Origin of the sequence: Desulforhopalus sp. IMCC35007, assembly GCF_005116575.1 — a bacterium.
In the GTDB taxonomy this organism is placed as follows: domain Bacteria; phylum Desulfobacterota; class Desulfobulbia; order Desulfobulbales; family Desulfocapsaceae; genus Desulforhopalus_A.
This window is the reverse complement of the sequence record NZ_SWCN01000003.1, coordinates 1-115,343: the sequence shown is the minus strand read 5'-3', so window position 1 is coordinate 115,343 and position 115,343 is coordinate 1. Positions and strand designations below refer to the sequence as shown.

General features: G+C 45.5%; 100 protein-coding genes and 1 tRNA gene (1 of these 101 running past the window's edge). 47 read left to right on the top strand and 54 right to left on the bottom strand.

Annotation, left to right across the window (positions count from 1 at the left end; genetic code table 11):
- The 8 genes from FCL48_RS03960 to FCL48_RS03925 all read left to right on the top strand — a co-directional run.
- Positions 1-222, top strand: partial view of a glycosyltransferase family A protein gene (locus FCL48_RS03960; protein WP_136870953.1) — the 3' portion only. The gene continues 717 nt to the left of window position 1, outside the view; the window shows 222 of its 939 coding nt (coding positions 718-939); the start codon falls outside the window, past its left edge; it ends in the stop codon at positions 220-222.
- Entirely contained in the window at positions 182-1,306 is a 1,125-nt protein-coding gene (locus tag FCL48_RS03955) for a spore photoproduct lyase family protein (protein ID WP_136870952.1), read from the top strand. Before FCL48_RS03960 ends, FCL48_RS03955 begins: the two co-directional genes overlap by 41 nt.
- A 114-nt stretch (positions 1,307-1,420) precedes the next feature.
- Complete coding sequence (locus FCL48_RS03950; RefSeq protein ID WP_136870951.1) at positions 1,421-1,849, top strand: single-stranded DNA-binding protein; 429 nt, start codon at positions 1,421-1,423, stop codon at positions 1,847-1,849.
- A 271-nt stretch (positions 1,850-2,120) separates the two neighbouring features.
- Positions 2,121-3,623: an exopolyphosphatase gene (gene ppx, locus FCL48_RS03945; protein ID WP_136870950.1), complete on the top strand. Its 1,503-nt coding sequence runs from the start codon at positions 2,121-2,123 to the stop codon at positions 3,621-3,623.
- A 95-nt stretch (positions 3,624-3,718) separates the two neighbouring features.
- Positions 3,719-4,108 (top strand): PaaI family thioesterase, encoded by a 390-nt coding sequence (locus FCL48_RS03940; protein ID WP_136870949.1) that lies wholly within the window; start codon positions 3,719-3,721, stop codon positions 4,106-4,108.
- Positions 4,109-4,288: 180 nt separating this feature from the next.
- Positions 4,289-5,299: a 4Fe-4S binding protein gene (locus tag FCL48_RS03935; protein ID WP_136870948.1), complete on the top strand. Its 1,011-nt coding sequence runs from the start codon at positions 4,289-4,291 to the stop codon at positions 5,297-5,299.
- 110 nt (positions 5,300-5,409) lie between these two features.
- Positions 5,410-6,492, top strand: coding sequence for a ribosome small subunit-dependent GTPase A (gene rsgA, locus FCL48_RS03930; protein WP_136870947.1), 1,083 nt, complete (start codon positions 5,410-5,412; stop codon positions 6,490-6,492).
- Between the two features lie 405 nt (positions 6,493-6,897).
- Entirely contained in the window at positions 6,898-8,694 is a 1,797-nt protein-coding gene (locus tag FCL48_RS03925) for a sodium:proton antiporter (protein WP_136870946.1), read from the top strand.
- 257 nt (positions 8,695-8,951) lie between these two features.
- On the opposite strand, the gene icmF is transcribed toward FCL48_RS03925, so the two are convergent.
- The 4 genes from icmF to FCL48_RS03905 form a co-directional block, all read right to left on the bottom strand.
- Complete coding sequence (gene icmF, locus FCL48_RS03920; protein ID WP_136870945.1) at positions 8,952-12,230, bottom strand: fused isobutyryl-CoA mutase/GTPase IcmF; 3,279 nt, start codon at positions 12,228-12,230, stop codon at positions 8,952-8,954.
- Positions 12,231-12,395: 165 nt separating this feature from the next.
- Positions 12,396-13,031, bottom strand: a complete 636-nt coding sequence (locus FCL48_RS03915) for a TetR/AcrR family transcriptional regulator (RefSeq protein ID WP_136870944.1) — start codon at positions 13,029-13,031, stop codon at positions 12,396-12,398.
- A 210-nt stretch (positions 13,032-13,241) separates the two neighbouring features.
- Positions 13,242-14,387 (bottom strand): acyl-CoA dehydrogenase, encoded by a 1,146-nt coding sequence (locus FCL48_RS03910; RefSeq protein WP_136870943.1) that lies wholly within the window; start codon positions 14,385-14,387, stop codon positions 13,242-13,244.
- A 115-nt stretch (positions 14,388-14,502) separates the two neighbouring features.
- A complete protein-coding gene (locus tag FCL48_RS03905; RefSeq protein ID WP_136870942.1) occupies positions 14,503-16,269 on the bottom strand; it encodes an AMP-binding protein in 1,767 nt (588 codons plus the stop codon).
- A 505-nt stretch (positions 16,270-16,774) separates the two neighbouring features.
- Here FCL48_RS03905 and FCL48_RS03900 point away from each other — a divergent pair.
- The 7 genes from FCL48_RS03900 to FCL48_RS03870 all read left to right on the top strand — a co-directional run bounded on the left by FCL48_RS03900 (position 16,775) and on the right by FCL48_RS03870 (position 23,524).
- Positions 16,775-17,950 carry an acetyl-CoA C-acetyltransferase gene (locus FCL48_RS03900; protein ID WP_136870941.1) on the top strand — a complete coding sequence of 392 codons (1,176 nt, stop codon included), beginning with the start codon at positions 16,775-16,777 and terminating at the stop codon, positions 17,948-17,950.
- Positions 17,951-17,970: 20 nt separating this feature from the next.
- A complete protein-coding gene (locus FCL48_RS03895; protein WP_136870940.1) occupies positions 17,971-18,819 on the top strand; it encodes a 3-hydroxybutyryl-CoA dehydrogenase in 849 nt (282 codons plus the stop codon).
- A gap of 72 nt (positions 18,820-18,891) precedes the next feature.
- The gene (locus FCL48_RS03890) at positions 18,892-20,097 is read left to right on the top strand and encodes a Xaa-Pro peptidase family protein (RefSeq protein WP_136870939.1); all 1,206 of its coding nucleotides are present in this window, start codon (positions 18,892-18,894) and stop codon (positions 20,095-20,097) included.
- 59 nt (positions 20,098-20,156) lie between these two features.
- A complete protein-coding gene (locus tag FCL48_RS03885; RefSeq protein WP_136870938.1) occupies positions 20,157-20,903 on the top strand; it encodes a DUF6125 family protein in 747 nt (248 codons plus the stop codon).
- Between the two features lie 51 nt (positions 20,904-20,954).
- Positions 20,955-21,728: an enoyl-CoA hydratase-related protein gene (locus tag FCL48_RS03880; protein ID WP_136870937.1), complete on the top strand. Its 774-nt coding sequence runs from the start codon at positions 20,955-20,957 to the stop codon at positions 21,726-21,728.
- A gap of 74 nt (positions 21,729-21,802) precedes the next feature.
- A complete protein-coding gene (locus tag FCL48_RS03875) occupies positions 21,803-22,960 on the top strand; it encodes an acyl-CoA dehydrogenase family protein (RefSeq protein ID WP_136870936.1) in 1,158 nt (385 codons plus the stop codon).
- Between the two features lie 21 nt (positions 22,961-22,981).
- Complete coding sequence (locus tag FCL48_RS03870; protein WP_136870935.1) at positions 22,982-23,524, top strand: nitroreductase family protein; 543 nt, start codon at positions 22,982-22,984, stop codon at positions 23,522-23,524.
- Positions 23,525-23,784: 260 nt separating this feature from the next.
- On the opposite strand, the gene bla is transcribed toward FCL48_RS03870, so the two are convergent.
- The 3 genes from bla to ltrA (FCL48_RS03855) all read right to left on the bottom strand — a co-directional run bounded on the left by bla (position 23,785) and on the right by ltrA (FCL48_RS03855) (position 27,685).
- On the bottom strand, positions 23,785-24,678 hold the full coding sequence (gene bla, locus FCL48_RS03865; RefSeq protein WP_136870934.1) for a class A beta-lactamase: 894 nt from the start codon (positions 24,676-24,678) through the stop codon (positions 23,785-23,787).
- A gap of 261 nt (positions 24,679-24,939) precedes the next feature.
- Positions 24,940-25,836 carry a GGDEF domain-containing protein gene (locus FCL48_RS03860; protein WP_136870933.1) on the bottom strand — a complete coding sequence of 299 codons (897 nt, stop codon included), beginning with the start codon at positions 25,834-25,836 and terminating at the stop codon, positions 24,940-24,942.
- A 544-nt stretch (positions 25,837-26,380) separates the two neighbouring features.
- Entirely contained in the window at positions 26,381-27,685 is a 1,305-nt protein-coding gene (gene ltrA, locus FCL48_RS03855) for a group II intron reverse transcriptase/maturase (protein WP_205747640.1), read from the bottom strand.
- Positions 27,686-28,693: 1,008 nt separating this feature from the next.
- On the opposite strand from ltrA (FCL48_RS03855), the gene ltrA (FCL48_RS03850) reads away from it, so the two are divergent.
- Complete coding sequence (ltrA, locus tag FCL48_RS03850; RefSeq protein ID WP_136870932.1) at positions 28,694-30,058, top strand: group II intron reverse transcriptase/maturase; 1,365 nt, start codon at positions 28,694-28,696, stop codon at positions 30,056-30,058.
- Between the two features lie 89 nt (positions 30,059-30,147).
- On the opposite strand, the gene FCL48_RS03845 is transcribed toward ltrA (FCL48_RS03850), so the two are convergent.
- Positions 30,148-30,654: a hypothetical protein gene (locus tag FCL48_RS03845; protein ID WP_136870931.1), complete on the bottom strand. Its 507-nt coding sequence runs from the start codon at positions 30,652-30,654 to the stop codon at positions 30,148-30,150.
- The gene (locus FCL48_RS03840) at positions 30,641-30,979 is read right to left on the bottom strand and encodes a hypothetical protein (protein WP_136870930.1); all 339 of its coding nucleotides are present in this window, start codon (positions 30,977-30,979) and stop codon (positions 30,641-30,643) included. The genes FCL48_RS03845 and FCL48_RS03840 overlap by 14 nt, the downstream gene beginning before the upstream one ends.
- A 472-nt stretch (positions 30,980-31,451) precedes the next feature.
- Here FCL48_RS03840 and FCL48_RS03835 point away from each other — a divergent pair, with 472 nt between their 5' ends.
- Complete coding sequence (locus FCL48_RS03835) at positions 31,452-32,738, top strand: integron integrase (protein WP_205747639.1); 1,287 nt, start codon at positions 31,452-31,454, stop codon at positions 32,736-32,738.
- Between the two features lie 112 nt (positions 32,739-32,850).
- Here FCL48_RS03835 and FCL48_RS03830 read toward each other — a convergent pair whose 3' ends face one another.
- The 7 genes from FCL48_RS03830 to FCL48_RS03800 all read right to left on the bottom strand — a co-directional run bounded on the left by FCL48_RS03830 (position 32,851) and on the right by FCL48_RS03800 (position 42,343).
- Positions 32,851-33,114 (bottom strand): hypothetical protein, encoded by a 264-nt coding sequence (locus tag FCL48_RS03830; RefSeq protein WP_136870929.1) that lies wholly within the window; start codon positions 33,112-33,114, stop codon positions 32,851-32,853.
- 153 nt (positions 33,115-33,267) lie between these two features.
- Positions 33,268-36,663, bottom strand: coding sequence for a GMC family oxidoreductase N-terminal domain-containing protein (locus tag FCL48_RS03825; protein WP_136870928.1), 3,396 nt, complete (start codon positions 36,661-36,663; stop codon positions 33,268-33,270).
- Between the two features lie 80 nt (positions 36,664-36,743).
- Complete coding sequence (locus FCL48_RS03820; RefSeq protein ID WP_136870927.1) at positions 36,744-38,348, bottom strand: alkaline phosphatase D family protein; 1,605 nt, start codon at positions 38,346-38,348, stop codon at positions 36,744-36,746.
- Positions 38,349-38,631: 283 nt separating this feature from the next.
- Entirely contained in the window at positions 38,632-39,570 is a 939-nt protein-coding gene (locus tag FCL48_RS03815) for an AEC family transporter (RefSeq protein ID WP_136870926.1), read from the bottom strand.
- A 176-nt stretch (positions 39,571-39,746) separates the two neighbouring features.
- Positions 39,747-41,372 carry a glycerol-3-phosphate dehydrogenase/oxidase gene (locus tag FCL48_RS03810; RefSeq protein ID WP_136871165.1) on the bottom strand — a complete coding sequence of 542 codons (1,626 nt, stop codon included), beginning with the start codon at positions 41,370-41,372 and terminating at the stop codon, positions 39,747-39,749.
- 406 nt (positions 41,373-41,778) lie between these two features.
- Complete coding sequence (locus FCL48_RS03805; protein WP_136870925.1) at positions 41,779-41,991, bottom strand: hypothetical protein; 213 nt, start codon at positions 41,989-41,991, stop codon at positions 41,779-41,781.
- Positions 41,981-42,343 carry an iron-sulfur cluster assembly accessory protein gene (locus tag FCL48_RS03800; protein ID WP_256374267.1) on the bottom strand — a complete coding sequence of 121 codons (363 nt, stop codon included), beginning with the start codon at positions 42,341-42,343 and terminating at the stop codon, positions 41,981-41,983. The genes FCL48_RS03805 and FCL48_RS03800 overlap by 11 nt, the downstream gene beginning before the upstream one ends.
- A 563-nt stretch (positions 42,344-42,906) precedes the next feature.
- Here FCL48_RS03800 and FCL48_RS03795 point away from each other — a divergent pair.
- From FCL48_RS03795 to FCL48_RS03775, 5 genes are read left to right on the top strand one after another with little or no spacing between them, the layout of a single operon-like run.
- A complete protein-coding gene (locus FCL48_RS03795; RefSeq protein ID WP_136870923.1) occupies positions 42,907-43,125 on the top strand; it encodes a ferredoxin family protein in 219 nt (72 codons plus the stop codon).
- The gene (locus FCL48_RS03790) at positions 43,118-44,272 is read left to right on the top strand and encodes a 2-oxoacid:acceptor oxidoreductase subunit alpha (protein WP_136870922.1); all 1,155 of its coding nucleotides are present in this window, start codon (positions 43,118-43,120) and stop codon (positions 44,270-44,272) included. Before FCL48_RS03795 ends, FCL48_RS03790 begins: the two co-directional genes overlap by 8 nt.
- Position 44,273: 1 nt before the next feature.
- Complete coding sequence (locus FCL48_RS03785; protein ID WP_136870921.1) at positions 44,274-45,074, top strand: 2-oxoacid:ferredoxin oxidoreductase subunit beta; 801 nt, start codon at positions 44,274-44,276, stop codon at positions 45,072-45,074.
- A 5-nt stretch (positions 45,075-45,079) separates the two neighbouring features.
- Complete coding sequence (locus tag FCL48_RS03780) at positions 45,080-45,637, top strand: 2-oxoacid:acceptor oxidoreductase family protein (RefSeq protein WP_136870920.1); 558 nt, start codon at positions 45,080-45,082, stop codon at positions 45,635-45,637.
- A 20-nt stretch (positions 45,638-45,657) separates the two neighbouring features.
- Positions 45,658-46,875 (top strand): NADP-dependent isocitrate dehydrogenase, encoded by a 1,218-nt coding sequence (locus FCL48_RS03775; RefSeq protein ID WP_136870919.1) that lies wholly within the window; start codon positions 45,658-45,660, stop codon positions 46,873-46,875.
- A gap of 112 nt (positions 46,876-46,987) precedes the next feature.
- On the opposite strand, the gene rlmN is transcribed toward FCL48_RS03775, so the two are convergent.
- From rlmN to FCL48_RS03755, 4 genes are read right to left on the bottom strand one after another with little or no spacing between them, the layout of a single operon-like run.
- Positions 46,988-48,043, bottom strand: a complete 1,056-nt coding sequence (gene rlmN / locus FCL48_RS03770) for a 23S rRNA (adenine(2503)-C(2))-methyltransferase RlmN (RefSeq protein WP_136870918.1) — start codon at positions 48,041-48,043, stop codon at positions 46,988-46,990.
- Between the two features lies 1 nt (position 48,044).
- Positions 48,045-48,914, bottom strand: coding sequence for a radical SAM protein (locus FCL48_RS03765; protein WP_136870917.1), 870 nt, complete (start codon positions 48,912-48,914; stop codon positions 48,045-48,047).
- Between the two features lie 11 nt (positions 48,915-48,925).
- Entirely contained in the window at positions 48,926-50,011 is a 1,086-nt protein-coding gene (serC, locus tag FCL48_RS03760) for a 3-phosphoserine/phosphohydroxythreonine transaminase (RefSeq protein WP_136870916.1), read from the bottom strand.
- Between the two features lie 60 nt (positions 50,012-50,071).
- Positions 50,072-50,542, bottom strand: a complete 471-nt coding sequence (locus FCL48_RS03755; protein WP_136870915.1) for a tRNA (cytidine(34)-2'-O)-methyltransferase — start codon at positions 50,540-50,542, stop codon at positions 50,072-50,074.
- Between the two features lie 129 nt (positions 50,543-50,671).
- Here FCL48_RS03755 and FCL48_RS03750 point away from each other — a divergent pair, with 129 nt between their 5' ends.
- From FCL48_RS03750 to miaB, 6 genes are all read left to right on the top strand, one after another.
- Entirely contained in the window at positions 50,672-51,130 is a 459-nt protein-coding gene (locus FCL48_RS03750; protein ID WP_136870914.1) for a helix-hairpin-helix domain-containing protein, read from the top strand.
- Positions 51,131-51,133: 3 nt separating this feature from the next.
- Positions 51,134-52,078: a tRNA (adenosine(37)-N6)-dimethylallyltransferase MiaA gene (miaA, locus tag FCL48_RS03745; protein ID WP_136870913.1), complete on the top strand. Its 945-nt coding sequence runs from the start codon at positions 51,134-51,136 to the stop codon at positions 52,076-52,078.
- Positions 52,035-53,783 (top strand): single-stranded-DNA-specific exonuclease RecJ, encoded by a 1,749-nt coding sequence (gene recJ, locus FCL48_RS03740; RefSeq protein ID WP_136870912.1) that lies wholly within the window; start codon positions 52,035-52,037, stop codon positions 53,781-53,783. Before miaA ends, recJ begins: the two co-directional genes overlap by 44 nt.
- 309 nt (positions 53,784-54,092) lie before the next feature.
- On the top strand, positions 54,093-55,538 hold the full coding sequence (gene purB, locus FCL48_RS03735) for an adenylosuccinate lyase (RefSeq protein ID WP_136870911.1): 1,446 nt from the start codon (positions 54,093-54,095) through the stop codon (positions 55,536-55,538).
- A gap of 1 nt (position 55,539) precedes the next feature.
- Positions 55,540-55,755 (top strand): DUF4911 domain-containing protein, encoded by a 216-nt coding sequence (locus FCL48_RS03730; RefSeq protein WP_169309062.1) that lies wholly within the window; start codon positions 55,540-55,542, stop codon positions 55,753-55,755.
- A 230-nt stretch (positions 55,756-55,985) separates the two neighbouring features.
- Positions 55,986-57,344, top strand: coding sequence for a tRNA (N6-isopentenyl adenosine(37)-C2)-methylthiotransferase MiaB (gene miaB, locus FCL48_RS03725; protein WP_136870909.1), 1,359 nt, complete (start codon positions 55,986-55,988; stop codon positions 57,342-57,344).
- A 144-nt stretch (positions 57,345-57,488) separates the two neighbouring features.
- On the opposite strand, the gene FCL48_RS03720 is transcribed toward miaB, so the two are convergent.
- The 4 genes from FCL48_RS03720 to cutA form a co-directional block, all read right to left on the bottom strand.
- The gene (locus FCL48_RS03720) at positions 57,489-59,534 is read right to left on the bottom strand and encodes a DNA topoisomerase IV subunit A (protein ID WP_136870908.1); all 2,046 of its coding nucleotides are present in this window, start codon (positions 59,532-59,534) and stop codon (positions 57,489-57,491) included.
- 50 nt (positions 59,535-59,584) lie between these two features.
- Positions 59,585-61,420: a DNA topoisomerase IV subunit B gene (locus FCL48_RS03715; protein ID WP_136870907.1), complete on the bottom strand. Its 1,836-nt coding sequence runs from the start codon at positions 61,418-61,420 to the stop codon at positions 59,585-59,587.
- 124 nt (positions 61,421-61,544) lie between these two features.
- The gene (locus FCL48_RS03710; protein ID WP_136870906.1) at positions 61,545-61,748 is read right to left on the bottom strand and encodes a hypothetical protein; all 204 of its coding nucleotides are present in this window, start codon (positions 61,746-61,748) and stop codon (positions 61,545-61,547) included.
- Positions 61,741-62,064 (bottom strand): divalent-cation tolerance protein CutA, encoded by a 324-nt coding sequence (gene cutA, locus FCL48_RS03705; protein WP_136870905.1) that lies wholly within the window; start codon positions 62,062-62,064, stop codon positions 61,741-61,743. The genes FCL48_RS03710 and cutA overlap by 8 nt, the downstream gene beginning before the upstream one ends.
- Before the next feature lie 177 nt (positions 62,065-62,241).
- On the opposite strand from cutA, the gene FCL48_RS03700 reads away from it, so the two are divergent.
- From FCL48_RS03700 to FCL48_RS03690, 3 genes are all read left to right on the top strand, one after another.
- Positions 62,242-63,036 (top strand): type III pantothenate kinase, encoded by a 795-nt coding sequence (locus tag FCL48_RS03700; RefSeq protein WP_136870904.1) that lies wholly within the window; start codon positions 62,242-62,244, stop codon positions 63,034-63,036.
- Positions 63,023-63,964: an LD-carboxypeptidase gene (locus tag FCL48_RS03695; protein ID WP_136870903.1), complete on the top strand. Its 942-nt coding sequence runs from the start codon at positions 63,023-63,025 to the stop codon at positions 63,962-63,964. The genes FCL48_RS03700 and FCL48_RS03695 overlap by 14 nt, the downstream gene beginning before the upstream one ends.
- A 140-nt stretch (positions 63,965-64,104) precedes the next feature.
- A complete protein-coding gene (locus FCL48_RS03690) occupies positions 64,105-64,554 on the top strand; it encodes an SH3 domain-containing protein (protein ID WP_169309061.1) in 450 nt (149 codons plus the stop codon).
- A gap of 148 nt (positions 64,555-64,702) precedes the next feature.
- Here the strand turns inward: FCL48_RS03690 and FCL48_RS03685 are convergent, their stop codons facing one another.
- Entirely contained in the window at positions 64,703-67,660 is a 2,958-nt protein-coding gene (locus FCL48_RS03685) for a DEAD/DEAH box helicase (protein ID WP_205747637.1), read from the bottom strand.
- A gap of 334 nt (positions 67,661-67,994) precedes the next feature.
- Between FCL48_RS03685 and FCL48_RS03680 the strand changes: the two genes are divergently transcribed.
- The 5 genes from FCL48_RS03680 (at position 67,995) to FCL48_RS03660 (ending at position 72,170) form a co-directional block, all read left to right on the top strand.
- Complete coding sequence (locus FCL48_RS03680) at positions 67,995-69,692, top strand: prephenate dehydratase domain-containing protein (protein ID WP_136870901.1); 1,698 nt, start codon at positions 67,995-67,997, stop codon at positions 69,690-69,692.
- 118 nt (positions 69,693-69,810) lie between these two features.
- Positions 69,811-70,461: a zinc ribbon domain-containing protein gene (locus FCL48_RS03675; protein WP_136870900.1), complete on the top strand. Its 651-nt coding sequence runs from the start codon at positions 69,811-69,813 to the stop codon at positions 70,459-70,461.
- A gap of 69 nt (positions 70,462-70,530) precedes the next feature.
- Positions 70,531-70,607, top strand: a tRNA-His gene (locus FCL48_RS03670).
- Between the two features lie 224 nt (positions 70,608-70,831).
- The gene (locus FCL48_RS03665; RefSeq protein WP_136870899.1) at positions 70,832-71,662 is read left to right on the top strand and encodes an alpha/beta hydrolase; all 831 of its coding nucleotides are present in this window, start codon (positions 70,832-70,834) and stop codon (positions 71,660-71,662) included.
- A gap of 7 nt (positions 71,663-71,669) precedes the next feature.
- Entirely contained in the window at positions 71,670-72,170 is a 501-nt protein-coding gene (locus FCL48_RS03660) for a dCMP deaminase family protein (RefSeq protein ID WP_136870898.1), read from the top strand.
- Between the two features lie 31 nt (positions 72,171-72,201).
- On the opposite strand, the gene FCL48_RS03655 is transcribed toward FCL48_RS03660, so the two are convergent.
- The 4 genes from FCL48_RS03655 to FCL48_RS03640 are packed head-to-tail and all read right to left on the bottom strand — an operon-like array spanning position 72,202 to position 76,730.
- Entirely contained in the window at positions 72,202-72,567 is a 366-nt protein-coding gene (locus tag FCL48_RS03655) for a hypothetical protein (RefSeq protein WP_136870897.1), read from the bottom strand.
- Complete coding sequence (locus FCL48_RS03650) at positions 72,567-74,312, bottom strand: DUF3352 domain-containing protein (protein WP_136870896.1); 1,746 nt, start codon at positions 74,310-74,312, stop codon at positions 72,567-72,569. Before FCL48_RS03650 ends, FCL48_RS03655 begins: the two co-directional genes overlap by 1 nt.
- 23 nt (positions 74,313-74,335) lie before the next feature.
- The gene (locus FCL48_RS03645; RefSeq protein WP_136870895.1) at positions 74,336-75,871 is read right to left on the bottom strand and encodes a YifB family Mg chelatase-like AAA ATPase; all 1,536 of its coding nucleotides are present in this window, start codon (positions 75,869-75,871) and stop codon (positions 74,336-74,338) included.
- Between the two features lie 25 nt (positions 75,872-75,896).
- Positions 75,897-76,730 (bottom strand): tRNA1(Val) (adenine(37)-N6)-methyltransferase, encoded by an 834-nt coding sequence (locus FCL48_RS03640; RefSeq protein WP_136870894.1) that lies wholly within the window; start codon positions 76,728-76,730, stop codon positions 75,897-75,899.
- A gap of 206 nt (positions 76,731-76,936) precedes the next feature.
- Here FCL48_RS03640 and queD point away from each other — a divergent pair, with 206 nt between their 5' ends.
- The 3 genes from queD to FCL48_RS03625 are packed head-to-tail and all read left to right on the top strand — an operon-like array spanning position 76,937 to position 79,656.
- On the top strand, positions 76,937-77,314 hold the full coding sequence (gene queD, locus FCL48_RS03635) for a 6-carboxytetrahydropterin synthase QueD (protein ID WP_136870893.1): 378 nt from the start codon (positions 76,937-76,939) through the stop codon (positions 77,312-77,314).
- A gap of 16 nt (positions 77,315-77,330) precedes the next feature.
- Positions 77,331-78,608, top strand: a complete 1,278-nt coding sequence (gene tviB, locus FCL48_RS03630; protein WP_136870892.1) for a Vi polysaccharide biosynthesis UDP-N-acetylglucosamine C-6 dehydrogenase TviB — start codon at positions 77,331-77,333, stop codon at positions 78,606-78,608.
- Positions 78,609-78,630: 22 nt separating this feature from the next.
- Entirely contained in the window at positions 78,631-79,656 is a 1,026-nt protein-coding gene (locus FCL48_RS03625) for a molybdopterin-binding protein (RefSeq protein ID WP_136870891.1), read from the top strand.
- A gap of 68 nt (positions 79,657-79,724) precedes the next feature.
- Here FCL48_RS03625 and FCL48_RS03620 read toward each other — a convergent pair whose 3' ends face one another.
- The 8 genes from FCL48_RS03620 to FCL48_RS03585 all read right to left on the bottom strand — a co-directional run bounded on the left by FCL48_RS03620 (position 79,725) and on the right by FCL48_RS03585 (position 87,053).
- Positions 79,725-80,024: a Smr/MutS family protein gene (locus FCL48_RS03620; protein WP_136870890.1), complete on the bottom strand. Its 300-nt coding sequence runs from the start codon at positions 80,022-80,024 to the stop codon at positions 79,725-79,727.
- Entirely contained in the window at positions 80,008-81,174 is a 1,167-nt protein-coding gene (gene lpxB / locus FCL48_RS03615) for a lipid-A-disaccharide synthase (protein WP_136870889.1), read from the bottom strand. The genes FCL48_RS03620 and lpxB overlap by 17 nt, the downstream gene beginning before the upstream one ends.
- A gap of 6 nt (positions 81,175-81,180) precedes the next feature.
- Positions 81,181-82,161: a Gfo/Idh/MocA family protein gene (locus FCL48_RS03610; RefSeq protein ID WP_136870888.1), complete on the bottom strand. Its 981-nt coding sequence runs from the start codon at positions 82,159-82,161 to the stop codon at positions 81,181-81,183.
- A 47-nt stretch (positions 82,162-82,208) separates the two neighbouring features.
- Positions 82,209-82,916: an ABC transporter ATP-binding protein gene (locus FCL48_RS03605; RefSeq protein WP_136870887.1), complete on the bottom strand. Its 708-nt coding sequence runs from the start codon at positions 82,914-82,916 to the stop codon at positions 82,209-82,211.
- Entirely contained in the window at positions 82,909-83,700 is a 792-nt protein-coding gene (locus FCL48_RS03600) for an ABC transporter ATP-binding protein (protein ID WP_136870886.1), read from the bottom strand. Before FCL48_RS03600 ends, FCL48_RS03605 begins: the two co-directional genes overlap by 8 nt.
- A 15-nt stretch (positions 83,701-83,715) precedes the next feature.
- On the bottom strand, positions 83,716-84,924 hold the full coding sequence (gene livM / locus FCL48_RS03595) for a high-affinity branched-chain amino acid ABC transporter permease LivM (protein ID WP_136870885.1): 1,209 nt from the start codon (positions 84,922-84,924) through the stop codon (positions 83,716-83,718).
- An 11-nt stretch (positions 84,925-84,935) separates the two neighbouring features.
- A complete protein-coding gene (locus tag FCL48_RS03590) occupies positions 84,936-85,838 on the bottom strand; it encodes a branched-chain amino acid ABC transporter permease (RefSeq protein WP_136870884.1) in 903 nt (300 codons plus the stop codon).
- Positions 85,839-85,922: 84 nt separating this feature from the next.
- Entirely contained in the window at positions 85,923-87,053 is a 1,131-nt protein-coding gene (locus FCL48_RS03585) for a branched-chain amino acid ABC transporter substrate-binding protein (protein WP_240744730.1), read from the bottom strand.
- Between the two features lie 173 nt (positions 87,054-87,226).
- On the opposite strand from FCL48_RS03585, the gene lpxK reads away from it, so the two are divergent.
- The 3 genes from lpxK (at position 87,227) to FCL48_RS03570 (ending at position 90,264) form a co-directional block, all read left to right on the top strand.
- On the top strand, positions 87,227-88,270 hold the full coding sequence (gene lpxK, locus FCL48_RS03580) for a tetraacyldisaccharide 4'-kinase (protein ID WP_136870882.1): 1,044 nt from the start codon (positions 87,227-87,229) through the stop codon (positions 88,268-88,270).
- A 223-nt stretch (positions 88,271-88,493) separates the two neighbouring features.
- The gene (lpxC, locus tag FCL48_RS03575; protein WP_136870881.1) at positions 88,494-89,483 is read left to right on the top strand and encodes a UDP-3-O-acyl-N-acetylglucosamine deacetylase; all 990 of its coding nucleotides are present in this window, start codon (positions 88,494-88,496) and stop codon (positions 89,481-89,483) included.
- Between the two features lie 418 nt (positions 89,484-89,901).
- A complete protein-coding gene (locus FCL48_RS03570) occupies positions 89,902-90,264 on the top strand; it encodes a cell wall hydrolase (RefSeq protein ID WP_136870880.1) in 363 nt (120 codons plus the stop codon).
- A gap of 115 nt (positions 90,265-90,379) precedes the next feature.
- Here the strand turns inward: FCL48_RS03570 and FCL48_RS03565 are convergent, their stop codons facing one another.
- The 3 genes from FCL48_RS03565 to FCL48_RS03555 are packed head-to-tail and all read right to left on the bottom strand — an operon-like array spanning position 90,380 to position 93,182.
- Positions 90,380-91,582, bottom strand: a complete 1,203-nt coding sequence (locus tag FCL48_RS03565; protein WP_136870879.1) for a DegT/DnrJ/EryC1/StrS aminotransferase family protein — start codon at positions 91,580-91,582, stop codon at positions 90,380-90,382.
- 59 nt (positions 91,583-91,641) lie between these two features.
- Positions 91,642-92,490 (bottom strand): pantoate--beta-alanine ligase, encoded by an 849-nt coding sequence (gene panC / locus FCL48_RS03560; RefSeq protein WP_136870878.1) that lies wholly within the window; start codon positions 92,488-92,490, stop codon positions 91,642-91,644.
- A complete protein-coding gene (locus FCL48_RS03555) occupies positions 92,487-93,182 on the bottom strand; it encodes a tetratricopeptide repeat protein (protein ID WP_136870877.1) in 696 nt (231 codons plus the stop codon). Before FCL48_RS03555 ends, panC begins: the two co-directional genes overlap by 4 nt.
- 137 nt (positions 93,183-93,319) lie before the next feature.
- Here FCL48_RS03555 and xseA point away from each other — a divergent pair, with 137 nt between their 5' ends.
- Complete coding sequence (gene xseA / locus FCL48_RS03550; protein ID WP_136870876.1) at positions 93,320-94,675, top strand: exodeoxyribonuclease VII large subunit; 1,356 nt, start codon at positions 93,320-93,322, stop codon at positions 94,673-94,675.
- A gap of 64 nt (positions 94,676-94,739) precedes the next feature.
- On the opposite strand, the gene ndk is transcribed toward xseA, so the two are convergent.
- The 7 genes from ndk to FCL48_RS03515 all read right to left on the bottom strand — a co-directional run bounded on the left by ndk (position 94,740) and on the right by FCL48_RS03515 (position 101,925).
- Positions 94,740-95,153, bottom strand: coding sequence for a nucleoside-diphosphate kinase (ndk, locus tag FCL48_RS03545; RefSeq protein ID WP_136870875.1), 414 nt, complete (start codon positions 95,151-95,153; stop codon positions 94,740-94,742).
- A 149-nt stretch (positions 95,154-95,302) separates the two neighbouring features.
- On the bottom strand, positions 95,303-96,304 hold the full coding sequence (cbiB, locus tag FCL48_RS03540; protein WP_136870874.1) for an adenosylcobinamide-phosphate synthase CbiB: 1,002 nt from the start codon (positions 96,302-96,304) through the stop codon (positions 95,303-95,305).
- Complete coding sequence (locus FCL48_RS03535) at positions 96,305-98,872, bottom strand: cobyric acid synthase (RefSeq protein ID WP_136870873.1); 2,568 nt, start codon at positions 98,870-98,872, stop codon at positions 96,305-96,307.
- A gap of 11 nt (positions 98,873-98,883) precedes the next feature.
- Complete coding sequence (gene cobS, locus FCL48_RS03530) at positions 98,884-99,672, bottom strand: adenosylcobinamide-GDP ribazoletransferase (RefSeq protein WP_136870872.1); 789 nt, start codon at positions 99,670-99,672, stop codon at positions 98,884-98,886.
- 22 nt (positions 99,673-99,694) lie between these two features.
- The gene (gene cobT, locus FCL48_RS03525) at positions 99,695-100,762 is read right to left on the bottom strand and encodes a nicotinate-nucleotide--dimethylbenzimidazole phosphoribosyltransferase (protein ID WP_136870871.1); all 1,068 of its coding nucleotides are present in this window, start codon (positions 100,760-100,762) and stop codon (positions 99,695-99,697) included.
- Between the two features lie 28 nt (positions 100,763-100,790).
- Positions 100,791-101,333: a bifunctional adenosylcobinamide kinase/adenosylcobinamide-phosphate guanylyltransferase gene (cobU, locus tag FCL48_RS03520; RefSeq protein WP_136870870.1), complete on the bottom strand. Its 543-nt coding sequence runs from the start codon at positions 101,331-101,333 to the stop codon at positions 100,791-100,793.
- Between the two features lie 4 nt (positions 101,334-101,337).
- A complete protein-coding gene (locus FCL48_RS03515) occupies positions 101,338-101,925 on the bottom strand; it encodes a histidine phosphatase family protein (RefSeq protein WP_136870869.1) in 588 nt (195 codons plus the stop codon).
- Between the two features lie 385 nt (positions 101,926-102,310).
- Between FCL48_RS03515 and FCL48_RS03510 the strand changes: the two genes are divergently transcribed.
- On the top strand, positions 102,311-102,724 hold the full coding sequence (locus FCL48_RS03510; RefSeq protein ID WP_136870868.1) for a hypothetical protein: 414 nt from the start codon (positions 102,311-102,313) through the stop codon (positions 102,722-102,724).
- 53 nt (positions 102,725-102,777) lie between these two features.
- Here the strand turns inward: FCL48_RS03510 and FCL48_RS03505 are convergent, their stop codons facing one another.
- The 4 genes from FCL48_RS03505 to FCL48_RS03490 form a co-directional block, all read right to left on the bottom strand.
- Positions 102,778-104,523 carry a YcaO-like family protein gene (locus tag FCL48_RS03505; protein WP_136870867.1) on the bottom strand — a complete coding sequence of 582 codons (1,746 nt, stop codon included), beginning with the start codon at positions 104,521-104,523 and terminating at the stop codon, positions 102,778-102,780.
- Between the two features lie 155 nt (positions 104,524-104,678).
- Positions 104,679-105,158: a tRNA (adenosine(37)-N6)-threonylcarbamoyltransferase complex ATPase subunit type 1 TsaE gene (tsaE, locus tag FCL48_RS03500; protein ID WP_136870866.1), complete on the bottom strand. Its 480-nt coding sequence runs from the start codon at positions 105,156-105,158 to the stop codon at positions 104,679-104,681.
- 113 nt (positions 105,159-105,271) lie between these two features.
- On the bottom strand, positions 105,272-105,487 hold the full coding sequence (locus FCL48_RS03495; protein WP_136871163.1) for a cold-shock protein: 216 nt from the start codon (positions 105,485-105,487) through the stop codon (positions 105,272-105,274).
- Between the two features lie 571 nt (positions 105,488-106,058).
- Positions 106,059-106,976, bottom strand: coding sequence for a DnaJ C-terminal domain-containing protein (locus tag FCL48_RS03490; RefSeq protein WP_136870865.1), 918 nt, complete (start codon positions 106,974-106,976; stop codon positions 106,059-106,061).
- 182 nt (positions 106,977-107,158) lie between these two features.
- Here FCL48_RS03490 and FCL48_RS24905 point away from each other — a divergent pair, with 182 nt between their 5' ends.
- Entirely contained in the window at positions 107,159-107,320 is a 162-nt protein-coding gene (locus tag FCL48_RS24905) for a hypothetical protein (protein WP_169309060.1), read from the top strand.
- Positions 107,321-107,359: 39 nt separating this feature from the next.
- Here the strand turns inward: FCL48_RS24905 and FCL48_RS03485 are convergent, their stop codons facing one another.
- The 3 genes from FCL48_RS03485 to FCL48_RS03475 all read right to left on the bottom strand — a co-directional run bounded on the left by FCL48_RS03485 (position 107,360) and on the right by FCL48_RS03475 (position 111,463).
- Complete coding sequence (locus FCL48_RS03485; protein ID WP_136870864.1) at positions 107,360-108,793, bottom strand: carbon starvation protein A; 1,434 nt, start codon at positions 108,791-108,793, stop codon at positions 107,360-107,362.
- 170 nt (positions 108,794-108,963) lie between these two features.
- Positions 108,964-110,685 (bottom strand): LytS/YhcK type 5TM receptor domain-containing protein, encoded by a 1,722-nt coding sequence (locus FCL48_RS03480; RefSeq protein ID WP_136870863.1) that lies wholly within the window; start codon positions 110,683-110,685, stop codon positions 108,964-108,966.
- A 4-nt stretch (positions 110,686-110,689) separates the two neighbouring features.
- Positions 110,690-111,463, bottom strand: a complete 774-nt coding sequence (locus tag FCL48_RS03475; RefSeq protein ID WP_136870862.1) for a LytTR family DNA-binding domain-containing protein — start codon at positions 111,461-111,463, stop codon at positions 110,690-110,692.
- 362 nt (positions 111,464-111,825) lie between these two features.
- On the opposite strand from FCL48_RS03475, the gene FCL48_RS03470 reads away from it, so the two are divergent.
- Both FCL48_RS03470 and FCL48_RS03465 read left to right on the top strand, forming a co-directional pair.
- A complete protein-coding gene (locus tag FCL48_RS03470; protein ID WP_240744729.1) occupies positions 111,826-114,060 on the top strand; it encodes a thioredoxin domain-containing protein in 2,235 nt (744 codons plus the stop codon).
- Between the two features lie 153 nt (positions 114,061-114,213).
- Positions 114,214-114,837: a peroxiredoxin gene (locus FCL48_RS03465; protein ID WP_136870861.1), complete on the top strand. Its 624-nt coding sequence runs from the start codon at positions 114,214-114,216 to the stop codon at positions 114,835-114,837.
- Positions 114,838-115,343: the final 506 nt, after the last annotated feature.

Genomic DNA, 115,343 nt, shown 5'->3' with positions numbered 1-115,343 from the left:
GGTCGCTATAAAAAAGCCATGGCTGAATTTGAGCGGAAGATTAATGTTTTTGCCAAGGGTTGCCTCAAGCATAACAGGCAAGAACTTGGATATAAGTATCTCAAGCTTCTTCAGGAATATAAGCAACAGAGCTGTAACTTCAGGGATGAAAAAAGCCCTTTTACTATAAAAAACGATACCAATGACTGCATCAAACTGGCGAGACCCTTCGATTCACATTGAAAAATTATATGTCGAAGAAAACTGTCTTGAATATGAGTATACACAGGAAATTCTAGCGGCCACCACGCTTCCCTGGACTGTTGTGCCAGAAAGGGGAAAGCCAAACAGTCTCGATGAGGAATTTGTTTACAATTTAAGCAGAGGAAAAAGGCAACTTTTTCTTTGTGAAAACCGGGGTCAGTTTTATAAACCCTGCCCGGGTACAAGGGAATACCAGTGCTGTGATTATCAGGTACTGCACACCGGGTCAAACTGTCCCATTGATTGCGTATATTGTATCCTCCAGGCATACCTGAACGCCCCCTGGGTAACCTCGTATGTGAATATCGAAAAATTATTCACCGAATTAAACGCTGGACTCAAAGAAAATCCGGACAGTTTCTTTCGTATTGGAACCGGTGAATTCACCGACTCTCTGGCCCTTGACCGCATCACAAAATTGTCTGAAAAACTTGTGCCTTTTTTTGCTGGGCAAAAAAACGCTATCCTTGAGCTGAAAACCAAAAGTGCCGTCATTGAAAATCTGGCAAACCTCAAGCACAATGGCCGGACCGTTGTTGCCTGGTCTCTGAACAGTAACGAGATCATGCAAAAGCAGGAGTTGCGTGCGGCCAATCTTGAGGAAAGGCTAGAAGCGGCAAGGCAATGTGCAGAGTGGGGGTACAGCCTGGCGTTTCATTTTGATCCGATCATTGACTATCCAGGTTGGCAAAAAGGTTATCTTGATACGGTCAATGCACTGTATGAAAAGGTGCCTGCTGAGAGCATCGCCTGGATCTCCCTTGGCGCCCTCAGGTATCTCCCACGATTAAAGGATATAGGCATCCAACGCTTTCCAGGTTCAAAAATCTATCATAATGAATTTATTATGGGACTTGATGGTAAATCACGTTATTTTCGTCCACATCGGGTAGAACTTTATAAATATATTTATAATGCACTGAGCGAAAAAGTCGCCCCGAGAACCTGTATATATTTTTGCATGGAAAGCGATGAAATCTGGAGAGAAGTCATGGGATTTATCCCTGCAGAAAAAGGTGGCCTTGGTAAAATGCTGGATGCTACGGTGAGTGATGTACGATAATTGATAATGGCAGGATGCTAATAAATGCTTTGCGACTTTTATGTGGTATGTGTATTTTATACCGACTAAAAATTTACAAGAAGGGAACCCTCTCTTCAATACAAGGAAAAAGATATGATAAATAAAGTTATTCTTATAGGTAACTTAGGTTCAGATCCTGAGATTAAATACACGACAAGTGGAACCGCAGTCGCCACGTTCAACATAGCCACTACAGAGAGGTGGAAGGGACAGGATGGGCAGATGCAAGAATCTACTGAATGGCATCGTATTGTTGCCTGGCAAAGACTGGCTGAGATTTGTGGGGAATATCTGAACAAAGGGTCGAAAGTTTATATAGAAGGTAAGTTGCAGACACGAAAGTGGCAGGATCAAAACGGTAATGACCGCTATACCACTGAGATTGTTGCACGTGAAATGAAAATGCTCTCTCCTAAAGGTGGGGAACACGGAAACCTCGGGGGAGGATTTGGTGAGCCTCCAGTGCCAAAAGAGCCTTTTGGCGGAATGGGTGGCGACACAGGCGACGACGTACCATTCTGACATGCACATAAATAGTAATTGTTAAATTTGAAAGGTAATATTTTGTTTTCACAAGATATTACCTTTTTTTATGTGAAAAAATGAAAGGCTTCTTTTGAAGGGTCAGGTGTCAAGCTGATATTGCTTCACTGGAAGCAATATCAGCTTGACCAGCCGCAATTTAGAAGACGGACCAACGTAAAAAGTGTAGTTTACCTCTACATGCCACCAATCCCTAGTCATTTGAAATGCAAAAAACAGACTGATAACTGTAGACTGACCAGATTTTTCTATGAACGAACAACAGCCAACACCACAATATTTAGCCGCCATTGACCTGGGATCCAATAGTTTTCACCTTGTTGTCGCCCGAATAGAGAACGGTCATGTGCATATTCTGGATAGCTTAAAAGAAATGGTTCGCCTTGGAGGCGGTCTTGATAACGAGGGCATGTTATCTGAGGAAGCACGTATACGGGCCCTTTCCTGCCTTGATCGATTTGCTGAACGTGTACAAAAATTACCTCAGGGCAGTGTTGCCGCAGTTGGCACCAATACCCTGCGTCAGGCGAAAAATTCCCGCCAGTTTTTACAAAGCGCCAGTGAAGTTCTCGGTCACCCAATCTCAATCATTGGAGGCAAAGAGGAAGCTCGCCTGATCTATCTTGGGGTTTCCCATTCTCTGGTGGCTGAGGATGGAAAACGGTTTGTGATGGATATCGGTGGCGGCAGTACAGAACTCATTATCGGTGAAGGCTTCGAACCTCTGCATCTCAGCAGTCTATCAATGGGTTGCGTCAGTATGAGCCGCAATTATTTTCAAAACGGCGATCTCAGCAAGGAAAATTGGGGCAAGGCCCGTATAGCTGCACACATGGAATTACGTCCTGTACGACGTGATTTTCGCGAAATTGGCTGGATCTCGGCAACTGGAGCATCCGGAACAATTAAAGCCGTGGGGAGCATTGTCAGGGCGCTCGGCTTTAAGACCTACCATATAACCCTTGACAGTTTATACGAAATACGAAACAGAATGATCGCGGCTGGACATATCAAAAACCTTCAACTTCCGGGTTTAGATAGTGACCGGCAACCTGTTTTTGCAGGTGGACTCGCCATCCTCATTGCCACCTTCGAGGCACTTAAAATAGAAACCATGCAGGTTTCCGAAGGTGCCTTGCGCGAAGGCCTGCTCTATGAGCGCCTGGGGCGAATTCAGAGTGAAGATACCCGCTTAAAGACGGTTTCCAGTGTGCAGCAGCGATTCCAAGTCAGCCAGAAACATGCCCGGCGGGTGAGTCTGACATCGCACCGTCTTTTCACCGCCTGTGAAAGCGCCTGGGATCTGCGGCTGGTGGACGCAGAAAGACTGCATTGGGCGAGCAGCCTTCATGAGATTGGCCTGGCGGTCTCCCTGAGTGGCTATCAGAAACATGGCGCGTATCTTCTGGCCAACGCAGATCTCCCCGGGTTCTCTTTAGAGGAGCAACACTGGATGAGTGTTCTGGTGCGCTGTCATCGCAAAAAAATTTCCACTAAATTCTTCACTGGTCTGCCGGAAAAAGAGCAAAAAACCGCCCTGAGACTTGCTATACTTCTTCGTCTTGCAACGCTGCTGCATCGCTCCCGTAAGGACGAGACTGCAGTTATTGAACAAGTCGTTGCCACGGACAATGCGTTGAGTCTTCAGTTTGCCCCATACGAGTTGATCAATCACCCCCTGCAGCGGATCAGCCTTGAGCAGGAGGCTGAATTTTTAACAAATGTGGGTTTTACACTAACTTTTGCTTCATGATCTGTCTGAAAAGCAGTTCCAGAGGCTCTGCCGTTTCCCCTAAAACGACGTTTTCTGCGGCTCTCCATTACAATTGAGAAATCTCTACCAAAACAATGCAAGATTATAATGAAACGTTTATCGCCAATGACAAGTATGCCCAAAGCCTTGGTATTACAATTGTTCAATCATCTGAGGAATTTGCCCGGTGTGAAATGATAATAGCAGGCAGCCATACAAACGGATTAGGTTCCATACATGGGGCGGTCATCTTTGCTCTGGCGGACATTGCCTTTGCTGCTGCCTGTAACACAGTGAAAACCTCAATTGGTATGCAGGCTGATATAAAATACCTCAATAAACCAACAGGCTCCAAACTTATAGCCGAAGCAAGAGTTGTGTCCCAATCAAGGAGAGTTGGACATTATCAGGTATCGGTAAAGGATGACAACGGTGTTTATGTTGCCCAAATGAGTTCCATCGCCTACCGTTTAGACCCCAAATAAGCATGTATAATGAGAAGAGCTGCTGGAGGAGTGTCGATCAATCCCGCAAGCAGACAGGATATCTACCAATACAGAAAAGTTCAGAAAAGGTCATAAATTGATTCAGGTCAAATGGGTGCTTTCTGAAATTGGTTATGGTGATTTTTTTTTAACCAAAGTCCTCATCTCATAAGGTCCCATATGAATAGAAATAATTTTTTTTCCATCACAAACCTGCCTAAAATACGCAGAATCATACTCGCAGCTTTTACTCTGTGTACACTTTTTATCGGTTGGCGGTTTTATCATTTTTATAAATGGACCCTGGATCAGGGTGCCTATGTTCCAAGGCCACCGGGTGTTGAAGGTTTTTTGCCTATATCCGCTCTGTTAGGTTTTAAACGGCTGCTGCTCACGGGTGAATTTGATCCCATTCACCCAGCCGGCCTGGTTATTTTCATGGCTGCGCTGGCTATTGCCTTTTTTGCGCGGAAAGGATTCTGTGGCTGGATTTGCCCTGTTGGTTTTGGCTCTCTTATAATCCAAAATATCGGAGTGCGGTTGAAGCGTCCCATCACACTGCCTCGCTGGATTGACTATCCATTGACAAGCCTGAAATACATTATTCTCGCCTTTTTTGTGTATATGATAGGCTGGCAGATGGATGTTCAGGCTATTACTGCATTTTTGCATACACCCTATAATCTTGTGGCTGACGCCAAAATGCTGCTGTTTTTCCTGCATCCTTCGGGGCTAACCATTGCAGTTGTATCCTGTATTATCCTTATTTCCTTTGTTATTCCTCACTTCTGGTGCCGCTATCTTTGTCCGTACGGGGCTTTGCTTGGAGTTTTTGCTTTTTTCAGTCCGTTGCAGGTTCATCGGCAGGCAGAGACATGTATCGATTGTCAAAAATGCAATAAAATATGCCCGGGGGGGATTCAAGTAAGTCAGCAGAAAACTGTTCGATCTCCTGAATGTATCGGCTGCCTTGAGTGTCTTGCAGTCTGCCCGAAAGAAGATTGCCTGTCTGTCAAGGGTCCGGTCAAACACAGGTATAATTTCTGGCTCATACCTGTATTAACAGTTACATTGTGGTGTGGATTTTGGCTGACAGGATTGTTCACAGATCATTGGCAAAGTAAAGTATCTGTGAGTTCTTTTAAGCAAACATATCAACAGGTGCTCGCCCAGCCTGAAGACAGGAAATAATTTAGAATGGACCTATTCTCAGCTCACTGCTTCACAGGTTGGCATCTCGTTTTTGTAAAACAAGGAGTCAGCCTATATCAAGATTCTCTTTTCAGCTTTCTGACATACAGATGAAGAGCATTGAGCAAAAGCTTATCCGTTTTGGTCTCTCAACAGATTTAATTCGATCAGTTGATCCAAAACTATTTGAGCAGCATGAGCTTGCAAGAGTAGTTGTGGTCCATAAAGACAGTTACACTATCAGTAACGGAGAGGTTGAAGTCCTTGCCGAAGTAGTTGGCAAATTAATGTACAATGCATCGTCTGCCACGGATTATCCCACCGTCGGTGACTGGGTGCTTGTCAGTTTTTACGATGATACCACCTTTGCAATCATCCACGAAGTTCTTCCTCGAACGTCACTGCTCAAAAGGAAGACCGCGGGCAAGAAAATCGATTTTCAGCTTATTGCAGCCAATATTGATGTAGCTTTCATTATGCAGTCTCTCAATGAAAACTTTAACATAAGGCGTCTTGAGAGATACCTTGTCATGTCCCATGAAAGTAATATCAAACCGGTTGTCCTGCTGAGTAAAAGTGACCTTGTTTCCACCCAAGAACTGGCAGAAATAATCGCAGAGATTCAGCAGGTGATGCCTGACTTACCCGTGGTCGCCTTTAGTACTGAGGTCGCTGGTGGTGTGGATCAAGTCGCAAGACTCCTTGAGCCCGCTCTTACCTACTGCCTGCTGGGTTCCTCTGGAGTGGGCAAGACAACGCTCATTAACACACTCATCGGCGCGGCGGTTTATGAAACACAGACCACCAGTAAAAAAGAGAGCAAGGGGCGGCATACAACAACCCACCGGCAACTTATTAAACTTGCCAGTGGTGCGATGATTATAGACACACCAGGGATGCGTGAGCTTGGTAATTTTTCAATTGAAACAGGCTTAGATGACACCTTTTCCGAAATAGTATCTTTGGCGGAACAATGCTATTTCAACGATTGCAGTCATAGCGGTGAAAAAGGTTGTGCAATTGCTGAGGCCATAGAAAGCGGCGAGATATCTGTGGAGCGTTTAGCGGGGTACTCTAAAATGGTGAAAGAAGCGCAATTCCATGAAATGTCCTATCTAGAGAAGAAAAAGAGAGAGAAGCAGTTTGGAAAAATGTGTAAAACTGTTATGAAAAATAAGCACAACATGAGATAAGCCTCTGTATCGACCGAGGCGGACAAGATACTCCGCACACCGCCGTTAATTGTCTCAGGGAAACCGCTTATTGCGCCAGGTCTACGAGACGACCGTATTGAACGATCTTTTCTTCAGGTGTTGAGTATTATGATGAGAGAAATACAAAATAGCGGATGATCCCATCTGAAGCAGCGTTGTTGAGCCCACCCGTCCCGCTTTTTTACCTTTTCAGGTAATTCCGACCCATCGTCCACCACGAAGATAGCTGTAGATGGTGTTTTTTATGAAAATTTATTACTGTGTCTTGAAAAAATACAGAGCGACTCTGTAATAATATACGTCGATTCATGCACTCACAGCCAGGACAAACAGACTGAACTTGTCCCGCTGCCGCATATATTACCAGAAGCCCAGGATTCATCTATGACTTTTACCATAACCCTTGCGGGTATTCTTATACTATGCAGTATCTGTCAGTGGGTTGCCTGGCGACTAAAACTGCCTGCCATTATCTTTCTGCTGCTTACAGGTATTGTTGTAGGCCCTGTTACCCGTCTGGTCAATCCCGATGAGCTGCTTGGCCCTCTTTTCCTTCCACTTATTTCTTTTTCTGTGGCCATCATTTTATTCGAGGGTGCACTGACACTTAAATTTCGTAAGCTACTTGGATTGGAGACCGTTGTCAGAAATATGGTGACCATTGGTATGGTTGCGACATGGTTGATTACCTCTCTGGGAGCGCACCTGCTCTTTGATTTATCGTGGGAGCTGTCATTTTTATTTGGTGCCCTCACTGTTGTGACCGGTCCCACCGTGATCGTCCCGATGTTAAAAACAGTTCGGCCAACGGTTGCCATTTCAACGATTCTTCGTTGGGAGGGGATTGTGATTGATCCCATAGGTGCCTCCCTTGCGGTACTTGTGTATGAGTTTATCATCGCCGAAGGCGGGCAGGGCGTGTGGATGCATACCTTGATGACTTTTGCCACAATTCTGCTGGCAGGTGGTATTACAGGCCTGGCAACGGGTTATCTTTTTGGCATTTTGTTGCGGCATCGGTGGATACCTGAATATCTGCAGAATTTGACCACACTCTCGCTGGTTCTGGCGGCTTTTGCTTTTTCCGACACCGTGCAGGCTGAGTCCGGGCTGGTAGCTGTTACTGTGATGGGTATGATGCTTGCCAATATGAAACAGGTTCATATCGATGAGATTCTCCATTTCAAGGAGAGCCTGAGCCTTCTTCTGATCTCTATACTTTTTATCCTGCTGGCAGCTCGCCTTGATCTGGAATCTATCAGAGCCTTGGGCTGGTCTGTCGCTGGAATCTTGATCGTGATTCAATTTGTCGCGAGGCCGATAAACATCATGATCTCTACCTGGGGCTCGGGACTTTCCTGGCCTGAGCGACATCTGCTTGCCTGGATTGCACCCAGGGGTATCATTGCAGCCGCCATTTCAGCTCTATTTGCTCTTAAACTTGAAAATGCTGGTTTTACCAATGCCGACGTCATAGTCCCTCTAGTGTTTTCGGTCATCATTGGTACCGTGATTCTCCAGAGTCTTACGGCAAGGCCTATCGCTGTCCTGCTCAAGGTGGCGGAACCTGAACCGCTGGGCTACCTGATCATAGGAGCTAACAATCTGGCAATAGCTGTGGCAGAGGCCCTGGTGGAGAATGGTTTCAGGGTGCTGTTGGCGGACACCTCAAGGGATAAGGTTGCCGTGGCCAAAATGAAAGGGCTGCCAACCTATCTTGGTAATCCAATTTCAGAGCATGCTGATCGGCATTTGGACCTGGTAGGGATTGGCTATATGCTCGGGTTGTCCCATTATGACAGTGTAAACAGTGCCGCAGCAATGCGTTATCGGCTGGAGTTTGGTAAAGACAATATTTTCATGATTCGAACTGAGGCAACCAAAGAGTTGCCTGACAGAATGGTGTCACAGAGTCAATGGACAGGAGATTTACTGTTTACAGAAAAAACGACTTACGCCGAGCTGGCTGCGCAATTGAGAATGGGAGGGGAGATGAGAGTAACTCGTATAACCGAAGAATTTTCTTTTGAAACCTTTGTGAGATCAAATGGCGATCAAATCGTCCCGCTGTTTGCCATGGATCCGGACAATCGTCTGCACTGGTTTACTGAAGAGCGCCAGCCTCTGCCTGTGACCGGCTGGCAGATCACCTACCTGCTGAAGGCAGGCTCAAATATATAATGTGTTCTTGAAAAGAACCGGGCACCTGTTGCAATTTTACCAGTATTATTGCCGATCAAATTAATGTTCTGTCTCTTTTGCAGAGACGGTTACCTAACGCCCATTACAGAGCACGACACATAACAGAACTCTCAACTCTGCCACGTATCACTAGACGATTTCCTGTGGCTGTTAGCATTAATCTGGGGCCTGCCAACACAAAATGGGAATGACCTCCGGCCATTCCCATTTCTGCTTCACGCGGGTATAAGCAAAACTTACATGTTTCTGCGGTACTGTCCTCCCACCTCATATAAGGCGTTGGTAATCTGGCCCAGGCTACAGTGTCGGACCGTGTGTAGGAGTTCCTCGAAAATGTTGCCATTGCCAAGGGCCACTTCCTTGAGACGATTCAGGGCTTTTGGGCATTCTGTCTGGTGTTTGCTATGGAACTGTGCCAGCCGATCGATCTGTTCATTTTTCTCTTCGTCGGTGGATCTGGCAAGCTCCAGGGTTGCTGTCTGGGCATCATAATCAATATCTGGATTTCTAAAGGTGTTGACACCGATGATGGGATAAGCACCGGAATGTTTGAGATATTCATAGTACATGGATTCTTCCTGAATCTTACTGCGCTGATACCCTGTTTCCATGGCACCCAACACGCCGCCCCTGTCTGTGATCCTGTCAAATTCCACCATGACCGCCTCTTCAACAAGGTCAGTGAGTTCCTCGACGATAAAGGATCCCTGGTTGGGGTTCTCATTTTTGGCAAGGCCCCATTCCCTGTTGATAATGAGCTGGATGGCCAGAGCACGCCGCACGGATTCTGCACTTGGCGTGGTGATAGCCTCGTCAAAGGCGTTGGTATGAAGGCTGTTGCAGTTATCGTAGATTGCGCACAGGGCCTGGAGGGAGGTGCGGATGTCATTGAACTGGATTTCCTGGCTGTGCAGGGATCTGCCCGAGGTTTGAATGTGGTATTTCAAACGCTGTGAGGTTGTTGATGCCCCATATTTCTCTTTCATGGCAATGGACCAGATACGTCTTGCCACCCTGCCTATAACCGTATATTCAGGGTCCATACCGTTTGAAAAAAAGAAGGAGAGGTTGGCCGCGATCGCGTCGATGTCCATCCCTCGTGCCAGGTAATATTCAACATAAGTGAAACCATTACTGAGGGTCAGGGCCAGCTGGGTAATTGGGTTAGCCCCCGCCTCTGCGATGTGGTAGCCAGACACCGAAACGGAGTAGAAGTTTTTAACGTTTTGGGCAATAAAAAATTCCTGAATATCACCCATCATTTTAAGAGCGAACTCAATGGAAAAGATACAGGTGTTCTGGCCCTGATCTTCTTTCAGGATATCTGCCTGAACGGTTCCCCGGACGTTTTCCAGTACTTTGGTCTTAATACCGTCATACTCACTTTCATTGGGCTTTCTGTTCATTTCCGCAACAAAGGTATCAACCTGCTGGTCTATTGCGGTATTCATAAACATGGCAAGAATAATCGGTGCTGGACCGTTAATGGTCATGGAAACAGAGGTAGTGGGAGCACAGAGATCAAAACCATCATAGAGGAGTTTGACATCATCAAGGGTACAGATGCTCACCCCTGATGTCCCTATTTTTCCGTAAATATCCGGTCGTACAGCAGGGTCCCAACCATAGAGGGTTACCGAGTCAAAGGCGGTGGACAGTCGCTTTGCAGCATAGTTTTCGCTCAACAGCTTAAAGCGGGCGTTGGTTTGTCGCGGGCCACCTTCGCCTGCAAACATTCGGGTGGGATCTTCACCGGCCCTTTTCATTGGAAAGACGCCGCCGGTAAAGGGGAAATAACCTGGCAGGTTTTCCTTCCTGATCCAGCGGTAGATGTCACCGGGGTCTTTGAATTTTGGCAGAGAGATTTTAGGAATCTTAGAATGAGAAAGCGATTCGGTGTGCAGGGGAACTCGGATTTCCCTCCCACGAACAGTGTAGACCAGCTCTTCTCCGGAATACTGTTTTTCCATTTCCAGCCACTGGTTAATGGTATCTTGAGTCTGGCTGTCAACACCCTTGGCAACAATCTTTGCCTCAACCTTGAGCGTCTCAATTGCCTGCTCTATACTTGAATCGGATTTAGCCAGCAAAAGCTCTATAGTCTTTGTGACATGGTTACTTAAACGCAGTGCTTCGGTCTGTTTGTCCGTTTTTTTATGGTACTCACGGATTGTTGAAGCGATTTCTGCGAGGTAGCGAATCCGCTCTGAAGGGATGACTATGGTCTTGGAGGAGGAAAACTTCTGACTGGATTTTTCGAGGTTAGAAACCAGGTGCAGACCAGATTTCTCATTCAGTTGTTCAATTATTCCATGGTAGAGCGCGGTGATCCCGTCGTCATTAAATTTTGAGGCTATAGTTCCATAAACAGGGAACTGTTCTGGCGGGGTTCCCCAGGCTTTGCGGTTACGCTGAACTTGCTTGCGAATGTCGCGAAGGGCATCATCGCTGCCTTTTTTCTCAAATTTGTTGATGACAATTAAATCCGCATAATCGAGCATATCGATTTTTTCCAGTTGAGACGGTGCACCGTATTCACTGGTCATAACGTACATCGATATATCGGAGAGTTCGGTGATTTTCGAATCGCCCTGTCCAATTCCAGCCGTTTCTGCAATAATGAGATCAAAGCCTGCCGCCTTAACGACCTGGATCGCCTCAGGCAGGACCTCGGATACTTCGGTTGCAGATTCCTGAGTGGCAAGACTGCGCATGTAAACCTTATCAGAACCGCTGATTGAGTTCATGCGGATCCTGTCACCCAAGAGCGCTCCTCCGGTTTTTCTCCTTGATGGATCACAGCTGATGATAGCAATACGGATATCTTTTATGTCATGGAGGAATCTGACAATGATTTCGTCGGTAAGGGAAGACTTGCCGGCACCACCTGTTCCGGTAATACCGATAACCGGCGGATTATTTTTCTTGGCAAGCGGCGCAAGCATATTGATAAGCTGCTCATACTTGTCCTGATCTCCCCGCTTTGCCTGTTGAACGGCGGTAATAAATCCGGCAATTGTCTTGGCCTCTGTGTGGCTGAGTTTGGCAGGGTCAAGTTTGTGGAAGGGCAGGGTGGAAAAATCGAGGATACCAATCATGTGATTGATCATCCCCTGCAGCCCCATGGTGTTGCCGTCTTCCGGGGAATATATTTTAGCAACACCGTATGCTTCAAGCTCTTTTATCTCATCGGCCACAATGACTCCACCACCGCCACCAAAGACTTTTATATGGGAGGAATCTTTCTCTTTTAAAAGGTCTATCATATATTTGAAAGCCTCCATATGCCCACCCTGGTAGCTGGACATGGCAATACCCTGGGCATCTTCCTCTATGGCGGTTTCAACCAGTTCCTGGACAGACCTGTTGTGGGCAAGGTGGATGACTTCTACACCGGAATCCTGCAATATTCGGCGCATGATGTTGGTCGATGCATCATGACCATCAAAAAGAGAAGTGGCAGTGATTACTCTAACGACATTCTTTGGTCTGTAAATTTCGACATCCACTTGCATGTTAGCTCCTTTACTCATGTCTGGTGAGGAGCTCGATTGAAAAAATCCACAGGTAAGGCCGTTATTTTCAATCAAACTCCTGGGAGTAGATAACAAACGATTTACTGTCATACAGCCGGATGCCGGTGCAGAGGTTAATGAAGAAATAAAAAAACTGCAGCCTTCCTACTCTTCCAGAAACCTCATAATGAAATCCGTCTGCTGCTCTATATACTGCTCAATGGTAAAGTTATGGGCGAAATACCAGCGTCTGAACGCCCAGGTATGGCCGATAACGGAAATATTATGTCCGGCCAGGTTGATACGATCATTGCTTAGCGCTGGAAGTTTGCCCAGGTGCCGCAGCTCTTTCATTGCATCGATAAATAACTGGGTTATCCGGAGTTCTGCTTCCAGTACCTTTTCCTGCCATTTTTTCGGAAGAAAATGTGTTACCTGATACATGAGCAGCACATGATCACTCATGCGATTGCAGACGAGAAAGAACTCTCGAATCACCTCGGCAAGAGCTGCCTTACCAACGGTTGGTCTGGCAAGGGCTTCTTTTATCCCGTGCTCCACCTCGGCGTGAATGGCAATGCAGACCAGGTAGAGGACATCCTCTTTACTTGATACATATTCATAGAGGGAACCGATGGACATTTTCGTCTCCTTGGCAAGTTCCCTGGTTGTTGTTTTGTGGTATCCCTTTTTTATAAATAATTTTACAGCACCATCAACAATCTGCCGTCTTCGCTCTATAACCAGTTCCTGGTTTTTTATATGGGTTGCAACTTCATGTGAAGTTTCATTTTCAGCCATGGTCTTTGTTTCTCCTCATAATTCTTTTGGTATGTCTTTTGATATATTGAATAAATATTTTGAAAAACTATACAATATTTCATGAGAACAAAAGAAAAATTTGGCCTTCGGTTATGAACGAAGAATCTTCTGCTGGTATATGGTACCGGTGGTTCGCCGGTTTTTATCCTGTTTGTCAGCGAAGCTTATATTCCGTACTTGTTTCTCGTCTTATCTTGTGAGGTTCGAGCCAATGACCAACCGTTGTACTTCACTGGTTCCCTCATAGATTTCGGTAATTTTCGCATCACGCATCATCCTTTCCACAGGAAAGTCTCTGGTGTAGCCATAGCCTCCGAGTACCTGCACCGCCTGGGTGGTCACCTTCATGGCAGTTTCACTTGCCATAAGTTTTGCCATGGCAGAAGCCTGGGAGTAGGAGATACCATTGCTCGCCTTATAGGCAGCACTATAAACAAGCAATCTTGACGCTTCTATCTGGGTGGCCATGTCCGCGAGCTGAAACTGCACCCCTTGAAAGCGTGATATGGGAGAGTCAAACTGTTTGCGCTCTTTTGCATAGTTGACGGCAGCTTCAAGTGCCCCCTGGGCAATACCAAGGGCCTGGGAGGCGATACCGATTCTCCCGCCATCAAGGGTCTTCATCGCAATCTTGAAACCCTGTCCCTCCTGGCCTAACAGATTGGCCGCAGGAACGGTGCAGTTATCAAAGATCAGCTCCATGGTGGGTGAGCTGCGGATACCAAGCTTTTGTTCTTTTTTACCAAAGGAAAATCCGGGTGTTCCTTTTTCAACGATAAAAGCACTGATACCGTGGTGTTTCTGGGCTTCTTTATCTGTTCTGGCAAGAACCACATAGGTTTCAGCTTCACCGGCATTGGTGATAAATATTTTTGTCCCGTTCAGTATCCAGGCATCACCTTCTTTCATTGCGGTGGTCCTGGTACCACCGGCATCGGAACCTGCCGAGGGTTCAGTGAGGCCGAAGCCGCCTAATTTTTCTCCACTGGCAAGAGGGACCAGAAACTGCTGTTTCTGTGACTCTGAACCAAAGAGATAAATTGGATTGGCGCAAAGTGAGAGATGAGCGGAAAGGGTGACTCCGGTGGAGGCACAAACCCTGGAAAGTTCCTCAACCGCAATGGCATAACTTATATAATCTGCACCGGCACCACCGTATTCTTCAGGGAAGACGATGCCTGTAAGACCGAGCTCTCCGAGTTTGTCAAACATTAACGCTCTGTCAAAACGTTCTTCTTCATCACGGATTTTTGCAGATGGAGCAACCTCAGTCTCTGCAAATTCGCGGACCATGTTGCGTATAAGGTTCTGTTCCTCGGTTAATTCAAAATTCATTTCTTGCTCCAGTTACACTTTCTATACATTATAAATAGCATGAGCTATATTTCTTATCGTATTAAATATGCGGCAAATATGTCTTATATATTTGCCGCATATTTATGGGTTCAGATCACTTCTTTTTCGTTGAAAGCTCAGGGAAATCCCAGTAGTAATATTCCTGTTTTTCCTGAGGAGCATTACCGGCTTTTTTGTCGATTTCCTGTTGGCGTAATTCAACCCTTCTGATTTTACCGCTGAGGGTTTTAGGTACTGCAGGAACAAACTCAATAATTCTTGGGATCTTGAATTTGGCCAGGATCTTAATGGTATGTTTGAAAAGATCTAAGGCAAGTTCTCGTGAAGGCTCATGACCTTCTTTAAGAATGCAGAACGCTTTTACCAACTGGTGCCTTTTTTCATCGGGTACTCCGACAATCGCAGATTCGGCCACTGCAGGATGCTCAAGCAGGGCACTTTCGACCTCAAATGGTCCTATACGAAAATCGGCTGATTTAATAACATCATCACTACGTCCGACAAACCACCAGTAGCCATCCGCATCAATCGAGGCCCTGTCACCGGTGTAATAGTAATTGTTAACAAAAACTCCGGCCATCTTCTCAGGATTGCCAATATACTCGGTAAACAGACCAATGGATCGCCATCTGTCGAGTCTGACCACGATATGGCCCGGTTCATCGGGTTGAGTAACCTCTTTGCCGTTATCATCCACCAGGGTAACATCATACATGTAGGATGGCTGGCCAAAGGAGCCGTTACGCATCTTACCATTCATCCAGGGATGGTTACCTATCATGGCTGTGGATTCCGTCTGACCATAAAAGTCACGAATCTCGGTCCCTGTGAGTTTTTTCCATTTGTTGATAACTTCAGGGTTAAGGGGTTCGCCTGCACCTATGGATTGACGGAGGTTGGAAAAATCAAACTTTGAGGTATCCAGGTTGATAAACATTCGCCATGCGGTAGGAGGCGCACAGAAGGTGGATATTTTATGCTTGGTGATTTGAGTGAGATATTTATTTCCATCAAGCACGGTGAAGTTGAAGCCGGAGGCGGTCGCGCCGACATTAAGGGGCGCGAAAAAGCTCGACCATGCCCATTTTGCCCAGCCTGGAGCTCCGAGGTTGTGGTGAATATCCCCGGTCTGAATTCCGGTCATTACAGAGGTGGAGAGGTGGCCCAGGGGATAGGAAACGGCGGTGTGACCGACGCGTTTTGGCAGGCCGGTTGTTCCTGAAGTGAAAAAACAGAAAAGCAGATCGCTGGATTTGGTCTTGGCGGCTTCGGCCACCTTGGATTCTTTATCGAGATCCGTGTAGCTGGTCCAGCCTTCTTTTTTTCCAAGAACTATTTTGATTTTCGGAGTGAGATTTTTAGTCCGAAGAGCATCGTCAATGATATCGGTATATATCTCCTGGGCGATGATCGCATCTGCCGGATAGGTCTCAAACCTGAATTCAAGCTCTCTGGTCGTCATGGTAGTGGCGGTGGGTACGGTGACTAAACCACCCTTGACGCAGGCATAACTGGAAAACCAGGTCTCAGGGACAATCGGCACCATAAGATACATGTTATCGCCTTTTTCTACCCCGGCCTTCCGTAAGACATTTAAACACTGATTGCCTCGCTCGGCAAACTCCTTATAGGTAAATGTCCGACTCTCGTCGGTCAGAATATCTGCCCAGATGAGAGCTTTTTTGTCACCACGGTCCTTGACATGAACCCCTTCAAAAATTTCAGCGGCCCAGTTAAAGTATTCGGGCATCTCCATGTAATTGAGCTTTTCAAAGAACGCTTTTGCTGCTAGTCGTTTACTGTCATTATCATCCATCATGTTAAGGTCCATTACTTCCCGGTACAGATTTTCCATACTCATGAGTGACTCCTTACAGGTTAGATTTCAAAATCAAGGCCAGATAGCTCCTGGTTTAAGCCGAAGGCAACAGCAAAAAGCATATAAACTGAGCGCTCGGTCGGTTCCCGTACGTGAAATAGATAATAATTATTTATAATTGTCAAAGCTTTTTTTTATTTGAAAAGCTTTAGTGCTATTTTTTACGTTAAAATAGGAGGTAAGAAAGTATGGAGATGTTCTTTGTTTCTTATTATTATCAAAATAATTGAGCATAACGGGGCCTGCTTCAGAGCAAAAAGAACCCTCCTGCCTGGGTAGAGTTGGATAACACATAAAAATCTGTAAAAATGATTGACAAACACATTGTGCTGCGGCAACATAAATATGATTGAGCGCTTGGTCGGTTTCCGGGTTTACTGTATATCACACAAAGACATATTGCCTGCTATCTTCTTTTCAGATGATGTGAAGGGGGTATCAGCTCAGGGATACATTGACAAAAAGATCTGGTGAATGAGGCTGAAAAATGAAAAAGGCTGTAATCGTAAGTGCAGTAAGGTCGCCCTTTGGAAGTTTTGGTGGAACTCTGAGTAAAATTGGAGCAACTGATCTGGGCGCTTGTGTTATAAAAGAAGCGGTAGTCCGAGCCGGTATTGAAAAGACCGCAGTGGAAGAGTGCATCATGGGCATGGTCCTCCCTTGCGGATATGGGCAGAACCCTGCTAAACAGGCGGCAATCAAGGCTGAACTACCTCAGGAAGTGGAGGCCTTTACGGTAAACAAGGTCTGCGGCTCAGCACTCAAGGCGGTGATGCTGGCAGCCCAGGCAATCCAATGCGGAGACGCTGATGTTATTGTTGCCGGTGGAATGGAGAGTATGAGCTCAGCCCCATACTATTTAGAGAAAGCACGCTGGGGCCACAGGATGGGGCCCGGGAAAATTGAAGATCATATGCTCCATGACGGACTCTGGGATGTGGTCAACGATTTTCATATGGGTATGTCCAATGAGCTTATCTGCGACAAATGGAAGGTCAGCCGGGAAGAGCAGGACAGGTTTGCAGAAGAATCCTACTCCAAGGCCTTAAAAGCGATTGAGGCTGGAAGCTTTAAAGACGAAATCCTGCCGATTCCAGTACCTGGCAGGGGCGGTGCGGTTAAGATGTTTGATACCGATGAGTGCCCTGTTCCAACGAGTTACGAGAGTCTTTCCAAGATGCGGCCGGCTTTTAAGGCTGACGGTTATGGGACGGCAGGCAATGCATCAATCATAAGTGATGGTGCAGCCGCTGTGGTTGTTATGAGCCTTGAAAAGGCCAAAGAACTTGGCTGTACGATCCTTGCGGAAATTGGTGCCCAGGCATCAGCTGGCATTGAACTTCAATATGTTCTTATGGCACCTATTCTTGCCATTCCTAAGGTGCTGAAAAAAGAAGGGGTCACCCTTGCCGATATTGATCTGTTTGAGATTAATGAAGCCTTTTCCGGAACTTCGGTTGCGATCAACAAGGTTCTTGAACTCGACACCTCAAAGGTAAATGTCAACGGAGGTGCGGTAGCTCTCGGTCATCCCATTGGTGCAAGTGGTGGCCGTCTGCTGGTCTCCTTACTCCATGAGATGGGCCGACGCGATCTTAAACGGGGTCTGGTCTCCCTCTGTCTTGGTGGGGGAGAGGCCGTTGCGATGATCGTTAACCGATAATTTTCATAGAGGATATGACAATGGAAGTAAAGAAATTTGGAGTTATTGGTGCAGGCCAGATGGGAAATGGTATCGTTCAGGTCGCTGCAACAAGCGGTCTTGACGTACTGATGAGTGATATCAAAGAAGAATTTACGGCTAAAGGTTTTCAGACCATAGAAAAGAACCTGAACAGAAGTGTCGAAAAAGGGAAAATCAACAGTTCTGACCGTGATGCTATTTTATCGAGGATAAGCACAACCACAGACCTGCAGGATATGGCGGGTATGGATTATGTTGTTGAGGCGGCGGTTGAGCGCGAGGATCTCAAATTTCAGATTTTCAGGGATCTCGACACCTTCTGCCCGCCTCACACTATTCTTGGAACCAACACTTCCTCAATTCCTATTGGCAGGATTGCTGCCCAGACCAAACGACCTGAAAAAGTCATCGGCTTTCATTTTATGAATCCGGTCCCCGTTATGAAACTGGTTGAGGTCATCAGAGGGCTGGCTACTGATGACGAGACCTTTCAAACCACCTGGGATCTTTGCTTTACATTTGGTAAGACTCCTGCTGAGGCCAACGATTTCCCAGGGTTCATTGCCAACAGGATCTTGATGCCAATGATCAATGAGGCCGTCTTTTGCCTGTACCAGAGTGTCGGCAAGGCTGAAGATATCGACACGGTCATGCGGCTTGGAATGAATCACCCCATGGGGCCACTTGCCCTGGCCGACCTCATTGGCCTTGACACCTGCCTGGCCATTATGGAAACCCTGTACGATGGTTTTAAGGATTCCAAATATCGTCCCTGCCCCCTTTTGCGTAAATATGTTGAGGCGGGCTGGCTGGGTCGTAAAACCGGCAAAGGATTTTATCAGTATTGACAAAAGGTGACTTCCTGCCTGTCGAGCTGTTTGTTCGCCGTTGTTCTTGAGGAGTATAATATTAGAGGAGCCATGAACGAGACTACCTTCACAATTCCTGCACAGGAGCTGGAAAATCGTATCAAAAAGCTGCAGCAGTCCCTTGTGAAAAAGGGGATGGACGCGGCCTTAATTATCCAGAAAACCGATTTTTTTTATTTCAGCGGTACGGCGCAGCAGGGCTGGCTCTATGTCCCGGCTGAAGGTCTGCCTGTCCTGATGATTTTCAAAGATTATGAGAGGGCCTGCAGGGATTCGGCGCTCAAACATGTTGTCTCGCTGGTCAGTGCCAAAAAAATTCCTGAATTTCTGGCAGGCTTTGGTTACTCATCCCCGCTATCTCTTGGTATGGAACTGGACGTTTTACCTGTGAACCTCTATCGTCAGTACCAGGCCATCTTTAAGGGTGCTGTAATCTCGGATGTTTCCACAGAGATTCGTCTTATCAGGGCTGTGAAATCGCTCTTTGAGATAGACAAAATAAGGGTTGCGGCCGGGCTCTCCGATACCGTGGCAGAAAAGGTTAAAGACCTGCTTGAAGTCGGGAAAACAGAAATTGCCCTTGCCGGAGAACTGGAGGCCTATGCCAGAAGCCTGGGCCATCAGGGTATCGTCCGCATGCGGATGTGGGGAAGTGAACTTTTTTACGGCCACCTCATGGCAGGTGCCGATGCCGCAGTTCCAAGTTACCTGGCCTCACCTACAGGTGGGCAGGGCGTGAGCTGTCTGATCGGTCAAGGGGCCGGGTTTAAAAAAATTGAACCCCACGAACCTGTTCTGGTCGACTATGTTTTCGCCCTCGATGGTTACAACTCTGATCACGCTCGCATCTTTTCCATTGGAAAGCTCTCTGATGAGCTCCTGGCCGCCCATGAGGCAATGCTTGAGATTCAGGAGGCGGTAAAAACAAAGGCAAAGCCGGGTGTCTTAACCGGTGAACTGTACGATTTTATGACCGCTCTCGCTGGAGAAAAAGGCTATGATAAATTTTTTATGGGAGTAGGGGACAGACGGATACGCTTTACCGGACACGGAATAGGCCTTGAACTGGATGAATTCCCCTTTATTGCCAAAGGCCAGAAGTTGCCGCTTGAGGCGGGGATGATAATAGCCCTTGAACCAAAGACTATTTTTCCGGGCATTGGGGTTGTGGGTATTGAAAACACCCATCTTGTAACCGAGGCAGGGCTGGAGTCACTTACAAAATATCCCGATGAAATTACCATGTTGGCAGGCTAAACCACAATAGGAAACCTGTCGTATCATATCACTTAATATCACCCATACTGGAGAGGGAAATGTTTGCAGACACTGACAATGCGAATGATTTAACCCATGAAGAAAACGGCAAATTTATTGTGGATCTTTTTCACCGGATAATAATGCATCACGCTCTCTGGTTCACCGAAGTACGCCATCAGATGGGTGAAGAGAAGGCCCTTGAGATGCTCAGTTCTGCTGCCCGTCTGAGCAGTCAGATTCAGATGAAACATCTCAGCGCCCTTTTAGGTTTTACCATGGTAGATGGTGTGCCTTCCTCGCTTCTGGATCTGGAGCCCGATAAACTGAGCGCCCTTAAAGAGCGAATGGCGAAAAACTGGCTGGTCAACGATGGGGTCTGGTTCCAAACGATCGAGGCTACAGAAGGCATGAACGAGGCCAAGCGCTGCAACGACAGTTGCTGGGCCCATTTCTCACCACTAGAAGCGCACTCGATCCGTCAGCTGCTTGGACTGCCGGAAAACAGCGGCCTGCAGGGTTTGAAAAAGGCCCTCGGCTTTCGGGTGTATGCCTGTATTAACGAGCAGTCCATTGTCGATGAAACCGATGAAAGCTTTGTCTTTCAAATGAATAAATGCAGGGTGCAGGATGCGCGCAAGCGAAAAGGTTTGCCCGACTACCCCTGCAAGTCAGCCGGTCTTGTGGAATACAGTTATTTTGCACGGGCAATTGACCAGAGAATAGTCACCAAATGCATTGGTTGTCCTCCGGACAGTCATCCCGACAACTGGTACTGTGCCTGGGAGTTTTCCTTAAAGAAATGAGCTCTATAAAGTATTCATTTTTATCCATTCAGTCATTAAAGGTCCTCTGATATGAATAATATTCTCATAGAAAAAGATAATAATATTGCAACGGTTACCATCAACAGGCCAAAATCGCTCAACGCCCTTAACAAAGAGACCCTGGACGAACTGCTCGTCTGTTTTCATGAGCTGTCCCAGGACCGCCAGACACATGCCATCATTATCACAGGCTCCGGCGAAAAAGCATTTGTCGCCGGAGCAGATATCTCCTATATGCAGAGCCTGACGGCCCAGGAGGGCAGAGCCTTTGGAAAACTCGGCCATCTTGTTATGCATACCATTGAAAACACCCCGCAGCCCGTTATTGCAGCCGTCAATGGGTTTGCCCTTGGGGGAGGTTGTGAACTGGCCCTTTCCTGTGATATGCGTTTTGCCAGTGACAATGCAAAATTCGGTCAGCCGGAAGTAAATCTTGGGGTAATTCCAGGATTTGGAGGGACTCAGAGATTACCCCGTTTAATCGGTAAGGGTCTTGCCAACGAGTTACTGTTCAGCGGTAATATCATTGATGCAACTGAAGCCTTAAGGATTGGTCTAGTAAACAGGGTTTATCCACTCGATGAATTGCTTGGCGAGTGCATGAAACTTGCGCAAACCATCTGTTCTAAGGGACCGGTTGCGGTCAGGCTCTGCAAGGAAGCAGTAAATAACGGGGTTGAAATGGATCTGGGAAGAGGCTGCACCTACGAAGCCGACCTTTTCGGCCTTTGTTTTGCAGGTGACGAACAAAAAGAAGGAATGGCAGCCTTTCTGGAAAAACGGAAACCTGTGTTTAAAAGTTAAGGTGAATTCTACACTATGGTTGCCAGTGGTTATAAGGGCATTGATGCAGAGCAAAATGAACAGAGGAATATACCATGAATCTTGATCTCACCGAGGAACAAAACCTTATCCAGGAAACCGCTCGAGAATTTGCAAGAGACGAACTTGAGCCCGCAGCAGCCGAGCTTGACCGGGGAGGTGATGATTCAATATTTTACCAAAACCTCAAGAAACTGGCAGAACTTGGATTCATGGGCCTTAATATCAAGGATGAATACGGCGGCAGCGAAACAGGCGTGGTGGCCTTCAGTGTTGCCATGACGGAGATAGCCAGGGCCTGTGCCTCTACTGCTGTTACTGTCTCTGTCAATAATATGGTCTGTGAGGTCATTCAGGCCTTAGGCACCGAGGAACAGAAAAAAGCCTATATCAGCAAAATATGCTCCGGTGAATATCCAGCCGGAGCCTTTGCCCTGACAGAACCCGGAGCGGGTTCAGATCCAGCCGGGATGACAACCCGTGCAGTCCTGGACGGTGACGAATGGGTTTTAAATGGTTCAAAAATTTTCATTACCAGTGGTTCCTGTGCCGGAGTTTTTGTGGTGTGGGCGGTAACCGATCCCGAAGCACCAAAGGGCAAAGGGATCAGTCTTTTTCTGGTTGAAGCGGGCACGAAAGGGCTCATTATCGGCAAAAAAGAGACGAAAATGGGGCAACACGCCTCCGCCACCAACGAGATTCTCTTTCAGGATTGCAGGATACCTTCGAATGCCATCATGGGTAAACTCAACGATGGTTTTCGTGCCGCGGTAACAGAGCTTGCCGGAGGACGTATTGGTATCGGTTCTCTTGCCCTCGGCATTGGCCTGGCTGCCATGGATGCAGCGACCAGGTACGCGCTTGAGCGTGTCCAGTTTGGTAAAAAGATTTCTGAATTTCAGGCAATTCAATGGAAAATAGCAGACATGTATACAGCTCTTGAAGCAGGCAGACTGCTGCTCATGAGTGCTGCTTATCAAAAAGAGCAGGGCAGGTCATTTTCAAAAGCGGCCTCAATGGCCAAGGTTTTTACAACGGAAGCGGCAAACACCGCCTGCTATGAAGCTATGCAGATCTTTGGAGGTTATGGCTATACCAACGATTTCCCCATTGAAAGATATACAAGGGACGCGCGAATCACAACGATCTACGAGGGCACCAGTGAGGTCCAGCGACTTATTATCTCGCGGGATATTCTCAGTCAGTTCTCCTAAGATTCATGAAAGGGTAAAACAATGGAAGATTTCATTTTACACAGGCGAAGTATCAGAAGATTTCAGGATAAAGCCGTCGAAGTAGAGAAGATGAACCAGCTTTATGAGGCGGCAAGGTGGGCTCCATCCTGGGGCAATCAGCAGTGCTGTGAACTGGTGGTCATAGAAGACCCGGAAATGAGGGGAAAACTGGCAGCACTGCTTTCTGCTAAAAACCCGGCAACAAAATCATTCGAACAGGCTCCGGTTATTATTGCTGTCTGTGGAATGCCCAAAAAATCCGGATACTATAAGGACCAGCAGGTGACCAGATATGAAAACTGGTTTCTCTATGATCTTGGCATAGTAAGCCAGAACATCTGCCTGAAAGCGGTTGAACTCGGACTGGGAACAGTTATTGTCGGCTCCTTCGACCACGATAAGGCAGAAAAGCTGCTCTCTGTCCCTGATGGCTGTGAGCTTGTCTCCTTCATTGTCCTCGGTTACCCGGATCACGCACCATCGCCACCAAAACGTAAGACAGTCCCCGAATTTGTGCATTTTGGTAAATATTCGACACAATGAGCTAAAAAAAAATGAGCACAAAAGGGGAGGGCAACCATCACCTCCCTTTTGTTTTAAAAACATCAGCTTCCAAAGAGCTTAAATTTGCTATCTTTTCTTATATTGGATTGAGTGAATGTATTTGTTTTTGTACAACATAACGGTTCATGAGAACCAGCGACGACACCTACTTGCGTGACCTACCGTAATTTGGTTCACTCTCCCATTCTGCACTGATGTATTTCCCACCCGGTTGATTCGTTTGTGATCTGTTTTTCCTTTTACTGTGAAGTCACTTCTCTGGCAATTACCTCGCCTATTTCTGCAATTGCGGCATTGCGAGCGTCGAAGGTGGCCTCAGTTTCAGTAATATACACAGTTGCAATAATCGGCTGGCTTTTTGGGGGCCACATAATTGCGGCAATCGAGCGTGAACCGTGACCACCGGCACCTGTTTTGTCAGCTACGACCCATGTACTGGGCACACCAGCACGAAACAGGGCATCGCCGACCTTGTTGCCTTTGAGCCAGTTAATCAGCTGTTCCCGTGAGCGCAGGTTTAAAGTATCACCAAAGACTAAGCTTTTAAGCGTTTGCACCATTGCATTCGGGGTCGTGGTGTCTCGCACATCACCAGGGGTTGCTTCATTCAGGTCTGGCTCCCAGCGGTCGAGTCGAGTGATTGTATCGCCGACAGATCGCACAAACGTTGTTACTGCTTCAGGCCCCCCAATATTACGCAAAATGAAATTTGCTGCTGAGTTGTCACTCATTGACATTGTTGCTTCACAGAGTTCTGAAAGCGACATCCCAGAAGCACCTACACGCGTTTTGGTGACAGGTGAATAGGTTACGAGATCTTTTTCCTCAAATACCACGCTGCGATCAAGTTTTTCTTGGCCAGCATCAACACGAGAAAGTAAAGTTGAACATGCTAAGGTTTTGAATGTACTCGACATAGGAAAACGGTCATCGGCATGATATTGCCAGTTTCGTCCCGTACCCTCTTCGTAAACGGCCACTCCAATCCTGGCATCGAGGTTTTTTTCTATCTGTTGAATAGTTTCGGTCAGGCCTGGATGATTACCAGCGTGTACCTGACAAGGAGTAGAAAAAGTTAAAACGATACAAAGTAGGCCAATAGTGTATGTGAGTTGTTTTTTGAACAGGATCATTTATCCCCCGTAATATTGCTCTGTCATAACATGTGGAGTTGACCGGCGCGACTTAGGAAGACCAGCAGAACGTAGCGAAATGCCGTATCAGCCTCTCTTATTTTTAAATTTGTTGTGTTGATATTGGGTAATTTCCCCCAAACTCTTTCAAAAAGTGATCAGTATATTGCCTTTGCGAAGCTCTTCTTGATAAACAGCGACACTGTCATTCATGTTTTTCAAGATTATTTTGCAACCTTCTCTGACAGCTAACGTTCGCCATCAGCCGCGCACTCCTGTGTCGCCTGCTACATGACATGGTTGGGTATTATCAGGCAATACCTGATACACGATATTGTTTTTCGATCCATTCTTGACCGTGTACATAAGTTTGTCTGCAATCATGATGGCTTCATCGTCACTATTCGGCACTGTAGTAAAGACTGCGACTCCTACGCTAAAGCCGACAGGCCATGAATTCATTCTCATTTCGTTAAGAAGGTTTTGGTGGAGTTTTCCAAACAGTGAGGTTGCACCGGTAAGATCAGCGTTTGGTAGAAGTACTGCAAATTCGTCACCACCGAGGCGCCCAACAATGTCGCTTTTTCTCACCGACGATGACAGGATTGAACCTACTTTAAGAAGAACTCGATCTCCTGTTGTGTGTCCAAAAGTGTCGTTCACATACTTGAAGTTATCAAGATCGATATATCCTAAAGCCATTGGATAACTATACCGACCACACACCTGAATGTGGTGAGACAACCACTCCCTGAAGGCACGCTGATTATTAACGCCGGTGAGAGCGTCGGTCCGAGATAACATTTCCTCATTCACCAAATGATCCTTGATTCCGGATAACAGGGCTACCGTAATACCGAAGAAGCCTAGGCGGACAATGGCATTCCATACAGGTATCCAACTTTGGGAATATACCTGTCCCGCCAGAAGATCGGCATACATCCAAATCACTGCTGAAATAAGACTGATAGATACAGCGTAGATTGTAGTCGAATACCAGCCCACCAACGCAATAGGAATAAGATAGAAAATTGAAAAGGAAACCTCATATCCGGTGATATAGTCAACGAGGCCGAGCAAGCACGTCATCACAAGGCAGGCCAGAAACACCTGCAATGGTTCCCTGGTTCCTAGATATTTGCTGATCCTGATAATCATGTATGAAGTGTCGATTGGTTTCACCCATCGGTAAGTTCAGTTGCCCCGGTGCTGTTCCCACGGCCGACTGGAGCGTTTGATTGTGCAGTTCTCTTATTACTATTCATAAATCAAGCTGATTACAAATACAACTATTACGAAACCACCGAGTAAGACACTATATTTTGAATATGTTTTTTTGTATCCCTTTTGCAGTAGACCACAAATACCTAAGATTAGTGATATTATAACTCCGATACAGGGAACTATCGCTAGTTGAAGTGCACCAACAAGGCCAATTGCTATGCCAACGCCTTCTGTTTCTGAGTAACCTTTGTTTTTAAGCAGTAGTTGGATAAACACAAATATGCATAAGAGGAGTATCGTAGAAATACCTGACAGAATAATTGAAATTTTAGATAACCAACTATGCTGCATTTTGATTTTATTTTTTGGTTGCAATTAAGGTAGAACGGCCAGTTACCCGACCGTCCCCTCGCAGATCCCTGCGTGCGGTATTCTCGCACAGGGCTCTTCAGTATTATTCGTCTCGTACAAAAGCATTTCAGCTCCAGTACCCTGTGATCCGAGGCTGGGGAATTGAGAAACTCCGTAAGAGCTCTTCAAAACCTCGCCAGTTAAAGCTTTTTCGCTGACTCCTCCTGTTCAACCATTTATACACTATCTTGCAACTCAGGTTGTGGAAGGAGCCGAGTTTATCAAAGTTACCACTAACACCGTAATAACTGTAGTGTCCTTGCAGTTTCGCCGTAAATTGCTCCATGAGTTCAGTTACTCCTGAAACACACCGATTGCTTTTGATCCACGCCTTTATATTTAACAGTGCCTGCTGGAATTTCTTCCGACATGTTACCATTCTTACCAGAGGCTTCTTTTTTCTGCTAAGAACCCAGCGATATTCAAAGCCAAGAAAAACAAAACTCTTGCTACGTTTCGTTTCAAACCTGCTGAACCGTATAGCTTTTGTTTTGTCGGCTGCAAGTTCCAGGTTAAACTTGCCCAGGCGTTTGGGAAGAACGCGAACGACCTTCATCAAATCACCGCGATACTGAAAGCAGCACACATAGTCATCGGCAAAACGAATCAGGTAAGCAGCACCCCGACATCTTGGTTTAACAACTTTCTCAAACCAGAGGTCAAGGGCAAAATGGAGATAAATGTTGGCCAGGACTGCGGAGATTACTCCACCCTGAGGTGTTCCTGTAACGGGTAGTATTACCTTGCCGTCAACCTCAAGAATGCCTGCTTTGAGCCACTTCTTCACAAGATGAAGAAATGACTGGTCATTGATACGCTGCTCCAGCATACGCAGAAGCCAATCATGATCAAGATTATCGAAAAAGCCTTTAATATCTGCATCAAGTACCCAGCCGAACTTGCCTCGATGAATACGTTGACTCAACTCAAGAGCCGCTGAACGTGGACCTTTACCCAGCCGATAGCCGTGACTGCACGGCAAGAAATCCTGTTCAAATATGGCTGACAGGATCTGCGCTGCGCAATATTGCACGAGTTTAACACCAGTCTCTGGGATACCTAGAGGACGTTGTTTCCCTCCTGGCTTTGGAATGTATTGTCTTCGGACAAGACCTGCCTTGTAGCGCTTTTCTTTCAACGCTTCTGTTATCTGGCTGACGTTGCTATCCAAATCAAATCCAAACTCTTCCCAGTCCACACCGTCAACTCCTGGAGCTGATTTGCGGTTGAGTTGACCATAGCACCAACGAAGATTGTTCTCGTTGAGTAGGCTGTACAGATTACCGAATCGGTACTTAGGGACTTCCTTTGCTCTTTTTGCTATTCCCCGCAGTGAGGTTTGCATATGTTTATCAGCCTGTCTTATCTGCATATGTTTCCTTTACGGGCTACATAATACTGTCATTCCCTTCCCCATGTGAGCGGCCCTACCGTCTCAGAGTACTATGGAATGATCTGACTCCCTTTTACCCATCAGATGTTCTTCCTGTGGTTGATACATCTTACCTCCACGAAGAGGAGATAAAAGGGCCTCCCAGGTTCCTGACACTTCTCTCACTGCATGCCACGCTCTATGACCCCGGCAGCCCCTCCAGAATCTTGCCATGACGATTCCTTTGTTCTGGCTTCCGATACGTTAAAATCGTCGCCAACTGCACTATACTCTAACGAGGCTGAATTGCTTAAGGGAGGTACGTCTCCCCTGCGGCCTACTGTGTTCCCTGTGTACGCTTCACAACTTTTGTTCACCGTTATTGGCTCCGCAAGTTGCGCAACACTCGGTACGGGCTGCTGGCTAGGCTTTACCCGACAGGGACTTCCTGCTGTGTAGCAGCGCACCCTGTAAGAAGCGCCAAGCTTCGCCTGGCGCACTAACGTAGAGGTAACCGGCGAGCTTCAGCGAGTCCGTGTTGACTGATTGGTGTGCGCCCGGCATGGGCATGAACTAATGGGGTTAAAGTCCCCTGTGTGTGATCCTGTGTTAAGTCATAGATTTAACACTAAACACTAACCGATGGCAAGAGCATTACCGTGAGGTGGTGTTTGGAGGAAGCCTAAGTGTAACGATGTGGGTCGACGAACAGAAATATCATATAAGGCCGAGTCTCTGGGTAAGGCAGCACAACATGTTTAAGCCCAAGGATCAGGAGATACGGTAAATGATGCGATCGCTCATCAGAAGTTCACGCAATTACCCGGGGAGGCCTGTCTCACATGCAACCAGTAACGGTGGCGCAACTGCTGGCAACAGTAGCTGTGATGAGACAGGAGTCAGCAGAGGCCATAGTAGGTGCAGGACGTCGCCAAATGTAGATAGGCGGTTGGAAACGAGCTCGGTGAATAGAAAAGCCGGGAGGATCACCCCACTGAAGGGCCGAACATGAAGAATGAAGGAAAAGTACTCGTAAGCTATAGAGCTGTGTCGACCCCGTCCGGGGGAGCAGCTTCTGTGCGCGTTGTGGGAAAACTACCTTCACAACCCATTTCACTTGAGCGTATCTTAGCAACTGACAACATTTCATTGGCGTGGAAGAAGGTGAAATCGAACAAAGGAGCTTCCGGTATTGACGGGGTAACTATTGACGAATTCCCTTATCAGTTTCGTGAATGTTGGGCAGAGATACGCACTGCTATTCTTGAAGGAGTCTATACACCTAAACCGGTAAAACGCGTGGAAATAGAAAAACCGGACGGAGGAATTCGTCCGCTCGGTATTCCATCTGTTTTGGACCGGGTCATTCAACAGGCTATAACCCAGGTCATTGAGCCACACTTCGATTACTATTTCTCAGAATCAAGTTTTGGGTTCAGACCTGGCAGATCAGCACATGGTGCAATACGCCGTGTAAAATCATTTATCAGTGAGGGACGAAAGATTGCCGTAGACGCGGATTTGTCAAAGTTTTTCGACAGAGTTGCGCATGATGTCCTTATGGCAAGAGTATCCCATCGGATAAGTGATAAACGAGTGTTGAAACTGATTGGCAAGTATCTACGGGCCGGAGTGGTTATAAACAACCGCCTTCAGGGGACGTCACTTGGCGTTCCACAAGGTGGCCCACTTTCACCGTTGCTTGCCAACATAATGCTCGATGATCTGGACAAAGAGTTGGAGAAGCGTGGTCACCGCTTCTGTCGGTACGCAGATGACTTCATCATATTAGTTCGAAGTCCTCGTGCAGGTAAACGGGTTATGAGGTCGATTCGCAACTTTCTGGGATCTCGACTGAAATTACTCGTAAACGAACAGAAAAGTAAGGTAGTACCTGTTGAGAGATGCACATTTCTCGGCTTTACTTTTAAGCGCGGTAAAATCCGTTGGACCGATAAGGCGTTTCAGAAGTTTAAGAGGCGTATCCGGGAACTCACTGGCCGAAGTTGGCGAGTATCCATGGATTACAGGATGATGAAGCTACGTCAATACATTCGAGGGTGGATAAATTACTTTGGAATTGCAGAGTACTATCGTCCTGTCCCTGGGATTGATGAGTGGATTCGCCGCAGGGTTCGTATGTGCTATTGGAAACAGTGGCGATACGCCAGAACCAAAGTGCGGAATCTCCTGAAACTCGGTACCAATAAGCGGCATGCCATTTTATCCGCTCTGAGTCGTAAAAGTTATTGGCACATGTCAAGGACCCTGGCCACACAGTCGGGCATGACAAACCTATGGTTGGCTGATCAAGGGCTTGTATCAATCAAGAAATTGTGGAGTGTGATTCACTACCCGGCTACGGCTCGGTAATCTTCGTGAAACGCCAAGTGCGGACCCGCATGCTTGGTGTTGTGGGGGCTGGGGGAGAAAAACCCCCGGCTACCCGATTGTGTGATTTTTTATTCAAAGTCTTGGAGATAGCGAGCTTCTCCAGCTTCATTAATAACAATTTTATTGGCAATAATTTTCAATTCATTTCGGTAAAACGTTTCGAACATTGCTTCGATTTTACCTGTTTCTTGGAGTGGTATCTTGATAACATTTGTGTGTTTTTTGTCATTTATTAGGAAATATCCATAATCTAATTGATTTGGTATGTCGTCTGGCTCAGTTAAGATGCTTGCATTTTCAAACTTAATTTCAATAGCTTGAACCCAACACGTACCTTTATCAATACCTGGCTCTCCCTCAGAACGATGAATTATCGCCTCATTGAAACGAAGAATCGTTGATGCACCCTCACTTATAATTTCATTCAATGTTGAATCATGTATTTCGAATGCAATGTTCATTTTTTTTCTACACACAACGTGGAGTTCTGCGAGAGCCGGGCTTTTTCGGCTTCCGCAGAAACGTTTTGTTAACTTTTTATTATTATTTGTTTTTTTATTTTCAGCATGGCCCATTTAGCAACCTAAAAATAAAAATATCGAAAAATTCATTCCATGATTTAGGTGCTGCCGGGTAAAAAGCTGACGATGCTGACTGCATAACGAAATATAAAATAACATTACCAGCAACAAAAGAGCTTCGAATGCCCAGCCTACTAAGCTTAGGATGTGGCCAAACAAACAAAGTTACAAGAACCACAGAAAAAGACAAAACAAACATTTTCTTGTGCCATACATAACCGCCACAAGAAAATAAACCGAAATATATTCCCCCAACAACTGCAAATATAAGCGATACAATCAGTATGGAAAAACGTAATTTATTTTCTATGGACTTCATGTTGTGTGATTCATTGCCTGCTTGTTGAGAGTTTTTTTATTTTTTTTGATGCCGTTATTTTTGTGAAGTTAACATTTAATATACATCTGATGTCTTTCGGGGGAAGTTTTGCCCCAAAATCCTTTCTAAGCAAATGTTTCATTACCTTCTTCACCACATTTTTACCGAATCCTTACGTGGTAATCTCTAGCTTACGAGTACGTATGTGCAAGAAATACATATCTTTTTGGTTAGAGTAGACCAAGAGCACACTCTCTGCAATAAAAAATTGTTCGGTGATATAATTAGTTAGATTATGCGCAAATAGCCGTGTTATGCATCAGTTGCATAACTTGCAATTTCAATAATCTTTTACTGGTGTGTTGAGCCGATTCTTCTGTCCCTTAGGCTCTTTTCAGTCGTATTACGCGAAATAACCCGTGTTATACAACTGATGCACAAATTACAAATTATTGACCTAAAAACGGAAATAATGAATAATACCAATCCATTCAATAGTGCCGATTTTGCCCAGTTTCTACTCAAAACTCATATTGCCCGGCAAGGGAAAGAAAAATTCATGGTTATCTGGGTGAGGAAGTTTTTTCAATTCCGTGAAAATTTCCCTGAACACTCCTGGCAGCAACAAATGGCTTTTTTTCTTGAAAACATCCACACTGATACAGAAGACTGGCAGCTGCGACAGGCTGAATCATCCATTAGAGTTTATTTCAACAATTATCTATTAAGAGAACAAACCAGTACAAGCCACGCAAACATGCCCAACTCCGGGAAAACGCTGTCAAACAAGGAAGTTTGCGAGAACTTTATCGTCAACATGCGTTTGAAGAATTATGCAAGAAGCACTGAGAAGAATTACCTTCAATGGTTACATAGGTATAGCTCATTTTGTAAAAAGCAGAACCGTCCCCCTTTTGAAGTAGAAAATGTCTCACAAAATGTTCGTGATTTCCTCGCCCACCTTGCGGTTGAGCAAAATGTAGCCGCTTCCACCCAAAACCAAGCCTTTAACGCTCTGCTTACATTCTTTCGTCTCACCCTGAATCATGAACTGGGTGATCTTAAACAAGGCGTTAGAGCCCGTACGAGCGTGAAACTCCCTGTCGTTCTCTCTGTCAACGAAACAGCCAGGCTTTTCAAACACGTTTCAGGAAATCTGGGGCTTGCACTTAAAATCATCTATGGTGGAGGCTTAAGGGTGAATGAATGCTGCCGATTACGGTTGAAGGACCTTGATTTTGATCAGCATCTCATTTATGTCAGGGACGGCAAGGGCGGTAAAGACCGGACAACGGTATTGCCTCTCCATTTGGTAGAAATGCTTCAAGAGCAGATCCGTTCGGTGATCGATATTCACGACAGGGATCTTGAAACTGGCCATGGAGCAGTCTTTTTACCCAAAGCACTTGCCCGCAAATACCCCCGCGCCCAATATGAAAAGGGCTGGCAATACCTGTTTCCCGCGTCAAAACTGTCAATTGATCCGCAGTCACAGATTGTGCGCCGCCATCATATATTACCGGTTCTTTTACAGCGGCATATGAAGCAGGCTGTAAATGATGCCGGGATTGATAAGCCAGCAACGGTGCACACCCTGCGCCATTCTTTTGCTACACATTTACTCTTAAATGGAACAGATCTGAGACAGATTCAGGAACTGCTCGGCCACGCCCGGGTTGAAACAACAATGATTTACACTCATGTTATTAAGGATTTACGTAACCCGGTCACTAGTCCACTCGATTTCATGAACCAATAGTGCAGCTCTCCTTAACAGTTATTTGGACATAAAAAGGGGCACTCCACATGATATCTGCATCGTAGAGTGCCCCTTTGAGTCTGTTGTTCAATTTATACAAACAACTGCTTTTTTACTCTCCGTTTAGGCTGGACAGCTCAAAATTGTATTTGAGTTGAGCGACTTTAAGGCCGAGTGGTAAACATTTTTTGCCGATCAAACACTGATCTGCATCATCTCTTTCAATAAATGTTTTGAGATGATGTTTGCCCTGATGTAGATCAACAACCCAGGCATCGGCGCAGTGGTCATAATCAACATCAAAATCAACACCACAGACACCCGCTTCTGGGTAAACATCCTCTATTTTATTGCAGAGTTCAGTTTTGGTAATCATAGCTGTTACCTCCATACAAATAAGGTGGCAGGGAAAAAATCCGCCATATTAATAATATAAGGATGGGAACAGGAGAAACAAGTGGACCAGGAGCCTGTCCGAGAATAGTAATCTTCTTGAACAGGCTCCTCGTACTGTCGGCTGAAGCGTTACTTACTCGTTTGCCTCAAGGTGTTCTGCGATAAACGGATACACATCTTCTGCGGCATTGGCACCAAAGATACAGTCGATATGGCCATAACCTGGGATAACATGCCGCTTATAGAGATCCCCGTTGGTCTTCTTCAGTTCGGTAAGGGAAATAGCGGTGCTTTCCGGGTCGTAGCAACTGTTTTCCGCACCGTGAATAAAGGTGATTGGAATTGCCAGGCGTTGTAAATGGGGCAGGTAGGTATCTTCGCCCACGGCATTGACGACTTTTCCTTTGCGGACCATCACTGTAAGATGATCAAGTGCATCGATAGCTGCGACGCCAAACATTTCATGAAGGGCCTTGTGGGTTGCCTGATTGAGTCTGTCGTGTTCATACAACAGACCGTAAAGAAAAGTTATGCGGTGACAGACCGGACTGTGGCACTGTTCTTCAAAGGCTACGGGTTGCAGCTTCAGAACCTTGTCAAAGAGTTGATCCTGCCAGTCTGCATGGGTGTCTGAGTAGGCGGTTAAGGTCTCAACGCCAAGGGTTTTCAAAACTTCGGGCACATGCAGTCCCGCTTTAATCCGGGTAACAAGCGGTGTTTTAATATGTGGGCCAATCTGTGAACAGACTGCGGACCTCACTCCCTGAAGCCCTGCCAGCATAGCCATAAAAAAGGTCGTCGAGCCAAAACAGTGCACGACAGCCTGAAGATCGGCCTTACCGGTTTCAGAGAGGATCTTCGCCACTGCCACAGGAAAATCCTGCAGTGCAATGTCATCACCGGTATACGGGCTGTTTGCGGCAGGGAGTTCTATGCTGGAGCGATAATCAAGCAGCCACAGGTCATAGCCGTAGGCAAAGAGATACTCTGTGAGATTGGTCTCTATGGTGTCCATGGTAAAAATACGGCTGGATACACCAAGGCCATGGGCCATAAGAACCGGGCCTTTGCCACCACCTTTGTAACGGGTCAGACGAATCCAGGTCTTATCCGGTGTCTGTATATCGTAAATTTCCGGTGCTGTCAGCCGTAACTCCCTGCGTTTTCGCGGTGGGGCATCCGGGTTAAAGAGAGTGGGGCGGGCGGCCATACCACCATAGACATCAAAGAGAGAGCCCATAAAAAAATGGCCAAATTCGGCAAGGTAGGAAAGACGGAGTACTGGATCGGTGACGTTACTGATCCTGATCGTTGTAAGTTGGCGTTGCAGGTCGGCCGGATGAATATGAAGAATTCCACGACCAATCTCTTTTACACTGTTTTGCGTATTCTTTGACAGGGTGACGTAGAGGGTGGTTGTATCAGACCACAGATCAAAGCCCTTGTCCTGATGAATATGCTTCACTCCATCAAACTGATATTGGCTTCCGTCCGCTGCAGTGAGGGTCATCTGGTAGCGCATCTGCTTTTCATCCACTCGCTCCGGAGCCTCCGGGAGCAGTTGAAAGGAGCCTTTTGATACAATGAGGGGCTCTGCTGAAAGGGCAGGCATCGTCAACGTTCCGGTAAGTGTTGCACGATGAGGCTTTTCGGCGAGCATTTTAATAAGATTATCACTGTTTATGGTGAGGATAAATTCGCAGGTGGAGCCCGTCCGCACTGCCTGCTCCCTTGCTTTTTCAAAATCCTTTATTGGGCCAAGCAGGACGTGACCTGTCATCTTTTCGGTAAAACGAAGGCCTGGAATTCTTGTGGCCTCTTTAGGCAGTGGACGGGGCTGGCTGTTCCAGTCTATCTGCCAGCCCTGTTCTTTTGCCAGGAGTTCGCTGTTACGTTCTGTAAGGGCCGAAATAGTCAGCAGAGGATTAACACCCAGGGAACGTGGCACGATTGAGCCATCCATAACGTAGAGGCCCGGGTGTACTGCATCACCTTGAGCCGACGAAAACACCTGACTTGCGTGGTTTACTACCCCATGTTCTGCATTTTCTGCCATAATACAGCCACCCATGGGATGAACTGTTACCAGGTCATGGCCGAGGATCGGGTGCCACAGTGGATTGGGGAGGTAGGTCCCGCCAAGGGGCCGGGTGGCTTTAAACAGCATTTTATTTATCTTCTCAAAGAGTTTCTGGCGACCAACTCCTGGCCAGTGAACCCGTAATCTGTCATCTTTTAAGAGCAACCTGCCCGCACCGTCATCATGGGCCATAACCAGAAATGTCTGGGTATGGGCGGTGGCACCGGTGTAGGCTCCGCCAAGAAGACTTTGGAGCTCCCGTTGTTTTTCGCGGAGCTGATCTGCAATGTTATGGTCCGTATCCCGACCGGACATTTTAGCGGCCATGGAAAAAACAGCAGGCATAATTGAGGCAAGTGCGCCGGGAAGTGCTCCATCTTCGATTACCGCACCATCCTCAAGATCCTGCTGGTGGCGGAGATCAATGACGCCTGCGATGGTTGGCCCTACAGGGGGCTGCGACGCTGCAGGCAACCTGCCAAGACCAATCCCATGTATCGGCATATCCGCATTGTAGGCAAAGCCCAGGACATCACCATTTCCCGTGAAATGGTGGCCAAGTTGACCGGAAAGAGAGAGCCCGGCTTCAGCGCTGCGAAGCAGGATCTCCGTTGAGCCAAGGGTGCCTGCACTGATTATGACATGGTCGGCGGTGATCGTCTGGTCTGGCCCATCAAAGGCGTTTTGTCCTGAAAGAAGGGGGCGAAAATGAACGCGCCAGCACCCCTGTGCCCGGGAAAGATATCTCACGGAGAGACCGGTAAAGATTTCGGCACCATAGGCCCGTGCATCAGGCAGATAGTTCATCAGCACGGTATTTTTGGCGCCGTGATTACAGCCGGATACGCAGTCGCCACAGAGAGTGCATTTGTTTTGCATAATACCTGTGGCATTGGGACCATCTTTAAAGGTAACGGCTATAGGCGGGTGTTCTACCGGGGCTCCGAGATGCGCTGCTGATTTCTCAAGGGCTGTATATTTCTGCAGTTCAGGTTGCGTGTCGGGGTAGGGGATGGCTTCAAGTTTTGCCGTGGCGCGCTTAAATCCATGCCTAAGACCTGCAAGATCGTCCCGCAGACCCTTTGGCCACCTGACATCCTGAAAAACCCTCTCTTCCGGCTCAAGAACCACATTGGCATTGACAAGAGAGGTTCCGCCGAGGCCACAACCGATAAAGACATTCAGATCTTCATTGATCCTGAAATCATAGAGTCCTGTTGGATTTCCCTTATGGGCTGCAGGCAGGTCCACCTGAAATTCTCCCAGGGCCTCAAGTTCACTGTCGGGGTATTCGCCGGGGAGGAGTTCTTTACCCCGTTCGAAAACAGCAACACTTTGCCCTGCACGGGCAAGGCGTGACGCAGCAATGGAACCACCATACCCCGAACCAATGACAAGAACAGTATAGTGAGGTTTCAGGTCCGCGTGGGGAGAGGAGATACGTTTCATGATGTTCCTCCATCAGGTGGTAAAGTAGGTTATGTCTTTTGTATCATGCTTGTAGAAACCAGTATTCTTCAACCATGTACTTACGCAAGTTCGAGAAGGACTTTGGTGAGATCCTGGCCATTGTAGTCAATAGCCCGGACCTCCATGCGACGCTTCTTCCAGTCAAGATCTATCCTGCAGAAGTTGTCTTTCTGGGTGAAGTGTGAGGCCGTGTAATCCATTGTAAGGCCTTTGGCTTCATCAATAATGAAGGTGTCATTTTCGCCCCTGGAATCATGGACATAGTTGCTTGGTTCACCATCGGCGAACCAGAAAGGCCAGTAAAAAGCGGAACTGACGATGGAATAGGCCTTGAGTTTGCGGGCCGCTGCATTTCCATCAAAGGTGATCCTGGCAACGTTACTGCAGTGGATATCACCTGAGAGAAAGATAACGTTCTGAATGTTATAGCGAAGTATCTGGCTGAGCACTAAACGACGGGTTTCCGGAAAGGCCGGCCAGGAATCACTGCGCTCTTTCTGCGTATCGCCACGGGTGCTCACCACAGGATTTGGAACAAAGACGCATGGAGAGACAATGAATTTAGGGCGTGGATCGTCTTTGAGATTTTTCAGCCAGTTGCAGAGATGCTCAATCTGGCCCGGTTCATTTTCCGGATCGTGGGACGGTCGGCCGAGAAGGTGATTATCCAGCAGGCCCGGTTCATCATCCCGATAACGCTGGGTGCGTTGATCGAGGACAAAAAACGGGAACCCGGAGCTGAGAAAAGAATAAAAAATCCTGCCATCAAAGTTTCTTGGGCCGTGGCTCCACTGGTAGCTCATATAGGCCCCCATGGCAAGATTGAACAGTACCCGTTTGCTGCGGTCACTGTTGATCCTGTCCTGGGTCCAGTTGTCTTCTATTTCATGATCGTCAAGGATCATGTAGGTGGGCAAACTGGCCATCAGCTTTCTGAGGTTTGGTGAACTGAAGGCGTCATGATAACGGCTCTGGAATTCCTCAAAGGTGTCTGCAAGGCCAATGGGGATATTACGATTGAGCATGTCAGCATAGATCTGATCACCAACCATAAGAGAAAATTTAGGCTGCTGGCCAAACCTTTTTTTGTCGATCTGGTCAAGCATGGGCTGAAAAATACGGTCCGACAGCTTTTTTTTCCAGAACAATCCTGGATAATGACAAGAGCCAAGAAAAAAACTGAGACCGTCACTTTGTTCAGGATAGGTGCGAAAAACAGCCTCACTCTGCTCCGCTGGCAAAGCATAGAGATCTTCCGCCCATACAGTGGCAGAAGGAAGCCGCTGAATTAGCTCCTCATCTGAGACCGTTACTTCATTGGCATAGGCATCATCCAGGGTGAGTGTGCCCATTCGTACGGTGTACAGCTTATTGGCGGCAAGGGTAAGGGGAGGGCTTCCATCAGCCCCGGGATCAACGCCGAGGTTATAGGTACCTGTTCTGTCAAACTCGCGGTGCAGCCGAAAATAAGCGGTATACTGGGGATTATCCTTTACTGGCTGCCGCTGGTTGTTCAGTATGGTGATGACACCAATGCTTCGTCGATTTTCAGAGAGGATACTGCCGTCATCGTTGGGATCAAAGGCTCTAATCCATAAACGGCAGGAGTTGGATGTGGTGTGTCCGACAATGGGGCCTAAATGGGGAGGACGAATGCTACTCATAACATGTCTCCTTGGTTTTGGTGGGAATGTATTCTGTTTCCAGAACAGTACAGTTGCGGTGACACTACGCCCAGTAGAAGAGCGTTTGTTTTGAACCTGAGTTGAGAATGAATACAGCTGAAAAATGTGATGTTTTTATAAATGTGACATCAAAGACGTTAACTATAAGGCCAGGGACAGCGTTTATCTGCCACAAAAAAACAAATACTGATAATTACTATTAGTAAATCGGATCCGTACGTAGTCAAGTGAGAGACGAGAACAGCAAGGAGAAGATTTGACCCTATATAAAGGTAACGAAAATCTGATAGAAAAACAGCATCAGCGGGATATGAAAGATTGAAAGCAGGTTAGAAAGGAGCACGGCGACGGCGGCCTTTTCAGGCTGTGCATTCAATAATATCGCCAGGGTGACGGTATTCCCCGCAAGAGGCACGATTGAAAAGAGAAACATTACCTTATACAGGTCCTGATTGAGCAGATGAACAGTAACAGTATCTAAATAGATACAACCGCACATGAGAAGAGGCCAGACGATATGTTTTGCACAGAGGGCCTGTTGCAAAAATCGTCTGTCATAGCCTTCACCTTGCAGCATCCCGCTGATACCGACTCCTAACAGCATCATCCCCAGGACAGAGAAAACAATCTTGAATTGTCCCGTGTACAGGGCAATGGATTCGGGCAGTGAAACGCCGGATAGATTGAGGACAAATCCCAAAGCAAAGGCATACAATGCAGGGAGCTTGAGCACTTTTTCCAGACTGTCTCTGGTGGAGAAAGAACCTTTGGCCGTGATATAAAAGCCGGTTGTCGCTTCATAAAAAAAAGAGGCGAGTACAGTGAAAATAAACACATCGGCAAGTGGTGGTGGAAATAGAGTTACGGCAAGGGCGATCCCGTAATATCCCGTATTGCCGGTTCCAGCGGTAAAAGCAAGGATGTTTGGAGTGGAGTCATTCCAACTTTTCGAAAAAAGCTTGAGGTATATAAAGGCCAGGGCAGAGCTAAACAGATATAAAAAAATAGGGGCAATGAGGATTGCCCTGTTTATTTCAACACTCATGGTTGCACTAAAAACAACGAGTGGCCCAAAAATATAGAGAAGCATCGAGGCGATGGTGCCTCGGTCAACCTTTAGATAGCGGGACGCAAGAAATCCAAGGATTACATTGCAATACAGAGGCAGGATTTTCCAGAGTAGGATGAAAAAGATATGCAAAGGAGCTCCTCTCCCGGTGGAATATTAGCACGCAGTTTTTCAGGGAGTACTTGCTGTCGAGTTCACGAAAAATGTTTTTAGCACAGGCAAAGAGAAAAGGGGATACCCTTGTGTTTATCCCCTCATCTGTTTCGCCGCTATTTGATGCCAAGCTTCACAAATTTCAAAAATCTCTTCTATGAAAAGCTCTCCGGTGCTGTTTCCTCAAAATATTCCTCTAATTTTTCAGCCGCCTCTTCACCAAAGAGAATCTGGCAGGCTTCAAGCAGGCCTGCAGATTGACGAATAGTATCACGGTGTTCAATGAGTGCTATCTTTGAGCGCCTTCTGAGAAAATCAGAGAGTTTTGTCACCATTTCGCGTTGCGCGGCTTCTCTCAGTTCACATCTGAGATATTCCGTTCCTTTTATAAGTACCTCAGCCTGTCTGGGATCAGCCTGGATCATTTCTAAAAGGCTAAAGGCAGCGGATCCATAACGACGCCAGAGCCGTGTCGACAATCGCTCGGATGATTCCTTGGATTTCAGCTCATTAAGACCAATTAACTCGGCCTGATGCATAAAACTTTCCCTTGTTCTGGCATCGGGCTCACCGTACCATTTGTAATCAGGGTAGGGGAGTTCTATTCCCATGTCCTGTATGATTTCACAGACTTCATCGCCTACATTGATGCAATCTGTAAGTTTTCCGCCAAAAATAGTAAGGTAGCGATCAGCAGTATTTACCTCAACTGCATGTTTTCGTGATAACTGCATCCAGTCAGAAGTGTCACTGTTTTCCCCTGAGACAACCAGTGGTCTCACCCCGCAACGTTCTGCTATAATGTCAGATTCGTCAAGTGGCTTATCCAACTTTAAAAGGGTGTTGATATTTTTTAAAACAAAGGCGCGGTCTTCGGGGGTTACCTTTTTTGTTTCTTCATCCACCGGAGTATCTGTTGTACCGATACAGGTTCGCACACCCATGGGTATAACAAAAAAGAGGCGGCCATCACTTGCAAAAAATGCCAGAACCTTTTTGCTTGGCGTCACTTTTTTAACAAGAAGATGTATCCCTTTAGAGAGGACAATACGGTGTCTGGTTTTCTGGTGCAGGCTTGAGTTAAACTGATCCACCAATGGCCCTGTGGCGTTGATGAGGGCTTTTGAGCGAATGGTAAATCGTTCTCCTGAGATTTGATTCTCGACCTCTGATACCCAGGTCCCATCCTCCGCCCGATTGGAATGGATCAGCTTGACATAGTTTGCGGCAATACATCCGGAGGTTAAAGCTGAACGGATAAAACCAAAAACAAATCTTGCATCGTTATCGTGGAGGTATGCGTCCGAATACTCAAAACCGCCCTGGGCCGAATCCGTATTAATCACAGGTTCTTCTCGCTGTATTCTGGCCTTTGTCAAATAGCGAGGGACCTTGGTAAAGCAGCTGCCAATAAACCAATACAGCCAGGTCCCCAACCAGATAAAAACAGGTGGAAAGCGAAAACCCTTGGAAATCGTGGTGAAAAACCTGATTTCCCTCACGGTGGAAGGATAGCTGCGGATGAGGTGGTTTCTGGATTTGCAGAGTTTGTGTACCAGTTTAAACTCCAGATTCTCCATATATTTAATTCCACCCCAGGCAAGATTTGATGACTCCTGACTTGTCATTGAGGCGAAATCTCCCTGGTCAATGAGTGCTGTTTTCACACCTTTTCCAGCCAGGGCAGCAGCTGAGACCGCTCCATTGATTCCACCTCCGATAATAAGTACATCAAATGTCTGTCTGGAGAGTTTACTTATGTTGGTGGTTCTGAGCTGCATTGGTTGTGGGGCCGATAAAATCTGGGTGTCAGAGGTCATATTCTCTATAGTAGTATAGTTGTTGTATTGAATCTATTGATCATCTATTTCCGTATCTCTCAAACGACAACAACCTAATCACAGGCCGGTTATTTTTCAAATATTTTCAAGCGGTAATTGTGCCTGCACCTTCAGAACCTGCTGGATCCTTTAAAGAGTAAGAAAGGCAACGCTTTAGGCTGTTACTTTCTGATACAAACATGTCTTGACTGAAGACAGTTCAAATCAGTTATTTAATTTCAGAGATACAGGATTTTACCACAAGTGGGAAGAATTGACAGGCAAGTGTATTGGGGACGTTGTACAGACAAACAACCAAGGGGCTGTGGAAAGCCCCTGATTTGTTGAAAAGCGAGGTGAAAACGTGTCAGACGTTTGTTTTTAGACGTTCTATCAGGCTAAAGGCGAGGGCTGCCTGCTCATTTCTTGTAAGCTGCTGCTCAATTTCGCTGAGGTACATCTTGATCTTCTGTGAAGATGCTCCGGCATCCTCCCGCAGGCGGGATGCCTCAAACATCTGTTCTTCGTTGATACAGTAGACAGATTTACCGCCAAGTAATGGAATAGGTTTAGCAATCACAGCTGGTACCTCCCTGATCCAAGGTCGGAAAACCTGCAAGGGCAAAACTTGCGCCACAACCACAGGATGATTCATTGGTATCATTACGGAAGCGGTATCCGGCGGAAATCAAATCATCCGAGTAGTCGATCTTCAACCCGTTTAAAAACGCCATACTTTCATGGTCAGAGATGATCGTCACCTCGTTGTCCTGAAAGGCGATATCTTCTCCCGGCCACATGACCTCGGCGATTTCAGCCTCGTAGGTCATTCCCGCACAACCTCCGGTCTTAACGAGAATTCGAACGAAGGCGTCTCCACCAAGCCCTTGTTTTTTTAACATTTTACGTGCTTTGCTTGAAATTGTAATCATAATATATGCGACACCCGCTGAGGGTTTTAATCTGTTTGTTTCGAGTACGAAATATTGAGTACTCCCCGAATCTGTCATGCTGACAGAGTTTAAATTATAAATATCGAGGAGAAGAAATAAAGGTCTCTATCTGAAAAAACACCACAATGTAGCAGTTGTTCGCGTTGCATTTTCAATACAACTATGGTTTTTTCGTCTCAAGAGAATGTGTGAGAAAGTCGCATCCGAAGTGGTGTTTTTTGTACATCTGATGAAAATGCAGTAAATTTGTTAAAGTTTAACGGTAATTTAATGGACGCGGATCATTACTTTCTGGATAATGTTTCTTTCGTTCTATATAATACGTAGTGCTGGCCGCTCTAACACTGGAAGTGTATAGAAAATTTTACAAAGTTGTTAAAGTGGCATAATTACTGCTGTAGGTAAAAAGGTTTTTTTTTACAAACAAGAGTTGAAGATCAGGGAAATACGGGTTATTGGTTCTGTCGCATAGTTACTATGCCAGAGAAATATTGCAAGGAAACGTAACCAAATCAAAAAGCCTCCAATGGAGAGGGAAGGTAATGGCCAGGAAACTAAAAGAGCATCAGATAAACCGGGATTGGTGCAAAGGATGCGGCATCTGTGTTGCATTTTGCCCGAAGCAGGTTTTAGAACTCGACAAGCATGACAAGGTGGTCGCTGTCCGACCTGAGGATTGCATATGTTGTAAATTGTGTGAAATCAGGTGTCCGGATTTAGCCATCGAGATCATCCTGGATGAGGGAGAGGATAATGACTGAAACCAAAAAAATTCGATTTGTACAGGGAAATGAAGCCTGTGTCGAAGGTGCAATGTATGCGGGACTTGATTTTTTCGCAGGCTATCCAATTACACCATCCACAGAAATAGCCGAACATCTATCTGAAAGACTTCCTCGTAATGGAGGCAAATTCATTCAGATGGAAGATGAGATCGCCTCTATGTGTGCCATCGTCGGTGCTTCACTGACTGGAAACAAGGTAATGACCGCCACCAGTGGCCCTGGATTCTCCCTCAAACAAGAAGCCATAGGTTATGCCTGCATGGCTGAGATTCCTTGTGTTATTGCCAACGTTCAGCGTGGTGGCCCATCTACTGGTAACCCTACCCATGTCAGCCAGGGAGATATCAATCAGGCCCGCTGGGGTACCCATGGTGATCACTCTATCATCGCCTTAACCGCATCAAATCATCAGGATATCTTTGAGATTACAGTTGATGCCTTTAATCTGGCAGAAACATACCGCACACCGGTCATTCTCCTTTTAGATGAAGCTGTCGGTCATATGCGGGAAAAACTTGTTATTCCAGAGAAAGGTGAGTTGCCGATCGTCGACCGCCTGAGAACCTCCCTTGGAAAAGACGTAGATTACCACCCTTATCTGCCAAGAGAAGATGGACGTTTGCCCATGTCCGATTTTGGTGGCGAGCATCGCTACAATGTGACCGGACTTTACCATGATATGTGGGGATTTCCTTCGAACAACCCAACAGTGGTCAATCAGCTGCTGAGACACATTGTGGATAAGATTGAAAATAACATCCACTCTATCACAAGATATAAAGAGCACTATCTCGAAGATGCCCAGTATATCCTGATTTCATATGGATCCTCTGCTCGTTCAGCAATTCAGCTTGCAGAAGACCGGCGTAAAAAAGGCGAAAAAATCGGAGTTCTCGAACTGCAGAGCATCTGGCCGTTTCCATCTGAAGTTATTCGGGAAAAATGCGCGCGTGCAAGAGCAGTTCTGGTCGTAGAAATGAACATGGGGCAGGTAATGGCCCAGGTAAAAGCTGCGGTGGAAAAACCAAAAAGAGTTTTCCTTGCCAACCGGTTTGATGGCAAACTGATAACTCCCCACGATATTAAGAGCCTCCTGCGGATGGTTCAGGGAAGAGGTGTATGATATGGCTGTTAAAGACTATTTGCGAGAGAGGTTTTTTCCTCACATGTGGTGCCCAGGCTGTGGTCATGGGACAATCCTTAATTCACTGTTACGGGCTGTGGAAGAACTCGGGCTTAAAAAGAATGATATCGTCATGACTTCTGGTATCGGCTGTTCTGCCCGTATTTCAGGTTATGTTGATTTTCACTCGCTGCATACAATCCATGGAAGGGCGCTTGCCTTTGCAACCGGGGTCAAACTATCAAGGCCTAATCTGAACATCCTGGTCCCCATGGGGGATGGTGACGCCCTTGCTATTGGTGGCAATCACTTTATTCATGCCGCAAGACGTAATATCGACATCACTGCAATTGTGATGAACAACAGGATTTACGGGATGACCGGAGGGCAGTTCTCACCACTTTCAGGGCCGGGGATTAAAGCTACCACTGCTCCATATCTCACCATCGACAGTCCATTTGACGTGGTTAAACTAGCAACCGCGGCCGGTGCATCATTTGTGGCCAGATCAACTGCATACCATGCCCGTGAATCTACTGAAATCCTGAAAAAGGCAATCGCACACAAGGGCTTTTCCGTGGTTGAAATCCTCTCCCAGTGCCCTACCCATTACGGGCGTAAAAACAAGGAAGGGGACGCCGTTGCCATGTTAGAGGTTCAGAAAAACAACACGGCAAAGATTGGCTCCAAGGCACTGGCAGAGAACCCGAATCTTATTCCAAGAGGAATTTTCGTCCAGGAAGAACGTCCGGAATATTGCTCGGAATACGATAAGATAATACAGCATGCACAGCAGAGGTAACAACAATGGATGCGATACGACTTGTTTTTTCTGGCTCTGGTGGCCAGGGAGTAATTACCGCCGCAATTATCCTTGCTGAAGCGGCTGTAATATATAGCGGTAAAAATGCGACACAAACACAAAGTTACGGCGCTGCTGCAAGAGGTGGTGTAACCCGAACGGATATCATTATTTCTGAAGGTGTAATTAACTATCCGGGCGTCATTCAACCTAACGTTTTAATGACACTTACCCAGGAAGCATACAATGCAACTTCAAGCATTGTTCGTCCCGGCGGACTCGTTCTCACTGACCCTCGCTTCGTTGAAACGGCGAAAAAAGTTGATGCCAAACAACTTGAGTTGCCCATGTACGAGCAGGTTATGACTAAAATCGGCAAGCCTATTGTTTACAATATCTGCTGTCTTGGAGCACTGATTGGGGTGACCCAGATTCTCGAGCCAGAGGCCGTACTGGATGTATTGGACGAGCGGATACCTAAAGATTTCATTAATATGAACCATAGAGCTTTTGATCTTGGTCTGGTTCTGGGGTCTCAGTACCAATACAGAAGATTCACCTGATGTAACCAACAGGAACGAATATGAAAAAGATAAAAGTAAAAAATCCCATTGTAGAGCTTGATGGCGATGAGATGACACGAATCATCTGGGAATTTATCAAAGAAAAGCTGATACTCCCATATCTTGATGTTGAGCTCAAATACTATGATCTTGGTATGGAAAAACGTGATGAGACCAACGATCAGATTACTGTAGATGCGGCCAATGCCATCAAGAAATACGGAGTTGGGGTAAAGTGTGCAACGATTACTCCAGATGAAGCCAGGGTTGAAGAATTTCACCTGAAGGAAATGTGGAAATCTCCCAATGGAACGATTCGAAACATTATTGGTGGCACTGTTTTCAGGCAACCCATTATCTGTAACAACATCCCACGTCTGGTACCGGGTTGGAAAAAACCGATTGTCATCGGCCGTCACGCCTTCGGTGATCAATACCGTGCCACAGACTTTCTGGTTCCGGAAGCGGGAAAACTGACAATGACCTTTACTCCGGCATCAGGTGGTGAACCTGTCGAGTATCAGGTCTTTGATTTTCCTTCAAGCGGCATTGCCATGGGCATGTATAACCTCGATGACTCTATTCGCGGTTTTGCAAGATCCTGCATGAACTATGGTTTGAACCTTGGCTGGCCGGTGTATCTTTCTACCAAAAACACCATCCTGAAAAAATATGATGGCAGGTTTAAAGATATCTTTGCCGATGTCTATGAAAACGAGTTTAAAGCGCGGTTTGCAGAAGCAGGTATCACCTACGAACATCGTTTGATCGATGATATGGTTGCCGCCGCGATGAAATGGGAGGGTGGTTTTGTCTGGGCCTGCAAGAATTATGATGGTGATGTTCAGTCTGACACCGTGGCCCAGGGCTTTGGCTCTCTCGGACTGATGACTTCTGTTCTCATGACGGAAGACGGTAAAACGATTGAAGCTGAAGCAGCACACGGAACTGTAACCCGTCACTTTCGTCAGCATCAGAAAGGTAATGCCACCTCAACCAATCCTATCGCTTCTATCTTTGCCTGGACAAGAGGTCTTGCCTACCGCGGCAAGTTTGACGAAACCCCGGAAGTGGTCAAATTTGCTGAGACACTCGAGCAGGTGTGTGTGGAAACCGTTGAGTCCGGTGCAATGACCAAGGATCTGGCTCTGCTGGTTGAAGGCGAACAAGCATTTCTTACCACGGAAGAATTCCTTGCAAAGCTTGACGAAAATCTTCAGGCTAAAATGTCACAATAGCAAAAATTCGTTTTTTATATCTTTCCCCTGTCCCCTTCCAAAAGAAGAGGACGGGGGAATCATGAACTTGTTATCGGGATTTATTTGAGCACGCGGTACATACAGGTGAGAATTATTTTGTGCCTGTTGCCAGCTGTCCGCATGCGGCCGAAATATCGGTGCCCCGGCTGCTTCGAATGAAGACGGAGTAGTTTGCATCCAGCAGTATTTTCTGAAATTCCAGAATTCTTTTCTTATCAGGACTTTTGTAGGGAAGGTCAGGACACTCGTTATAAGAGAGGAGATTGATCTTGCAGGGAATATCTCTTAGTTTTCTCGCCAGCATGCGTGCATCCATATCAGAATCATTGATTCCTTTCAGCAGAGTGTACTCGAACATTATTCTTTTTCTTTTCTGCATCGGATAGGTGCGGCATGCCTCTAACAATTCCTCTACACCATAGCGCTTATTCACCGGCATTAAGCTGCTGCGGACTGTATCGGTTATCGCGTGGAGTGAAATAGCGAGATTTACTGTAGATTTTTCACCCAACTCATTGAGTTTGTGGACTATTCCACAGGTTGATACAGTGATTTTTCGCGCGGCGACATCAAGACCCTTTTGATTTGTCAAAATTTCTAAAGAGTCAATGACATTGTCGAGGTTGTTCAACGGTTCCCCCATCCCCATATAGACCACGTTTGTTACCCGATCTGGACCAATCAGCTCTTCCCTGGGCTGGCTCAGAAGATAATCCCGGACAGCACAGACCTGATTGACAATTTCCGCCACCGAAAGGTTGCGGATAAAACCCATCGTACCGGTCAGGCAAAAGGTGCAACCCATGGCACAACCGACCTGGGAAGAAATACAAAGGGTGTTCCGGTCCTCTTCCGGGATAAGAACAGACTCAATCAGATGACCATCAAAAAGCCTGAAACCGAACTTTACACAGCCATCACTGGCCTTTTCAATGATCGGGTCACTAAAAGAAGACATATAGGCGTGTTCATCCAGGTGCACCCTGAATACTTTCGCCAGATCAGTCATTTGCGCAAAACTGTTAATGCCAGGTCTGTAGAGCCAGCCCATGATCTGCTTTGCTCTGAATTTTGACTGTCCGATGCTCTCTACGTAGCTGATCAGTGCATCTTCGGTAAAATTTTTTAAATCTATTTTTTCGCTCATATCATAATGCCCGTCTATGCTCTGGTACAGTTGAAAGGTTGCCGCTCACGACTTTTGAGATTTCAGTCAAAAACAGTTGCTGATCTTTTGGTAGCCGGCCCGATAAAGGAAGATAGGTTGATGCATGATTGGCATGAAACTGACACCGTAAACCTGAGAGGTTACTTATAATGGAATACAGTTCTTTTAAGGTCTCCATTGGTGAAAGGAGTTGAAAAGAACCTTCCTGCACCTTCCGTGCTAGAGGCGTGTTTTCCAAGATCATAAGAGTAAGGACAGCAATCTGATTTGGCTGCATCCGATTAAGGGTGGCGGCTGTCTCCAGGGCGTGTGCTTGGGTAAGCTCTTTTCCACCAAGACCCAGAAGTACCGTTACAGAGAGGAACAAACCCGCTTTTTTTACGGCCTGACCGGCCTCAATCATCTGTAATGCCGTTGAGTCTTTCTTCACATGTTGCAAAACCTCATCGCAGCCACTTTCAAGACCCATGTAAACGCGATCGAGCCCCAGGCTTTTGAGTACCTGGAGCTCTTCTATCGTTTTATTGCGAATAGCTTTTGCACTTCCGTAAAGACTGACCTTGTTTACCCATGGGAGTTTTTCTTTTATTTCTTTAAAAAAACCCAGGAGTCTGGCTTGGGAGAGTATGAGTACATCTCCGTCTGCCAGGAATAAACGTTTTTGCCTTTTACAGTACGTTCGGGCAAATTCGAAGTCTTCTGCGACAATTGCAGGATCTTTTATAGCAAAGGTCTGGTCTTTATAAGCACCACAAAAGCTGCATTTATTATGCGAACATCCGGTCGTAACCTGCAGGATTATGGAATCAGCCTCACTGGGCGGACGGATGACTGTGCCTGTGTAGTGCATTTTTATTAGAATTATGCTGGATTTGCAGCCTCAAAAGCTTTCATGAATTCAACAAGTTTCACAATCCCTTCCTGAGGAAATGCATTGTAAATTGACGCCCGGCAACCACCGATGGAGCGGTGCCCTTTAAGCCCGTTGAGTCCGACTTTCGTTGCTTCGGCAATAAATTTTGCTTCAAGCTCTGGAGTAGGCAGATTAAAAGATACATTCATAAGAGACCGGGAATTTTTTTCTGCATGGCCCCTGTAATAATCGCTACTATCAATAGCATCATAGAGTATCTGAGCTTTGGCTTTGTTAATTTTTTCAATAGCTGCAACGCCACCTTGCTTCTTCAGCCATTTAAGAACCTCACCAACCACATAAACAGCAAAGCAGGGAGGGGTGTTAAACATTGACCCCTTATCCGCATGGGTAGCGTAGCTCAACATTGTCGGGATTTTTTCCGGGGTCCGGCTCAGGAGGTCCTCACGGATAATGACCACGGTAACACCCGCTGGTCCCAGATTTTTCTGGGCACCGGCGAAAATCAAGCCATATTTTTTCACATCAACCGGGTGGGAGAGGATGTCTGAACTCATGTCGCAGATAAGCATCTTATCACTGACAGGAGCTTTGGCGAATTGCGTTCCATAAATGGTGTTATTGGATACGTAGTACAGATACTCTGAATCGTCTGCTACCGTGTATTCACTATCTTCTGGAACTCTTTTAAACTGAACACCCTCACTGGAGTACGCAACGTCAATATCGCCAAAGAGTTGTGCTTCTTTGATGGCTTTTTTAGCCCAGGTTCCAGTGTTGAGGTAGGTCGCTTTTTTGCCGTTTCCAAGCAGATTCATTGGAATCATAAAAAACTGCGATGATGCCCCTCCCTGAAGAAACAACACTTTATAATTGTCCGGGATGTCCATTAATTCTCTCAGGTTTGCCTCTGCGTCGGCGACCACAGCCATAAACTCCTTTGAACGATGGCTGATTTCAATGAGGCCGATTCCTGTAGATTGAAAATTAACAACATCCGTGCCTGCCTGCTCCAGCACTTCAAAGGGAAGGGTGGCTGGGCCAGGGCTGAAATTATATACTCGATCAGTCATGAGTTGTTCTCCTATATATTGCGGTGAGTTATAAAAATGATGTAATTGAATAAAAAAAAATTAAAAATCAGATACCTGTCGCAAGGCTTCATATAAAACAATTCCAGCAGTCATCGCAAGATTTAGACTGCGAATATTCGTGTTTGCCATTGGCAGGGTGTAGCACCGATCATGATATAAATCAAGAATATCCTCGGGTAGTCCTTTGGTTTCTTTGCCAAAAATAAGATATGCCCCTTCCTGATACTGACCCTTTGTATAGCTCATACTGGTTTTTGTTGTAAAAAAATACAGATTCGTTTCTTTTTGTGCCTGTAGAAAATCATCAAAACTTGACCAGTGTTTAATCGATACATGCTGCCAATAATCGAGACCGGCTCTTTTTAAATGTTTGTCATCTGTGCTGAATCCTAAGGGATGGACAAGGTGCAGTACAGAATTGGTGGCCCCGCAAAGGCGGGCGATTGAGCCTGTGTTTGGAGGTATTTCTGGTTCAACCAGTACTATGTTTAATGGTTTATGTGTCGTCATAATGTCTTTGCAATTGTATTCAAGAAAAAGAGAAGTATCGTTTATAACCATTGCAATGGCATAAAACAATGTTAAAACCCATGGTCTTCCGCAAAGAACGCTGATTTGTAATCGCCATAATTAAGAAATATGTCTCCAGGAACAAACACCACTTACAGTAGTAGAATTGCTATAGCCCTTATGACCATATTGAGTGTTTTTGTTATCTCGATATGGCCTTTTAAGGCTGTGCTTCAAAGTGAGAATAAAAAGAGTGACTGCACAGCACTGGACAAAGTGTCTCATCGCCTGGTAAAAGTGGACTGTGAAAATCCTGTCAACACAACCAGTGTTTTGAGTGTAAAGAGCAGGGGAGAGACGAGCAGAGATGTCAATAAGGTTGTTTTCAGTTTCCAACCTGTTCCGGTTAACCATGCCAGTGATAGGTTACTACAGACTGTTAAGGGCGTTGGCCCAAGTCTTGCCCGTGATATCATTACATACAGAGAGCTATACGGTGCATTTGATAGCGCAGAGGCATTACAAACAATTCCGGGGGTAGGGGAAAAAAAGGCCCGATACCTTGCAACTCAATTCACATTTGACTGAACTGTGGAAAAGATAGATAAACAACCTCAGGTGCTGGTTCTGGTAGGCCCGACAGCCATCGGAAAAACGGCATTATCGCTCTTGCTCGCCCGCCATTTTAATTGTGAGATTGTGAGTGTTGATTCCATGCAGGTGTATCGGTATATGGATATCGGTACAGCAAAAGCCAGCGCTGAAGAGAGAAGGGTGGTTCCCCATCATCTGATCGATGTTGTTGATCCGGATGAAGATTATGACGCAGCAAGATTTGTTGCAGACGCCCAAAGACTGATACATGAAATCACCATGCGAGATAAAATGCCACTTCTTACGGGAGGCACTGGTCTTTATCTCAAGTCTCTGATTGAAGGGATTTTCCCTGAGGCACCGGCTGATAAAAATATTCGAGATCAATTAAAGAAACGCCTGGAAAATGAAGGGTGTGATGTTCTTTATGAAGAACTGCTTTCATGTGACTGTATTAGCGCACATAAAATACATAAAAATGACAGCCAGAGACTGCTGAGGGCACTCGAAGTCTATCACCTGACAGGTATTCCATGGTCGAGCCATCTTCTCCAGCAAAAGAAGCAGGGGCCAGGAGGCCTGTGCGCTGACATTCTCCAGATTGGCCTTACCTGTAACCGGGAGAAGCTCTATCAGCGTATCAATATGAGGTGTGAAATAATGGTTGAAAGTGGTCTTGAAAAAGAGGTTGTCGGCCTGCTGGATATGGGGTTCTCTCCTGAACTGAAAGCTATGGGTGCCATTGGCTATCGTCATATGATCGGTTATTTAGATGGACTGTACAATAAAGAGGAAATGCTGCGGCTCCTTGCAAGAGATACCAGGCACTATGCAAAAAGGCAGTATACCTGGTTCAACAGAAATGAGAACATTGAGTGGGTGGATGTGAAAAATCAGGATGTTGTACCCGGTATGGTGGAAAAATGGCAAAGAAAAGGTTGATCTGACCACTATGGCATTTGATAACAATACGTCCATACCTGAAATCTGCCGTAGGCTTCTCGCGCTCAAAGGTTTGAAGGAAAATCAGGAAATCGCTGATTTTCTTTACCCCAAACTCAAAGATCTGCCAAAGCCTGAACTGATGAAAGGGCTCTCTGACGCCACACAACTCATCGAGGAATACCTCGAAAACAGTCTCCAGATTGTGATCTGGGGGGATTATGATGTGGATGGCACGACGAGCACGGGTCTGTTGGTCAACTTTTTCAGAGAACTCGGTGTTGAGGTGTTGTACCACATCCCAAACAGACTGACAGAGGGGTACGGACTGAACATAGAGTGGTTTACAAAAAATAGAGATACTTTCACTAGTAAGAAATTTCTGCTCATCACGGTTGACTGCGGCATTGCCAACAGAGAAGAGGTGCAGCAAATACAAAGGCTCGATGGAGAGGTTATTGTCACAGACCATCACTCCATTCCTTTAGAGGGCCTGCCGGATTGCATTGTACTTAACCCCTCTCAGGTCGATTGCGGCTTTCACCGGGATAAGCTTGCCGGTGTCGGTGTGGCCTTTTACCTTGCAGCAGGCATTCGCTCAAAGCTTTCATTATCATCTAAATACAGCCACATAGCACCTACAATTAATCTTAAAAAGTATCTCGGTTTTGTGGCCCTTGGAACAGTAGCCGACCTTGTTTATCTCACTACTACCAATAGAATTTTAGTGAGGGCCGGCCTTGAGTCTCTTGAAGAAACTCCTTTCATCGGCCTGTCGTCACTTCTGGAATCATGTGAATTGTTCGGGGGGCAGATTACGTCTGAGGATATTGGTTATCTTTTAGGGCCGAAAATCAATGCAGCCGGACGCCTGGGCGACAGTGAAATTGCTTTAAAACTGTTTACGGCAAGAAGTGCAGTAGAAGCCCAAAAAGCGGTGGCCAGCCTTGAACACCTGAACTCGAAACGTAAAACTATATGTGACGATGATTTGGAAATGGCTTTATCTTCATGCTCTAGAAACCTCATTGTCCAATCTTTTTCTTGTGTTTGCTCGGGAGACTTTCATCTTGGCGTCGCAGGGATAGTTGCTTCACGTTTAGTGGAAGCCTTCAGGGTTCCATCAATTGTGTTCGCAGAATATCCAGACCAGTCTGGGGAGCAGTATCTCAAAGGTTCCGTCAGGTCAATTGACGGTATAAGCGTTATTGCGGCGCTCAATGATTGTTCTGATCTTATCGTCAAATATGGGGGACATGACATGGCGGCCGGATTAACAATCTTACAAAAAGATCTCGATGAATTCCGGAAATATTTCAGCAAAAGCCTCAAAAGACAACGAGCAGAGATGGCGGATAAAAAATCCATCACAACAGCCTTTGAAACAAGCGTTGATCAGGTGATGGATAATAAAACACTTGAATGTTTACATTGTTTTGAGCCGTATGGACCAGGCAACGATGCACCTGTATTTAGTGCGAGATCTTCAAAAGTCATTCAAGCTCGGACTGTCGGTAGATTGAATTCTCATCTCAATATTGTAGTTCGTGGTGAATATTCAAACTACAAAGGGATCGGCTTTAACCTTGGAGAAAAAATCTCTGAGGTGCAGGAAAATCCTGAACGAACGATTTATTTTGTCCCGACCAAGAACAGATATCGAGGCACGGTGAGTTGGCAATTACGTGTTGTTGATCTTCTTTGATTTGGTTTCATTCTCAGTGCATTTTTCCTCAAGGTAAAAATAACAGTATGAAACACGCATAATGGTTTGTAATAACAGGAAATAAATAATTATATACATAATATACATTATGCGACATTGGTGATTTTTATATTTTTGTCAGGGTTGGAGTTGTCTTTTTGATCTCTGGTTTCTATTCATGGCAAAAAATGCTATATATATGAGCCTTTTGGGCAAAATTCGCGTAACATCAGACTTGCTTTAACTTGCGAAATATAGCGTAAATACAAAGTTATAATAAAATTAGTTAAAATAATTTGGAGATGAAATATGTCTCGTGAGATATATCAGGAACCACTTGTTAGCCGTTACACCAGTAGAGAAATGCAGGAACTTTTCTCTGAAAAAATGAAATTCACAACCTGGAGGCGTTGCTGGCTGGCTTTAGCCGAGGCACAGTTCGAGCTCGGTCTCACCTCTATAGTGACTGAGGAGATGCTCGCTGAGATGCGGGAGAATATCGAGATCATTGATTTTGATGCCGCGGCAAAAAAAGAAAAAGAAATACGCCATGATGTCATGGCCCATGTCTACGAGTTTGGCCTGCGTTGTCCAAAGGCTGCTGGAATAATTCATCTGGGAGCGACTTCCCAGTATGTTGTCTGTAACACCGATCTTCTTATTCAGAAAAAAGCCATGGAGCTTATCCGTGGAGCCATCCTGCAGGTCATACAAAACCTTGCGCGATTCTGTGAAAAACACAAAGCCCTCCCTACCCTGGGGTTTACTCACTATCAGCCAGCCCAACCCACAACTGTTGGAAAACGTAACACTCTCTACCTTCAGGATCTGTTAATGGACCTTGAGTATGTCGATCACTTTCTCGGTACGATCAAGGCACGGGGAGCCAAAGGTACCGTGGGAACTCAGGCCACCTTCCTTGAGCTTTTTAAAGGAGATCATGAAAAAGTGAGACAGCTCGATCTCCTTGTTGCCAAAAAGCTTGGTTTTGGTGCCACCTTTGCAGTCACCGGCCAGACTTACACAAGAAAGCTGGATATGAAGCTTGCAGAGACCCTGGCCGGAGTCGGTGCCACAGCTCATAAATTTGCAGTGGATTTACGTTTGCTCTCCAATCTTAAAGTTCAGGAAGAACCCTTTGAGGCTAAACAGACGGGCTCTTCTGCCATGGCTTACAAAAGAAATCCAATGCGATCCGAAAGGCTCACGGGGCTTGCCAGAAAACTGATGAATCTTCCTCAGAATTTTGCCGCGACCTATAGCAATCAATGGTTTGAACGTACCCTGGATGATTCTGCCATTCGGCGCATGGATATACCGCAGTGTTTTCTGTTGACCGATGCAATTCTCAAGTTGTTTGTCAACATCACTTCTGATATGGTTGTTTTTCCTAATCAAATAAAGAAACACCTTTCTACAGAACTTCCCTTTATGTCCACTGAAAAAATCCTGATGGAAGCCGTTGAAAAAGGTGAAAGTCGACAGGAGATGCATGAGTTGATAAAAGAGCACTCCCTTGCTGCGGGCAAAGTTGTAAAAGAACAGGGTGGTGACAATGACCTCCTGGTTCGACTGGGAGATGATGAGCGAATCCCCTTTACATCAGCCGAACTGGAAGCGATGGTGAGCGATTATTCTCAATTCACAGGACGGGCCGAACGGCAGACAGAAGAGTTTCTCCAGGAGGTTGTCTCCCCTCTCCTGCAAAGTAATGCCAATCGTATGACCTTTGTCGATTCCTCTTTGAATGTTTAAAATGGAAACAGATCAAAAAACCTTACATTCCCTTTTTCTGCGTATTTCCCCAGGTAGGTTCCATTTTCTGAAATTTATTTTAGAGGGTTACGATAATCTTGCCATTCTTTCAAGTGTCGAGAGTCGTGAAGGGATTGTGGTAATACGATATCCCGAGGGGCATAAAGTAGAATTGTTTGCCCTTCTTGTTGATATCGCGGCAGATCTTGTGGAATAACAGCTAGCCGCAGGCATGGCCGAACCCCTTTATCAAGAGATTCAGGTATGTACTTGGCCGTTCCCCTGCGTATTGGGAGCGGTCTTGCCTATTACGTTGCCATATAAAATAAGGTAATGCGTTTGGCAAAACTCTTGAGATCAAAATTATCGTCAAGATACTCATCTTCTTGAGTGACGAGATGAACTAATAGCCCCTGGGTTGCCAACATGAACCCACTTTAGGAAAAAATGGAAAACAAACAATTTTTTATTAAAACTTTCGGTTGCCAGATGAATGAGCGTGACTCTGAAATTATGGCACAATCTCTGTCACGTTATGGATATGTGGAGGGTATGGAGGTGCAGGAGGCGGATCTTGTCATCCTCAACACCTGTTCAATTCGGGCTAAAGCCGAGCAAAAGGTTATGAGCCTTCTTGGTTACCTGAGAAAAACGAAGGAAAAACGACCACACATGAAGATATGTGTGGCTGGTTGCGTGGCGCAACAGGAAGGGAAAACAATCATTGATCGCATGCCTCACGTAGATCTCATTGTCGGTACGCAGAACATCTACAATATTGGTGAACTTCTCCTGGATGCTGAAGCAGGAAAAAGCAGGGTTGTTACCCAGATGGAAGACAGTTACGTCATCCCCCTGTTTCTCCCTGAACTCCCCTCTTCCAAGGCGGATACAAAAGAAGATAAAACTACTTTTCAGTTCAGTCGTTTTGTCACAATTATGCAGGGTTGCAATAACTATTGTACCTATTGTGTAGTTCCCTATACCCGTGGACGGGAGGTGAGCAGGAAGGTTCAGGATATTGTAGATGAAGTGACCATGCTCGTGCAGTCAGGGGTAAAGGAAATCACACTTCTCGGACAGAATGTGAACTCCTATGGCAAAACCAACGAGGTGGAGTTTGGCGCTCCTTCCTTTACTTTTTCAGATTTGTTGCGGCGCGTCGCAGCGGTTAATGGTTTAAAAAGACTGCGATTCACAACCTCCAACCCAAAAGATCTCACAGACGATCTGATGTCTTGTTTTAGAGATGTTAAAAACCTCTGCCCGCAGTTCCATCTCCCTGTCCAGGCCGGTTCTGATACTATCTTAAAAGCAATGAACCGCAAATACACAGTACAGCAGTACCTTGAACAAGTTAAGGTGTTACGTGAGTATTGCCCCTCAATTTCCCTTTCTACCGACATAATTGTCGGCTTCCCCGGAGAAACCGATGCAGACTTTGAAGGAACAATGGACTTACTGGAAACCGTGCGATACCATGGGTCTTTTTCTTTTAAATACTCCGACAGGCCGGGGACACGTTCTGCTGGCTTTGAAAATAAGGTCGATGAAGCCGTCAAGTCTGAACGACTTGCCAGGTTTCAGGCTCGCCAGGATGAAATCAGCCTTGAAAGAAACGCAGAGTTTGTTGGTCTGGAAAAAGAAATACTCGTTGAACAGGTCAGCAGTGACAGCGTAAAGGGCAGAACCGATACAAATCATATTGTCCATGTCAATGAACCACTTAAAGTGAATGTTGGCGATTTGTTAACGGTAAAAATTAACTTTGCCGGTCAACACTCTCTCAAGGCTGAGCTCATCTAAAACACTCTCAATGTTCATTACCTCCCAACAAGGTTTTCCTTTTTTTACTGAACACCTTGTTGGCAAAGCGGTCCAAACAGAACTATCCCAAAAGAGCCGTGAGATGAGTGCGGACGGGACAATGTTGACCGAGCCTTGTTAATTTTATTCCTTCAGCTCTGGGCCCTGCGTCTCGTCTGGCGTATTTTCATCTGATTCGCTCTTTTCATTGTCGCTGGCAAGACCCGGAAGAGTAAGGTTTTTCCTGGTAGGCTGTTCCTGTGGTCCATCCGAGGCCGATACCCTTCGAACAACCCTTGTGGAGACGCGCTTTCCTTTTGCAGCAGCATTCTTGATCAGGATATCGTCAAAACTAAGATCAAGATTATTTGTCTTGGCCCGCGATGACGGCATCAGGTTAATCCGTACGTGCTTTCCTTCGCCAAAGGACATGAACAAAATCTTTGATCGCTTATGTTCCGCAAAAAGGCGATATTCTTTTTCCAGGATAAAACTTGGGGTTTTAAAACGTTTTATATAGGCGTAATTTTCAGCCCCGTCTCTGTATACGATATTGAAGACACATCTTTTCTGCACGATTCCAACCCACTCAAGATCATCTCCTACGTAAAATTTCTCGCTGACCGGAATAAATTTATAAAGACCGTTTGTGTAAATCAAAAAGAGCTTATCATACTCTGAGCAGGTAACAGTCAGATCTTCCTTGTTATTTTCGTCTTTGACCTGGGTGCCAATAAAACCGGACTCCCTGTTGTAGACAACCGTGAGGTTGGGCATTGCGGCTTTGCGATAACTCACTTCTGAAAAACTGGTAAGTTCTGTCTGCCTTGGATAAAACTGCCCGTATTTCGCCAGGATGTTATCGATAAAGGATATGGTGAAGCCTGTCATATCCTTAAGGGATTTTTGTGTTTCCTTTATCTGCTTGCGGATATCTTTGATTTCTTTGTGTTGCTTATTAATATCATAACGGGAAATACGTTTGATTCTGATTTCAAGCAGCCTCTCGATATCCTCGAGCGTTGGAGGCCGGAGAAGCTCTTCCTTGAAATCCAGGAGTGCATTTTTGACGCTTTCGGTAACTGCCTTATAGCTGGTTTCTTCCTCAATGTTTTTATAGAGCCGCTCTTCTATAAAAATCTGCTCCAGCAATCTTGCATGAAGCCTGTCCTTGAGCTTTGACAGCTGAATCTCAAGTTCTTTTTGCAGGTCGTCTTTAAGCTTAAAGGTATTGTAGGTAATGACATCGGTAACAGAGATAGTCTGCGGCGTCGTTCCGTTGATCAGGGTCAGATTCGGAGTAATCGGAACCTCGCAGTCGGTGAAGGCGTAGAGTGCTTTGATGGTATCCTTGGCATACACACCCCGTGCGAGCTTTATTTCTATTTCTACCTCTTCCGCAGTGTAATCGTTGATGGAAACAATCTTTATCTTCCCAGTTTTTGCGGCCTTTTCAATGGAATCAGTAAGAGATTGGGTTGTCGTTGTGTAGGGTATTTCTTTGATTATTATTGTTTTGTCGTTGAGCTCTTCAATACGCGCCCTGCAACGTACCTTGCCATTGCCATCGTCGTAATGGGCGTAGTCAAGCAGACCTTTTTGTGGGAAATCAGGGTAAAGAGTAAACTCTTTGCCCTGAAGAACGCATTTTTGGGCTTCAAGCAATTCACAGAAGTTGTGGGGTAAAATCTTTGTCGCCATCCCAACCGCTATCCCATCAGCCCCCATAAGGAGCAGGAGTGGAATGCGGGCTGGCAGGGTAACAGGTTCTTTCATCCTGCCATCGTAGGAGTCAACAAAATCCGTCAGATCTTTATTAAAAAGAATTTCCTTTGCAAGAGGAGATAATCTGCACTCAATGTATCTCGCCGCAGAAGCCCTGTCTCCCGTGTAAATATTCCCAAAGTTTCCCTGTCTGTCGATGAGAAAGCCCTTGTTGGCAAGGTTGACAAGGGCCGCAAAAATGGACTGATCCCCATGTGGATGCAGTTTCATCGTCTCTCCGACAACATTTGCAACCTTATGAAAGCGTCCGTCCTCCATATTGTAAAGGGTCTGCAGCAGCCGTCTCTGTACGGGTTTGAGCCCGTCTTCAATGGCGGGAATGGCCCGCTCGCGAATAACGTAGGAGGTGTATTCTAAAAAATTTTCATCAAAAAGTTGATGAAGTTTACCTGGATGATTGTCCATATTTATAATTTCAGGGAATTATTGCACAAAGTATTGATAAAGACCTCGGTTTACTGATCTACAACCAGGTTTTCCATGATGTATTGTCGTCTTGCGGGAGTGTTTTTACCCATATAAAAAGAGAGAACCTTGGCAACCTCACTCAGAGAATCGAGAGTGACGCTTCTAAGACGGATGTTCTCATCTATAAATTGTTTGAACTCTTTTGGAGATATTTCACCGAGCCCCTTGAAGCGGGTGATCTCGGTGGTCATGTTTTTATATCCAGCTCCGGAAAGTTTGTTCATAGCGGCAACACGCTCTTTTTCTGAGTAACAGTAGATAGTTTCTTTTTTATTTCTTACTCTGAAAATCGGTGTTTCCAGGATGTAGATATGGCCAAGTTTCACCAATGGCTCGAAATAGTGGAGGAAAAAGGTCAGCAGAAGATTACGGATATGCAGGCCGTCCACATCTGCATCCGTTGCAAGGATGATTTTGTCGTAGCGAAGATCAGAGATAGATTCCTCAACATTGAGCGCCCGCATAAGAGCGTACATCTCTTCGTTTTTATAGAGGGTGGTCATCTTCTGGCCAAAGACATTGAGCGGTTTTCCCTTCAACGAAAAAACAGCCTGGGTCATAGGATCCCTGGATGATACGATAGAGCCTGCAGCGGACTGACCTTCGGTGATAAAGATCATGTTTTCCTTCCCCTCGCCAGAGGGTTTGTCACGCTGTGGGTGGTGCTTGCAGTCTTTGAGCTGGTCTATTTTAAATGCTACTTTTTTCGCATTAGCCCGCGCCTCGGTTCTAACGCTCTGGAGCTCTTTGCGCACAGTTTCGTTACGCAGAATTTTTTCCATCAAACGTTGGGCTGCGGCAGTGTCTTTGTAGAGTGAACTGGATACCGCATCTTTTACGGTATTGACAATCCAGGAACGGATTTCCGTATTCCCCAATTTGTTTTTTGTCTGGGATTCAAAGATGGGATCTTTAATTTTAATGGCGAGTGTCCCGACAATTCCGTCCCGGACGTCGGTGTTGACAAACTTTTTTCCAGAGAACTCATTAACCCCTTTGAGTATCCCCTCCCGAAAGGCTGACAGATGGGTTCCGCCTTCATTGGTGTAGGTGCCGTTAACGAAGGTGTAGTAGCAGTCGTTAAAACTATCGGTATGGGAAAAGGCGAATTCGAGCGTATTGTCTCTGTGATAGATAGGCTCATAAATCTGAGCGCCGTCGAGTTCTTTGTCAAGAAGGTCAAGCAGTCCGTTGGAGGAATGATAGACGGATTTACCGTAATAAATTTTTAAGCCGGCATTCAGGTAGGCATAGCGCCACAATCTTTTGTCTATAAAAGAATCATCAAATTTAAAATCTGGAAACAGCTCAGAGGACGGCAGGAACTCAACACAGGTGCCATTTTTCTCTTCAGTTGTCCCCTCATCTTTTGTGACCAGCTTTCCATTAGAGAAAGTAGCCTTTGCAAACTGCCCATCACGATAGGAAGTTACAGTGAATTGCTCAGAAAGAGCATTAACAGCTTTTGTGCCAACACCATTGAGGCCCACCGAGAACTGAAACACCTCTGTATTATACTTTGCTCCGGTGTTTATAACGGAAACACAATCGACGATCTTGCCCAGTGGAATTCCCCGGCCAAAATCTCTGACAGAAACAGATCCGTCATTTTGGATGCTGATGTTAACCCGTTTACCAGCCCCCATGATAAATTCATCAACCGCATTATCGACCACCTCTTTGAGCAGGATATAAATCCCGTCGTTGGGATTACTGCCATCCCCTAGCCTGCCAATGTACATCCCGGGGCGCTTGCGGATGTGCTCAAGAGAACTGAGTGTTTTAATTTTACTTTCGTCGTAAGTACTTGTAGATACATTCATATTGAGACAAAATGACAGAGTGAATGGTTAGCTGCGAACAACACATAGTATTTCATTTTAGACGAATCTGCAAGACTCATGCTCTTGAGATACAGACCACCGCAGGCAATAGAAAGAAGGATAATTACATCATACGGATACGTTCACAATCAGGACAGATCCAGGTCGGGCCATTACTGATACCCCATTTGTTTTCTTCAAAACACTCTTTACAGATCATAAAGCCACAGGGACAACTCCAACAGAACTCCTGTTTCTTCTTGCAGCAGTGACAGATATATTCACCGGTTCTTCTTTTTCTGTACCCTGTTCTTTTGGGCTCAGTCATATTTCACCTCTGCCTCAAGCCACTGCTGGTAATTTTTTGCAGAAAATGTCAGACGTTGACCAACCACTTCCGGAACATCATAAGGGTGGTTGTTCTCGATCACGGCAATGACCTGTTGCGCTGCATCCTCGGTGGTCTTCACTGTAAGCGTATATTCGATGGCTGTTTCCAACTTATCCTGCCAACGGTAGATACTTTCCATGGGGCTACTGATTTGTGCACAGGCAATGAGCTTTTGATCCATTAATATCATGGCAATTTTTCTAGCGTCATCAATATTTGCAAGTGTGGTGTGTATGGCAATAATATTTTTCATTGGCGTGGCATTTTGTAAAGTGGTAAATCATTCGGGCACAGGGAAAAGTTATCTTAGGGGCCAAGAATCTTTCCCGGATAGAGAGAACAGCTCCTGGTACCCACTCTATTCTCTTACAATCTGTCTGTTGTCGTTATAACAAAATTATATAATCCTTAACATGAAAATAGGTGCGCCATGTTTCTGGTCGTAGATATAGGTAACTCCCACACTGTTACGGGAATGTATAAGAACAACAAACTCATAGGCCAATGGCGTATGAAGTCAGATGCCAAAAGTACCGGCGATGAGCTGGCAATATCCTACCATGCCCTGTTTTCCTTGTCCGGCATCCAAATCGAAACAATAGAGGGTATTATTATAGCAAGCGTTGTCCCTACCCTCCAGACCGCCTGGGTTTCATGTTGCGAAAAACATTTCTCATCAAGTCTGAAAAAAGACATTTTCATTGTCACTGTAGACAAAATAAAGAGCCTTATTGACGTTCAGCTTGAAACGCCATCTGAAGTCGGCGCTGATCGCCTGGTCAACGCCATCGCCGCCTGGAAGATGAACCCGTCCAAACAGGTGGTCATCGACTTTGGCACAGCAATCACCTTTGATTGCGTCACGGAAAAATGTGAGTATCTTGGTGGTTCCATTCTGCCCGGGATCGCCATCTCACTTGAAGCGCTTGCCAACAAAACAGCTAAACTCCCTCACATTGATGTCACAGAGGCGCCTTCTCAGATCATCGGCAAGTCAACGGTTCAGGCAATGAAAAGCGGTGTTCTCTTCGGCTATGGCGCCATGATTGATGGTCTCGTCAAGGGGATTCGTGCCGAAATGACAACCGAGATGGGTGAGCCTTTCGGGGTTGTTGCAACCGGTGGTATGGCAAAGTTAATTGCACCCTTTGCACGTTCCATAGACACAATAGAACCAATGCTCACGCTTCAAGGGTTGAAGATAATTTATAATGAACTCTCCTGAAATGCCTCCAAAACCAATCATTCCGAGCTCCCTGAAAAAAGGCGATCTGCTGGGTGTGGTCGCTCCAGCGGGCCAGCTTACCAATGAAGACCTGTTTCACTCGGGGGTGCAGATCCTTACCGAAATGGGCTTTGAGGTTAAATTCCCAAGAGAACTCTGGCCCGGCATGGATTATTTGTCAGACTGTGACGACAATCGTGCAAATGAATTAAATGCTTTTTTTCGAGATTCCGATGTAAAAGGTCTCGTTTCCATGAGAGGGGGCTACGGCTGTCTGCGTATTCTGGATAAAATCAATCTTGATCTTGTTACAGCCAACCCGAAATTCCTCATAGGATTTTCTGATATCACAGTTTTACAGAACTTTCTTTATGTTAAAACCGGCCTCGTTTCATTGCATGGACCAACTCTTACCTCGCTTGCCAGTTCATCACGGGAAACGCTTGAAAAATTTCATTCAAGTCTGACCGGCCAATGGTCAAGAACCATTTACGATCGATCCATAGTCCAACTCCAGGGCAGCGGTCGGATCAGTGCACCACTTATAGGTGGCAATCTTGCAAGTATTGTTACACTTCTTGGGACAAAATTTGACTGTCCATGGGAAGACTGTATCCTGTTCTTGGAAGATATCAACGAACCGCTCTACAAAGTCGACAGGATGCTGACACAACTTTCGGTGGCCGGTAAATTTGACAAAATCAAAGGTGTTCTGCTCGGTAACTTCAGCCAGCCAAAAGATGGAAGCAGTCTTGATGAGTTACGGTATAAAGAGGCCATCTGGAAACGATTCCTGGAAATTTGTCCCAACAGACAAATTCCTGTTTGGGGAGATTTCCCCTCAGGTCATTGCAATCATAACATCACTTTTCCCCTTGGAGCCATGGCGACAATGGATTGCAACCACTCCACACTCAACTTTAAATAGCCCTTCTCTATATGATCCGGATATGGTGTTTGACTTGCGGCGCTATTAATGCTATAAAATAAAGGTTTAGACGGTTACGGTAATGAACGTAAAGTGTTCAAGTAGTTAAATAAAAATATTTTTTTGCGATGTTTGTACTCATGAATAATAAATTTAAAAAAATTGTTGTTACTAGTTCTCTCGCCCTTTTCATGGCCTCTTCTGCCTTCGCTGCAAATTACTTATCAGTCACCACTGATAATGCCAACGTAAGGACCGGACCCGGAACTAAATACCCGGTTGCCATGGAACTCTTTGAGGGCTACCCTCTCAAGGTAATGAAAAAAGAGGGGGAATGGTACAAAATAAGTGACTACGAAAACGACTCTGGCTGGATTCACGAAAGCATTGTTAAAGACCAGGACACAGTCGTCGTTAATGCAAAAAATAGCCTCAATATGCGTTCGGGCCCCTCACAAAACAGCACTATTGTTGCAGACGTTGAACGTGGCGTTGTCCTTAAAAAGCTTTCATCGGAAGGCCAGTGGACAAAAGTGCGACATAGCAGTGGCACCGTTGGCTGGATTTATTCTCCGCTCCTTTGGCCATAACAGTTGCCCTTCGACTAAAAAATACAGGTCACTCACAACTAAAGCGGGATGGAGTCCAATCCCAGGCTATCATTTAATCTGTAGCCGAAGGGATAGACACTTACAGGCGGGGATTCTTGTAAAAAGCAAGAGTTCTATGTGTAAGGTACTAACAATGGTCTCTGATTTTTCCAATGGCACTGTCAAGACGCAGAGGGATCCTGACGATCTGTTTAGCCTTGTTGGCAAAGAGAAAAAATCCCTGCTCCAGCCCTGTCAGGAGTAGATTTTTTGTGATTTCAACATCTTTTTTGCAATAATGTTGAATGAGATCTAGCCTCCCTTCTTTATACCACTGCAGGGCCTGCAGTCCGTCCCCGCTTTTTTGAACCCCCAGAGTATGTTCTGCGAGTCTGTTAAGACTGAGTCGGTAGCCGAGGTGATTGTGGATTTCTTCAAGAAGGTCCAGGGTCGGGAGGGCACTCAGATTCATCGTTGTATATGCGGACAACACCCTGTTGTCAAAGCGTTTATTGTTAAAGCCCACGACAAGGTCCAGCTGAGCCAGGTGGTCCACCAACTGCTCCATTTCATGCTCAAGGTAAGTGAAGTAACTGTCCTCTCTGGAGTCGTACACTACCCCAACCGATACTCCCATGAATTCTGCTTTCTGCCAGCCGCCAACTTCTTCGGCTGACCGGATGGTTTCAAGGTCAAAGACCCCAAAGCGCTCCGGTAATGCATCAAGACCTTTTCGTTTTGCCTCACTTTTCTGCACGGTATTGCTGCCAGGAGCTGATGTGGCCTCACAGGTAAAGGAGTTGACATGAATCGGCATCTCTTTTTGATTTTTCGTGCTTGTTACCGCCAGTATTCTTGACAACAAGATCAGACAGGCCTTTTTATCGATGGGCCGATTCCCCGAACCACATTTAGGAGAATGAACACAGGAAGGACAGCCGTTATCACAAGTACAGGCTTCCACAGTGGTTTGAGTTTGCTGGATGAGAATATCGATTTTATTATAGGCTTCTCTGGCAAGACCAACCCCACCTGGGTAACCATCGTAAATAAAAACAGTAGCCTCCTCAGTCTGCTCATGCAGTGGACAGGAAATTCCTCCAATATCGTTCCTGTCACAGAGCACAAGAAGAGGGAAAAGGGCAATCATCGCATGTTCAAGAGCATGAATAGCCCCCATGAAGTGATATTTGTCTCTTTCCATTTCAGCGACAGTTTCAGGAGCAATCTCCAACCAGACACCTTCTGTTTCGATGGCCTGCTCAGGCAGGTGAAGCGGGGTCGTCGACAGCAGTTTTTGTGTCCTGTTGTTACGTTTCTGGTATCCGGTAACCTGTTCCCTCACGCGAAGACGACCAAAAGAGACCTGAACTCCAAAGCTTGATTTAGATGAAATAATCTCAAGGATTTCGGTGTTTTTTTCAACCATTGGCCGGGTGAAATATTTCGGACTCTGCTCCAGGGCAACGACCTCATTACCGCCAAGATCAAGCTTTTGAATGACCCAGCTTCTTTGGCGATGAAGATAAATGGCTTCTGGATGACACTCTTTGAGCGCTCTTACATTATCAATTTCTCCTATGATTTCACCACTGTTTCCATCAATGATATCCATCTGAGTGCCCCCTCCACGAAGAGTGACCAGTCGCTGGGGATATCTCCGTGATGCAATCCAGGTTCCTCCTGAGGCGGTTTCAAGCAGAAGGCCTCTGTGGACAAGATGGTCCAAAACCTGGACAATCTGCTTATTCTCAAAGAGCAACTCACTCCGAGTTAATGGCAGCTCGGCCGCGGCACAATGTAGGTGCTGGGCTGCAATCGTATCGTTTTCCGGATTCAACAGGGCTGACTCTGAAGATCTTGAAAAAAAATCCTCTGGATTTCGCATGAAATGCTGATCGAGTGCGTCCTCCTGGGCGATCAGAATAATCGCTGATTTCCGAAATGCCCGCCCTACCCGTCCTCCTCTCTGCCAGGTCGCCATGATAGAACCAGGATAACCAACCAGAATACAGAGGTCGAGGTCTCCCACATCAATTCCAAGCTCAAGGGCTGAAGTGGAAATAACCCCGAGGAGATCCCCTTTAAACAACAGCTCTTCAATTTCTCTGCGCTCTTCTGGAAGAAACCCGGCACGATAGCTTGAAAGTTTAGCCGATAACTCCCCAAGACGCGGGCTTGTCCAGAGACTGATCAATTCGGTCAACTTCCTCGACTGAGTGTAGACTATAGTTCTAAGTCCACGTTTTATTGAAGCTTCCAGAAGTTGACTTGCCGCATGGGCAGCACTGTCCCAGGGGTTGAGAAACAGCATGTTTTTTTCAGCCTGGGGTGCCCCAGATTCCGTGATAACCTCAACCTTCTTACCAAGAAGCTGTTCCCCAAGTTGACCAGGATTACCAATGGTTGCAGAAAGGAGGATAAAAACCGGATCCGCACCATACAATCTGGCGATGCGCTGTAGTCTTCTCAGAACCCAGGCCATATGGCTTCCAAGAACTCCCCTGTAACTGTGAACCTCATCAATGACCACAAATTTTAACTTCGAAAAAAACTCAATCCAACTCTCGTGGTAGGCAAGAAGAGAAAGATGCAACATTTCCGGATTTGTGAGAAGAACTCTCGGCGGAGTGTCCCGGATCTTTCGTCTTTTATAGCTGGTTGTATCCCCATCAAAAAGTTCAGAGATACAAGCCGATGCTTCTTTTGTTTCTATCTTGAGTCTCTGATACAACCCCTCGAGGACATTGCGTTGATCCTGGGCTAAGGCCTTTAGCGGGAAAAGATACAATGAGGTGGAATGACCGTTGCAGAGATAGTCGCTTAAAACAGGGAGGTTGTATATAAGGCTCTTTCCTGAAGCGGTAGGTGTGGCAACAAGAACATCCCTGCCTGCTAAAATATGTTCAATAGCCTCCCCCTGATGGGAATAGAGGTGCTGAACCCCCTGTTGTTTTAAAAGCCGAGAAAGATGGGGGTGCAGTGAGGAAGGAGCAGTGAAAAATTTCGGAGGTACAGACCCGATTTTTTTATGACAGACAACCTGAGGGCCAAATTTCGGTGATTTTTTCAGTGAATCGACATATTCATCTAAGTCAGGCATCATAAATGTATCAAAGGGTTATGTTCTAAAGGGCTTCATGGTTGAAAAAAATTAAAAACAAAGCGGGAAGATCTTGGCAATTCAGCTTTCGTAAGTCTCAAGAATTTAGAATGAATGTGAATTTTGGGCAATTGCAGTAAGGTGAACAGGAGTTTTAATATTTATTGTAATCCTGCGCCACACCCAACGATAATTTAAAAATCTTGATTAATAGGTTTTAAGGGGATATTTTGCACAACCTATACGACCAAGAAACGAAACAAAGGGCGGGTATAGTATTTCCAGGATTCCGCCTTCATACATCACCTACTTTTAGAAATAATCCTACGATTTCATTATGTCTTCAATAGCCACCATAGGTCCAGTTGGTTCGGACAGCTATCAGGCGTGTTGTCAATATGCACCTGAAGCGAAAATATCTCATTTTACCAGAATCTCCGAGGTGCTCGATAGTTTCACACAGGGAAAAGAAGAACTTGCACTTATCCCTGTGTATAACACGAGAGAAGGTGAGGTAAAAGAGTATTTCCGTCTTATTGCCGGCATGGAGAACTGTTACTGGATAGATAATGTGGTACTGCCGATTCACCTATCTCTTGGTGCACTGGAAAACCCGGCAAAAGGCGGCGCACCGATCCACACTATCGTCGGTAGAAGTTCTGTCTTTCGTCAGTGTGCAGAGTACCTTGAAGAGCATTTCCCAGATGTCATCCTCATGGCTGTAACCGGTATTGATAATGCCATGCTCTCCATCGCCAAGGAACACAAGCTCGGGGTGGCAGTCATAGAGAGTGAAGAACTGGTCAAAAAGCATAATCTGGAGCTTCTGGACCGTGAGGTCGTCTCCCATAACCGTACTCGTTTTGCGATATTGAGTAAGACCCCGGCAAAAGAGACAGGCTATGATGCAACTGCAGTGATCACCAAGCCCCTGAAAGACAGGGTTGGAATTCTGGCTGACATTCTCGGTGAATTTACCCGCCGCGGCATCAACATCCTCGACCTTCAATCAGAAAACGATATCAAAACACAAAAACTTCGTATCTACCTCGAAGTAGAAGGTCATATCGCCAATAAAAACATTGCCCAGGCCTTTAAAACCATCGAATCAAATATTATCCAGGAAGATCGTGCACTCAAGATCTTAGGCTCTTTTCCAAGAGTTGACATGAGGGTTAAAAAGATCAATTTCTTCGGTTTTATCGGTAGCGGCGACATGAGCGGCTGGTTTGCAGATCGGCTAAAAAATGAAGGATACAAGACGATCATTACAGGTCGGTCAACACCGACTACTCCTGCTGAGATGATTGCAGCTGTCGACGTTGTTGTGGTCTGTGTGCCAATATCCGTAACTGCCTCGACTATAGCGAAGTATGGACCACTAATGCGGGATGGCCAGGCCTTGATCATCCTCGCAGGTGAGTCGGAGAACACCATCGCAAGCGCCCTAGAATCGACCAGTCAGGGGGTCGAAATCATGTTTGTCCACAACCTCTGGGGGCCGCAGGCTATTGCGATGAAGGATAAAAACGCCACAATAGTAAGAACCCCTCGAAGTGGCTCCTTCTGTAGTGAATTCGAGGCTTTTTTGTATAAGCATGGGGCTGATATTTTCCATGACAGCGCGCAAAAGCATGACCTGCTCATGGGGGTTGGTCAAAAGCTTCCCACCACTATATCAGTTGCACTTGCGATGACCTTAAAGGATCATAAGATTGATTTTAGAGATATTGGAAGCCACTCTACCCTGACCTCACTCTACGGGATCCTGGCTATGGCCAGAGTGCACAATCAAAATCCCAGAACATATGCTGAAATCATGGCAACTGAAGGGGATGGCAGAAAAATTGTCCGGAGCTTTGCTCAAAATATCCTAAAGCTCATTGAACTTGCCGAAAACGGCAAAATTTCGAACCTGCTTGAGATAATGGAAAGCAACAGAAAAGATATGCCTCAGGAGTTCTTGCGAACACGAATGAAGCAGGCAAAAGCTGTTGATCAGATACTGAGCCAGCCAAATTTAAAGATGAGCTAAATCAATTGTATTTTTGCGAAGGTCTACTATAGTAGTCGCACATCGAACTATACCGAGGCTGTTTTAACTTTTTTTCCGAAACAACCTGCGGATTCAATATTTTTCAAGGAGTAGCAACATGCCAAGAGATTTACGTTTCCTCGATGAGGTGAAAATGTGTCCTCATTGTAATCAGGAATTATCCTGCTGCGAAGCCCCACCCATCCACATTGGCGATGGTCTGGGCTGGGGATCTGAGGTACTTTTTATCTGCCTCAACGATGGTTGCCCTGTTTTTTTGAACGGTTGGAAAAAAATAGAGGAACAGTACGGTCACCATTCTTCTTATCGGTATATGGAATTGCCCGATAGCAGGGAAAAAAACTACATGATGGTAGGCAATGCCGATGCCTTCAAGGCCTGTGTTATTAACAAGGAAGAGCTGCGTGCCCAAAACGAACAGTATCAAAAACAAAAACAGGCAAAAGAGGCATTAAAGACCTGTGTCGCAGAAAAAAATATTGAGCCTGTGCTGTTTCTACTTCTTGATGAGGGGGCTGGCAAAAGGGCCCGTGAAGAAGCGGCTGGATACATTGCGGCCATTAATAATCTTGACTGTATCGATCCCCTGCGCAATCATAAATATCGGGATCCTGCTTTGAAACATGCTGTGGACGCGGGTATCCGTCTGCTTCTTGAAAAAAATTTCAAGAAGGAATGTCCGCATTGTTTGGAGATTATTAAGGCCCAGGCCAAAAAATGTATGCATTGCAAAGAGGACCTTGTATAATTTAATTCTTGCAAAAGAAAATCTGAGCGGGTATATAGGACAAGCTTTTCAACAACAAGGTATTTTGTGGTGGGCGTGGCTCAGTTGGTTAGAGCACCTGGTTGTGACCCAGGAGGTCGGGGGTTCAAGTCCCCTCGCTCACCCCATTTAAATAGGCCCCACTGACGGATCATCGTTAGTGGGGCTTTGTTGTTTATATCGGTTTATATTTTCCCTGAGTGATAGAAATGGCATGGAGTACTTGTTGTAAAGCTTGTTCTCATAAGGCTATTGCCAACTATCTATGGCTTTTTCTGCTGTGATTATTTACATTGTTTTTTTCAAGAACAATCATCCCCCACCATCCTTTTCATTCTTTTAATAAAAAACCATGACTCAATTCATCAATAACAGCGAAATTAACACCCTGCTTTTTTCCGGGCAACGAACAGCATTCACCAGCCCCTCTGAGAAGGCAAGGGTCCTCTCTTTTGAAGATTGCACAGGCAAGGCTCTTCTCGCACAATTTTATCTCGCAACAGATGCCAGCCCGAATATTATTTTTTTCCCTTCGACAAAAACTCCGCTCGAACAATATGAAGGTATGGCAGCAAGCTACAATCAACAAGGAATTAATGTCCTCATCCTCTCCTACAGAAGCGACAATGGCAGCAATGACTGTCTGACACTGGAGCAGTTCTATCAGGATGGCCGCCAACTCTTTGATCAGGCAAGCAATTGGCTCAAAGACAATTCCTGCACAGGAACTCTGTTTGTGATGGGCCAGGCTTTAGGTTCTATTCTGGCCATCGACACCGCCTTTAAACATTCAGAAGCTATCAAGGGTTTGCTCCTTGAAAGTGCTATTTCCCAGACCGGCGAGTATCTTAAAAGTCTAGGAGTTACAACCGATTCAATAGATGGGCTAGAAGAAAACGGTTTTCGCAATCTGGAGAAAATCGAAAAAATCAAACTTCCAACGCTTATTTTCCATGGAGCCAGAGACCCCTTAATCCCCATCGCGGAAGCGGAAAAATTACAGGCTACCAGTGGGGCCAGGTCTAAACAGTTTTTCATTATCCCAGGGGCTCAGCACGATAATTTGTATTTGATCGGTGGGCCTTTGTATTTTGAAACTATTAAGAAATTTATCGACACCCTCTGTGGCGTAAACACCTGGAGGCAAAAGCGAAGAAAATATAATGAAAGCCAGGAGAGTTAGATAAGCGATGAAGAGAACAGATTATTTATCCTGGGACGAGTATTTTATGGCTGTTGCACTGTTATCGGCGCAACGAAGTAAAGATCCAAGTACCCAGGTTGGAGCCTGCGTTGCCAATGAACACAATAAAATAGTCGGCGTTGGCTATAATGGCTTCCCATGGGGGTGCTCCGATGATGAGCTTCCATGGGAACGTCAGGGCTCGTTTTTAGAAACCAAATATCCCTACGTGTGCCACGCTGAACTCAACGCCGTCTTAAATTCAATTTCCAGAGATTTGAGAAATTGCCGCATCTATGTAGGGCTTTTTCCATGTAATGAATGCACAAAGGTGATCATTCAGGCGGGCATAAAAGAAATTATTTATCTCTCGGACAAGTATAAAGATACTGACCAGGTAAGAGCATCAAAAATTATGCTCGACAAGTCCCCGAATATCACCTACAGGCGGCTTGAAACAAAACTTAAAGGCCTTGCTATCAGTTTTATTCCTCCCGAGCTTTTCTAAAAGAACAACCGCGCCATTTCCAACAAGAAATCTATTTGACTCTTTTAAGGGGTGAAATGTTTTTCTTTTTGGAGGCCTTGGCTGAGACATTGGCCTTTGATGCACCACCAAACTCAATTGCCTGAATAAAACGCTCCTCACCACCCATGGTAAAGATCTCCTGACCTGAAATTTGCTCGGTGCGCAGTGTCCAGGTCACCTTCTGGAGAGGAATGGAAAGCATGCTCATATGCACGTGCCACCATTCATCCTTACGGCTCGTATCCCTTTCAATATCATCAACATGTGCGTAGAGAAGCATTTGCGGTTCTTTTGCAGCGATAACGATAATATCACCGATGTCTGTGGTATTTTTAAAAGGAAGAATCTTTTTCAATTCGTCTACGATTTTTTGCATTACCTCGCCTCTTTTCGGTTCTCTTTTTTAGCAATGCTGCTTTTGGATTCAATGACGACCATTCCTGGGGCGAAATAACTCCTTGTGCAGCTTCTTTCATACTCTTTAATACCATTGAGCAATGGATTTACCACTTCATTTAAAATGATATGGGCCTGTTGTGCCTTTGTTTTATCCTCAAGGGATACTATCGTACCAAGTGCGGAAAGCAGGCGCTGGGTGAGCTCTATGATCTCAACATTATTGAAATAGGTGATGGAATTATTTTTTTCGGTTATCCCCGGATCAATGGCTTTAACTTTCGGATTTTTTAAAAGAGAGGTGTCGTTGTTAAAGCCATCTATGACACGTTCAAGGAACAGGGCACTGTTGCCAACAAAGAGATAATTACTCCAATATCCGCAAAGCGGTTGCAGACCATCCTGAGGAGAGGCCACCCAATACAGGTAGGTGACGGAATTATAGAGTTTTTCGACAACAGGTAACCCAAAGGCATTCACAATATTATTGGCCATGGCAGCCACATCTACGTGGGGATCAATTTTGAAAAGCAGCACACCAAGGGGAACCGGAATAAAGTTTTCCTCATCATTTTTTTCTACAACAAGGCTCACTTCCTGCCCCAGAACTGACAGAATTTCCTCCGTTGAAATCCCCGACAACTCTTCCAATCTTTTAAAATAATTATAAACATGGCTGTTTTGATCGTCATCTGGCACAAGAAATGTGTAGAGATGACGTAAATCTATTGCATTAGACCAATAATAGACCAGGGGATCACCCGTGGTGAGCTCAAGCATTGAGGTGGTAACGGGCTCAGTTTGGAGATGCTGGAGGGAAGCGCTGTTAATAATAGATTTTTCATAACTGAGAATAAGTTTATCTTCAACCAGATTTTTGCCGGGCCAGGCTGCATAACTCAGCCCTGTAAAGCCCATGGTGTTTTCTATCTGGCTTTCAACCAGGTTTGCCATATTGGGATCCAGGTGAACCATAGCCTCCGCCGCGAATTTGCGTATCGTATCAACAGGAAGATAAATAAAACGTTCTGGTCGCTTAAATTTTTGCCGCGCTTTTCTAAAAGAAACAGTGTCATGGAGAGATTTTATTTCTTTATCGTAGGTGTCAATTGAGGTTTTAAGGCGTTTTTCATTAAAGCTAAAAAGCAGCAAACCCTCAATGACAGAGAGAGAAACGGTTCCTTCCGGGGTGCTCATCCGTGAGATCTGATGATTGCCGTATTGATGAATCTGGTAACTGAAACCATCTGTGATCGTAGAATAGTGTTCTGCTAGAAATTTCAACAAATCTGCACTGTGTCTTGGTTTTGCCAGAATGACAGAGTTATCTTTGAAAAAAGTTTCAATATCGTGGAAATCAAAATCATTCTGGGGCCAAAAAAGAGCAAAAGCAAAACGCCGCCCCAGTAGCTCATCTATGAGGTCATCTTCAAAAGGGCGGGAATAATTGTGCTGGATTGTCTCAATGGTATCGATAAATTCTTCAGAAAGATTGATTTTATTACCGGCTTTTCTGAAATCAATAGCAGTAAAATTTTTCCCAAGCTGGGACTTTTTAAAGGTGTCTATGGCATCTGGCGCATTGCGCTGTTCGAAGAATATCAGGGCATTGTCAGGAATGAATTTTGCCATATTATCCTCGTGATCAGGGTCATAGCGCCAGACCAGAAGGTAGACGACCACAAGCAATATAGAACTAAACGTCACAAAAGCATTGGTGTTCATAATTGATTTACAGTGAAGAGAGATTAATGCGTTACCTGAATGCTTCGGCAAAGCTGAACTGCTTCAGCAACATGACGGGATTCAATATTTTTCGAGCTCTCAAGGTCGGCTATGGTCCTCGAGAGCTTTAATACCCTGTGGTACGAACGGGCCGAGAGTCCTAAACGTTCAACACTTTTTTCCAGGAGCCGCTTTGAACTTTCACCCAGCTGACAAAATTTTTCGATAAGACGGTTGTTCATCTGGCTGTTACAATAGACACCCTGATTTTCTGTGAACCTTTGCTGCTGTATCTGCCTTGCCCTGTCGACCCGGGCTTTGATGTCTGCCGAACTTTCCCCGACAGCTTCAGAACTCATCTCTTTATAATCCAATGCTGGCACCTCCACATGTAGATCGATTCGATCGAGAAGTGGTCCGGATATTTTGGCTCTATATTTTTGTATATCGGTGTCTGTGCATCTGCATTTATTGCGCACATCCCCTAAAAACCCGCAGGGACAGGGATTCATGGCAGCAATGAGAGTGAATTTAGCCGGAAAGGTCAGGGTCATATTCGCACGGGCAATAGTGACTTCTCCATCCTCAAGGGGCTGGCGCAGCACCTCGAGAACACTTCTTTTGAACTCAGGAAGTTCATCGAGGAACAATATCCCGTTATGGGCAAGGGAAACCTCACCCGGTTGGGGAATGTTGCCACCGCCAATAAGGCCTGCATCTGAGATGGTATGGTGTGGTGCTCTAAAAGGGCGGGTAGCCAGCGTCTCATTTGTTTGCATCAATTTTTTAGAGACCGAATAGACCTTTGTGGTTTCAAGAATCTCTTCTCTACTCATTACCGGTAAAATCGTGGTAAAACGCCGGGCAAGCATGGTCTTGCCACCGCCCGGGGGGCCACTCAGCAGGATGTTGTGACCACCGGAAGCGGCGATTTCTAAACCCCTTCTCACATGAGCTTGACCTTTTACTTCTGAAAAATCAACATCGTAATCGTAGATTACATGATGTTCCGCTTCATCGTTTTTGCTCAGCGGGGCAATATCCTTACGCCCTGCTAAAAATTCAACGGCATCCTGCAGTGATGAAACTGGAATAATCGACAGATCTTCCGTTGCAAGCATTGCCTCAACCATGTTTTCACGGGGAATAATCACCCCTTTCAGCCCTTTCTCTCTGGCTGTTAGAACCATAGGCAGCACTCCGCTTACCCTATGGACCCCACCATCTAAAGAGAGTTCACCCACGATACAGTACTCACCTGGTGTGCAGTTCTTGAGTGTTTCCGTAGCCTCAAGAATTCCAAGGGCAATGGGAAGATCAAAACCTGTCCCTTCTTTCCGGATATCAGCCGGCGCGAGGTTGACGGTGATACGTTTTGCAGGAAATTCATAGCCACAGTTTTTTATTGCCGCCTTGACCCGGTCCTTACTCTCTCTTACTGCACCATCGGGGAGGCCGACCGTTGAGAAAATGGGCAGACCTTTGGCGACATCAACCTCCACCTGTATCAACCAGCCGTTTATGCCAACGACAGAGCAGCTTATTGTTTTGGAAAGCATAGTACGATTACATAAATAAATTGAGTCACGTTATTAAGCTGCCTTTTTTTTGGTAGTATTCATCAACTTCCCGGGTGTAAAGTCCGTTTTTTTCAGTGTACACATATAACGGTTCAGAGATATAAACACCTTTTCCGCCATTTTTACTGCAATGAACGAGCACGAGCTGGGCGCCCTTCTGTGAGCCAGGGTAGCTGTAGACAAAGCGAAGCTTTTTCACCTCAAATTTATATCGTGATGCAGCCAGTATAAATTCTCCTAAAAGATCGGCGGGATAAATAAAAAAGATGTTTCCCCTGTTTTTTACCGCGTAGGCTGCAGCCGCCAGAAAATCATCAATCTCACCTGTAACCTGATGTCTTGCTGTTTTTTCTTCGCGGTTTGTACTCATCCTGCCCGTGTGCTCGGGGTAAAAAGGAGGGTTACAGACGATGCTATCGAAACTCCCGGCTCGACAAAGATCTTGGATCTTTCTCATATCGCCATGAAGAATAGTACATTGTTCTAAATAGCTGTTATTTAGAATATTATTTTTTGCAAGAGAGAAAAGGCGGTCTTGAACTTCAATTCCGGCACAATTTCTGATTATTTTATCATATCGATAGAGTAAAATAAGCAGGATAATACCAGACCCGGTACCCAAATCGAGGATCCGGTCATCTTTTTTCACTGTCACAAAATGAGCCAGTAACACAGCATCGATGGAGAATCTGTAACCAGACTTGTACTGTTCACAGATAAGGTCTCCATCAAAGAGACTATTACAGTCAATCCCATCATTTACCTTATCAACTATCAAGTGTTTCTTCACCTCGTTGGTATTATAGCCAATTATCAGAGAAAAGAGTAGAGTCGACATTGACTCCAGCTCTATAACAGTATCATCTCACAATAATACAGAATATATTTTTAAAAGGCATTTACATCTATGAATTTGTTTTATAAAGAGTAGATGATTAAATATCTGTGAAGGTCGACATTAAAATCAAATAATCCATCCAGTTTTTTCTTTGATTTTAAATTATTCCATAACCTGAAACAGAGTTACCATCTCAGGAGAATACAATGTTTGATATATTTATCGATACACATTTTGCCGGCGCCCACCATTTAAGAGATTACCCTGGGGACTGTGAAAAACCCCACGGGCATAACTGGAAAGTAAGGGTTACCGTCAGAGCTACATCCGTTGATCAGTATGGAATGGGGATTGATTTTAAAGTATTAAAAAAGATAGTCAAACACGCAATAGACAAACTTGATCATAAAGACTTGAATACCCTCCCCTATTTTGAGAAACAAAACCCTTCTTCGGAACATATCGCTGAATTTCTCTTTGCAGACATCAAAGAGGAGCTGACCTCTGACAGCTATCAGCTCTACAGCGTACGTGTTCTTGAAACTGATACCCAGGGACTGACATATTACGGCCCTCAAAACTAATAAATCACCTTATACAATGATATCTCTCGAAAAAATAAAAATCTGTGTTGTTGGTCTTGGTTATGTCGGTCTTCCCCTCGCCGCTGAATTTGGTAAAAAATATTCAACCACAGGTTTTGACCTCAATAGTGGGCGAATCCAGGAACTCAGAGAAGGAAAAGACTCAACTCTTGAAGTAGAAAGTGAAGAACTCCTTGAAGCCCACTCGCTGCACTACACCTCGGATGCTGCTGAAATTCAAGACTGTAACGTTTATATAGTTGCGGTACCCACGCCTATCGATGCCTCGAAGCGACCGGACCTCACCCCCCTTGAAAAAGCATCTGAAACCGTCGGTAAGGTACTCAGTAAAGGTGATATCGTGGTCTATGAATCCACGGTGTATCCAGGAGCGACGGAGGAAGTCTGTGTTCCTCTGTTAGAGAAGTATTCCGGTCTTCGTTTTAACGAAGATTTTTTCTGCGGGTACAGTCCAGAGAGAATAAATCCAGGTGATAAAGGCCACCGTTTACCCACAATTGTGAAGGTCACATCAGGATCTACCCCTGAAGTTGCACAATTTGTCAATGCACTCTATGCATCAATTATTACAGCAGGAACCTTTCTTGCCAGTTCCATCAAGGTCGCAGAAGCTGCCAAGGTTATAGAAAACACCCAACGAGATGTGAACATCGCTCTCATCAATGAACTTGCCCTTATCTTTGAGAAATTAAACATTAACACAAAAGAAGTCCTTGCGGCGGCTGGCACCAAGTGGAATTTTTTGCCTTTCCAGCCAGGCCTTGTCGGTGGTCATTGTATTGGTGTCGACCCCTATTATCTCACCCATAAGGCCCAGGAAGTAGGCTACCAACCGGATATGATCCTGGCAGGACGAAGACTCAATGATCACATGGGGGCTTATGTTGCCAACACGGTGATTAAAAAGATGGTCAAAAAAAAGATAGATACCTCCCGTAGTAATGTTCTTGTCATGGGGTTGAGTTTTAAAGAAAACTGTCCGGATCTGAGAAATACGAAGGTTGTTGATATTATCGGAGAATTTAAAGAATACGGTATTGAAGTCGACGTTCTTGATCCATGGGTCAACCCTGCTGAGGCAGTGCGTGAGTATGGTGTCAGTCTTATTACCCACCCTAAAGAAGCCTTTTATGACGCGATCATTATGGCGGTCTCCCACCACCAGTTTGTTGAACTGCCCTTTGACCACATCCGAAGATACGGCAAAGAGAATGTCGTCATCTACGACGTGAAGGGTATTTTACCAAGGGATCTGATAGACGGTTGTCTCTGAGAATGAAAGGTTTAAGAATTAGATGTTGCAGACAATTCCTGTAGAACAGGCAGTGGGGATGGTTCTTCCCCATGATATTACCGTCATAATTAAAGATGTAAAAAAAGGTACCGCCTTCAAGAAAGGCCATATCATACAGACATCTGATATTGATCTGCTGAAACAGCTGGGCAAGGATAACATATATGTTCTTCATTTAGGTGAGAACGATATTCATGAGAATGAGGCTGCAATTCTGCTCGCAGGAAGTCTGGCCGGTGTGGGGGTTATCTTTCCCCCAACACCTCAAGAAGGTAAAATCACCCTTTATGCTGAATATGACGGTTTACTCAGGGTTAACAAGGATGCCTTGCTCGCATTCAACATGCTCGGTGAGGTAATGTGCTCCACCCTGCACAATTACACCCCGGTTCATAAAGGGGAGATTGTTGCGGGAACAAGACTCATCCCTCTTATTGGCGACCGCAAGCTCGTTGAAACAGCGCAAAATCTTGCTGCAGATGCAGGATCCATTGTCTCTGTCCATCCCCTTCTATCAAAAAAAATAGGTCTGGTGATTACAGGCAATGAAGTCTTTTATGGCCGTATCGAGGACCGTTTTGAGGAGGTTCTTCGAGAAAAAGCCCTCGGATACGGTTCAACGGTTCAAACAGTAAAAAAGGCTCCGGACAACAAGGAGAGTATTGCCGCAGAAATTTCAGCATGCATTGCTGAGGAGTGCGACCTTATCATTACCAGCGGTGGCATGTCCGTTGACCCCGATGATGTGACAAAGGAAGGGATTATTGCAGCCGGTGCTACAACAGCAGTGTATGGAACACCTGTACTGCCTGGAGCTATGTTTTTAAGTGGTATGATCAGAGACATTCCCGTTCTCGGCCTTCCGGCCTGCGGCATGTATCATAAAATTACCGTGTTTGATCTCGTTTTCCCCCGGATTCTCACAGGTGAGGCGATTGGGCGAAAAGAGTTGGCGGAACTCGGTCATGGCGGCTTGTGCAGGAATTGCAAAGTATGTCATTATCCGGTGTGCAATTTCGGCAAATAGTCCGGTTTTTGGGCTGAAAATAACAGCTGAACAGCTCTGGGATCAATTACCTGGGGCAAGCTGCCAGGTTATTTTTTCAACAGCACCACTGTGGCTCCCCAGCCACCGGAGTCAAGATCCCCTGTTCTATAATCCTGCACATGGGGATTTCGATCAAGCAGTGCATGGACGGAGCGTCGGATATTTCCCTTACCTTTGCCGTGTATAATTCTGAGTTCAAGGATGTTGCGCTCAAGACATTCAGCGATATAATCGGGGATAAGATACTTCAAATCCTTTGGTGAAAATGGGTGGAGATCTAAAACACCATCGATGACAAGCTGAACAGCAGCATCTTCCTCACCATCTTTATCATACTCTTCGTCCACTCTCCTTCTCCTCTAATAATTCCAGTGCCACCTGAGCAGCTTTGGCTGAAGCGCCAGGTTCGCCCAGTCGTTGGTTAACAAGATCAAGGGCCTCGTTCATCTTCTTTTTTCTTGGATATGCATTAAGAAGAACAGCAAGCTCACGGCTTATGGTCTTTGGCTCAACCTCGTCCTGCAGTAGCTCAGGAACTGCCCCAAAGCCAGCAATCAGATTCACTAATGAGAAAAACTCAAGTTTAACGAGAGACTTGGCCAGAAGATACGTAAGGGGTGATAGTTTATAGGTTACCACCATGGGAACGCTGAGCAGTGCAAGCTCCAATGTCACAGTGCCGGAGGCTGCGACGACACAATCACATGAGGCCATCACATTGTATCTGTCACCTTCGATGAGCCTCACATCTATGCCATTCAGGTTATCGAGTCCCGCCTCTCTAAAAATCTTTTGATCGATAGCGGCAGCTTTTGGCACCACAAAGACTAGTTTTTCATTCATACTGTTTTGCAACAGCTGGGCAGCTTCGAGAAAAACCGGGAGGAGTGACGTCACCTCCCTCTTGCGGCTGCCGGGAAGTAAACCGATAATTTTAGTTGAGCGGTCGATATTATGCTCGCTGGTAAACTCTGAGCGTGTTTTACTCGTTGAGACAGAATCAAGCAGAGGATGCCCAACGTAACGGGCATTGAGTCCCCTTTCTTTAAAGTATTGTTCTTCAAAGGGGAAAATTACCCCAAAACGGTCTGCACGTTTTTTCAAGGTATTTATTCTACCCGACCGCCACGCCCAAACCTGCGGACAAATATAGTAGAAAACCGGAATTCCCAGTTTTTTGGCTTTTTTTGCCAGCAGCAAGTTAAAGTCAGGAAGATCAATGAGAATAAGAAGATCGGGCGGATCGGAGGCAAGTCTGAGACGAAGAATTTTTTGTGCCCTGAAGATATCTTTAAGGTGGGAAAAGACCTCGAAAATTCCGACAACACTCACTTTTTCGGCATCAAAAAGCAGATCAACCCCGACTGAACCCAGTTCAGGACCACCCATCCCACAAAACTCAAGCCCGGGCTCTTCTTTTTGTAATGCCCGGACGAGATTAGCTCCATGGAGGTCACCGGAGGCTTCTCCGGTGACAATCATAATTTTTCGGCCCATGTCTAATCAGGATGGTTTTTGGAAAAAACCTTTAAATAGGTCGAGTTGCTGATGCTCTTTTATCTGGGTCATGACCTGTAAGGCCACTTCAAGCGCCCTTCTGCCTTCCACTCCTGAAACGGCAGGCTTTGTCCGTTCCTTCACATGAGAAACAAAAGCCTCTATTTCAGCAAGCAGAGCATCTCCACTTTCAAATGAGCGCAGATCAACGACCTGCTTTGGCATACCGCTTTCCAGCAGTTCTTCAGAGAGCAGAATGGTCATGACTTTCTTTTTGCCGAAATCTACACTGATATAGCTCCCGGGCTGAAAGATTCGCATTTTTCTCTCGTTGGTACGAGAAACCCGACTCACGGTAACATTAGCGGTGGCACCACTTTCAAAAATAAGCCGGGCGTTGGCGATATCGGTATTTGCAGTTGCAACCGGTGCACCCACCGTATGGATGGTCTTGATCGGAGAATCAATAATATTTAAAATAATATCAATATCATGAATCATAAGATCGAGAACAACGTCAACATCAACCCCCCGTGGTTTAAAGGTGGCAATCCTGTTGCTCTCTATGAAAACCGGTGTTGTGAGTGAGGGCTTCATGGCCATGAGAGCGGGATTAAATCGCTCCAGGTGACCAATTTGCAGAATGAGATTTTTAGCCTTTGCAAGAGCAATGAGATCGTCCGCTTCTTCAAGAGTGACGGTCATCGGCTTTTCAAGCAGAACATCTACACCGGCACCAAGAAAATCCCCTGCGACTCTATGGTGTAAAGAGGTGGGAACAACAATGGAGACGGCATTGACCTGTGTGACCAATTCCTTGTAATCGGTGAAAGCTTTACAGTTACATTCTGCCGCCACCAGCTCTGCCTGGGTTTGATCCGGATCGACGACACCAACCAGATCAATCCCGGGAAGAGACGCATATTTCTGGGCATGAAATCGACCGAGATATCCCACTCCGATAACCGCCACTTTTAAATTTTGCATTGTGTACAACCCTTATAGGAAACTATATATCGTTTTAATAAAATGAATCAGATACCGAGATATGCCTTTTGTATATCCGAGTTCTTGAGCAGATCGGCTGCTGAACCGGACAGGGTGATTTCACCATTTTCAAGGACATATGCCCTGTCTGCAATATGAAGTGCCTGATTGGCGTTCTGTTCAACAAGGAAAATAGTTGTATTATTTTCTTTATTGATTTGTTTGATAATCTCGAAAATCTGCTTAATGACCAGAGGCGCAAGTCCCATCGAAGGCTCATCGAGCAGAAGTAACTGCGGCCGAGCCATGAGAGCCCTTGACATTGCCAGCATCTGCTGCTCACCACCACTCAGAGTTCCTCCGTCCTGGTTTTTTCTCGCAGCAAGAATCGGAAAAAGATCAAAAACATATTCAAGATCTTTTTTGATTTCAGCTGTATCCTTGCGAAGGAAAGCCCCCATATCAAGATTTTCCTGAACGGTCAATTGAGGAAAGATATGTCTCCCCTCCGGCACCTGACAGATACCAAGTTTTACAATGTCGTCGGATGATTTTTTCTCAATCGGTTCATTCCTGAAAAAAATATGCCCCGAGCGTGCTGCCACAACACCGGAAATCGTCATCAGGGTTGTACTTTTCCCTGCACCATTTGCACCGATAAGAGTGATGATCTCACCCTCGTTTATTTCCAGGCTCACATTTTTAATGGCAATGATGTTGCCATACCCAGCCTGTATATTTTCAATCTTAAGCATCAACTTCCTCACCGAGATATGCTTTGATAACTTGAGGATTCGCCCGGATTTCGGCGGGCACACCTTGAGCAATTTTTTTGCCATAATCCATGACAAATATCCTGTCGGACAGACTCATAACCAGTTTCATGTCATGTTCGATAAGCAGTATCGACTGCCCTTCTGAAGCGATCTTTTTTATAAGATCGTCGAGTTCAAGTGTCTCCTGAGGATTCATACCCGCCGCTGGTTCGTCGAGTAAAAGGAGAAGAGGTTCGGTTGCAAGGGCTCTGGCAATTTCCAGCCTTCTCTGCGCGCCATAGGAAAGATTTTCGGCAAATTCATTAGCAAAGTCGGCAAGACCTACCTTTTCGAGTAAACCGTAACTCATCTCTAGAATTTCTCGTTCTTCTCTCCGGGTGGCCTTTGTGCGAAGTATTGCTCCGAGAATAAATGCTTTCGTTCTGCAGTGTCGGCCAATCATAACATTTTCCAGAACGGTCATCTTAGAAAACAGCCGGATGTTTTGAAAAGTACGGGCAAGTCCTTTTTGGGTAACAATATTTGGCTTCATACCTTTAAGGCTGATACCTTTACTGGAACCCGGTGGCGTGAGTATGACGTCGCCCTTTGTCGGAGTGTATATGCCGGTTACACAATTAAAAAATGTAGTCTTTCCTGCACCATTTGGTCCAATAAGTGCTACAATCTCACCTGCGCAGACATCGAGATCGAGTTGGTTGAGGGCCCGAATACCACCAAAATCCATGGTAAGGCCAGTTACTTTTAATATTGGAGTCGTCATAATTGCTTTTGTACGCTATTTATCTTTTTCGAAGGTATAGGTGCGGCGGATAGTAGAAAAGAGGCCCTGTGGACGAAATACCATCATTGCAACAAGTATAGCTCCAAAAGCAAGCATCCTGTATTCAGAAAAAGCTCTCAGGTACTCCGGCAGCAAGATAAGGATAAAGGCACCAATAATTACCCCGACAATCGAGCCCATACCTCCCAGAACAACGATGGATAAAATTATTGCAGATTCGAGAAAAGTGAAACTCGCTGGATTAATAAAAGTTGTTTTTGCAGCAAAGATGACTCCGACGATACCCGCCCAGAAGGCGCCAAGGGAAAAAGCAACCAGTTTGGTTTTGCGTTTATCGATCCCCATGGCTTGACATGCAATCTCATCCTCTCTCAGAGCAATCCATGCTCGGCCAAGTCTTGAGTCCTGAAGGCGGTTAACGACAAAAATTGTAAAAATCATGAAAAGGATCATCATATAATACAGGTACAGGATCGACCCGTTCAGTGACATTTCCAGGCCGAACAATCCGGGCCTTGGAATATTGGATATTCCACTCGGCCCCATGGAGAACTCGTTCCAGTTTTCAAGAACCAGGCGAATGATCTCTCCAAATCCAAGAGTTACAATGGCAAGATAATCCCCCCGCAGGCGCAGAACCGGAAAACCCAGGAGGATACCTGCCATTGCAGCAAGGCCGCCTCCAATTGGCAGAACAGCCCAGAAGCCAAGACCAAAGTGATAATTGAGAAGTGCATAGGAATAGGCACCGACTGCATAAAATGCCACAAACCCAAGATCAAGCAATCCTGCCATCCCCACAACAATATTAAGGCCCAGACCCAAAACAACATACATGAGGGCGGTAATCATGATATTTGTCTGGTAGGTATCAAAAATAAACGGGAAAACGCTTGCCGCACAGAGTAGAACCCCGACGAGGATATTTCTCTGCTTGGGATTGGCGATAATAATGTGGATTTTTGACAGCGATTCTTTTTCTTCTGTAGTCTTGGCAGCCTGCCTGATACTATTTTTCTCTTTTAAAAATTCAATAAAAAGTCTGAGGAAAAATATTCCCAATCCTACATAGAGGGCGTTATCCCATCTCCAGCGGACAATCCGCTCAATAGGATCTACCTTTATAACCATTATTGGAAAAGTGAGAAAAACAAACCAAAGAGAGATAAGTGCGGTCTTTCTAATTTCTTTTAATGAAAACATAACGTTTGCAATTACACCTTCTGAGTTTCAGCCTTGCCGAGAAGACCTGATGGTTTGAAGATCAAGATGAGGACCAGTAATGAAAAGGCAAAGACATCTTCATAGTCACTGGAAACATACCCTGTGGCAAAACTCTCGGTAAGTCCGAGGATCAAGCTGCCAAGAACTGCGCCCGGAATCGACCCGATCCCGCCAAGAACTGCAGCAGTAAAGGCTTTAATGCCAGCAATAAAACCAATATAAAAGTTAATCTGACCAATATGGGAGGCAATGAGCAGGCCGCCGATGGCTGCCAGGGCAGAACCGATAATAAAGGTTGCCGAAATAATATTATTAACATTAATACCCACGAGCATTGCCATGGTACGATCTTGAGCTGTAGCCCTCATCGCCTTACCAATACGGGTGAATTTAATGACAAAAGTCAAAATAAGCATGACTATTGTGGTTGTGATCAGAATAACAAGATCAGAAGAACCAACAATATGTGCGACGGGTTCCATAAAATCGAAATCTGGAATGAGTTCGGGGAAAGGAAGAAAATCCGAGGTTTGAGCAAGCAGAACATAGTTCTGTAAAAAAATAGACATCCCGATGGCACTGATAAGTGGAGAAAGCCTTGGCGCATGTCTAAGGGGTTTGTAGGCAATTTTTTCGATGGTGTATCCATAGGCGCTTGACCAGATAGCAGCTGCAACACCAGCTATCACAACTATAGCCAGAAGCGGAAATCCATAAATTGAAAGCACGGTGGCAACAATAAAAGAGGTAAACGCCCCGATCATATAAATTTCACCATGGGCAAAATTGATCAGACCGATAATTCCATATACCATTGTATAGCCCAAAGCGATAAGCGCGTAAATTGAGCCTCTGGTTAAGCCGCTGAATAGAAGTTCTATAAAATAATCCATATATTACCACAAAAAAAAGTACCTGGACCTTGCAACACAACGTGTGCAAGCTCCAGGTAAGATTAATCAAGAGAAGTGTCTCGCTTATAATTCTACGAAAGCGCCATCTTTTACCTGATATACGGAGAATCCTACACCTATGGCATCCCCGTTCTCATCGAAATAAATGTTGCCAACAGGGGTATCAACTTTTTCCGTTTGAAGTGCTTTCTTCACAGCTTCAAGTTCAGTGGTGTCGGCTTTTTCTATGGCGTTGAGCATAGCTAGGGTTGCGGAATAGGCATTTTCAAAGAAGGCACCGGGGTCGGCATTGAATTTTGCTTTATGGGCTGCAACCGCTTCAATTGAAAGTGGATTGGCTGTGGTGTCTTTTGGGCCAGAGGCATAGGCACCCTCAGCATCTTCTCCGGCAACCTTGATAAAGGTGTTGTCTTTTACACCATCATCTGAGATGAAGTCTACTTTTAGTCTTTTCTTTTTCATCATGCTGATGATTTTAGATGCCTCAGGATGATAACCACCAAACATTACTGCCTGGGCGCCGGAACGTTTAATTTTTTGTACGATGGCAGAATAATCAACGGCACCTGGAGTCACACCTTCAAACAGCACAACTTCAGCTTTTCCAGACTCTTCAAGAAATTTCTTGGCAAATTCAGCAAAACCTTTACCGTAATCGCCTTTATCATGAACAACAGCTATTTTAGTGTAATTCAGTTTATTGAGGGCAAATTCCACATCAACCTGGGCCTGAGCATCATCTGGTGCGATTGTCCTAAAAAAATTAGGGTAATCACCACTCTGGGTAAGCTCTGGGTTGGTAGCAGATGGAGACATGACCAGAACACCGGCGTTTTTATAAATTGGCAACGCTGCTTTGGTGGCTCCGGAACAAATATGACCAAGAACGACATCGACACCATCGGAGACAAGTTTGGTTGCAGTGTTGGTTGCGACCTCTGGCTTACAGACATCATCCTCCACAAGCAGTTCAACCATCTTGCCGTTCACACCACCTGCGGCATTCACCTTCTCGATGACAAGCTGGGCTGCGTTAACCGTTGGTAATCCATATGATGCAAGGTCGCCACTATGGGCACCAGCCACACCAAATTTAATGGTATCACCTTCAGCTAAAACAAGTGCTGGTACAGATACTGCAATGAGTAAACAGGCTGCCGTCGAGAATAACTTACGATTCATATTCAACTTCATTCCTTCCTCCATTTACAATTAATTAATGAGATTCCCCTTTATTTTTGTATGGAATACAAGAATAAAGAGTGAGCATATACCACAAGGTCATGATATTAGTCTTTTGCTATGAATATTGCAAAAGCTAAAACATGCACAAAAAGATTCGTTAATCAATTTCTATACAAAAAGCTATGGCAAATGAATTGAACTCTCTGTTTTTCTTCGGCCGGCCTCTGGGACCGATATATGGTTTCGCCATGAGAATACGGGAAAAGTTATATCGGCACCGGATTTTTAAACAGTATCATCCAGGCGTACCGGTTATATCCGTTGGCAATCTCATGCTCGGTGGTACGGGGAAGACCCCAACCGTAATACATCTTGCGAGGTTACTCAAAGAAAATGGCTATAACCCAGCAGTAATAAGCCGTGGCTATGGTGGGAAGTCTACAGACAATATCAATATTGTCAGCGATGGCAAGGACATCCTTATGGACCCGGTTGCAGCAGGCGATGAACCTGTCCTTATAGCGGAGTCGCTACAGGACATACCTGTACTTACCGGCAGAAAGCGGATTGAACCATGTCTGCATGCTGTGGAACATCTTAATGTTGATATCCTGTTATTGGATGACGGGTTTCAGCATATGAGTGTTGTCAGGGATATTAACGTCGTTCTGTTTGACGCCACGGTCCTTGCAGGAAACAGTCGGATATTCCCGGGTGGACCGCTAAGGGAACCTGTTGCTGCATTAAAGAGAACCTCAGCGTTTTTGCTCACAGGGCAAAACCCTGAAAACCGAGAACGTTCGACAGCCTTTGCCCAAATATTACAGGCACGGTTCCCAGATAAACCCGTTTTCACAGCCAGCTACAGCGGGCTTAGTCTGGTTGATTCCGGTGGGGTTCCAATGAACCCGGCTGCAGTCGGAAATGCGTATGTGTTTTGCGCTATCGCCAGCCCCGAACGTGTCCAGAAAAGTGTTGAAATTCTTGGTATACAAATAAGCGGTATGAACAATTATAAGGATCACACAAGCTATACTGTCTCCATGATAGAGGCACTCTGCCAGAAGGCCGCACAAGCCGGTGCAACCTGCCTTATCACCACAGCAAAAGACTATGTAAAAGTAAAAAATGCAGATTTCACCCTGCCTGTCTATGTTCTTAAAATAAGCCAAAAACCTGAGACTGCCTTTAACGACTTCATATTACAAAATATTCCTGGAAATTGAGTGTCAGCCTCTTCTCTTTGGTCAATGAGGATTGTGGTAAAAAAACAAGAGATGTGACAATGTGTGTTTTTTTAGCCACAGGACAATCGTCGATATTTCGACAATATTGCGTGCAATTAACCATGCAATACCAGCATCATAAACAACTGCACTGGTGTTTTTTCTGCCTGGCCCCATAATTGCTTAACTGTTGTGATACGTCTCTTATAACACAAGGAAAGCAATGTCATACTCATTAGATCCACATCAATACACAATCAAAAATACGGTGAGTTGCTGTGGAGTTGGTCTTCATTCAGGAAGGACAGTCAATCTTTCCATTAAACCTGCCGGGGTGAATAGTGGTATACGCTTTTTCAGAACGGACCTGCCAACAGACACAGCGCTGCCGGCCCATATGGACAAGGTCGTTGACACTACACTTGCAACGACACTTGGAAATGATTTTTTCAGGATCTCAACCACCGAGCACCTCCTTGCAGCATTCAGAGGGTTTGGCATTGATAATGCCGATGTTGAAATAGATGCAACCGAGGTCCCCATCATGGATGGCTCCGCGGAGCCATTTCTCAAACTGCTCCGTGGCAGTGGGAGAAAAAAGCAGGACGGCTATAAAAAAATCATCAAAATTAATCGACCTATCTGTTACTGCGACGGCGATAAAAATATCTCTATTGCACCATATGATGGTTTTAAGGTGACCGGAGAGATCTGCTTTGACGATACCCTCATTAAAACACAGAAATATACATTTGATCTGCTTGCCGGACAATTTGCCGATGAGATAGCCAAAGCCAGAACCTTTGGCTATGTTGAACAGGTCGAAGAACTCTGGGCCAACGGTCTGGCTCTCGGTGGTACCCTTGCCAACGTTATTGCGATACACTGGAATCGCACATCCGTGCTCAATGAAGACGGCCTGCGCTATCAAGACGAATTTATTCGTCACAAGGTCCTGGATCTGGTAGGCGATCTCGCCCTCCTCGGTGCTCCACTGCTTGGTCACGTTACGGCATATAAGGCTGGTCATGCTCAGCATCTGGGTCTCATGCAGGCAATTGTTGCAGCACCGGAGAGTTGGGAGATACTTGAAATGAATAGAGATGGGCACCATTCGATTATGGAAAATGTTGTCAGCATCTCCAAGATCGGCACTGGATCTCTGCTTCCCGCTTTTCATGGCAGAAACCTTCCCGTAGGCTCTATGACCTAGATAAAAAAGGCGGAAATGTAGCAGATCTAATGTTTATGACAATTGATACGTGTGATTTTTTCCCCACTGGAGCTTTTCATTCCTTGCTGTCAAACCCCCTGTTTTTTCATGACAAAAACAAAATGATCAGCGCCAAATTACTGGGCGCACGAAGATTTTCTTCAGACACCTATCTATTTGATATATCATAAGATAAAAAATATTACCTAATATTTACAGACCGTTACGCCCCATTGTATTATCTTGACGATGGTGCAATATGTAGTATATTTGATGAATAAATATGATGAGAAATGCCCGCAATTTTTTCGTGGGCAAAGGCCAATATGGCTTTTGAGTTAAAAAAGATTCAGTTTAATTGATAAGCTCGAAAGAAAATGAGCCCTTATTGAATAAGCGCTTCTTTACAGGAGAGAAAATGACATTACTTGAAGGACTTTTATGGTTAACCCTCAACGTATATCACGAAGCCAGATCAGAACCTCAGGTAGGACAAGTAGCGGTCGCCTTAGTGACACTCAACAGAGCGAACGAACAACACCTGCCCATAAAAACAATTGTCCAGGAACCCCATCAGTTTAGCTGGACCTTTCAAAAACAATCGTATCTTCCAGATGATCCTAAAGCGTTTCTTGAGTGCATGAAGTCTGCATATATTGCCCTTAAGACAGAAGATTTCACCCAGGGGGCCACACACTATCATCTCGACAGTGTTGATCCCTACTGGTCATCTGAGTACACCTACCTCAATCAGTACGGATCACACAAATTTTATAAGTAGAATTTTACAGGAAGTAACAAAAGGCCATCTGTGTAAACCACAGATGGCCTTTTTTATTTTTACCTAAATTTCGCATGTCAAACATGAGAAAATGTTTTCAGTTACACAATTTTAATTAGATCAAAGACGCTTTCTGTAGGGCCTGGGACATTACAGCAAGGCGATTGCTATCCATTTTTATGGGAATTGGATACACCAGGGTTCTTTCAAGTAAGGCCGCAGACTGCGGAAGTGCCTTGGGATCATAGACAATACGCTTCTTTCCTCCAGGCTCATTAAACGGATATCCAGTGCGTACTGGACTTTTGGCCTCCAGTAAATGCTCCCATTTGGGGTAGAAATGCCAGCTGTTTTCAGCAAAGTTTATTGCTCCGCACCCGTCTGCTTTCAGTGAATCATTTACCTTTGAGCAATGCTGCCTGTCCTGCAGGGTGAATGTCAGAAAAGTCGCAGAATCTCCCTGCTCATCTATCAGTGTGCGAAAACTTACACCAGGAATCGCAGAGACGGCCTCTTTCAACTGGGCCTTATTTTTTTGCTGAGCGGCAACTATGCCGTTTAATTTAGCCAGCTGAGCGAGACCAATTGCACCTTGAAGCTCCATCATTCGATAGTTAAAACCGATAAATCTACGGCCTTCCCCACCTCTTGCTCCAGGATTTACCTTATGGTCGTGGCCATGATCATGGTACTCAGACATTGATTTCCAGAGTTCTTCATCGTCTGTGATAATCATTCCACCCTCACCGGTCGTCATGGTCTTTACCGAGTCAAACGAAAATGTTCCACATCGGCCAAAACTGCCGAGGTGTTTGCCATCGATCCTCGCACCAGCCGCCTGAGCTGTATCTTCAAGGACAGGGATCTGGTTTTTATCGGCAATTGCGACAATCTCTTTAATTCGCGCCGGAGCACCGAGCATATGAACCGGGATTATACATTTTGTCTTTTGGGTGATTTTTTTCAGCAGATCTGCCGGATCCATGTTCAGGGTGCTGTCCACCTCGCAAAAAACGGGAATAGCACCAACTTCAAGAATTGCCTCCCAGGTTGCAACAAAGGTAAATCCCTGGGTGATTACCTCATCGCCGGGTCCTATTCCAAGTGCCGTCAGAGCAACCTTTAATGCAGTTGAACCTGAAGTTACCGCCTGACCAAATGACGAGTTGCAATAATGGGCAAACTTTTCTTCAAACTCTTTAACTTTGTAGATGCCTTTGCGCTGTTCTCCAAATTCATAACGAAAGAGAACACCTGTATCCAGAACATCCATTATCTCTTTTTTTTCTTCTTCTCCAAATATCTCAAAACCTGGCATATACTGCTCCTTCTTCAAAGCATAATCCCTGTGTAATCATGCTTATTTTTTTCTTAAAACTAAATTAGTATACTGTTGTCTATCAGGCGTACGCGTCCACCGATTTTAGCCGCCACGGCAAGAACGCTTTCCGCTGACACATATTCTTCTGTAGCAAGAGTCACTTTGTCGATTATTTCAGCGTATTCAAGCACGGCTCCAGCGTCTGCAACAATGCTTTTCACAACAGTGAGCACAGAGCTCACCAGAACTGGCTCGGTAGAGCCTGCGATAAGCTTTCTGGCCTCTGCTATAGCCTGGGAGAGGCACAAAGCGATCTGCCGATCATTGCCCTCCAGATATTTATTTCTTGAACTCATCGCAAGGCCATCTGCTTCACGGACAATGGGCCCAGCGATAATTTCTACTGGAATATTGAGATCTTTAACCAGCTGCCGGATAATGGCAAGCTGCTGAAAATCCTTTTCACCAAAAACGGCAACATGGGGGCTTGTGATATTAAATAGTTTTGTCACCACCGTTGCCACACCCTCAAAATGCCCCGGTCGATCGGCACCACAAAGGCCTCTGGAAAGTCTGCCTACCGAGATGGACGTCTGAAAGGTATCATCATACATTTTCTCTGGCGCAGGTGAAAATATAATATCTGCCCCTTGTTGCTCTGCCAAACCACAGTCAATTTCAAATTGGCGTGGGTAGGCATCCAGATCTTCTCCAGGACCAAACTGCATTGGATTTACAAAGATAGAAACAATGACAAGTTCACTAAGGTCTTTGGCTTTTTTTATGAGACTGAGATGACCCGCATGCAAACACCCCATAGTAGGCACAAGGGAAATCCTCTTCCCTTCGCGACGCATAGCGTTTGACCATATGGTCATCTCTTCTGGTGTGTGTACTATTTTCATTGGATTGCTTTTAAGCGGGCAATTTTGTTCTCAATCTCGCTGCGGGATTGGGCAAAGGCAGGATCGTCCCCTGCAGAAAGAACAAAATTATTCAAAACGGCAATGGCTTTATCAATATGCCCCTGGGTTTCCTCCAGTCGGCCAAGACTAATATAACCAATGGATTCAAAGCCTTTAAAATCTTTTAAGAGATCATATTGCGTCTCTGCCTCGGAATATTTTTTGTCACCTTCATAGGCCTGTGCAAGCCCGTAAATGACAAGAGGTTTGAGTGGATTGTCAGAGTCAGTCTTTTGAACAAGGGCTGCATATTTTTCTATTGCACCTGCAAAATTACTGTTTTTCATATCCAGATGAGCCAGTTCAACCTCTGCCCAGATTGACGAGGATGTCCTGGAATATTTTTCTACGATCTCTGAGAGTGCAGCTACCTGGGTATCTGCATCCTTTTCCATGGCAAGGGAAAGTGCGGTAGCCGCTTCTTCTCTTTGCTTTTCCATATAGGAACCATAGAGGGACCAGGCAACAACGGCAACTATAACCACGGCGAGGAGAACTTGAATAATCCGCTGGTTTTTACGGATAAAGGTGATGGTTTTAGGCGGCAGATTAAAATGTTCAAGCAGACCTTCAACCTGATCCATTGTGGTTTCTTCTCGTAAACGTTTATTAAACGCACTCTCTGTGGACATGCGATATTCCTCCGTAAAATTTATGTTTTATTAAAAAAATACTATAGTAAACTGAAGGCCAATATAAACCATAGGACTACCCCTGTCCATTCGTAAACGTCCTTCTATCAACGATTCCTCATTTAGTTTTACAACCCATGATTACTTCAAAAGACAAAACGATTCTGACCGTTTCGCAGTTGACGACAGCCATAAAAAATAATCTTGAAAACGAATATCGCTTTGTCCGTATCAGTGGTGAAATTTCAAACGTTAAAACTCCTTTCTCTGGTCACTCTTATTTTACTTTAAAAGATGCCAATGCCCAGATACGGGCTGTTTTATTTAAACAACAAAAACGTTTTGTTGCCCTTAAACTGGCCGATGGTCAGGATGTCGTCTGTTTTGGCAGGGTTACAGTCTATGAGCCACGGGGGGAGTACCAGCTCGTCGTGGACAGCGTTGAACTTTTCGGAGCAGGACAGCTACAGCAAGAGTTTGAACGTCTCAAGGAAAAACTGGCCGCCCAGGGTTATTTTGAGACACGATATAAAAAAGCCATCCCCGCTTTTCCAAAAAATATCATAGTCATTTCTTCTCCGACGGGTGCTGCACTTCAGGATTTTTTAAAGATTGTCCGAATGAGACAGGCTCCTCTGCAAATAAAAATCATACCTACTCTGGTCCAGGGGAAAGATGCGCCCGCTGATATCTGCAGAGCTCTTATCTTAGCGGAAAAACAGCCAGAGACGGATGTGATCGTTCTTTGCCGTGGTGGTGGGTCTTTGGAAGACCTGTGGGCCTTTAACGATGAACAGGTAGCTGATGCCATCTTTCGTTGTCCCATCCCGATTATAACTGGAATCGGGCACGAGATTGACTTTACAATTGCCGATTTCTGTGCGGATTTCAGAGCGCCGACCCCAACTGCGGCAGCCGAAACACTCTCCGCTGACTCAGCAAGTCTGATGCTCCAGATAGATTCCTGCAAAAAGAGACTTCAACGCATGATTGGCCAAAAGTTCGGTGCGATTCAAATGCAGTTAAACCATAGCATTAAACTTCTCGGTGGTTTAACCAGCAGACTGGCCAGCGGAGAACACAGACTCAACATGAGCCAGTCCTATCTCCAGCAGGCGATGAATGAGTATTTATCAACCCTTGAGAACCGGGTAAACCTCAGGCGAGCGCAGCTGGAAGCCCAGGCTCCTGTTGCAAAGGTAAGGCTCCAGGAACGTCAGTTGTCTCACCTCAAAAAAGCACTTCTGGGCAACATGAAACATATAATCACCCGCCATGAAGCCAAGTTGGGAACGCAGGCGGCCCTGCTAAACAGCGTAAGCCCCCTTGCCACCCTTGCTAGAGGGTACTCTGTGGTAAGAAAAAGAGACATAACTGGGAAGCTATCATCTGTTGTAACCGACAGCGCAGCAGTCAATGCTGGTGACAGGGTACATATTCTACTCCACCAAGGACAGCTTGACTGCCTGGTGACAGAGAAAAACAATTCTTAAAAAATGAAAAACACAGCTAACAGACAGCACTGAAGGTTTCATTGTGTTAGCTGTGGAAACGGTTTTAGAGGAGCTCTAAACCAGAAAAGAAATAACCAATTTCAAATGCTGCGGTTTCTGGCGCGTCGGAGCCGTGGGTTGCATTTTCACCAAGTGACTTGCCAAACTCTTTTCGCAAAGTACCTTCTGCAGCCTCTGCAGGATTTGTAGCTCCCATCAGATCCCGCCATTTTCTTATGGCATCTTCGGCTTCAAGAACCATTACAATACATGGCCCACTCGCCATGAATTCGGTAAGCTCAGCAAAAAACGGTTTGCCACTATGGACATGATAAAACCCTTCCGCCTCAACCCGGCTCAGGTAGAGTTTTTTCAACCCAACCACCTTAAAGCCTGCTTCGTAGATGCGACTTAAAATTTTACCGCTGTTACCATCTGCAAAGGCGTTGGGTTTAATGATCGCAAACGTTCTTTCCATTCTAATTTCTCCCCGAAATAATTATTATATTGAGTTGTTGTATAAGTTTACCCCTGTTCCTGAGAAAACATTTTTGCCGCCACTTTTAAATATTATTTGAGATAAGCCTGTAACTGCATAGAGTAATTTGCAGGATAAATCAAGAATTATCAAGCGGTAAGCAGATAAAACAGACTTCTGGTTAAAAGCATCATGGTAAAGAAAAGCAAAGTGCCCGTTACAACAAGTCTGTTGACGGTTTTGATGTGTCCGGGAACTATTTTTCCCCCCGGATCTCCGATAAACGGTTTATCAACAATCTTGCCAAAATAACGGGAAGGACCGCCGAGCTGAATGTCCAGAGCTCCGGCAACAGCTGCCTCCGGGTGAGCCGCGTTGGGACTCGTATGTTTGTCGTTATCTCGAAAATAAATTTTTGCGCTGTTTTTCCAGTTCAAACGCTGTACAAAAGCAGCTGCAACAAGACAGATCCCGCTTATCCGGGCTGGAATAAAATTCACCAGATCGTCCAGTTTTGCAGCGGTTCTGCCAAAGTATATATACCTGTCGTTTTTGTAGCCGATCATGGAGTCCATGGTATTGATGGCCTTGTACATGAAAATACCAAGAGCCGAACAGGCAATGGGAGTTAAGGGAACAAAAAATGAAAACAGACTTCCAACAACGGCATAAAAAAGAGGTGAAGTTGAGCCATCAACCATATTCTCGCCAACGGTTTCAACACAGGCCTTGGCAATTTCACTCTCACTCAGCTCAGCCGTATCCCTGCCAACAATTTTCGCAACTTCTTTCCTGCCCCGCACCAGTGGTTCATCAGAGAGCAGCGCACTATAGACATTATTGCTGTGCACAAGAAGATCCCTCAATGATAGAGCCATATAAATGAGGACAATGGCAAGAATCTGTTCAAAGTAGGGAGAGAGAAGCCTGGCTCCTGACAGCAGGAGAGTTAGTATCCCTGTAGTGGTTGCAATAACAGAAAAGACGGTCATCGTCCCTGCAATTTGCAAGTTTTTACAGTGACTTCTAAAAAAACGCTCATAGAAAGAACAGAGCCATCCGATACCCCGCACCGGATGCGGATACCATCTCGGATCACCGAAGATCCAATCAAAAATCAGACAAAGAATAAGCTGGGCGGAATATAGCATTTATAATTTCATAAGCTTGTAAAGCTGTTGTATATCAATGGCCTGCCTGACCACATCCGCAAGCTGATCAAAGGAGGCCTCCAGATCATAGGGCGCGACAATTCTGCCAACAGGCTGTAAACCTTTACGTGCCCTGAGATTGTCTATAAACCAGCGCCTGAACTCATCACTGTCAAAGATACCATGGAGATAGGCTCCCCAAACCCTGTGATCACCACTGGTTGATCCACAGGAGCTGCTATCGTCAAATTGCAGGACTCTATCCTGGACTCCCGTGGAAATTCCATGGTGAATTTCATATCCTACAACTTTCTTTCCCGATCTCAGATGCAGGCCAGATTTTCTGGTAAGGTTTTTTCTTTTTTCAAGAATTGTAGCCATGGGAAGCAGTCCCATGGCCCGAAGTCCTTCCGTGTCTATTACGCTTGATTCAATCTGGTATGGATCAGAAATCTTTTGACCGAGCATCTGGTAACCGCCACAGATTCCGATAACCTCGCATCCCTTTTCCAGTTGCCTTGTGATTGCCTCAGCCAGCCCCGATTGATACAGAAACCGAAGATCGTTCATAACATTTTTAGAGCCCGGGATGATAATGGCATCAGGAGAACGTAGCTCAGATATATTTTCGACAATACGGAGAGTTACATCAGGTTCTTCCAAGAATGGTTCAACGTCTGTGAAGTTAGAGATATGGGGGAGATTAATGACCGCAACTTCCACACTCTCTTCTTTTGAGGCGGTATTAAAACTTCCTTTTTTAAAGGAGACAGAGTCTTCTTCCGGAATTCCCAGTTTCTTAATATAGGGAATAACGCCGAGTACCGGCCGCTTTGTATGGAGTTTGAGGTAGTCATGGGCGCTGGCGAGAAGAGATGCCTGTCCTCTGAATTTATTCACCACAAAGCCTGCAACCAGATTACGCTCCCACTCAGCGAGTACTTCCATGATACCTACAAAGGAGGCGTAGACACCTCCCCTATCAATGTCGCCGACGAGAATGACGGGGGCCTCTGCATATTCTGCCATACGCATATTAACGATATCGTCTTTTTTAAGGTTAACCTCTCCAGGAGATCCTGCACCCTCTAGAATTATGGCATCAAAATCCGCAGCCAGTCGATCATAAGCACGGCACACTTCAGGCCATGCCTGGCTTTTATAGTCATTGTACTGGGACACAGCCATGTTGCCCACCGGCTGACCGTTTACTATAACCTGGCTTCCGGTATCCGAGTTTGGTTTCAGGAGGATCGGATTCATTCGGCAGTCAGGGTCAAGTTTTGCCGCCTGGGCCTGAACCACCTGTGCCCTGCCCATTTCATCGCCCTGCAGAGTAACAAAGGAATTGAGCGACATGTTTTGCGCCTTAAAGGGTGCAATGGCAAAGCCATCCTGCATCATGATTCGGCAAAGCGCTGTGGTAAGTATGGATTTTCCGGCATCAGAGCAGGTTCCCTGAAACATGATTGATGGGGTCTTTTTATTCCGCGCATGGCGTTTTTTGATCTTTAAAAAACTGCTCAGACATTCTACGAGTCGCTGGTTTTCGGATCTGTTTTTTACTGCAACCCGAAAAAAGCTGTCCGGGGTTGTGATACCATTGTAATTATGACAACTTCGAATCAGGATACCAGCTTTTGCACAGTGTTCTTTGAGGGTGGAAGTCTTTTCGCTTTGTAATTTAACAAGAAGATAATTAACCGTGGATTCAAAGACCTGGAGCCCAGGCAACGATTTCAGCTGTGCGGTGAGCTCAAGTCGCAGACGCCTGCAAGTACTGATGCTATCTTTCTGATACTCCCTGTCCTGAACTGCCCGTTCACCCACAAGCTGGGCAAGAGTATTAACCGTCCACGGAGGCAGAATATCTTTCAACGTGCGGGCAAAATCCTTTGACATCGTTGCAAATCCGAGGCGCAGTCCAGGGATTGCATAAAATTTTGTCATGGAATTCAGGGTGACAACATTTTCTTCAGTACAACAAAAGGATGGGTAGTCTTCAACAAAATCAAGAAACGCTTCATCAAAGAGAAAAATGGCTTGCGGACATGCTTTTATAAGCGCAAGCAGCTCTTTTCTGTCTGGAATTTTACCGGTCGGATTGTTTGGAACAGCAATGATAACAAGATCACCAGGCCTCAGCTCCTGCTGCAACCTGGCAACATCCAGCTGAAACTCCTTTTCTTCCTCCAGATAAAAAAAGCTGACCGCCTTACCCGCAATCTCCGCTGCACGCACATAGTCAACGTAACTGGGAACAGGTATCACTACACGTTCGCAGGGCAATGAACGCATCAGGGCGTAGAGGAGTTCAGTGGTTCCGTTACCAATGACAATATGCTCTTTAGAAACACTAAAATGCTCTGCAATTGCCTGGCAGATTTGTAAGTTTTCCGGATCCGGATAGTGAAAGATTTGTTCTAACTCACTTGAAATAAGCGGCCGCAGCCATTCCGGAGGACCCAGTGGATTAATATTGGCACTGAAGTCGATAATCTGGAGTCCACTACGGGCAGCTTCTCTGCAGGCCTTGTGGATATTTCCACCGTGTTCAAATTTTTCCATTACTGGATCCTTTAGATCGGGAGTGAAAAAGTAACTGAAAACGCCATTGCGACCACCATCTCGGTCAGTTCGCAGCCGGCACCGAGGGTGTCACCGGTTGCTCCACCAAGTTTTGCCCTGCACCAGCGTCTAAAAAAGAAAAACAGTACGACAACAAAGAAAAGGACTACAAAACAATGCGACAAGGCGAAAACCGCCAATAGAGCAGTCAAAACAGCCATCCCGAACAAGGCCGTTTTTTTAACAGATGAGGTATAGAACAACAATCCCAAGCCTCCCTCGTGCCGGGCATACGGGAGTGCTGCCATAAAAAGAAGGATGGCAACTCTTCCTGCAATTGGCATAAAGAAAACTGCAGGTCCGAGCAGATGGCCATCCATGGAGCTTAGGGCACTGTATTTGCCAAGAAGGACGAAGATAGTCACAATAACGCCCATGGCACCTACCCGGCTGTCCTTCATAATCTCAAGGGCTCTTTCCCTGGGTCTTGAACTGAGCAGACCGTCGCCACTATCTGAGAGGCCATCAAGATGCAGGCAGCCAGAGATAAAGGCCAGATAACTGACCACAAATACGACAACAACAGGTTGCGGGAAAAAGAACTGGGAAATAACAACCAGCAACCAGCCTGAAAAGCCTATGAGAATCCCTATGATGGGAAAATAGATTAAACTTGAGGTGAAGTGTTCTCCATCCCGCTCCGCTTTCCACGGAACAGGAATTATGGTGAGAAAGCGTAAAGCTGCTAGAAACGCAGCCACCTGCCGTTCAAGATATGTGAGTTTTGTGTCTTCTTCCATTATGATAAAGCGCCAATCAGGACTATTTATCCGCACCGGCTACAGCAGCTTCTTCAAAAGTCGCAACCTCGGTGAGAACAGCAACAGCGCCCTCAACCAAGTTCATGGCGACTGCAGCACCTGTCCCCTCACCCAGTCGAAAATTCAAATCAAGCAAGGGCTTTTTGCATCCGAGATGTTCCTGCATGGCTTTATGCCCGGGTTCCACCGATCTATGGGCAAAGATAAGGTAATCTTTCACAAATGGCTCGATCGCGCTGGCGATCAGGGCCCCTGCTGTGGAAATAAAGCCATCAATAATAACCGGTTTTCGTTTTGCGGCAGCCCCTAGAATAAGCCCTGCTATACCGCCGATTTCAAAGCCTCCAACCTTGGCGAGGATGTCAACACCATCTTTACTATTAATAGAATTCACCTTAAGTACTCGCTCAATCACCTCAACTTTGTGTTGCAATTGCAGATCATCAAGACCTGTCCCCCGGCCGGTCAATTCTTCCACCGATTTCTTTGTACAGACAGCAGCAATTGCAGTAGATGGGGTGGTGTTACCTATTCCCATATCACCGGTTCCAAAGATATCTGTGGTTGGGGATAACTCATTTGCTATATCAATTCCTGACTCCAGAGCTCGGACTGCCATAGCTTTACTCATCGCCGGACCGACTGCAATATTGTCAGTACCCAGGCCTACTTTCTTATTTGTAATTTTTCCAGCCCGGACAAGGTCCATCAGATCCGCATTGACCCCCATATCAACCACGATGACTTGCGCACCTGCCTGCCGGGCAAGGGCGTTAATCCCAGCGCCGCCATTGACAAAGTTGTGGACCATCTGTGGAGTTACTTCCCTTGGAAACTTAGAAACGCCTTCAACCACAACACCGTGGTCTGCTGCCATGGTCACAATGGTTTTATTTTTTACAGATGGAGTGATGGTTCCGGTCATCCCAGCTATTTCAATGGCCAGATCCATAAAATCCCCAAGAGCCCAATGCGGTACCGCCAGTTGGTCTAGACGACTTTTGGCTGCATCTCTTGCTGTGGAATCCTGGGGAAATATATCCTTTATAGTACGTTCAAGTAAACCCATTCTTTACTGCTCCTTTTCATCACTCATGCTATTTTTTCAAACAAAACGGAACCCCGCATGAAACCAGAATAACTTCATCGGCCATTTTACCAATGGTCTGATTCACAGTGCCAACAAGATCCCTATATTTTCTTGCCAGCGGATTATCGGGGACAATCCCTAACCCCACTTCATTTGTGACACATACAACCGTACCCTTTACCTTGTCTGCTGCCCTAAGCCATGCAATGGCTTTTTCCTTGATAAGCTGATCATCCAGCCCGTCATGCGCCTTGGTAGTGGAAAAGAGTACGTTGTTTACCCAGAGCGTCACACAATCCAGAAGAACGACCTCAAATTCAGCAGTTTCCTCTTCGAAAACCATCTCCAGTTGAAGAGGACATTCTTTTGTCTGCCAACCCCGGCCCTTTCTCTCCTCCCTGTGTCTTGCAACCCGCTCGTTCATTTCAGAATCAATCGCTGGGCAGGTTGCAATAAAAAGACGCTTTTCTGAAAATTTTTCGCACAGCTCAAGAGCATAGGAACTTTTACCGCTTCGAGCTCCACCGGTTATCAGAATCAATTTTGCCAATGTTTTATCCTTTGTGATTAAGACCAGTCAGTACTCCGCCTTCCCTGTGGAGTCTGACCGTTGCGTAACAACCGGGCATAATATCAAAGAGAAGATAATGTTTTGCGGAAATCCCCAGCAGTTGACAAAGCAAGTGACGAATAACGCCACCGTGACTGACAACGAGGACTGTCTTGCCTGGTAACCTGTACAGAGTATCAGCGGCAGTTGCAATCCTCTCATGAAAGCGAGGGAGAGATTCACCCTCGGGAAAGCAAAATGTTTCTGGTTGCTCCACCCAGGCATCAACCAGTTTGCTGTCTGATTTGACTATTTCTGCAAACGTTTTCTGCTCCCACCTGCCAAAATCAATTTCTTTTAAAAAATCATAAACCTCTATTCTGCATTGCGTAGAAATCTCCTCCACGGTCTGTCTGCATCGTTTCATCGGGCTACAAAGAATGGAATCAAATGACACCGTGCTGAGCTTCCTGCAGGTCTTCACGAGTTCTTCACGACCATGAGCGGACAATGAAACATCAGATGAACCAACATACACATCTTTCAAACCTGTCTCGCCATGTCTGAGCAGATAAATCACTTTGTCGTGCATAACCTTTAGAAATAGAAGATGTTTTTCAAAAATAACAAAACGAAAAACTTACTAAGAACTTACGCTCAGCACAATAAGTTTATGGCATAATCGACCGATAATAAGAGAGTAAACTGGGACACAAGAAGTAACAGCAAAAAAGAGAAGGTTGTGTGCACACTAACTGGTCGTTTCTGTGTACCTTAGGCTTTTTCTGAACTGGCGGTCAGAATTGATTCATTATAGTTATTTTAGAGACAAATTTGAGTTCCCCAAGATCAGGTGATACCATATGCTAATCAGATCAAAAAAGTTTCGAACTCCAAAAGTTCCGGACTTTACGATCTCAACGTACGTTATGGTCGATTTTATCGAGAAAATCTGGCCACACGTCAAGAGGTCCGACATGGGTAAAATATCTGTACGAGAAGGAAGAGTCTGTATAATCAAAACTGAAGAGCTCACATCGGTCAAAGAAGGTCTGGAACAGATAAAAACCGCTCTGATCCAATGCTCCTCTGATCAACACAACGTCTCTGCACCACTCGACACTTTTCTTTTTGTCGATTTATCACTTTTTAATATAGTAAATTCGAGCGTCATAGGTGTTTTGGGATCAGTCCTCATGAACCGCAGCATTCGCCTTCTGGGGTTATGTGGGGTTCAACCGCCTGTCGTGGAAATTTTGACCAGGTTTGGAGTGCTCTCTCCACCTCAAGACACCAAAGAACAACTCCAGAATGGGATTAGAGAAAACATGAGGAAGGTTGTCGTTTTTGATAGTGTTGAACAGGGACTTGGGAGCCTTAATCCAAATTGACTGCGAACAGACCTTGAGGTCGTCCCTGTTGTTTTTTGGTACGTTGGGAGTGACTACTTGTCGACGAGCCTTGCCAGAAGATCGCTTGCAAAACCGAGCTCAGGGTCAAGTGTCAGGGCAATGGTTAAAAATTCTACAGCCCTATCATTTCTACCTAATTTACTGTAATTCACACCCAGATTGGCGTAATCAATGCTAGAGGCAGGATTCAGATCAACGGCCCGCTGAAAATGGACGATGGCCTGTTCATAATTTTCCTGCTTGAAATAACAGACACCAAGAGTATTGTGAAGATCGGGTCTCTCCTCATCTTCAACAAGTCCTTTCTGCAGGGCAGCTATCGCCTCTTCGTACTTCCCAAGGTCTTTTAAGCAACTGCCCATAAAGGAATATATATAGGGTAGATCTTCCGCCTCTGGATTTTTGCGCACAGCGGCCTGAAAATACCCCAGGGCAGATTCAGGAAACCCCATATTGAAATAATTTTTCCCTCTGTAAAACTCAAGATAATAGGCATCGGGCAGCAATGCTTCCATCTGCAGCAGCTTTTCTTCAAGCAATTGGGAGTCAGAGATAAGCTCGACCACAAGCTTTGCAGAAAAGAGACCGACATCATTTATCATTGATCGTTCCCGAAAATGGGCTCCTGGCACGATAGTGTAAAAAGCGGGAATCTCAAGTTGATCGTGGGTGACATTAATCATCAACACGTCCATACCGATCTTCTTGATTGCCTCAACACAGTTATACAACTCATTTTTAATATTATTATCACTGAGATTGGTGATCTGATCAACAGCAATGGTAATGTCCGTGTCTGTTACATAATCCACCTCATCCATTGACAATGGTTTTGGCAACCCTGAAGCGACATAGTTTGAGTCGGAATTAAAATCACCGGCAAGCTGTGCAATTTCTGTAACCGCGCGGATGATTGCCTTTTCAGGCTCTGGCGTGGTTCCCGCCGTATAAACGATTTCGCTTTTCCCGGGAAATGTCGAACGGTCAATTGCAAGGGCACCTATAGTACAAAGCCCCGTATCCAGACTGAAATCATTGAGATAGAGTTCAATATTATTTGCTTTGAATTTATCGAGAAGGTCCCTTGCAACAGGATCGGAGACTGAATCCGGATCGATTTTGGGAGTGACGATTTTCCGGTTATTAATAACCGAACAGACATGTCTCTCTATAACTTCACAGATTCCCTGGAGAGCAGCCTCTTCATTGGTGTTGCCTGCTGATGGGCCGTTAAATTCATTAATGGCAAAAAACCAGGAGAATGGAATCAGGACATCCTGGCCAGCCGTAATATTGGTTCCCCAGGCCCACTTCATTGGAATACCTGACAGTAGTTTTTCCAGAAAATCAGTGGTCGACCTCGTGTCGTGAACGGACTGCAGGAGATACGTCATATCAAGGACCGGATAGCCTGCAGCCACCATATCCTGATAGTCACCGGTGAGGAAATTCCCATCATTATTCTTGTAGGCAAAAAAAGAAAACCGTTCTGCAAGCTCCATACAGGCAGAAGCTTCAGCCTGTATGGGAGAAGCACCTTTGCCCATCTGTTTTTTTGTTCCAGTCAGGGCCATCGCATCATCACCGCACACTGAAAAATATACGGGTATATCAAGACGTCCATTATCAATCCGACGGACTTCACTTAAAATTTTCAGGTCCAGGGTTTTTATCTTGCTGTAAAAATATTTGAGCGTTTCTTCCGGAGAAATGGCTTTATCCTGGTCAATGGTAAATGCCTTGAGGCAATCATTAAATTGTATTGATTTTTTCTTCATTTTTTCGTCATTAAGAGCTGTATATTGAATCAAGACCTGTTGAACAGGGAGAATTCCGAAGTAAGACTTATGATTTGATCGTACACTATAGTGGGATTACATAATTGATCAAGCAAAAGACGGACTGCAAAGATCGGCTTGTTCTAGAGCTCCAGTCATTTTAAGGAAAACTGGGCCCGTAAATCTTTGAGCAGTGAAAGATACTGAGAAGTAGCACAAATCTTGAGTGTTCGGCTATTGTTGTGATTGAGCGTAATAGTAATAGTCAGCAACTGCTCGGGAAGAATTTCCGAAGCTCTTTTCGACCACTCTATGACAGTGAGCCCCTGCCTGTAAAAATATTCATCGAAACCCAGTGCAATCACATCGTCTGCATCATGAAGCCTGTAAAAGTCCATGTGATACAGTGGTATCTCCCCGGGATACTCATGCATGATGGCAAAAGACGGGCTCGATATATAGTTACCATCATCAAGCTTCAGTCCCGCTGCAATAGCCTGGGTTAAGGTCGTCTTACCAGCACCGAGATCACCGTCAAGACAGTAGACGAAGCCAGGCTGAGCCTTGCCACCCAGGAAACGGCCAAGCGCTGTAGTTTGATCGATACTTTCAATATTAAAAGAAGAGCATTCCATAATTTCATCAAAAACTGCAATGTATGCCACGAAGCCGGAAAAATTGCATCTAAAAAAGAAAACCCCTGCAACAGTGAAAACTGCTGAGGGGTGAGTATGGCGTTGAATAAAATTTATTTTATTTTACTAACGTCTTCTGCCTGGAGTCCCTTGTCTGTTTTTGCTATTGAGAACTCAACAGCCTCCCCCTCTTCCAGGCTGCGAAAACCATCCCCCTGTATAGCACTGTAATGGACAAAAATATCCGATTCACCATCAGGTCTTTCCAAAAATCCATACCCCTTACTTGCGTTAAACCACTTTACTTTTCCTTTCACCCTGTCAGACATTCCAACCTCCCCCCGCGCTATCAGGCCAGCCAGACACTCCACATCGATGACAAAGCCCGGATTAATAACACATCCTTCCTGATAAACTGGATGCATACTAAATTGGTATCAGAAAAAACAGGCAAAAGTCAAGTGAAAACAGCTTCATTCAACTGTTTTTGTTAGGAAAAGAAATAACAGCATCAGGATCACTTCATATCGTTACAAATCAATCTTTGCACAATAATCTCAGAATCTGAACAGTGGCATAACCGAGAAATAAAAGTTCGGACTGGAGAAATCCTGTTGCAAAACAAAACATTGAACAGGAAGGTATCAATCAGGAAAAAACCCACTATCCCAAAAGCCCTCTACCGAACAAGGCAGGAAACTGCATGACACGTTGAATTGGCGATATGCCAACGTTAGAAACAGAAGATACAAACAAAAGGAGAAAAAGTGTGACAGGTCAAAAAGATTTTTTAAGAGAAATTAAAGCTGTGTCTGAGCTGTCTTTAGTGATGGGTATAAAGATCGGAAATAAGAAAGCCATGCCCTCTCAATGACGACATGGCCTACTCTTTGTAACGTATCAGAGACCGACTGCCTGAAGTTTTTCGAGTGATTCATGCTGCTCTGGGGTGAGTTCCTGTGGAACCTTTACCCCTATTTGCACAAAAAGATCGCCCCGTCCGCCCATTGGACCAATTGGCAGACCATAACCTCTGATCCGGAGTTTTGAATCATGGGGAGTGCCAGCAGCAACCGTGACCATGAATTTTTTCCCCTCAAGGGTTTCAACTTCGACCTTGGTTCCAAGACATGCTTCTGTGAAAGAGATCAGCCGCCTGGTGATCAGATCATCACCTTTTCTGGTGAAGTTTTCGTTATCGGCAATTTCGACCTTAAGATAGAGATCGCCGGGAGGTCCACCATTACGTGAAGGAGCTCCTTTATGTTGTAGTCTCAGTTTTTTGCCTTCCTCAATACCTTTTGGGATTTTTACCGAAACATTTTGAGGCGTGCCGTTTTTGCGCAGGGAAATTGTTTTTTCTGCACCGTGTAAAACATCCTCAAGACTGACCGTAATCTGGTAAGTCATGTCCTGACCTTTTTCAGGGCCCGTTTGACATCCACCACCACATCCACCACCGCCCTGGGTAAAGAACGAGCCAAAAGGGCTGCCGCCAGCTGAACTAAAACCTGCAGAACTTCTCCCACCTCCATTTGAAAATTGACGGAGTATGTCATTTATATCAAAACCCCTGAAGATGTCCTCCTGAGAATATCTCTGACGAAAGTCTGCAGAACCATAGGTGTCATACTGTTGTTTTTTTTCAGAATCAGACAGAACAGCATAGGCTTCACTGATTTCTTTGAATTTTGCTTCAGAGTCTTTATCACCCTTATTTTTATCAGGATGATATTGTAGAGCAAGTTTTCTATACGCCTTTTTTATCTCTGATGGGGTCGCATTTTTACCGACACCAAGAACCTTATAATAATCCATATCATTTTCTAGAAAGAGTTAAGCTACATCAGGAAAAAGTCTACTATAACCGTGGTTGAACAATAGGAATGGTTTTCCTGGCCGTCAACTTCAATTTGTCAATGAATCCACTGAAAAACCAACTTATTTCTAATACACCCAAGTCAATCAAATTACTCTATATACGAGGGAGAGAATTTGTCATGAAACGAGAAGAGATAAAAAGAGAGAAACAATCGGTTGAAAAGCGTGAGGTGGATAAACTCTACAATGAAAAAAAGATGAGGTGTATTGTTGTAAGGCATTTTGGAAAGCCAGATTCAAAACGGGATGCGAGTGTAAATCCGGCTTTTGAGAAAACCTGACAATGTTCAACTATCCATTGTCAGGTAAGAGGGAAGAATCTAAATTTGTTCAAATTCTAGCTGCCCGTCAACAGTTGTTTCGGGTCTTACTTTGGCGATAAAGAGAGCAAACACAATAATGGCTATGGCAACACTTGTAATATTAGAGAAGGTTGCTGGCAGATTAAAACCAATTTCAGCCTGGAGGATAAAAGCTGCATCAACCGCAGTCATGAAGGCTGCAGGCAGAGAACAGATCCAATGGATTTTACCCTTTCTCGCAAGATAAATTGCCGCACACCAGAGAACCATCATGGACAGCATTTGATTCGACCAGCCGAAATAACGCCAGATAATTTTGAAATCCACCTGGGTGATCAAAAAGGCCAGTGCAAAGAGTGGTATTGCGATAAGGAGACGTTTTACAGCTTTTGACTGATCCATTTTAAAGGTTTCTGCAATGATGAGACGAGTAGAACGGAATGCAGTGTCTCCACTGGAGATAGGAAGGATTACAACACCAACGATGGCAAGAAAACCTCCAACGGGGCCAAGAAGTGTATTACACGCCTCGTTTACGACACCAGCGGGAGAACCGGAAGTGATAACGGCATTCATTGCCTCCGGACTATTGTAAAAAGAAAGACCAACAGTTGTCCAGATAAGAGCGATGATGCCTTCCATGACCATGGAACCATAAAACACCTGACGTCCCCGGTTCTCATTTTTAATACAGCGGGCCATGAGTGGTGACTGGGTTGAGTGAAACCCACTGATTGCACCACAGGACAGAGTGATGAAAAGAAGAGGCCAGATTGGCTTGTCGCCAGGGTGCATGTTAGTCGTGAAATCGAGATTAGGAAGTATCTCATACCCATGATAAACAAGACCTGCCATAATTCCCACACTCATGAAAATGAGAAGAGCACCAAAAACCGGGTAGAGCTGTCCGATAATTTTATCTATCGGCAAAATGGTTGCAAGAAAATAGTAGAGGAAAATACAGGCAACAAGGATCTGGACGTTAACACCGGTAAGATTGGCAATTAATTTGGCTGGTCCAAGGATAAAGACAACACCGACGAGGAGCAGCAGAATGATAGAAAAAACCCGAAGGGTTTGTCTGGCTGTCATTCCCATGATATCCCCTACTACTTCGGGAATCGACTTTCCCCCACCCCGCACGGAGAGCATTCCGCTGAAATAATCATGGACAGCACCACCGAAGATACAGCCAATGACAATCCAAAGAAGTGCAGATGGCCCGTAGAGAGCGCCCAGGATCGGTCCAAAAATGGGTCCTAAACCTGCGATATCAAGCAGCTGAATGAAAAAGACTTTCCAGGTCGGCATTGCAATATAATCAACGCCGTCCTCTTTCGTCATACAAGGTGTCTTTCTCTCGGGATTTGTCCCGAAAACCTTCTCAACGAACACTCCATACGTGAAGTAACCAAGAATCAATAGTCCCACACAGGTTAGAAAAAAAACCATCGTACACCTCCCAAAATTTGATGAAAAATATTACTCCTCGAATTCTGGAAGTGAAATGTATCCCGGCCTTACCTTCGTCTCAATTCATTAATGGCGAAGTGTCGTTTTGTCGTTTTGTAATGTCCTGAACCGGGGTTGAAATGCAAACGGGAAACTGCCTTCCTGAACTATCAACCTGCGGGACTCAGAGCATAGTCCTCCATTCTGGGGATTTTAAAGGAAATTGAAGTGCCTTTTCCCGGTGAACTGTTAATCTGCATACCAAACTCAGCACCAAAGAACTGTTTCAGACGCTGATTTGAATTACGTAAGCCTATTCCCTCGCTATGGGATTGAAGCCCACTGTCTACCAGAAGAGACGAGAGAACTTCTTGGTCAATACCTTTGCCGTCATCTCTCACAATGACCTCAAGCATGTTCATACTTCTCATAATGATAAGAGAAATAGTGCCACCACCTTCCCGGCTTCTCAGACCATGCTTGATTCCATTTTCGATCAGAGGTTGAATAATAAGTGAAGGGATGGGCCAGTCATTACAGCCTGGTTCAACATCAATTTGAACCTGGATAAGTTCCCCGAACCGGGCCTTTTCAATGGCCAGATATGAGTTGATTTGCTCAAGTTCACTTTCAAGTTTTACAAACCCTCTGCTGGAATCGAGATTTTTTCGCATATACAGAGAAAGATCAAGAATCAGCTCTCGCGCTTTATCGGGCGTCGTACGACAAAATGAAGCGATTGTATTGAGGGAATTAAAGAGAAAATGCGGGTTGATCTGCGCCTGCAGATGTTTGATTTCCGCATGGGCAAGAAGTTTATCTTTGATCTGAATATCTTCAAGTTCCAACTGGATGGAGAAAAGGTCTGTGAGGCCTTTGGCAATTTCAAACTGAATACGATTCAGTTCTATATCCATAGACCCATAAAATTTCAGGGTGCCGACAATGGCGCCGCTCTTTTTAAGGGGGACAATAATCGCTGAATGGAAAGGACAGTCGCTGTGGTTACAGCCGATATGAGTACTGCTTCGAAGGAATATAGCTTTACCTGTTGCTATAACCTTTCGCGTAGCATTTGTTCGGATAGGTTTTCCGGCAAGGTGATGATCACCGCCGGCTCCTACATGGGCCAGAACATGGGACGCGCTGGTAATGGCAACGGCTGCAACAGGCATGCGTTGGTGGATGATGTTCGCTGTGGCCATCGCTGTTTCCATGGTAAGTCCCCCTCGGAGATAGCGGACGGTATTGTTGGCTATATCAAAAATCTTCTGAGCCTGTGTTGAATCCTTTTTCTCCCTGAACTCGTGTAAACTCTTGATCACGTGGACAAAAAGTCCCGCTCCAAGAGTATTTCCAATCAACATCGGCAGGGCAATCACCTGGACAAGCTCCAGCGCTTGATCAAAAGGGCGGGATAGGAGCAGCACAAGGAGCATATGCATGGTTTCACCTGCAAAAGCGATTATCATCGCTTTAATCCAATCCATACTGCGCTCTTTATAACGCAGGTGAATATAACCCGCTATAACCCCTTCTAAAATGGTGGCCAGGGAGCAGGGAAATGCACTAAAGCCCCATGGATCGATAACAAACCGATGACCACCTGCAAGCAAACCTGCACCAAAACCTACAGCAGGACCGCCAAACAACCCTGCAGTAACGACGGCCATTGCCCTTAAATTGGCAATGGAATGAAAGATAGCGTTACCGCTGTAGGTTCCAAGAATACCGAAAAGACCAAAAAAGATGATGAGAAAAAGCCGGTTATAAATAGAGTTCTTCTTAAAATTCAGCTCCTGAACCGGGGAAATCGTCAGCAGCACAAAGGCTCCTGCAACCAACAAACCCACATGTTTGAGAAGAACTGTTACCAATGCGGTGATAGTCATTCTTTCAGATCCCCAGACGTTGCTTAAATTCTTTTACTCTTGTGCGGCTGACCGTAAGTTCTGAACGTTTTGTGTCGTTCATGATCAGATTGTATTTACCGTTAAACCAGGGACTGAATTCGCAAATGCAGTTAAGATTGACCAGCACTGCACGATGGGCCCTGAAAAATCCGGCCCGCATGAGATGCTCGGACAATTTATCCATAGTCGCAATACTGTACAGAGGAAGGGTCTGATCTTTAGTATGTACAAAAATCCGGCCGTACTCAGATAAACAATAAACAATCTCTTCTGGCGCGAGCAGCTGGATTCTCCCATTGTTTTCCACAGAAACCTTCAGCATTTCTTTTGGTGTTTCTATCTGGGAGAGCAGGTGTTGCAACCTTTTTTGAATATCTCCACCTGATTCATCCAAAAGTTTCTGGCGAACCCGCTGAAGTGTCATATCCAGTCTTTTTACGGAAAGAGGCTTGAGAAGGTAATCAACGGCGGACTCTTCAAAGGCTTTTACCGCATAATTGTCAAAGGCGGTAACAAAAACAACAAGGGGCATTTTCCCTATTCCGGTGAGTTCATGCAAAACATCAAAGCCGGTTTTCCCAGGCATCTGAATATCCAGAAAGACAAGATCAGGCAGTGACTTTTTGAGAAGATCTACAGCTTTGTTTGCTGAATTTGTCTCAGCAACAATTTCAATATCATCGTACTGAGAGAGCAAATAACGAAGCTCGTCTAAGGCCGGCTGTTCATCGTCGACTATAATGCATCGAATTTTCATACGGATTCATATAAACTTGGAAGAAATGAAAGAAAGAGATTGCGTCATTATCTTTTCCGGAAAGCTGCTAGGTGAAACGGGGGATGCGTTTAACTTCCCCCGCAGCGACTCCAATAAAATTATCACATTTCTGATTATGTCTCTACCTATTCGTTCAGGCCCTACAGTTTTTTGAACGACTCTTCACCCAAGCCCCGACGAGATTAAAGAACTCTCACAAAAAACAATATCTCTGCACTATGCGAAGGCACACGTTGTTCCTGCTGACAGTCTGCCAGCAAAACGATTGACTTATCTCCCAACCAGAACCACATTGTTTTTTCATGCTGTAAACTGTACGTCCCTCAATCAGGAGAATAATAATGTATTGGCTCATCGTTTTTACTGTGCTTGCTGCCCTTTTTCCTTTGATGGCATTTTCCGCCTCTCTTGCGAACAAAAAAAACCTCATTGATACGCAGGTACAAAAAAGAATCGCAGCAGGTGAAAAACCCAATCGCCTTGTTCACGAGCAGAGTCCTTATCTTCTGCAACATGCCTTTAATCCTGTTGAATGGTACCCCTGGGGAGAAGAGGCGTTTGCAAAAGCCCGCGAAGAGGACAAGCCTGTATTTCTCTCTATCGGTTACTCTACCTGTCACTGGTGCCATGTCATGGCCCATGAATCCTTTGAAAACCCTGAAATTGCAGACATCCTGAATAGTTGGTTTATCAGTATCAAGGTGGACCGGGAGGAAAGACCAGATCTCGATCAGATGTATATGGCAGCTACCCAGGCTATGACAGGCTCAGGCGGCTGGCCAATGTCGGTATTTCTGCTGCCAGATGGCAGTCCTTTTTATGCGGGTACCTATTTCCCGCCCAACTCGGTATCAAACCGTCCCGGCTTTAGCGATGTATTAACCTCCATCCACACCGCGTGGACGGAGAAGAGGGCAGATCTGCATAAATCTGCCAACCAATTGGTGGCAGCCCTGCAAACCAGGAGCAACAATCAACCTTCTGCCATCAACGATAATATTGCTGCTATGGCGGTTGATATACTGGAAAAAAGCTTCGACCCAGGAGACGGCGGCTTTGGTCAGGCGCCTAAATTTCCAAGACCGGTCATCTTCACCTTTTTGTTTGCCTACTACAAGACCACGGGGGATTATACCGCGAAACACATGGCCCTGCATACTCTGAGGAAAATGGCTGCAGGTGGCATGTACGATCAACTCGGGGGCGGCTTTCACAGGTATTCAGTGGACGATAAATGGTTGGTACCCCATTTTGAGAAAATGCTCTACGATCAGGCGCAACTTGTCGATTCCTATCTTGACGCCTATCAGGTCACCCGTGAGGAATATTTTTCTCAAACAGCCAAAGAGACCTTTGCCTATCTGTTAAGGGATATGCAGGATGATGCAGGTGGCTTTTATTCGGCAGAAGATGCGGACAGTGACGACCCTTATAAGCCCGGGCGCCATGGCGAAGGTGCATTTTACCTCTGGACCAGAGAAGATATTGTTGAAAAACTCGGAAATCCGGCTGCAGATATCTTTATTGCCAGTTACGGGGTAAAAACCGGCGGTAATGTTGATCAGGACCCTATGTTGGAATTTGTCGGCAGAAATATTTTATATAAGTCAGAACCTGACGGAAAAATTACCCAACGTTTTAAGCTGAGCAATTCACAGATAGCAGCGAGCCTTGCACAATCAAAAGAGATCCTTTTGAAAGCGCGTAGTGCGCGATCCCGTCCCCATCTCGATGACAAAATCATCACCGCCTGGAACGGCATGATGATCGGGGCTCTATCCCGAGGCAGCAGAATCCTGCGAGATCCACAGCTTCTGACTGCAGCTCTGCAGGCAGCAGGTTTCATCAAGAACAATCTGTACAACAGTACCACCAATACCTTATCACGCAACTATCGTAAAAAACAGGCCGGTGCGGCCGGTCAACTGAGCGACTACGCCTTTCTCGTTGATGGTCTCCTTGAGCTGTATCAAGCATCCCACGACCCTCAGTGGCTCGAATGGTCAACCGCTCTCACCAAAAGGCAGGTTGAGCTCTTCTGGAATGACAAAGACAGTTACTTTTTTGAGAGTGTGGCAGACCCCAGTGTTAAAATCAGGATGAAAAGCGACTACGACGGTGCTGAGCCCACAGGAAATTCGGTTGCTGTTCGCAACCTCCTGCGCCTTGGACAACTCGAGAATAATCCTAAATGGATCACAATGGCAAAAAGACTGGTAGAATCATTCAGCGGTTCGATCAATCGCTACCCCCCTGCCCTGCCCCTCATGCTCAATGCCTGGCAGAATATCAACTCTAAGCCAACCCAGGTTGTGGTTGCAGGTGGTTATGGGAAGGCTGACACTGAGGCACTGTTGCAAGCAGTTGATACTGTTTTTGACAGGAGCCGTATGGTACTGCTTGCCGATGGTAGTAAAAATCAAACCTATCTTGCAAAAAAATTGCCGTTTATGGAAACCGTGGCACCCATCAACGGCAAGGCCACCGCTTATGTCTGTTACGATTTTACCTGCAAACTTCCGGTGACAGACCCCAAAACTCTTCAACTTCAACTGGAGGGGAAAACAGGTTGTTAATAGATGGTTTCTTTTACCGGGTAATTTACGGATTAATAATTATAGAGAACCATCAGAAGTAATCAATCTCTTGACAGAAGACAGAGATACCAATCCATCGTAGTAGCGAAAATAACGTCAACAAAACGTCAATAGAACAATGAGAGGTAAAACATGCTTAAATCGAAAAATATTTTCTTTGCTGCCCTTTTTTTCACATCATTATTAAGTGGCTGTGCGGTGAAACAGGCCCCTATGGTTATGGAAACAGACAGCGCTGTACCGGGAACCAAAGTTGCCAGAAACGGCCAGGAACTTGCCCTGACGGGTACCGGGATAATGGTCGGGCAAAAGCTGCCTGAAACAGGACTTGTGGATGCCGCGACAATGAAACCTGTGGATCTTTCCAGCTGCCAGGGCCAGGTGCTTCTTCTCAGCATTGTCCCATCCATCGACACAAAAGTCTGTGAAGCCCAAACCCACTACCTTGGGGAACAGGGAGACAAACTTCCCGCGGAGATTAAACGGATTACGGTAAGCCGGGATACACCTTTCGCCCAGACACGTTTTGCCAAAGAAGCGAAACTTGATGATGTCCAATATTTATCCGATTACAAGGAAGGCGAGTTTGGACGCTCAATTGGTCTACTCATGGATGGACCTCGACTGCTGGCCCGATCCATCATCATTGTTGATAAGCAGGGAATCGTTCAGTATATCCAGGTGGTCCCGGAAATTACCCATTTGCCTGATATGGAAGAAGCCTTTGCCAGGGCTATTGCCCTCAACAATCTGTAAAATAAAGCAGGATGCCTAATCTTTATTTATCCGAGTAATGTTTAGTTTTCGGTAAAACCCGTTCAGGCTGAAAATTATTTAAAGCTGTCAGACTGAGGGTATTATTATAGAATGGTTATTCCAGGTGATCGTGCAGCCACATGGCACCTGGAATTAGCCACGATTTGAGAGAAGATCCTGTCGCGGGACAATATAGTTTGTCCAGAATGAGCCTTTTACTCTATGCTCATGGTAGAACTTTTTGTTAGATTTTGACACATATTAACGTGAAGAGTCTTGTGGTATCAACACCTACCCCTGACAACATTTATCACCCTGAAAATCGGGTAAAGCGCACACTTTAAGCCAAAAAAACACCCCCATAAGCACGGTTTAGTTGAAAAACCGTGCTATTTTCTTGCTTTTTTACGTGTACGTATTATGATTATACGCACATTTTAAAGGGGAGTTTATTCATGGCTAAACCAATAACAGGAAAAACTCACGTCGGCGAACGGCGTGAGAAA

Bases quoted from the DNA above. Each gene is read 5' to 3' on its own strand.
- FCL48_RS03955 (WP_136870952.1), top strand. From the start codon at position 182: ATGACTGCATCAAACTGGCGAGACCCTTCGATTCACATTGAAAAATTA.
- FCL48_RS03950 (WP_136870951.1), top strand. From the start codon at position 1,421: ATGATAAATAAAGTTATTCTTATAGGTAACTTAGGTTCAGATCCTGAG.
- ppx (WP_136870950.1), top strand. From the start codon at position 2,121: ATGAACGAACAACAGCCAACACCACAATATTTAGCCGCCATTGACCTG.
- FCL48_RS03940 (WP_136870949.1), top strand. From the start codon at position 3,719: ATGCAAGATTATAATGAAACGTTTATCGCCAATGACAAGTATGCCCAA.
- FCL48_RS03935 (WP_136870948.1), top strand. From the start codon at position 4,289: ATGAATAGAAATAATTTTTTTTCCATCACAAACCTGCCTAAAATACGC.
- rsgA (WP_136870947.1), top strand. From the start codon at position 5,410: ATGAAGAGCATTGAGCAAAAGCTTATCCGTTTTGGTCTCTCAACAGAT.
- FCL48_RS03925 (WP_136870946.1), top strand. From the start codon at position 6,898: ATGACTTTTACCATAACCCTTGCGGGTATTCTTATACTATGCAGTATC.
- icmF (WP_136870945.1), bottom strand. From the start codon at position 12,230: ATGCAAGTGGATGTCGAAATTTACAGACCAAAGAATGTCGTTAGAGTA.
- FCL48_RS03915 (WP_136870944.1), bottom strand. From the start codon at position 13,031: ATGGCTGAAAATGAAACTTCACATGAAGTTGCAACCCATATAAAAAAC.
- FCL48_RS03910 (WP_136870943.1), bottom strand. From the start codon at position 14,387: ATGAATTTTGAATTAACCGAGGAACAGAACCTTATACGCAACATGGTC.
- FCL48_RS03905 (WP_136870942.1), bottom strand. From the start codon at position 16,269: ATGAGTATGGAAAATCTGTACCGGGAAGTAATGGACCTTAACATGATG.
- FCL48_RS03900 (WP_136870941.1), top strand. From the start codon at position 16,775: ATGAAAAAGGCTGTAATCGTAAGTGCAGTAAGGTCGCCCTTTGGAAGT.
- FCL48_RS03895 (WP_136870940.1), top strand. From the start codon at position 17,971: ATGGAAGTAAAGAAATTTGGAGTTATTGGTGCAGGCCAGATGGGAAAT.
- FCL48_RS03890 (WP_136870939.1), top strand. From the start codon at position 18,892: ATGAACGAGACTACCTTCACAATTCCTGCACAGGAGCTGGAAAATCGT.
- FCL48_RS03885 (WP_136870938.1), top strand. From the start codon at position 20,157: ATGTTTGCAGACACTGACAATGCGAATGATTTAACCCATGAAGAAAAC.
- FCL48_RS03880 (WP_136870937.1), top strand. From the start codon at position 20,955: ATGAATAATATTCTCATAGAAAAAGATAATAATATTGCAACGGTTACC.
- FCL48_RS03875 (WP_136870936.1), top strand. From the start codon at position 21,803: ATGAATCTTGATCTCACCGAGGAACAAAACCTTATCCAGGAAACCGCT.
- FCL48_RS03870 (WP_136870935.1), top strand. From the start codon at position 22,982: ATGGAAGATTTCATTTTACACAGGCGAAGTATCAGAAGATTTCAGGAT.
- bla (WP_136870934.1), bottom strand. From the start codon at position 24,678: ATGATCCTGTTCAAAAAACAACTCACATACACTATTGGCCTACTTTGT.
- FCL48_RS03860 (WP_136870933.1), bottom strand. From the start codon at position 25,836: ATGATTATCAGGATCAGCAAATATCTAGGAACCAGGGAACCATTGCAG.
- ltrA (WP_205747640.1), bottom strand. From the start codon at position 27,685: ATGCAGATAAGACAGGCTGATAAACATATGCAAACCTCACTGCGGGGA.
- ltrA (WP_136870932.1), top strand. From the start codon at position 28,694: ATGAAGAATGAAGGAAAAGTACTCGTAAGCTATAGAGCTGTGTCGACC.
- FCL48_RS03845 (WP_136870931.1), bottom strand. From the start codon at position 30,654: ATGGGCCATGCTGAAAATAAAAAAACAAATAATAATAAAAAGTTAACA.
- FCL48_RS03840 (WP_136870930.1), bottom strand. From the start codon at position 30,979: ATGAAGTCCATAGAAAATAAATTACGTTTTTCCATACTGATTGTATCG.
- FCL48_RS03835 (WP_205747639.1), top strand. From the start codon at position 31,452: ATGAATAATACCAATCCATTCAATAGTGCCGATTTTGCCCAGTTTCTA.
- FCL48_RS03830 (WP_136870929.1), bottom strand. From the start codon at position 33,114: ATGATTACCAAAACTGAACTCTGCAATAAAATAGAGGATGTTTACCCA.
- FCL48_RS03825 (WP_136870928.1), bottom strand. From the start codon at position 36,663: ATGAAACGTATCTCCTCTCCCCACGCGGACCTGAAACCTCACTATACT.
- FCL48_RS03820 (WP_136870927.1), bottom strand. From the start codon at position 38,348: ATGAGTAGCATTCGTCCTCCCCATTTAGGCCCCATTGTCGGACACACC.
- FCL48_RS03810 (WP_136871165.1), bottom strand. From the start codon at position 41,372: ATGCAGCTCAGAACCACCAACATAAGTAAACTCTCCAGACAGACATTT.
- FCL48_RS03800 (WP_256374267.1), bottom strand. From the start codon at position 42,343: ATGATTACAATTTCAAGCAAAGCACGTAAAATGTTAAAAAAACAAGGG.
- FCL48_RS03795 (WP_136870923.1), top strand. From the start codon at position 42,907: ATGGCCAGGAAACTAAAAGAGCATCAGATAAACCGGGATTGGTGCAAA.
- FCL48_RS03790 (WP_136870922.1), top strand. From the start codon at position 43,118: ATGACTGAAACCAAAAAAATTCGATTTGTACAGGGAAATGAAGCCTGT.
- FCL48_RS03785 (WP_136870921.1), top strand. From the start codon at position 44,274: ATGGCTGTTAAAGACTATTTGCGAGAGAGGTTTTTTCCTCACATGTGG.
- FCL48_RS03780 (WP_136870920.1), top strand. From the start codon at position 45,080: ATGGATGCGATACGACTTGTTTTTTCTGGCTCTGGTGGCCAGGGAGTA.
- FCL48_RS03775 (WP_136870919.1), top strand. From the start codon at position 45,658: ATGAAAAAGATAAAAGTAAAAAATCCCATTGTAGAGCTTGATGGCGAT.
- rlmN (WP_136870918.1), bottom strand. From the start codon at position 48,043: ATGAGCGAAAAAATAGATTTAAAAAATTTTACCGAAGATGCACTGATC.
- FCL48_RS03765 (WP_136870917.1), bottom strand. From the start codon at position 48,914: ATGCACTACACAGGCACAGTCATCCGTCCGCCCAGTGAGGCTGATTCC.
- serC (WP_136870916.1), bottom strand. From the start codon at position 50,011: ATGACTGATCGAGTATATAATTTCAGCCCTGGCCCAGCCACCCTTCCC.
- FCL48_RS03755 (WP_136870915.1), bottom strand. From the start codon at position 50,542: ATGACGACACATAAACCATTAAACATAGTACTGGTTGAACCAGAAATA.
- FCL48_RS03750 (WP_136870914.1), top strand. From the start codon at position 50,672: ATGTCTCCAGGAACAAACACCACTTACAGTAGTAGAATTGCTATAGCC.
- recJ (WP_136870912.1), top strand. From the start codon at position 52,035: ATGTTGTACCCGGTATGGTGGAAAAATGGCAAAGAAAAGGTTGATCTG.
- purB (WP_136870911.1), top strand. From the start codon at position 54,093: ATGTCTCGTGAGATATATCAGGAACCACTTGTTAGCCGTTACACCAGT.
- FCL48_RS03730 (WP_169309062.1), top strand. From the start codon at position 55,540: ATGGAAACAGATCAAAAAACCTTACATTCCCTTTTTCTGCGTATTTCC.
- miaB (WP_136870909.1), top strand. From the start codon at position 55,986: ATGGAAAACAAACAATTTTTTATTAAAACTTTCGGTTGCCAGATGAAT.
- FCL48_RS03720 (WP_136870908.1), bottom strand. From the start codon at position 59,534: ATGGACAATCATCCAGGTAAACTTCATCAACTTTTTGATGAAAATTTT.
- FCL48_RS03715 (WP_136870907.1), bottom strand. From the start codon at position 61,420: ATGAATGTATCTACAAGTACTTACGACGAAAGTAAAATTAAAACACTC.
- FCL48_RS03710 (WP_136870906.1), bottom strand. From the start codon at position 61,748: ATGACTGAGCCCAAAAGAACAGGGTACAGAAAAAGAAGAACCGGTGAA.
- cutA (WP_136870905.1), bottom strand. From the start codon at position 62,064: ATGAAAAATATTATTGCCATACACACCACACTTGCAAATATTGATGAC.
- FCL48_RS03700 (WP_136870904.1), top strand. From the start codon at position 62,242: ATGTTTCTGGTCGTAGATATAGGTAACTCCCACACTGTTACGGGAATG.
- FCL48_RS03695 (WP_136870903.1), top strand. From the start codon at position 63,023: ATGAACTCTCCTGAAATGCCTCCAAAACCAATCATTCCGAGCTCCCTG.
- FCL48_RS03690 (WP_169309061.1), top strand. From the start codon at position 64,105: ATGAATAATAAATTTAAAAAAATTGTTGTTACTAGTTCTCTCGCCCTT.
- FCL48_RS03685 (WP_205747637.1), bottom strand. From the start codon at position 67,660: ATGATGCCTGACTTAGATGAATATGTCGATTCACTGAAAAAATCACCG.
- FCL48_RS03680 (WP_136870901.1), top strand. From the start codon at position 67,995: ATGTCTTCAATAGCCACCATAGGTCCAGTTGGTTCGGACAGCTATCAG.
- FCL48_RS03675 (WP_136870900.1), top strand. From the start codon at position 69,811: ATGCCAAGAGATTTACGTTTCCTCGATGAGGTGAAAATGTGTCCTCAT.
- FCL48_RS03665 (WP_136870899.1), top strand. From the start codon at position 70,832: ATGACTCAATTCATCAATAACAGCGAAATTAACACCCTGCTTTTTTCC.
- FCL48_RS03660 (WP_136870898.1), top strand. From the start codon at position 71,670: ATGAAGAGAACAGATTATTTATCCTGGGACGAGTATTTTATGGCTGTT.
- FCL48_RS03655 (WP_136870897.1), bottom strand. From the start codon at position 72,567: ATGCAAAAAATCGTAGACGAATTGAAAAAGATTCTTCCTTTTAAAAAT.
- FCL48_RS03650 (WP_136870896.1), bottom strand. From the start codon at position 74,312: ATGAACACCAATGCTTTTGTGACGTTTAGTTCTATATTGCTTGTGGTC.
- FCL48_RS03645 (WP_136870895.1), bottom strand. From the start codon at position 75,871: ATGCTTTCCAAAACAATAAGCTGCTCTGTCGTTGGCATAAACGGCTGG.
- FCL48_RS03640 (WP_136870894.1), bottom strand. From the start codon at position 76,730: ATGTCGACTCTACTCTTTTCTCTGATAATTGGCTATAATACCAACGAG.
- queD (WP_136870893.1), top strand. From the start codon at position 76,937: ATGTTTGATATATTTATCGATACACATTTTGCCGGCGCCCACCATTTA.
- tviB (WP_136870892.1), top strand. From the start codon at position 77,331: ATGATATCTCTCGAAAAAATAAAAATCTGTGTTGTTGGTCTTGGTTAT.
- FCL48_RS03625 (WP_136870891.1), top strand. From the start codon at position 78,631: ATGTTGCAGACAATTCCTGTAGAACAGGCAGTGGGGATGGTTCTTCCC.
- lpxB (WP_136870889.1), bottom strand. From the start codon at position 81,174: ATGGGCCGAAAAATTATGATTGTCACCGGAGAAGCCTCCGGTGACCTC.
- FCL48_RS03610 (WP_136870888.1), bottom strand. From the start codon at position 82,161: ATGCAAAATTTAAAAGTGGCGGTTATCGGAGTGGGATATCTCGGTCGA.
- FCL48_RS03605 (WP_136870887.1), bottom strand. From the start codon at position 82,916: ATGCTTAAGATTGAAAATATACAGGCTGGGTATGGCAACATCATTGCC.
- FCL48_RS03600 (WP_136870886.1), bottom strand. From the start codon at position 83,700: ATGACGACTCCAATATTAAAAGTAACTGGCCTTACCATGGATTTTGGT.
- livM (WP_136870885.1), bottom strand. From the start codon at position 84,924: ATGTTTTCATTAAAAGAAATTAGAAAGACCGCACTTATCTCTCTTTGG.
- FCL48_RS03590 (WP_136870884.1), bottom strand. From the start codon at position 85,838: ATGGATTATTTTATAGAACTTCTATTCAGCGGCTTAACCAGAGGCTCA.
- FCL48_RS03585 (WP_240744730.1), bottom strand. From the start codon at position 87,053: ATGAAGTTGAATATGAATCGTAAGTTATTCTCGACGGCAGCCTGTTTA.
- lpxK (WP_136870882.1), top strand. From the start codon at position 87,227: ATGGCAAATGAATTGAACTCTCTGTTTTTCTTCGGCCGGCCTCTGGGA.
- lpxC (WP_136870881.1), top strand. From the start codon at position 88,494: ATGTCATACTCATTAGATCCACATCAATACACAATCAAAAATACGGTG.
- FCL48_RS03570 (WP_136870880.1), top strand. From the start codon at position 89,902: ATGACATTACTTGAAGGACTTTTATGGTTAACCCTCAACGTATATCAC.
- FCL48_RS03565 (WP_136870879.1), bottom strand. From the start codon at position 91,582: ATGCCAGGTTTTGAGATATTTGGAGAAGAAGAAAAAAAAGAGATAATG.
- panC (WP_136870878.1), bottom strand. From the start codon at position 92,490: ATGAAAATAGTACACACACCAGAAGAGATGACCATATGGTCAAACGCT.
- FCL48_RS03555 (WP_136870877.1), bottom strand. From the start codon at position 93,182: ATGTCCACAGAGAGTGCGTTTAATAAACGTTTACGAGAAGAAACCACA.
- xseA (WP_136870876.1), top strand. From the start codon at position 93,320: ATGATTACTTCAAAAGACAAAACGATTCTGACCGTTTCGCAGTTGACG.
- ndk (WP_136870875.1), bottom strand. From the start codon at position 95,153: ATGGAAAGAACGTTTGCGATCATTAAACCCAACGCCTTTGCAGATGGT.
- cbiB (WP_136870874.1), bottom strand. From the start codon at position 96,304: ATGCTATATTCCGCCCAGCTTATTCTTTGTCTGATTTTTGATTGGATC.
- FCL48_RS03535 (WP_136870873.1), bottom strand. From the start codon at position 98,872: ATGGAAAAATTTGAACACGGTGGAAATATCCACAAGGCCTGCAGAGAA.
- cobS (WP_136870872.1), bottom strand. From the start codon at position 99,672: ATGGAAGAAGACACAAAACTCACATATCTTGAACGGCAGGTGGCTGCG.
- cobT (WP_136870871.1), bottom strand. From the start codon at position 100,762: ATGGGTTTACTTGAACGTACTATAAAGGATATATTTCCCCAGGATTCC.
- FCL48_RS03515 (WP_136870869.1), bottom strand. From the start codon at position 101,925: ATGCACGACAAAGTGATTTATCTGCTCAGACATGGCGAGACAGGTTTG.
- FCL48_RS03510 (WP_136870868.1), top strand. From the start codon at position 102,311: ATGGGTAAAATATCTGTACGAGAAGGAAGAGTCTGTATAATCAAAACT.
- FCL48_RS03505 (WP_136870867.1), bottom strand. From the start codon at position 104,523: ATGAAGAAAAAATCAATACAATTTAATGATTGCCTCAAGGCATTTACC.
- tsaE (WP_136870866.1), bottom strand. From the start codon at position 105,158: ATGGAATGCTCTTCTTTTAATATTGAAAGTATCGATCAAACTACAGCG.
- FCL48_RS03495 (WP_136871163.1), bottom strand. From the start codon at position 105,487: ATGTCTGACAGGGTGAAAGGAAAAGTAAAGTGGTTTAACGCAAGTAAG.
- FCL48_RS03490 (WP_136870865.1), bottom strand. From the start codon at position 106,976: ATGGATTATTATAAGGTTCTTGGTGTCGGTAAAAATGCGACCCCATCA.
- FCL48_RS24905 (WP_169309060.1), top strand. From the start codon at position 107,159: ATGAAACGAGAAGAGATAAAAAGAGAGAAACAATCGGTTGAAAAGCGT.
- FCL48_RS03485 (WP_136870864.1), bottom strand. From the start codon at position 108,793: ATGGTTTTTTTTCTAACCTGTGTGGGACTATTGATTCTTGGTTACTTC.
- FCL48_RS03480 (WP_136870863.1), bottom strand. From the start codon at position 110,685: ATGACTATCACCGCATTGGTAACAGTTCTTCTCAAACATGTGGGTTTG.
- FCL48_RS03475 (WP_136870862.1), bottom strand. From the start codon at position 111,463: ATGAAAATTCGATGCATTATAGTCGACGATGAACAGCCGGCCTTAGAC.
- FCL48_RS03470 (WP_240744729.1), top strand. From the start codon at position 111,826: ATGTATTGGCTCATCGTTTTTACTGTGCTTGCTGCCCTTTTTCCTTTG.
- FCL48_RS03465 (WP_136870861.1), top strand. From the start codon at position 114,214: ATGCTTAAATCGAAAAATATTTTCTTTGCTGCCCTTTTTTTCACATCA.